Source organism: Asaia sp. Ae19-3 (assembly GCF_059801175.1).
Window position 1 is genome coordinate 1087254 of the sequence record NZ_JBCHWF010000001.1, and the last position, 115343, is coordinate 1202596.

Below are 115343 nucleotides of genomic sequence, written 5' to 3' on the forward strand. Positions count from 1 at the left end.
CGGCGGCCATTCTCGCCCGCTATGCGCAGGCGGGTCTGTCATGAGCGTGGGCGCCAGCCGACGCAGGCGACAGATCCAGCGCGCCGGTCGCCTCATGATCCTGTCGCGCCCGCGTATGGAAGGCAGTCTGACCGTGACCGGCTACGCCCCGCCACCGCAGGCGTCGCAGCTGGCGGAGGGCGTCGGCAAGGCCGTGCTTGTCGTTCAGATCACCGCCGAAGAAACATCACGGGCGGGCTATGTGCCCGCCGTCCGGGACCAGCTCCGCGACGGGCCGAAAACCTACACTCTGACTGACGCCAGCCCGGTTTTCGACCGTGGCACGTTGTGCGGCTGGACCCTTATTGCCTCGGGAGGCGCGTAATGCTGTCCGATATCGTCTGGAACGACGCCCATTACCGCGCCCAGCTGGTCGCGAAACAACAGGGCCTCGCCCTGGTCGATGCGCTCGAGCAGCAAAGCGAGGACCGGCCCGATCTGTTCTGGCGCATGGAAGTCCAGGCCAGCCAGTCGGACCGCTTGGGCATTGGCGAGGAAGCCATGGAGGAAGATGGCGAATTTGCCTTTCATCTGACCATTCGGGCCGGGTCGATCTCAACCCCTGACGCATTGAGCCTCTGCAAGAGCATGAGCGTCATGTTCCGCGCCCAGCTCGAAGGCGTGCAGCGCCTGCCCGATGGGCTTTTCTATGACGGGCAGAGCCTCTTTCCGCCCGATCCCGACACGGGCGGGAACTGGTTCACCATGACCCTGATCGTCCGCTACCGCTTTCAGGATCGCATGATCTGACATCCGCCAAGCCGCCCCATCCGGGCGGCTTTTTTCATGCCTGCAACCCCAAGGGAGAAACCCCCATGGCCTATACTGGCGCAACAGCCAACTGGGCGGCAGCGGCACAATCCAATGCCTCGACCGTCTCTTATGCCAAAGAGGAGAGCTACGCCGTCAAGCCGGGCGGGGCCTTCCAGCGCACGCGCTTTACCGGCGAGAGTTTCCGCCTCAACGACACGCGCCAGCGCCCCGAGGAAATCAATCTCCTGGCCGAAGTGTCGCAGGCCGTCACCACGCAGCTAGGCGTTTCCGGCACGCTCTCCGGCGCGCTCTCGGTCGGCACCTATGACGACCTTCTCGCGGGCATCATGGGCGCTGACTGGGCTAATGACGGCTCCATCGTCAATAACAACATGGTCAAGACCTGGTGCCTGCATCAGGCAATCGGCGACGGTTTTTTTCTCCGCCCCGGCGCATTCTGCACGCGCGCACAGCTGAGTTTTCCGCAGGGCAATTTTGCGACCACTGCTTTCGATTTCACCTGTGCGCGGCAGGAAAAAAGCCTTGTCGATCCCGCCGCGAGCTACATTCCCGCCCCTGCCGGGGCGGTGCTCGATACGGTCGGCAATTTCGCCTCGTTCAAGCTGGGCGGGCAGGTGCCGGTCGGTGTGCTGCGTCAGGTCGATATCACGATCACCCGCGACGGAGCCGATAGCGATTACGGCATCGGGCAGGCCTATGCGTGCGGCATCCGCCCCGGCCAGTTCAAGGCAGACGGGCAGCTGCAAATCTTCTTCAAGAACTGGACCCTGTACGATCAGTATGTGGCGGGCTGGTCGGGCGCAATCGACATCGAGGTGAAGGACGCGACCGGCAACGGCTACCGCTTCACCTTCCTCAACGGTCGCCTGCAAAACCCGCAGATCAACGCCGGGAGCCGCAACACCTCGATCGTTGCGACCTTCGACTTGGAAGGCAACCCCCAGACGGGCGGCGGCACATTCAAGATCACCCGCATCAAGCCCGCGCCCTGAGCGCGGCTGACAACCATCCTCCCTTTTCCTTCCTCACCTTTCCCGCAGGAACACCCCCACAATGGCAAGACTCACAGACCTCAAGACCGACAGCGCCGCAATCAATGACGGTGTATGGGTCGATATCGAGCAATATCCCGGCCTGCGTATCCGCACGCGCGGCTATACCGATGCGTTCATCGACGCCCAGGCCCGCAGGCTGGCCCAGGCCGCCGAGAAATTCCGTGGAAGCATCGAGCGCATTCCCAACGCAGTACGACGCGCCATCAATGCGGGGCTTCTGGTCGATTTCCTCCTGCTCGATGTGGACGGGCTTTTTGTCGATGACGCCGAGACCGAAAAGGTCACGCTCGACGGCTTTCGCGACCTTCTGGCCGATCCTTCCTATGGGCAGCTGCAGCGTTGCTGCTGGGAGGCTGCCAGCCTGGTGGCGTCAGGGGCCGTGAAACAGGCCGAGGAAGCCGAGGGAAACTGAGCGCGGCGTTCGGCTGGCACCTTCGCTGGGGGGCGTTTCCCGATTGCTGGGGCTCCATTGAAGGTGAGGACGCCGTGCGCCCCGAACCGAGGCCCGATCTGGTCTGGATCTGGCGGGCCTGGCACCGGCTCTCGACCGAGCGCCCGCATACGGTCATCGGCACATTCAACGCGCTGGGCGGCGGCTTCATCGAGTCCCGCCCCGAGCCGATCCCGTGGTCTGCGCTCATGCGCTGGGCCGATCATTACGGACTTTCCGAACAGGAAATGGCGCTGCTCGAACGCTGCGTGATCGCGCTCGATGCGGCTTTTCTCAAGGACTGGTCCGACAAGTTCAGGGAGCGCCACAGATGAGGCTATCGCAGGTTGTGCGGCATCAGATCCACATCAACACGCAGGCGGTGCGCACAAGCGCCGAACTGCGCGCGATCGTGGCGCAGCAATGCCGCGACTTTCGCGACAGCCTGATAGAAAGCGGCCAGGCCCCGGCCCGCTTTCGCACGGTGGTTGACCGTCAGACCGACCGGGCAGAGGAAACCGTCAAGCTGGATGGCGGCCATGTGGTCTATGCCTTCAGCGGCGTGGCCGATGCGGTTGTGTGGTGCCTGGCCGAGCTGCGCAACCGCTCCCCTGCGCGCTCGGGCAATTTCCGAAACAGCTGGTTCATGATGGTGGATGGCCGGATCTGGACCGAAAGCCCGCAGGATATCCCGTCCGGTTCCGAAGTCTGGATTACGAACACAGCCCCCTATGCCCGCAAGATCGAGGTGGGCGGCCAGAAAACAGGCGTGCCGCCGCGCATCGTGGAATCGGTGCGTCAATCGGCGCGCAGGCGATTCCAGACGGTCGAGATCGCCCGTGCCTTCAAGGCCCTGAGCGGCGGCCAGGACACGCGAGGCGGCCCCGTTCCCTACATCCTCAAAGGCGCGGGCGTCGCCTCGGGGCTGAGCTGGTCGCGTAAAGGAGGCTGGACCCGCAAACACGCGGCTTATGTCAGCCGCCGCCCCGACCGTCAGGCGGGCGGCCAGGTGCTCTATCCCACGCTCATTCTGACAGAAAAGGTCTGAAACCATGGTCAGCGTCCGCCAGATCAACATGATCGACAACGTCATCGAGGTGGTGGACCGCACGCAGGAAGGCACGGAATCGGCGGCGCATAACCTCGACCGCCTGCAGGACAGGAGCGAGGGCGTCTCGCGTGCCGTGGGCGATATGGGCAAGGCGGCAGCGGACGCCGCGAAAGCCGTGGCAGGAGGCGCAAAGGATGCCGCCGATTCCGTGGGCAGCGTCGGCAGCAAGACCGCCGCCACACTGGCCCAGACACGCGCGCAGCTGGCCGACCTCAAGAAGCAGCGCGAGGAACTGCGCAATGCGGTGGCAACCGGTGTCACGCCGGATATGGGCAAGGCCACGCAGGAAATGGCCCGGCTCGATGCCGAGATTACCCGTGTTTCAGACGGGTTTGCCGATCTGCACGCCAGGCAGCGGGCCAGCACGGACGCGCAGGCCGCCATGAATGGCGAAATCGGCCAGTCCAGCGCCATGCTCAACGGCTTTCGCGACAGCATGGCCGGGCTTGGCGACAGCAGCAGCAAGGCCACCACGGTGCTGAGCGCAGGGCTGGACAGCTCGGCCAAGGCGTTCCTGCGCGCCGGGGCCTCTGCCGATGAGCTGTCGAAAAAAATGCTGCAACTCGCAAACGCCCGCGAGCAACTCGAGCGCGTGAAAGCCATGGCGCAAACCGCCGTAGCGGGGGGCGGTGTGGCCACCGAAGACGCAGACAGGATAATTGCGGCCAGGCAGGACAGGGTGAACGTCCTGGCCGAGGAAGTGGCGCAGATGCGCCTTGCTGCGCGCGAGACGGGTACGTTGGGCAAGGCAATCAAGGGCCAGACCGCAGCCCATGTCGAGAACGCCGCCGCCGCGAAGCTGTCGAGCTATCAGATCGGCATTCTGGCAGGCGAAGCCCATAAATTCGCCGATCAGGTCATCGCCGGTGGCGGAGCCATGAAGGCCGCCTTCTACCAGGTGCCGAACATGGTCACGGTCATGGGTGGTTTCGGCAAGGCCACGCAGATCGTGGGTGGTCTGCTCATGGGGCCGGTCGGTCTGATCGCCGGACTGGTCGGTGCGGGTGTGGCCATGGGCAAGCTCGGGGGATACGCCGAGGAACAGGAATCGCGCCTGGCCAAACTCTCCACGCAGCTGCGCGCCACGCGAGACGACGCGTCACGCATGGCCGGAACTGTCACATCGGCAGGTCTCAGTCTGAGCCGGCTACCGGGCTGGTCGCGCGACGATGCAACAACCGCCGCCACGCAGATCGGGCAGACCTATAACTTCGCCGGGTCGGGCAACGATATCATGGCGCTGGCCAATATCGCGCGCGATGCGGGGGCCGTTTTCGGCACGCTGGGCGATGGAATCAAGGCCGTGCAACAGGCCATGACCGACCCGACCGCCCAGATCGAGGCGCTTTACAAGCAGCATCTGCCGGGCGTGGATGCCGCCCTTGTCGAGCAGGTGCGCAGCCTGCAGGCGAGCGGCAGCCAGGGCGAAGCCTTTGCCCTGGTCATCGACCGCATACGCGAGGCCACCAAGGGCGCGCATGATGAGGCCATGACCCCGTTCAGGCGCTCGCTGGAAAATCTCAAGACCGTGACCGAGCCCGTCACAAGCACGCTCGGCAAGCTCGCCAAAGGTATCGGCATCGGGCTGATGGATGCGATCACCGATGTGACCACCTATCTGACCAGAAACGCCCGCAGACCTGCCACAGACGGGCTCGCAGGCGGCGACGTGCTTGATAATTTCGCCGCCGGTCAGCATCATTACGGGCTCGGCCAGGTCGATCCGCGCTATAGCAGCGGCTACGATATCATGACGCCCCAGGGCAATATCGACGCCTCCATGAAAATCTATATGGAGGCGAAAAAGCGCGCGAACGACAACCTCGACGCGACACTTGCCTATTACAGCGGCCATACGCCCGGCACGCCCAAGGCAAAGGAATATGCCTCGGCGGTCTATGGTTACGATATCAACACACTGCCCGCCGACACGTCCGCCCTGATCGACCAGGAGGCGGCGCGCCTCAATTTCCCGACGCGCTCGATCAATCTCTACAAGGCCATGATCGGTCACGAGAGTGGCGGCCATCAATACACCGACCACAAGGCCGCAAGCGCGGGCTCGCCCGAAGCCGTCAGGCACGCAACGTCTGCCGCCGTCATCGACAACACGAAATCCCTCAAGGCCGGGGCGTCGGCCTCTGCCGGTTCAATCAGCGAAACGAGCTGGACCCAGCAACGCAGCGCGCTTGAGGATTACATCGCGTCAGAGGAAAAACTTCTCGCCACGCAAAAGGAAGGCTCGGCGGCCTGGACGCAGACAAAAGAGCAGATCACGCAAGCCCGTGTGGCGCTCGCCAATACGCTGAGCCCGCAGGAGAAGATCACGCAGGGGCTCAATGACAGCATTGCCCCGCTGAAATCTCAAACGGGTTACTGGCGCAGCATGGCGGAAGTGACCGCGCAATTCAGCCAGACGGCGCGCGGCACGGGTATCGAGCAACAGGCGCTTGCCCAGGCCCTGGCCGACAAGCAGGCCGTGCTGGCGGCAGCTTATGAGGATGGCACGGTAGCCGCCGAACGCCAGGCGCAATCGCAAACCGCTATTGCCGCCGCTGCCGGTGGATCGAGCGAGGCCCTGCAGCACGCGACGAACTACCAGATGGCCTATACCGAGGCACTCAACGATTACGACACCAGAAACCCGGAATTCGTGGCGGCGGTGGAACGTCGAACGGCGGCGCTCGATGCCGCATCCGCCGCCCAGGTGCGGGCGCAGCAACTGCAGAAGAATGAAAGCCTGTCCGACTCGATCGCGCTGATCAAGGCACAAACCGCGTCACTCGGCGAGAACACCGAGCAGCGCCAGATCAGCGTTGCCGTCATGCAGGCCGAGATGGAAATGCACCGGCAATATGGGGAAATCCTGCCGAAGGAGGCGCAGGACTATATCAGCCTGACCAAAGCCCAGGCCGAGGCCACAGCCGCCTATCAACGCCAGAAAAGCGCCGTGGACGAGCTGAGCAACAGTCTGGGGCGCATGTTTGAAACACTGGTCGATGACATCACACAGGCCTTTATCCAGGGCGGCAAGGGGGCCGTCAGTTTCAAATCCGTGCTCCAGGGCCTGCAAACGCAGGTTGTGGGGCTGGTCGCGAAAATGGCTCTGGTCAATCCGGTGCTCAACATGATGGGCGGCGAGCATCGCCAGACACTGGGCGATGTAAGTGACTCCCTCGCCTCGGGCAGCTCGGTCGGTAATGCGGCGGCCAAGGTCTCGATTGCCGGGGCCGGTTCGCCCGCGTCGAGTGTGGCAAGTTCAAGCAGCTGGCTCTCAGGCGCCATGAAAACAAAGCTCTTCGGTGGGGCGACAGTAGGCAATCTCCTGGCCGGTGTGGGTGGCGGTTTCGCAATAGGGTCTGCGCTGGGCAATATCGGTGGCGGTACCTATGGCATGGTGGGTGCCGGTGCCGGTGCGGCGGTGGGTGCCGGTATCGGGTCTTTCGTGCCGGTTGTCGGAACGCTTTATGGCGGGCTGATCGGTGGTGGACTGGGTGGCCTGCTCGGCGGCCTCTTCGGTCACAAGAAAAACCCCTACACCATAGATCAGGTGGTGCTCGAGGGCGACCGGTTCAGCATGGGCCAGAGCTGGAACCAGAAGCAGGACGACACGATCACCAGACAGCTGCAGGCCGATCTGAAAAACCTCAACACCATGATGGACAGTTTGGGGCTCAAGGCCGAGAATCTCTATCTCGGTACGGTGCGCGACGATCCGAACAATAAAGACCCGTCGCAGCGTTCCGTGAGCCTGGCCGACCTGCTCGGCAAGGTGCAGCTGCGCAGCGATGACAGCGCCACATTCAGCCAGGCGCTTTCGCAGGGAATGCCCGAAAGTTTCGACAGCGTCGCCGCGTTCCAGAGCGCAATCGTGCAGCTCAAAACCATGGCCGACACGGTGGATGCGCTCGGTGTGGCGGTGTCGAAATTCAACAGCGACGGCACCGTAACCGTCTCGGGCTTTACCGAGGCCACGGGCGATCTGCGCACGGCGCTCGATACCATGCTCAACGGCAAGACACTAGCGACCAGCGATCTGCAAAGCCAGGTGGCCACCATCACCGAGTTTGTGACCAACACCATGCCCAACCTCATGAAGGCCACGGTGAACGGGCAGCAAAGCTGGGTCGAGCAGATGGAAGTGCTCAAGAAAACCTATGAGGCCGCTGCCACACAGGCCAATAGCTACGGGCTGGACGGCAACGCACTGAATGACAAATTCAGCGCGCTCTATAGCCAGGGCTATGCGCTCAACATGCAGAACCTGGCCGAAAGCGCCCAGTCGGTGCGGGTGCGTTATCTCACCGCCACGGGCGATGACCAGGGCGCGGCGCTCATGAGTTTCGACCTCTCCGCAACCCAGCAGAAACGCCAGCTGGCCGATAGCTGGCGCGACTTCCTGGGCGAAGCCTATGCGGGGAACCTGACCTATCTGCAGCAGGCCAAGGATCTGGAAAAGACGCTGGGTGCCGAACGTCTGGCCATCCAGAAACAATATGCGGACAAGGCGGCGGAGGCAGCCAAACAGGCCCATGATCAGGCGGCCAGTTCTGCCGCCTCGGTCATCAGTTCTCTGGTTGATTTCACGCGCGGGCTGAGCACGTCCAGCGCCTCGCCGCTCTCGGCCGAGGCACAGTACCGGGCCGCAAACGACAATTTCCAGAGCACGCTTGCGGCGGCGCGCGCAGGCGATTTCGACGCCCTGACACGCGTGCAGGGCGATGCGCAGACCCTGCTTTCCACGGGTCAGGCGGTTTATGGATCGGGCACGGAATACGCCCGGATCTATGAGCAGATCACGGCGGCCATGCGCGAGATCGGCACGCGCTCGCCCGAGGCCCTGAAGCAGGCAGTGCTTAACCAGACGCGCGACAACACCGCCAGTCTGGTGGAGCTGCTGCGCAAGCTGGTGGCCGCGACCGAGGCCAATGGCAACACGCTGCGCGATACCGCCAACGCCACGAAACAGAGCGTGGCCGAGCAGCGCCAGGCGGCCCTGCGCAAGGCCGGTTGAGTGGCCGGGTCATATGGTCGGCAATTCGCGTCCATATGACCCAATCAACATAAGGAACGATCATGAGCGGTCAGCTATTCCACGCGGTCGAACTCACCGTGACCGTGCCGGGAGAAGCGACCACCCCGGCCCCGGCGCATGGCTGGGGGTCAACGCCATGGGGCGCATTGACGCTGCTGCCTGCGCCGGTCGAGGCAATCGAAACACTGCGCTTTTCCGATGTGGGCTATGTCAGCGACACACACGCCGCCTGGCCGCCTCTGGTGCAACAGGCCTACAGCCTGGATCGGCGGCTGGATCTGCGCCCCGATGCGCAGGCCGGGGCCGAGAGCTGGGGCGCGCTGGTCCTGTCCAGTCCGAACGGGCTGCTCGATCACATCATTGCAACGCGCGTGGTCGATCACATGCCCTTGCGTGTGCGCTACGGCCTGCGCCAGCGCGACGCAATCCGGGGTTGTGCCATTGACCCGCCCGAACGCGATCTGAAACCCGCCTTTGCCGGGCTGGGCCGCTCCTGGCAGCCCGACCGGCAAAGCGTGGAAATCGCTCTTACCGATGCCACGTCATGGCTCGATGCCCCGGCCCAGGGCGCGCCCTATGACGGCAAGGGCGGGCGCAATGGCGGGGCGGATCTGGCAGGGCGCTACCGGCCTAAACTGCGCGGGCGGGCCTTCAACCTCACGCCGGTGGCGGTCGATACCATCAGACTAATCTATCAGGTGAGCGATGCACCGGGCAGCATCGAGGCGCTTTACGAGGGCGGCGCTACTGGCGGCATCGTTTTTGCCGGACAGGTGGCCGATGTGTTCAAGACCGAGCCGCCGCCCGGCCATTACATCGTGCAGTCCGATTCCTCGGGCGTCTGGTTTCGGCTCGGCACAAGGCCCGTCTGGGCCATCACGCTCGATGCAACCGGTGCCCTGCCAGATGGCACGATGCCGGGCGGGCTGCTCTCGCTCCTGCGCGACATGCTGCTGCAGGACTGCGCGCTGAGAACGGATTTGTTCGCCCCCTCATGGGACACAGCGGCGCAGGCCATGACCTGGCCGGGCGGGTGGTTCTGGGATGGCAGCGCACGCGTGACCGGGCGCGAGGTGGCCGATACGCTGCTCTCCGGGCTGGGCGTGCGGCTTGTGGCCTCGCGCGCGGGCGCGCTGCGCCCCGTGGCGGTTCATGCGCCCCAGGGCGAGGCCGTGGCCCATTTCGGGCCGCATAACCTGATCGCGGTGGCCCCGGTCGCGCTCGATGATAGGCTCGACCCGCCGCCCGCACGCTGGCGTGTGGGTTATGCCCATGCCCAGACCGTGCAGGCGGCAGGCTCGGGGCTTAGTCCGCTGGTCACCCCGGAGCGTCAGGCCTTTATCGGCCAGGCCGACCGGCTGGCAAGCTGGGCCTCGCCCGAACTGCGCAGGCGCTACCGCGTGCCCAATGATCCCCCCGCGCTGGTCACGGCCCTGAGCGACGAACAGGACGCGGTGAGGGTCGCGACCCTGCACGCCACGCTCTGGGCCAGCACGCGCCGCCTGCGCGCCCTCACTGTGCCGGTGGAACAGGGTTACGCGGTCGATCTGGGCGATCACGTCACCCTGACCCTGCCGGAACATCCCGATCAAACCCTTTCCGGCCTCGTGGTGGGCGAGCAGCTGCGCCCCGATGAAACAACGCTCACCCTGCAAGTGCTGGTCGGCGAATAGTCATGTCCGGCAGGGACACAATGTCTAGAGCCAGCTTTGAACCCCTCCATGATGCGAGCATGTCCCTCTGCGGTGAAGACTAAAGGAATAGCTTCCATCCTCGCATTTGGCAGACGCACCGGGAGGGGCTGCGCCCGTCACAGTGTGTGCTGGCGAATGCACGACTTTGCCGTCGATATTTTCGTAGTGGCCGTGCTCGCGCAGCGTGTCCTCTGCAGGCTGAGGTGCGGCAGGTGCCGTTACCGCATTGGCGGGCGGCTGGGTCGGGGCATGACCACGCGCAAATGCCGGGCCTATGAGGATCGCGCTCGATATCGAGAGCGCTGACAATAACCGGGCAATATGCATGGCGTGCTTCCTTCGACGATTCCACGGGATCGGGCGCGTCAGACTATCCGTGAGCATCGCGACAGTAACGGCGATTCAACACCGACCACAGATACTGCGGCGAGATTGCCCGTTGGCTGCAACGGGAAGGCCACACAACATCCGGATTACAGGAAACCCATCATGGCCAGACTAGGCGCTTATCCGCGTATTGCGACGCTCGACGGGTCGGAAGTGATCGTGGTCGAGCAGCAGGGCTGCACGCGCTCCATGCCGCTCAACAGGGTTGCGCCAGCCGTGCCGGACAAGGACGCAAGCGGGGTTTTCTTCGCCGATGACGGGGCCACGGTCGGGCGTATCGGCGACCGGCTTTTCATCGGGGCGGCAGCGGATAACCAGGGCCAGCGCAACCGCGACACCACGCGCAATGACTGGCTCTCGCAGATCATGGGCTCGACCTCGATCGGGGCCTGGGCGACCTAGACAAGCACCTTTGCCGCCATTTCGCGCTTTGGTGCCACCGGCATCACGGGGGCGTCTCGCACGTCCGACAGCCAGAAGCAGAGCGCCTATATGGGCTTTGTGCCCTCGGCAATCGGCGTTGCGGCCTGGGGTGTAGCAGACGAGACGCAGAACCCGACTACGGCCACGGCCTATGCCTATTATGGCGAGGGCTGGCGCATGGCGGGCGTCAATTATCAGCCCAGCTTCGGCATGGAACTGGAAACCGTGAATATGGGCGGGGCGGCGGCGGGTATGTCCACGCCCTATCACCCGAATTGCGGCGGCGGCACCTATGCCATCCAGATCGGCTCGGGCGGCGGGCAGACACAAGGCTCGAGCGATGCCGAGGCCGGAATCGTGTTCGTGCGCAACCCGTCTCGGCACAAGAGCGGCATTATCTTCGCCAATGACAGTCTGACCGGCACGGATGGGGCGGATGGTTACGGCACGGCCATAGCCATGGGCTCGCGCCAGGGCATCGAGTGGCGCACTGCCGAGACGCGCGAAAACGTGCAGGGCCTCGATTCAGGCGCGATGCTGTTCTCAACCGTGACGAAAACCAAAAAGGGCCAGCGCCTGCAGTTTTCGGATGACGGCATGCTCGTCACCAACATGGCGGGCCAGCTGATCTTTTCGATCTCGCCCAATGCCGCCCCCACCAACACGCTCAACATCCAGGCGGGCAGCGGACAGGCGGCGGCGGGGCTTTATGTGCAGATGGGCGAGAACGGCTCGCCCAATCTGGGCCTCTATCCGGGGCCGGGCGGTGAACTGCAGATTGCAAGCCCGGTCACGGGTCAGGGGGCGAAACTCTCCCTCAACGATCAGCCGGTGCAGTGGCTGCACATCAACGTCAACGGCCAGTCACTGCGCCTGCCTTTGTTCACCCCGGAACAGGCAGGAGGCTGAGCCATGGAAGCCATACTCGATTCCGGTTTCTGTCCCATCGAGGACAGCACCGGCAGGCTATGCGCGTTTGGGTGCGACAACGCCTTTCTCACTGCCCGCCTGACCGCTTCGGCCTTCATGCCCGATCTGCCAGCCAGCAACCTCGCCACGCCGCAGGGTGCGCCCGCCACCGCCTGGCGCGCGCCGGGGCGCACGGCTTCGCTCACGCTCGAGCCGGGCGGCATGGTGGACTGGCGCTGTTTCTCGCTGCACCGCACCAACCTGACCGCAACGGCGCAATGGTCGGTGAAGATCTGGCGCGGGGCGACACTGGCGCATGATTCCGGCCTGCTGGCGGCTGACATGCGCGACGGTCAGGCCGTCATGATGCTGGACGCCGCAATACCGGGCGACCGGGTGACGATCCTGATTGCCGATGCCCAGAACCCGGATGGCTTTTTGTCCATCCCGCTCGCCTATGCCGGGCCGCTCTGGCAGCCACAACGCAACATGGCCTGGAGCAGCGGCGAGAGTGCCGAGAGCGGGGCCGATACGATCACGAGCCTGTCGGGCGTGGAATACGTCACGTTGCGCTGGCAGCGCCGCGTCCTGCGCATCGAGCATCAATCGCTCGGCACCGAGGAACTGCCGCAGATCCGCGCCATGCTCGCCCTCGGCCGCACGGGGGCGAATATCCTTTTTCTGCCCGATCCGGGGGCGGGCACGCGCAGCGGTGACGCCGTGTTCGGGCGCATCGAGGGCGGCGAGATCACCTCATCGGCGGGGGCGGCCAACCGGCGCGCCCTTACTCTCACGATAAGGGAGCGTTTATGATGCCCATGCTCGGCAATCTGGTGCTTGAGACCGCAAACAACCCCGGCACCGGCGATTTTATCCTGAGCGGTGCGCCTGCGGGGCGGCGCAACTGGTCGGCAGCGTTCACGGATGGCGAGGTTTACTATTTCGCCGATGACGGCACCCAGACCGAATGGGGCATCGGGCGGCTGACCCATGGCATACCGGCGACGATCTCGCGCGATACCGTGTTGGGCACCACACAGGACAGGACAGCGCGGCTCAATTTCACCGGCACCACGCTGGTTTATTCCGCCCTGCCAGCCGAGGCCGCCATTCCCGTGCCGGTGGCGCAGGGCATGAGCGCCGTGGCCGATCACCAGTGGAAAGCCCAGAGTTACACGCTGGCCAGCCTCGATGTGACGCTCACCGGCCCGGCCCTGCGCGCCGAGTTCTGCGCCACGCTACGGCTCAACGATAACGGGGCCAGCGATACGACATGGCAGGTGGCGCGCGCCATTGTGGCCATTCACACGATTGACGGCCAGGGCAATACTTCTGCCCAGCCCATCGCGGCGGCGGGCAGCAATGTGCGGCTCGATCGCTTCTATTTTCTCGGTGTGCGGGCCACGGCGCTGGCCCATGTGAGCCCCGGCACAAAGCTGCGCCTTGTGGCCAGCGTGCAGGTGCCGGGCAGCTCGAACACGCCAAACCTGTTCAGCATGGCGCTGCAGGACGGCGCGCTGATCTGGCTCAACAGCTGAGCCACGCCCCGCCCGGCACGCGGGCGGGATTTACTGGAGATCACATCATGACATGGCGACCCGTCGTCAACATCCTGCGCCCCGAGGCCATCGGGGGCGGGGCGTTTGCCAGCGCGCAGAATGCGCTTGTCTGGCCCTCTTCCTCGCTCAAGGGGGGCGGTGATTACAGCATAGATTTCGACAAGCTGCTCTCCCCTGGCGAGTTCATCACCTCGTTCCGGTTCGAGGCGGGCGGCGCGGCCGACCTCGCCTGGACGAACCTGTTCGGCAACATCGCCACCGCCTGGATGCGCTGGAAGGCCTCGGGCACGCAGAGCGTCACCGTCTGCGCGCTGACAAGCGAGGGCAACAGCAAACAGGTCGAGGTGAATATCACCATCAGCCCGCGCGAGGCCCTGTTTCCGCTCGACCTGCCCGAAAGCCCTGACGCCCCCACGCAATCGGGCGGCGGTGTGTCGAGTGCGGTCATGGACGGATGGCTGCGCTCCCTGCCGACAGAACCGCCCGAGAGCGGCACCGGCTGGTTCAATAATGCGGGCATCCCGACCCGCCTCGGAGATCTGACATGAGACACATCGCACGCGTGGCCCCGTGGCTTATTGCCGGGCTTGTCCTGGTGATCTGCCTGATCGTTCTTTACATGCCGGGCCTGTTCGTCATGGCCGCAAGGGCCGCCCCGCAATTCACGCCGCCGCGCGGCCTGCCCGCATCGACGCCGGTAGGCACGCAGGGAGCCACACTTGAGACGATGGAACGTGGCATTGATGCCAACGCGCAGTCTCTGGCCCAACTACGGGCCGAGGCGATCACGCCACCGGCTCTTGCTTCTGCGCTAGGCGATTACCTCAAAAATGAGGCAGCTAACCGCCGGTTTGCGACCAGGGCCGCGCTTTCAGCGCCAGCCATCCAGGCACGATCTGAAAACGTGTTCATGTTCGGGTCCATGCTGACGAACGCCAGCGGGTCGGGACAATTCACCTATCTGGCGAACTACTCGCTCGATGCGCCATTCATCGGGGTGCGCCTGATCCTGGCCAACACTGCCAGGACCGAGGTGACGCTTCCACGCATGATCGCCGCGCCATCGGCCAGCGCCAGCGACATCGCAACCCCTGTTACCGCGACCGGCACCGCGCAGCCCTGGGCGACGGTCACGCTCAACGGCTCGAGCAGCATCAAACTGCCAGCCTCGCCCGGCGCGGGGCTGCCGTCCTACACCCTGAGCGATATCGTGCCGATCCAGTCGATACCCCGCACCGACTCAGGGAACGGTTATCTTGTTTACACCCGTTTCGTAACCGATCCCGCATCGTGGAACGTGGGGTTTTTCCCGGCCCGCACCGGATCGGGAAGTGCCGATTCAGGGCTGGTCGCGGCCATGAATGGCGGCAGGACTGCCCAATGGGGCTATGTGGGCGGCGATCACGTCACGCAATCGGTGGCGCTTGCGCCGGGGGCCGTATCGGGCAATCCGGGATTTGCGGGCGGTGTCGTGGTGGGCGCGGTCTATTACACCGCAAGCCGCAGCTACACGCTCATGGCCGTGGGTGACAGCCTGACACAAGGATGGCAAACGGCCTCCGACTATAATGGTTATGCGCGCCGCGCTGCCGCAACGCTGAGCGGGAGCGGGCTGGCGACAAGCTATGCCGATGCCGCCTGGACAGGTCAGACCACAGGCCAGATGCAGGCCCGCGGCTATGCTTTGCTTGCTGCCGGACTGCGACCGAGCATCATTACCATTCCCCTCGACAGCCCGAATGACTATGCGCGCGACACAGGCGCCATGAGTGCCCTGCCTGGCGCGCAGGCCACGATACAACAGCGGGCCTCGGCGCTGAGACTGGCGGATTATGCCCGCTCCCTGGGCGTGTTTCCAATACTGGTCACGCCCCTGCCTCTGGGCCAGCCGGGACAATGGGACTCAGATGACCGCGTGGCGACAGGAAGCCAGTTTCGCGAGGCGACGGGCCTGCCTTATGCCGTGTTCGACGCCCAGGCGATCGTGTGCAAATGCACGCCTTCGGCCACGCTGAAACCGGAGATACCCGCCGACGAGCTGGCCGCCGACAAAAGCCACTATACCGATGCGCTGCAAACGCGCCTGGGCGATGCGCTCGCCGCCACGATCCGCAACCTGATTCCCTGAGCGGGCAACCCGCTCGAGCGAGGCCCGATTATGCCTGAAAACCTCACGCCGCAACCCTGGTGGGTGGCGGTTCTCGGTGGCTTGCTCTTTACCATCCGCTGGCTGATCGGCTTCGGGGCCTCAAGCGCACGCGCCACCATCGAATCACAACGCAAGGATCTGGACCGGCTGAACGCCCGCGTGGACAAGCTCGAGGAACGCGAGAAGGAATATCTTGCGTTGATCGAGGAATTAAGGGCGCAGAATGCGATGTTACGAGAGGCTCTGGAACGCGCTGAAAAGCGAGTGACGGGATGAGCGGAGATGGCGGAGAAAGAAGTGCGATCTCGGTTGAAACGGAAAAGAGTCACCATGCACCATGATCGTTGAGGTCCTATAGAAGGGTCTCACAGGTGGTATGCGTCTGGACGGATTGATCTTGCGCCGGAAGAATAAGATGCGCATCTAGAGATACATGGCAGGCGCTCCGAAACACTTTCAACATTCCATCGTCCAGCGATCATTTTGTGCTCTCGGACGAGAGAAGATCAGCGGTCCCAATGCGCTTGATGCGCTCGAAGTTACAGGTTTTGGAGGGCATCTCACTTGGGATGATCTGCTCGTATCACCAAGGGTCTTGCTGGTCTCAGCCGCGGGTAGCGGCAAAACCTATGAATGCCGGGAGACGGCAAAGCAATTGTTCGCCGATGGAAAAACTGCTTTCTTTCTTACTTTAGAATCAGTGATGTCGACTGAACTGTCGCTTCTATTTAGTCACGAACAGCGGCGGCGCTTTCAGCAGTGGTTAGGCGACGGTCATTCTGAAGCGTATTTCTTTCTCGACGCGGCCGACGAACTACTATTGTCCCACGGCGACTTCCGGCAAACGTTACGGAAATTTGCTCACGCAATAGATGGGCAGCTTCACCGAGCAAAGATTGTCGTCACTAGCCGCCCGATTGCACTCGATCTCGATGCGTTTGCCGCTGAATTGCCAGTCATCGAACCTACACCGCCAGCGGATGCCGCAAGGGATTCCGATGCAGAGTTCCGGCGTCTAATTAACGGCGAAATACGCGAGCAGCGATCGCAAGAAAAGAAGAAACCGAGCGACCACGATCTGCAAGGCGACATCCGTATCGTCGGGCTCACACCGTTAGACGATAAGCAGATGAGGCAGATTGCTGAAGTCGCGCAAGTCAAGGATATTGCTGGACTGCTGGCAGAAATTGAGCGCAGCCGTTCGTGGGATCTCGCTCGACGCCCCCAAGAACTTATTGAGATCTGTTCCTACTGGAACGAGTATAAGCGCCTTGGTACCCGATCTGATCAGATCAAAGAGGATATTCGCCGCAAACTTCAGGAAACAGGGGAGCGTGCGCGCCACATTCGTCTCTCCGATGCACGAGCTCTTGAGGGCGCAGAGCGACTGGCTCTCGCGCAGGTCCTGACTCGCAAGACAACCATTCGTTTCTCAGACCTGTCGCTCGACACATACGAGGCCGAAGCAGCGATTGACCCGTCGATCATCCTTCATGACTGGCCAGCATTCGAACGAACAGAGCTGTTGCAGCGTCCGTTGTTCGGGTCGGCCAGCTATGGGCGTGTCCGGTTTCACCACCGGTCAGCTTCCGAATTTCTCGCAAGCCAGCGACTGCAAAACCTTCACGCGAACGGCCATATGCCAAGAAGCGCCTTGTTTCGACACCTGTTCGGCGAGTGCTACGGTCAGAAACTGGTATTTCCTTCGATGCGCGCAGTCGCGAGTTGGCTGGCAATAAAAGACGACGCTGTACGCGACGAGATATTGCACCGAGAGCCTGAAGCCTTGATGGACGACGGCGACCCGGAAAATTTTCCGGTAAATACACGCGCACGTATCCTATCGGTCTATGTCGAACGCTACGGACGCGATACCTGGCGCGGGGTACGCATTCCCTATGCACAGGTATTACGTTTCGCGTCGGCCGATCTATCACCTACCGTCCGCGGGCTTTGGCAGAAACAAAATACCAGCCCAGAAGTGCGCGAACTACTGCTCGATTTAATTCAGGCAGCACGGATGGAAGATTGCCGCGATATTGCAAGCGAAGTGGCTTATGACCCACAAGCATCGTCCTTCAACCGCGTGGTGGCTATCACGGCCCTTGCAGAGATGTCGGAACCGGGCGCTTTGACAAGCCTGACCGCGTCATTACTGAGCGATCCGCTTTGGCCCTCGAAGGTAAAAAAAGGAGTAATTGACCCTCTTTTCCCCAAGCATCTTTCACCCGACGAATTCATCCGGCTCCTTGGGCAGATCAATCTCGATAAACAAGGTGTCAGCAATATCGCGTGGACACTGCCGAGATTGGTACGGGACTGGACACTCCCGAACGAAGAGATCTCCTTTCTTCGCGACGAGCTGGCACGCCTGATCAAAGGCAGTATCGAATGCTCCGAACACTGGCCGTTTTATAATAGCAGATATAAGCACCTCACGCCCGCACTGGCAGCATTGTGCCTGCGTCAGTTCGACGACTCCGTTCTACCCCTCGAGGAATGGGTTGAGGCTGCCGTGATCGCGACCCGGCTAAAGGTCGATGAATTTGGAGAGGAAAAGCCCGTAGAGCAAGTCATCACGTTGCTCCGACATGTCCCTGTAAGCTGGCGAGAAACCATTTATACGGCTGAGGGTCGCTTTTGTGCAGCCTTTATACCGCACTGTGATGATAACAACTTCAGGTTCAACATCTCTCATGAGTCGACTGTGGGTGCTATAAAATATGACGATTTCGACTGGCTATTGGAGACGGCAGCCAATACTGGGCTAGATCAGCGTATCTGCACCGCGGCTTTTGGCGACGCTCTACGCCAGCTTCGCTTCGATTGTCAGACGTTTGAAAGCCGGTGTGTAGCGCTGCGCAAAGTTGCAGGAAATAATCGCGCCTGGCTTGAGACGCTGGAGCACCGGCTCATTCCAGTGAGTCCGGATAGCTCCTTCGTTGCACAAGAAGCAGACTGGAAAAAGCAGGCTACAGAAAGAGAAGCCGAAGAAGAAAAAGCTACCCAGACTTGGGTTGACTGGCGGCAAGAGGTCTTGCGCAATCCTGACGTCTATTTCTCGACGGCGGGCAATGCCAGAATAGTTCAGGATTTTGCGCACATCCTCGAACGTGGATTCGAGGGGCAGGGCTGGGACACCTATTGGCGCGGCAAAGCTATCTCAAGCCATTTTAACGAAGCGATCGCCGAACGCGTTCGCGCTGCATTCAGTGCCTATTGGCGTACTATCAAGGTTCCATTGCACAGTGCCCGTGCTCCCGATGAACAGAACACTATCTTAAGGAAGTGGATCCATGCGCTTGCGGGGGTCTATGCAGAGGCAGAGCAGCCAGGTTGGGCACGTGTTCTCGGGCGCGAGGACGCCGAGACAGCCGCGCGCTTGGCGTCTGTCGAGCTCAGCGGTCTCCCGCCTTGGATAGAGGATCTGATTAATCATCAGCCCGACGCTGTCAATGCCACACTTGGTGAAGAGCTTTCAGCTCAGCTGAATGATGCCGTAAATTCTCAAATTCCAGGACTGCTTGCGGATTTTTCGCGGGCTAGCCAGCCTATCCTTGAGTTCTCCGCACCGCGTGTATGGGCGTGGCTATCAACAACAGATGCGGCGTTTGGCGATCAACGGGAACAAGCGCGAATGCATGACCATCTGGAATGGGCGATTGACTACCTGCTTCGCAGTTCAGTCGACCGGTCCTTTCTTGTCGCTCTGGCGCAGAGCCGACTCTCAGGCGGCTTTAGCCAGCCTTTCGTTGTGCTCTGGCTGACGCTCTTGCTACGCACTGCGCCGCTACAGGCTATCGAACTGCTGGAACAGGATATGGAAATGCTCGATCCACCGACCCGGTATAGCCTATGCGAAAATCTCTTCGCCATCTTCGGTGACCGAGGCGGCGTGCGTCTCGGTCTTGATCTATCTAATCAAGACTTTACCGCTCCCGTGCTTTTCTCGTTAGTGAGGTTGGCCTACACCGAAATCAGCCGCCTTGAGGACGGCGATCGGACGGATGGCAAACCTTTCCGTCCAGAAACGCGTGATCGCGCGCAGGATGGCCGCAATGCCGTGCTTGATGCTTTGCTTGCCCGTACTGGAGCGGAGGCTTGGGCCATTAAGCAGGATATGCGTAGTGACCCATTATTCGCCCACTTCAAAGATAGGCTCGATCAACTTGCGCGCGAAAAAGCCGCCAGTGAGGCTGAAGGTCCCCCACTCGCCGATCGCGATATCCCGCAGATCGATCGTTATGGCGAGGCGCCTGCGGCAGACCAAAACGGCATGTTCCAGATAATGATGGATCGGCTTACCGATCTGCAGCACGATATTCAGGCACACGAATTTTCCGAGCGATCAATCCTGGCCGGTATTGACCAAGAGAAGGATATGCAGGTGTGGTTCGCAAGGCGTTTGCAAGAGCGAGCGAGAGGAGCATATCGCATCGATCGTGAAGCGTTGGTGGTCAAGAACAAGGAGACGGACATTCGTCTCCTATCGGTGCGTTCAGAGGCGCAAGCCGTGATTGAGTTGAAGCTTGCGCACAAAAAGTATTCCGTTGACGATCTCGAAAAGGCTTTAGAAATCCAACTATTAGGTCAATATATGCAGCACGATAATTGTCGTGCTGGCTGCCTATTACTTACTACGAACAGTAAACGTAACTGGAAATTACCGGGTACTGAATCCAAAATTGATTTTTCTACCTTACTGATGAGGCTACAGGACCTTGCAACTCGCCTTGAGGTGCAAATGAATCATCAGGTGAAGCTGTCAGTGGTTGGAATTGACCTAACTAGCTAATCCGCACTCGGCGCTCGCGGCTCGACCCACAGTAATCAGGCAATACAGCCAAACATTTACGTGAAAACTGTCCGCCCGGAGCCAAGGCGGACGATACCTCAACCCAAGCCGCCCTACCGGGCGGCTTTTTTCGTTTCGGAGACACAAGCAATGACAAATTCACTGGAAGTAGCCTTGGCGTTTTTGCGCCGGGACGATATCGAGGGGTTGCGCCTTGCGCCCTATCTGTGCCCTGCCGGATATTGGACGATCGGCATCGGTAATCGTGCGCTTGCTGATGGGTCGCCCGTCACGGCCAGCACGAAACCCATCACCGATGTCGAAGCGATAGCGCTTGCAGGCCAGACCCTTGCGGGGCTGCGCATAACCCTTCGGGCGGCGGTGCATGTGCCGCTTACCGCGTGGCAGGAAGCCGCGCTCCTGTCCTGGCAATTCAACATCGGCAGCGCGGCTATGCGCAATTCAACGCTTATCAATCTGCTTAACCGCAAGCTCTACACGGCGGCGGGGCAGCAACTCCTGCGATGGGACAAGGCGATAGTAAATGGCCGCCTTATCCCCCTGCCTGGCTTACAGCGGCGCAGGCGGCTTGAACTCGCCATCTATTCCGGTCGGCCCGTTGCAGGGGTCCCTTACATGGCGTGAGCGCCCCGACATATCCTCCCTCATGAGAAGGAAATTATTGCCATGACATTGGATTGGCAGAGCCTTTACGCGGCCCTACTCCCGTTCATACCGGCCGAGATCGCCAGTGATTTAACCTTGATCGGAACGTTTCTCGTTGCGCTATGCGCCGTTGTTGCGCGGTTCTGGCCCCGACCTGCTATCGGATCGAAATGGCTTGCGCTTTATGCGCTGGTCAACGCCATCGCCATGAACAGCAAACACGCCGTGAATGCCGACGACACCAAGAAGCCCGAAAGCTAGTGCCTTCCTCTTAAAAGGTAAGAGTGATTTGCAAGCCGGGTCTGCTTCGCCTGTTCAAGAGCAATTGCTGGTTGGCCTGGAAGGTACCAGATCATGTACGTCTGCGCTCAAGAGAAATAGGAGCGAAAATGCGTTGCCAACCAGACTCTGCTCACCAGGATTGGTGTATCTGGACCTCCCCGAGTTTGACAATTTCGACGTAACTCATTGTCTTTGCATCAGATTATATAGATGGTTTGACTGTATAAGTAGCTGATTACACAGTATTTGTTCAATCCCCTATGGGACGCCATTCGATTTTTCGCAGATTTCTGCGGGTTCTAATGGGTAAAGAGCAGAATCCTGATTTACCAGAGTGTTGATTTTGAGCCATCCCTGAGCCAATCAGGAAATTATGGCTCTTTGGTATCAGGGGCTTCGCATGAGCGAATCAGAAAGATCAGGCATCGATCCGGCCACAGGTAAACCACTGCCCAAGGGCGTATGGTACCGAGGCGCGGGTCAGTATCAGGCCCGCAAGATGGTCGACGGTAAACGCCTGAGAAAGACTTTCGCATCCTCAGCTCTGGCTCGTCGCTGGCTCACTGAAAAGCGTGCCGAGGTCGATCTGAGGCAGTTTAAGGACACATCGTCCCTCGACAAGACACCTCTAAGAAGACTGGTGGAACGCTATCGCGACGAATGCATGGCCCATCGCCAGGCGGACCGCACTGGCCACATCCCTGCCCTCCTTGATGACCCTGTCGTCAATGTCATGGTGAGCAAATGGCAACCTGCTGACGTTCGGGCCTTCCGTGATCGCATGCTGTCCGACGGTTATGCGCCAGCGACCGTGGTCAAGCGGCTCAATCTTCTCGCAAGCATCATTCAGCACGCGATCAGCGAATGGGATATCCACACGGTCAATCATGCCTCTGGCAGAGTTGTGAAACGGCCACAAGGCGCTGACAGAAAGCGTAACAGGCGATTGGCCATGCTCGACAATGACCACAATCTTCAGAGTGAATATGACCGCCTGGTAGATGTTGTTTCGGCCTCTGAGCATGCGGACGATGTATGGCTTGTCAAATGGTCGATTGAACAAGCCTGTCGTTTATCGGAATCCGTTTCTCTCTGCTGGAAAGACATCGATTTCCGCAGTCGCACGCTGTCGCTTGCCCGGGTGAAGAGCGAGCGACACAGGGAGGAGCTTGGTCCTGAGAAACGTCCTCTGACGCCTGGTGCACGGCGCCTTCTCGTCGAGAAACTCGGGCAGATGCCTCACAGGCCTGAGCCGCATGAGAAGATCTTCGATATCGGCAATGAGAAGGCGTTCTCTGTTCGCTTTGGCCGGATGACCAAGCGTGCAGGCCTGACCAACCTCACCTTCCACGATCTGCGCCACGAGGCGACGTCGCGCCTTGCGCGCTATCTCACGAACCCACTCGATCTGATGCGGGTCACCGGACATCGCGATCTGAAATCGCTCGACCGATATTATCAGCCCATCATGCAGGAACTTGCAGACAAGATTGAGGCGAATGAGCCGACGTCTGTCGAACAGGCATGACCCCTCCCCCATACCTACTTCCGATAATTTCTATAGGTTGTCGAAAATAGGCTGATTTATGCAGTATGCCTAAATACCTTGAAACCCCCTTATGGGGGGAAGCAGACTATCAGCTATTGGGAAGCAATAACAGACAGCAACCAACCCCCGCACCCATCTTCATGACGTCTACTGACCAACTTGAAACATGGGGTGTTGTTGATGGAAAGCGTTCGGGCCGTTCAACCTCGTGGCTTGATCCTCGTCATCGCCGCATACTCGACTTGCCTCCGCACTAGATCGAAGGCAAGAGGCAGAACGCGCATAGGTTGAGCATCAAAATGGCGGATCGCGCCGTTCCTTTGCCCTTGTGCAAATTACTCCGAGAGGAAGACCAGAATGAATACTGGGCAGAGCCGAAAATACGCCATCTTGACGCATATCCTCGATGAATACGTTCGACAAGGGAAGGAGGTGAGACAACGCAGTTCTCTGTTCGACGACAGTACAGAGGAACGGCAAAATCAGGCTCGAGCTCGAGCATTCATTCATCTGTATCTTGCCGCCACCTACGGCATCCTCGGTTTCGAAGACCGTGAACTAACAATTACGGATGGAAGCCATGACGGTGGTATCGATGCCTACCACATCGATACCGAAAACAAGATCTTGGATATCATCCAGTCGAAGTTCAGAGTCGGGTCAAGCAACTTTGAGTCAAAAAACATTTCCCCGGAAGAGATTCTATCGATTGATCTGAACAGGATCCTCGCTGGGCATCGAGAGAGCTCCGACGGACAGAACTACAATGGCCGCGTCCTAGCATTCATCGAAAAGCTGCAAAAGCTCCCCGACATCGCGCGTTACAAGACGCAGGTTACCATTCTCGCGAACGTTAAGGCAGAGCAGTATATTCTTGTTGAGCGCCTGTTTAATGGCGACAAGACCAACATCGTCAACTTCGATCGTTGCTACGGCGAGCTTGTTATGCCGACCATTCGCGGGGAGCAGCACTACACCTCGAGCATGCGGCTCCAGATCGACCTGAGCAACAAATCCGATCGCTCCCGCTTGAGTGCTGAGATCATTACGGCGCACGGCCCTAGCCAAGTTACGGTCGTTCTTGTGCCGACGATTGAAATCGCCAAGATCATGTCGCGATACAAGAACTCCATCCTGCGCTATAATCCGAGGTCCTATCTAGAATTCAGGGAGCAGCGGACGAACGAGGGGATCCACCAAAGTATTGTCGAAATTGAGACTGGCGAGTTTGCAATCCTCAATAACGGCATCACCATCGTCTCCGATGAGACACACGTGAACGAGCGTATTGGCTCGAAGAACCGAGCTCAGGTTGAGATTATCAATCCTCAGATCATTAACGGTGGACAGACTGCGTATACCCTCGCGCGAATCTATGATGCTAGTTCAGAGATCGATCGCGAACGCCTATTTTCTGGCAAGGAAGTGGTAGTCAGGATTATAACGTTGCCGCAAATAGACGAGGAGTCGAAGAAAAACCTCATTCTGAGTATTTCGTCAGCCACAAACTCGCAGACGACGGTTTCATCGATTGACCGAACCGCGAGTAACGATCAAAATCGTAAGATTGCTGAGGTCATCTTTAGGAGGACTGGGCTACTCTATGAGCCAAAGCGCGGTGAGTATTCCGATGCTTTAAGGAGCAAGTATATCGCTAAAGATGATATCATTGAACGAAGCCTTTTCACGAGAATAATGTATATCGCCAAGGGAAAATATAGTACCGCGACCCAGCGAAAGATGATGAAAAATACTGGTGGCGTCATTTCTCAATTCGATGATGATGGCGTGTTCGACATCTTTTACGATTTGTACAATATCTATACCAAAGTCTCGGATCATCGAACGAGTAGCGAGAATGCCAACAAAATCATTGATACCTTAGCATTCGTGATATTCGTGCGGGCGTTAAAGCTCAAGCGACAGAGTGACGGTGTTACGGATTGGTTTCCACAGGTAATAGAAGAGGCGCGCATCCTCTATAAAGACTTCGAGAAGTGGATGCGGGAGTCCAACCCAGAGTTTCTCGCCTCCCGCACAGATCAGAACACAGGAAAGCTAACGAAGGTAATCACCTCCCACAAATGGCGTCGGAGCGCCCGCTATCCGGAGGATGTTCAGCGCTACATCGATCTTCTCGATCTGAGCAAAGGCGGGGAAACAGATCCACAGGACTTTATCCCTGCAAATCCATGATGTAAAATGTCGTTCACTGCGCGCGATGTCGTGGCTTGAATCTCGACGGCCTAGTATTGAGTAAGCGTCTAACCGACCACGAGAATGGCGGCCAGGCTTCAGTTGTAATGCATCAGCATGACGACAAGCACTGTTAGCTTCATCTACAGTAGTCAACGTAACCTAGATGGGCTCGGCGAGGGCTGCCATTCTGTTCAGGTATACAGCCTTCGCAGAGGCCATTCATGTAAAAGTACGACTGTCTTAGCATTTCGTTCAGCAACAGACAGACCAGCTCCCGCCAAAATGGCAGTGGGATCAACAAAAACAGAGCAAACAGGCGGTATTCGCCCCCATCTGAACACCAGTTTTCTTTGTTTGTTTTTAGCATAGCGAACACTACTGGGAGCTCTCTCCAGACTTTCGCGATCCTACGCCGTCTTCGAAAGGAATGCCTCAGGATCCCGACGACCGGAGTAGATTAGGCGCAAAGATCTCTAAGTCGCTTTAGGTGCTTCTCGTCGACCTCTTCCATCATAGAGAAGAGCGCAGCGGCCGCTCCTTGCGTTTCTTCGAGGGTCATCGTCGAGAAGGACAGTAGGTCATCAAGATTGTCGGAGTGGGATTCGACCTGAGTAAGCCGCTCAAGCGCCGCCAGCCTCTCCCTGTCGAGATGCTGGTAGTCGGCGCACAGCGCGTTAAGCTGGCCGGATAGCCCTCCTCCGCCTGGACTTTTGAAGGCGAGGAACACGTCGAGCACCCTGCGGATTACATTGGGCATCATATAGCCGTGGTCGTCGTAAACGCTGGGCTGCTCGACGAAGCGTAGCACGTGGCTGAAGAGGAAGTGATACTCCGAATCGTACTCGCGGAGCAGCTTCGACATCGCGATGATCCTGGAGGAGCGGCGGTGTTCTCCCTCGGGGATTGTGACGTCGATGTAGAGGAAAGTGGCGGTCGGATCCTTGCCGGCCGGAGGCCGGGCTTTGCCCTTCCAGGCCTTTCTAAACTCGTTCATGCACTGGAGATTGTGCGTGAGGACGAAGACCTGCGCAGCCTTTTCAAGCCTCGTCCTCACGAGGGAGCAGGCGAAGTTCAGCGCCTTGGTGTCGAGGCTCGAGACCGGGTCGTCCACCACCACGATGACGTCCTTTAGCTTCCGGTTGTCCGCCTCAATGGACGAGAGGAAGTAGGCGATCGCGATGGCTGTCTTCTCGCCCTCGCTCGGTACGCCGGTGATCGGCGCGCCATGGCGGTGCAGTTCATAGCCTTCGTCGACGGGGTGGATGGTCAGCTCGGCGTGGCCGAGGTAGGCCGCGATGAGCCTGTTGATGACGGCCGCCGCGGGGCCGTGCGTCCGGATGCGCCGGCGCAGCTCGCGTGCCTTCTCCCGCAGGGCGACCAGCGCGTCGGTCTCGACCTGCAGCCTGGCGGTGGCGTCGCTGACGTCCTTCGTCGTCTTGGCGTATTCCTCTCGGCAGTCGACGATGAAGTGGCGGCGGATGGACGTCTCCGCATCCTCCTTCCGCTTGGCGAAGTCGGCGACGCCCTGGTTGTGGGCCGCGATCGTCTCGTTGACGCTCGCGACGCTGACTGCCAAGCGCTCGGCGGTGGCGCACACATCCGCCTCGGCAGCGATGTCCTTCATGTCCGCGGGAGATGCGGGCCGCTCCAGCTTTGCGGATAACACGCCTTGCAGCGTGCGCAACTGTTCCGCGAGCTGGCGCGCGTTCTGCGACGCGTCCTGCCTCAGGTCCCTAAAGCCGGGCCGCAACTCGCTGGCTAGGTCGTCCACCGAGGGCAGCTGGGCAGCCAATTGACTGATAGACCCTAGGAGACCGTCGAGACGTTCGGCGGCTCTCTTCAGGCGTTCGACGAACTGGTCGACCATGCCGTCGAACGCCGCCGCCAGCAAGGCGCGGCGTTCCGCCGGGATCTCGTTCCCGCACAGAAGGCAGTCGGTTAGCCCATGGGCGTCGTGGTATTCGTGGCCGCTCTTCAGCCAGAGGAGCATGTCCGGGTGCCGCTGCACCTCCTCGAGCGCGACGGTCGCTAGCGACTGGCCGCAGACCTCGGCGATGAAGCGGTAGGCGGTCTCAATCGTGGCCTGGTCGAACGAAAGCGGGCCGAGGCGGGGCATCGGCTCGTCTAGCCTGCGCGTGTCCTCTGCGGCCTTGAGCTCGCCATCCGTCAGCCTGGGTCCGTCATAGTCCTTCCACGTCTCGAAGTCCCTGGCGAGCGCCGGCGCCTCGTACTTGCGGCTGCCCAGATGGAGGCGCGACGCGACGGACTTGGCGCGTTCGCGCTTGTAGCTGGCGAAGGTCTTGTCCGCCGCCCTTGCGGTTGCGGCCGCCGCGTCGCTATTCGCCTCTGCCTTGAGGATGTCGCCTTCGATTCTCGTCAGCTCGGCGGCGGCTTCTGCCTGGTCTGCGCCGATGTAGAACACCGGCCGCGCGCGCCCGGCGGCCCATTGGAGGTTCTGCTCGATGTAGTCCGAGTTGAACACGAGCATCCGTTGCTCGAGCCCTTTGGGATTGGTCGGGCACCCAAACGCCGCCCCGTCGTCCAACGTCATCTCGAACGTGCCGCCCTGCGGGAGCTTCGGGTGCGGTTCGCCCAGCTCGAGGCTCGCGAACAGCCGCGACAGTGTGCTTTTTCCCGAACCGTTGAACCCGTAGATCAGGTTGTAGCGCCGGAAGTTGAGGGATGGTGATCTTGCATCGCGATCGGCGTAAATGCCCATTCGCTGCAGTAGTCTGATGTTTGTGAGGATCCTCATTCCCGAAGTCCATTCCTTACTTCGAACATTGTCAACTTCGAAACAAATTCAAAAATAAAAATAAACGTCCTTGCTGGGCGTATTCCATCAGGGTACAGTGCTGCCCTCCGTATTCAACAAACCAGTAAAAGACGGTTGTCGCCTGCATCTCGGGCATTCAGTCGTTTTGGTTGGCCTCCCCGCAGCGGATTTACGTCGCCCGTGCTAATCGCGAATCTCGTACACGAAGATATCGCGCTACCATGAGCAGCGCGATATTTAGATGTTTAGTCCGGCGTCCTTGCTAACTCTTGAAGAACAAGGTCGCGCGACGACAACGTTTGTTCTACAATGAGCTGGCGCTGGGTCGGAAATGAGAAACTGGAAAGTCGATTGAAGTGGTGGATCGTGACAAAGAAAAATCTGCTGCCCAGTGGATTTTGCCTACGGCGATCCCTTTTGCTGACCTGAAAGCGCGAGACCTCGAAGAGTGCGTCTACTGGCTGTTCGATGCGCTTGGCGCCAAAGACCTGGAATGGCGAACCGGTGGGAGCGGTGGCGGTGCGGCTGACGGCGGCCGCGATCTCGAGGCGACCTTCTCCGTCCCGGCGCCTGACGGAGAAATGGAGGCCGAACATTGGTGGATCGAATGCAAAGGTAGGCGCGACACGCTCGAAGCTGAGGCGGTAAAGAACACCGTCGTCAACGCCGCCCCCGCCGGCCTATCGAGCCTCGTCATCGTGACCAACACGACCTTCACAAATCCCACGCGGGATTGGGTAAAGAGGTGGCAGGCGGCGAACCCGCGGCCCCGCATCAAGCTTTGGGATAAAGACGTTCTCGAGCGCCAGCTCTCGCGACATCCATCGGTCGTGCTGCGGCTCTTCGCTGAAGCTCTAAGCGCTGCCGGCCAACTCGAGGCGCTCCGTGAGCAGTTCTGGAACCGGCTCGAATATACCACACTCAAGACCCTCAAGGACATATGGGCGAACCGAACTTCGCTCGCGATCGGCCCGCTCGAGCGGATGGCGCTGGTCATCAACGAATTCGGTCACGGTTCGATCAACGCAAGGCCGTGGGCGGGCGCCGCTCAGGCCGACGAGGTCTTCGACACGCTTCAGATCGGGCTGCTCAATCTTCCGTACCTTTTCCTACGTGCGACGCGGGCGGGCGTCGACAGCTCCGCCATGATCCGCGCCTTCGCCTACCTCCTCCTCGCAACACTTCAACATGCACGTGCTGACGCCGTCGCCAACCATGTCCTCACGCTCGTACGAGACCCAAACGGAAAGGCCGTACCGGATCACGTCGTCGAAACGCTGCTGATCCCGATCCTCGACCAACTCGGCGGCGAGATGCAGGACATCTGCAGCTCGGATTGCCATCGCTTCTTCAGTGAGCCTCGGACCCTCGTTCGCAACGGCGATCCGTTGAAGGACTATTGGCAGCGCCTGGAGCAGGACGGCCTGCCGGTCGACGATCAGCCAACGCACTATGTCCAGCTCGAACGCACGACCGAGCCTTGCAAAGTCGACTTTCCTCTGAACGAAGAGCGCACATGTCCGCTCTATCAAGTCGAACCAGCCCTCGACAACGTCTCCGAGTTCCTGACGATTATCGAACGCGTTTCTGAATTCCGGCTGGCGCAAGCCAGGGTAGAGCGCGCCACGAAGTTGGCCAGATAGCGATTCCATGTCCATCGCGATCACCGCACCGCAGAAATTCGCGTTTCAAGACCTGGTCTGCATCGAGATCATGCTGCGGTTCTGCGGGCACGATGATGCTATACTGCTTGTCGAGCCTGACGGCGGCGAGGACGCCGAACTTAGGTTCACCGCTTACGACCGGTTGGTCCGCTGCGAGATCCAGGTGAAAGGCGCAGCGGGCACGGTTACGCTTGCCGACGTCGCCGCATGCCTCGCCCACGCGCCGCCGAGGCGCGCTGCGCCGACGCTACTCGATCGTGTGATCCGCGATCCTGATTGTCTCGCCCTCCTCGTGATGACCGGCCGGGCCGATGATGCGAGCGCGGTCTATCGCGGTTCAAGCACCTGGCATGGCGAGCAGCACAACGCCTCGCGGATCAAAGCGGCAGACGCCGCTGCGCTACTGGCCGCCTTCGCCATTGCAGACGTGGCGGGCAGCGACGGCGGTACGCTCTGCGCCAATCGACGAGCACACAACGCCGCGTTCGCCGCATCGGCAGACCCCGCCGCCATCCGTGAGGCCCTCCGCCGAACCCTTGTCTTCGACCAGACGGACGAGGACAGGCTAGAGACGCGTTGCGCGGAGCGCCTCAGACGCGACCACGGGATCCCCAGTGACCGCACAGCGGCGATCCTGCTCGAGCTACGTGCCGCAATCGGCGAGGCAAAGACAAACAAGACGGACGCCTTCCCCCTGCTGCGCAGCATCCTCGCGCGGGCCTCACCACCGTCAATCCGTCCGACCGATTATCTTACGAGGGGCGACGAAGCCGCTCTCGTCGACACTCTCTCGCGGGACAACGTCCTCTTGCTGTCCGGGACGCCCAGGGTCGGCAAGAGCTACACGGCCCGCTATGTCGCGGCGGAATTCGTGCCGCACGGCTATGACGTGCAGGAATTCGTCGACGTGGAATCGGCGGAGCGCTTCCTGCTCGATCCTGGAACAGCGCCGCGGCTCGCGCTTCTTGATGACCCCCTCGGGGGTTCGCAAGTCAAGGCGCTGGCGACCCGATCGCTGGCGCGTCTCTCCAAGCTGATCGACCGCATACGCCCGCAACGCAAGCTCCTCGTCGCACAAGGGCTCGAACCACTACTCGCGACCAGCCGAACAGCATCGCTTGCCCAGACCATCACGGCCCGCCGTCGTTGGCGCGACATCGGTGACCTCAAACCGGCGTTTCTGATCAGTCTTTGGCAGGCGCTGGCGGCGACCTTCGAGGTCGACGCAATGCTCGCCAAGCGCGTGACTGACGCGCTCGTGACTGGCGAACTGATGCTGGAGCCCGGCTGTCTCGAGCACCTCGCCGCCAACACCGATCGCCTCTTGGTGGCGTCGTCGATCTCCGATGTCGCTCGCCTGGCTCGCGAAGACGCAGCACAATTTGGCCAAACGCTTGCTGCCGACGGATTGGAAGACCTCGCGGTCAGTCTAGCGGTGGCGACCTCGCCGCGCGAGCCGATCAGTCTTGTCGATCTGGCTTATGTGCGCGGTAGTGGCGGCGCGGGCCTACCAGGCAAGCGCAAAGCATTCGGCACGATGGTTACGATCGGCGGGCCGCCGATCCCGCCGGCGACCGCTCCCGCCTATGACGAGCCTCCCGAGCTCGCCGTCGCCGACCAGTCGGGCCTCGACGACCTTGAACGCCGACGCCTTGTCACGATCAATGCACAGCCGACCGTCAGCTTCGCGCATCCCTTCTATCGCGCTGCGGCCGAGATGCTGCTCGAGGCGCCGACCCATCACGTCGCACAGGCCATCGCTCACGCGTTACGACGCGGACTGTTCTGCCTGTCGCCGCAAACTTCGCGCGCCGTCGCGCGCAATCTTGACTGGATCTTCGAACGGCTTCAAGCGCGTCCGGCTGCGCGCACGTCCCTCATCGAGGAGGCCATCGAGGGGCTGCGCTCGTTCTTCCCCTCGACGCGCGATCTCTGCTTTGGCTTCCTCGTCAACCGTCTGTCCGATCTCCCCGTCGAAACCCAGCGAGACCTGCCGAAATGGATTAGTTCGGTCACGTCTGTGATGCTCGCCGACCTCGAATGGAGCGACGGCGAGGCCCATCTTCCTTACGGCGAGCAGCTCGGAACCAACTATTTCGAACGCTCCTCCCGGACTGTACACCGTCCCGAGGTCGCAGCTGAACTGGCCCTGCTCGACGCGTCTGAGGGCTTGGTCGGCCCCGAGCGCGCTGCCGCTGCACTGCGTTTCCTAGCTGCTTCTCCCGCGGCCATGACTGTCACAATAGTTGGGCGCCTGCTCAGTTATGATGAGGCCGCGTTGCGGGCCGAGGCGACAAAACTCTGGTTGAGCCAACCCCGAACGGGCGACTACGAGATCCTTGATCGCATCTTTGCCGATACTCATCCAAGCTGCGCCCTCGCCGCGCTGAAGGGCACTGTACGGGGCTGGGAAACGAGCCCAGCCGAGCGACAGGCGAGGCACCTCGACGGCCTTGTGGCTCTCGCCCACGACGTCGCCGCCGCCGCCGCGATGCTTAACTTTCTCGTCGTCTTCGATCGCGAAGAACATACCGGCGAGCAGCCGCCCTGGCCTATCTTCGAGCGGCTTATGCCCGTCGTAATGGCGGCCCTGCCGCACAACGCCGCGTTCATCGATGCCAGACTGTTTGCCGTCGCACGCAGCGCCCTCGGTACGCTGTCGCCGTCATCGCTCGTCGCTCTCTGCGACGGTTGGATCGACTGGCTGGAGCGCAACGAGCGTGCCGGGTGCTTGCCGAGCGAGTTCTCGCTCGGTGTCGCACAGATCCTGCTGCGAGCGACAGCGGCAGAGCCGGAACGCCGTGAAGCCCGGGTCGCCCGCTTACTCGCCTTCGCGGGCACCGGCGCGAAAATTATTTTTATGGCCGATCTAATCGACCATTGGGCGCTGCTGCGCGACGACGAACGCACCGCGGTCTTTGGGCATCTGAAAAACGGCCGGTCCGATGATCGCTGGCTCCAAGCCGTCACCCTGACGCGATCCAAGGTTCCCGACGCGATCGTCGTGATGCTACTGCCCGAAAATATCGACATCTCACAGCCACCCACGCAATTGATCGACATGGCGCCGGCGACGCTGATCGAGGCTGCGATCCATGTCTATAGCGGCCAGCCTCAGCCCTTGTGGTGGCTCGGCACGCATCACAGCGGCGAGGCTGTCTGGGAACCGGTTGTAGAAATTATCGCGCGTCGACCTAACCATTCACTGTTCGAGCTCGCATGGGATCACCTTGCTTCAAAATGCGACGGCAAGCGTATGGCGCGCATCGTCTCCGACCTTGGCACCCCGAGCGCTGAGCGCGCGTTAGGTGTACTGCTGAAGATCCAGGTAGAGTGGAACGGCAATTTTATGCCGGAGGCCTGGGAAACGCTGCTCCGCCTCGCCGCCAATCCGGACGAACATGGCCGGTGGCTGGACCGGATGGCTGAGGCGACGCCCGCATTCATCGATGACATTTCCGACCTACGATATTGGCTGAGCGACGAAGGCGATCTCCGCGACATGGTAGAGCGTCTGCAGAATGATTTCGGGCCCTTGCATATCGCCATGACCGCTTTCGACGCGCCCGACGATGTCGACGCTCGCGAAACGCAGGACGAGGCGGTCAAGTTACTGACATTCCTGATCTGTACACGGCCGCCGTTGCTGTTCGGCACCTGCGATCGCTTGCTCACTTGGCTCAAGCGCGCAACGGTCGATACAGCCGAGCTCGCCACCCTGCTACGCGAGCGTCGCGCAGCAATATTTGCCGAGCGCGAGGCTATTAAACAAGCGATGAAGAAGCCAGACCCGCCACTCCACGGCTGGATTGATCCCTAGCTTTGTTCCGGTCGCTGTCACGACGACTACCTCACTCCGCCGCTGAGTTCACATCCCTTGCAACCCGAGAGCAGCGCGTCATCACCGTATCAAAGGACTGTGCCTCATCCAGAAGCAGGCTGTCTTCGGCCATTGGCGCCTCTGAGCATTCCAGAATTGCGGCGCGGTGTGTGCGCACGCCGAAGTAGGGTGCTCGCCCTACCTCTGGTCGTGCACGCGCGGCTGCATCATCTCGCAGCCGAAGCAGCCCAAAGCACGGGTCAGCTTCTTGGCGGTTTCGGCGGTAATGCCGCCATGCAGCATGATTTGCAGGCCATGATGCAGAAACAGGCGGCCGCGCTGATTGACGCCACCTCATGGAACAGCGGCTACTGGCTTGCGTTTGTCACCGCCTGCGGTCTGGCAGGCCTCGCGCTGGTGCAAAGGCCCCGTCACTGAGGCAACACACCACTCCAGCGTCAGGCTCAGGCAGCGGCGCTGGATGATTGCCCAGCCCGCTGCGGTCCAGCCTCGCCCTTTAGCGCTCGATGCACTGTGGCGCGTCCGACATTCATGACGGACGCGATGTGCCGGATGGACAGACCCTGTGCCGCCAATGCCCTGACATGCCGGGTCTGCGCCGGTGTCAGTGCACGGGGCCGTCCGATGCGACGCCCTGCCGCCCGCGCTGCCGCAATCCCTGCACGGGTACGTTCGCGAATGAGCTCGCGTTCAAACTCCGCTATCGCCATCAGGATAGTGAGGAACAGGCGACCATTGGCCGTGCCCGTCTCGATGCCCAGCGCAAGAATACGCACTCTGACGTTGCGCTCATCCAGCGCGGAGATGAGCTGCAGCATATCGATTGCATCCCGCCCGAGCCTGTCGAGACGCACCACCACAAGACTGTCGTGAGGCTGAAGCCGGTCCAGCAGCGAGGCAAGGACGGGACGCTCTCTGGCAGGAACAGCACCTGACACGGTCTCGACGAAAATCATGTCCAGCTTCTCGGCTTCGAGGGTGGGAAGCTGGGCATCGACACTCTGCGTATCGGTCGACACACGGGCATATCCAAAGCGCGCCATAACTGCGTTCTCCTTCTCGAGACGACAGATGGCTGCGTTCTTATGTCATGGTCAACGTATTTGGACTCCAAACCATATTTGGACTCCCTACAATCTCATTTGGACTCTTTGTTTCCCACTTGGCGCACTAAACCACGTAAAAACCCCGGCTTTTTTCCAGAAAACCGTCCGAGCGTCTTTCGAAAGCGACGCATATGAGGCAGTGTCGGCATCTATTTTCCTGCCCTGCTTTCTGTCCCAGTCCCCTATCGCCTGTCCCTCTTCCTCTTCCTCTCGCTCATCTCTTCCATCCCTTGCCCTTACCTCTACGGAGCCCTCCATGACGCTTGTTGCTTCGCAATGCCGTGCCGCCCGCGCCATGCTGGGTCTCTCGCAGCGTGACCTGGCCAGGATGGCCGAGATGGCGCATCGCACGGTGGCCGATTTCGAGACCAATGCCCGCACACCCCATATCCGCACCCTGCGGGCGATGCGCGAAACGCTCGAAGCCTGCGGGGCGGTGTTCATCCCGGCGGATGCGCAGTTCGGTCCCGGTGTGAGACTGAAGGCCGTCGAGGAACCTAAGACTGCCGCCGATGCCGCTGCCAATGTTGATACCGCCGAGACTGCCTCACAGGAGACCGCGGAAAACTGAGGAAAGCCCTCCGGGAGGGCGGAGGGGACAGCCCGCAAGAGAGCGGTTTCTTCTCAGACGGAAGGCAGAAAAATCCTCTCATTCTGCACGGAGTTTGTCAGAGGCTGCCTGTTCTGTCCGGCATCTGTTCCTGTCCTGTTCTATCATGAGGACATGGGTTGGCTCCCCTGAGCCAGCAGTGCTTCGTGGCTACCCGTTGGGTGCACGAAGCAGCTGGCAAGGGGGCTGTCGCCCCCGTTGACCCCCTTGATGGAAAGCGCATCCCATGTCTGCCTCGCCCCATGTTCCTGTGCCCGTGACGCATCCTGTCCTCAGCCTGACCCGCCCTGCCCGCTCCTCGCGTCTGTCCGTCCGTGCCTCGCCTGACGAACTGGCTGCGTGGGCCGATACAGCGCGTCTTCTGGGTCATGAGACCACCGCCCTCTGGGTGCGCTCCCTGCTGCAGGAGGCCGCCCTGACCGGTCACGACGGGATGGCGGTGGGTGCCTCACTGCGCAAGCTGCGGGGCGAGCTCGGGCGCATTGGCAACAACCTCAACCAGCTGGCTCATTCTGCGCATTGTGGTGATGCCGTCCGGGCGGGGGATGTTCTGGATGCGCTGGAAAAGACAAAGGACCGCGTCGATGGCCTGCTCAAATCCATGCGCGTGACGAACAGGCAGCGGAAGACGCTGCACTAGGTCTCTTCGCACTCCGAAGGGGGACGCATGATTGTGCAGGAAACCCGTATCCGGACGACCAGCGGCCATCAGGCCGTCTCACGCCATGTGCTTCGGGGCGCGAGGAACGAAGCCATACGCGTTCTGTATGGCAGTGACTGGTGTCTGGCCGACTGGATGAAGGAAGCGAGGCGCGAGGGCATACGCTATGGCCTGCGTCATATTGCCTTCAACCCTGCCCAGCCCATGAGTGACGAGGCTCTCGCCTCTTTCGCCGCCAGGCTGTGCGATGAGTTACAGGCGGACAGGGAACGCATGACGCTGGTCGTGCATCAGAAGGATGGGAGCACCCATGGTCATCTGCTTCTGCCCGAATGGCAGGACGACCATGTGCTGAACTCGCGCTTCTCATGGCAGCGTCTGGAGAAATGTGCCCGTCTCGAGGAAATCCGTCTGGGGCATCAACTGGTGCCGGGGCGGCATGACAGAGCGATTGTCAAAGCCCTGCGTCAGGAAGGAAAGGCGGCAGAAGCGGCGCGCGTTGAAGCGGTCCTGCAGGGACCAGCATCCAATGCTGCAAACCTCCCCACCCCTACCCTAACATCTGCTGACACACCCCTCTCTCCAGCCGCATCCGCATCCGTATCCAAACGCGTACCCCGGCTCCTTCCACGCGCAGCCTACACATCGCAGGCGCGCCGCATCGCAGAGCGACAGGGATTGAATCTTGCCGAAGCGAAGAAGACCATCGTCTCTCTCTGGGCGCAGTCGAACAATCAGCTGCATCGCTTTCGCGCCCTGCTGAAAACGAAGGGCTGGGTCATGCGTGCCGGAGACCGGCAGGATACGCGCAAGGATGCGCATATCATCGAGACGGCTGATGGTGTGCTGATCGGGTCTTTCACGCGTCTGACGAAAACACGCATGAAGGATTTCCGCCAGCTTCTGGTGGATGAAGCCGCACGACCTAAACGCGGAGATATCAGGGCGGCAGTCAAGCCGCTCCTGGAGCGTGCCCCTCTGGAGATGGCTGCGATGGTGCGCCATGGAGAGGAGAGTGGTCTGCTCCCGCCGCCCCTTGAGGAGCTCAGGCGTGACCCGGAAGCATTTGCGAGAGAGGCTGCGAAAACAAGGCCGTCACATCCCTCGCCCAGACAGCCGAAAATCGTCTCGCTGGATCATACCGACAAACTGCCACCGAACTTTGCTCACTACATCCGGCAGTGGAAACGTGAAGCCAGGGCGTGCCGCACGGTACTGAATGAAAAGCCACCTCTGGAGTATGGCCCACGGCGCTCTGTCGACGAGCAAGGCGCAGCTCTGTTTGCGCAGATAGAACGAAGGTGCAAACAGCTCTGGCAGACCGGAAAACAGCTGCAGGAAACACGACAGGAGCGTGACGCTCTGCGTGACAGGGTATTTATCCTTTCAAAGCAGAAACGCCTCTCCCATCTCGACGAGGAAATCGAACGGCTTTCGAAAATGCTGTCCGAGATCCTGCGCTATCTGCTGGAGACCGTATTCTGGCATCTCGGCCTGCGCTCTACGTCGCCCGAGCCGCTTTGCCTGCCTGTTCCGACGGAACGCGAGGAGGCCAATGCACGGCTGAGGAGAGAAAACCATGAGCTGCTTCGGAAGATCGTCAGTCGGGACACATGCAGGGAATGGCTTGTCACGCTCTATCGCGAGGCCGACATGCGAAGGCAGGAGGAGATCACCGCCTGGAAAGCACGCCATGTCGCCCAGTGCGATAGGGCCAGACAAAATCTGGGACTGCTGGACGCGATCTGGATACCACCAGCAAAGCTGCCGCCTGAGACACAGGCGGAGATCATGAAATGCAAGCTGGCCGGCAATCTTGAAAAGGCCAAATACGTGACACGCATCGCTTTGAGGGGTGATGTCACGTTAACTGAAGTGAGGTAGGCGACGCCCGGGGAATGAGTATTCAGGCGCTGAGAGCGGTTGCGTTATTCCATTGGGCGAGAGCCCGGACACGATGGATGTGACGAGAAAGGGCGGTGGTGATGCGAGCGGATGGGACGAAGAGATTTCGGATGGCTGAGAAGACGGACACGAAGCGCTGACATCCGCCCGGTGAACGGAACTTCTGCATGATGCGTTCGCGTTTTCGCAAAGGAAGATGACTGTTCTCCGCCCGGTTGTTCAGACCCTTATGCGAGAGATGCCGGATCGAGAGACCAAGTTTGCGTCTCGCTGCCCCATAGGATTTGAGCTTGTCGGTGATCATGCGACTGGGGCGCACCCCCTGCCGCTTCAAAAGTCGGGTCAACAGACGTCTGGCTGCTTTGGTGTTCCGACGGGTCTGCAGGATTTCGTCGAGAACATAGCCGTCCTGATCAACTGCGCGCCACAGCAAATGAGGCTTACCACGGATCACGATCCGCACCTCGTCCAGATGCCAGAGATCACCAGGCCGAGCCTTCTTGCGTCGCAGAGATCGGGCATAGGCCGCACCGAATTTCAGGCTCCATCGACGGATCGTCTCGTATGAGACGACTATACCTCGCTCGAGCAGCATTTCCTCAATAAGACGAAAGCTCAGCGGAAAGCGGAAATACAGCCATACCGCTTGAGCGATCAGCTCACGAGGAAATCGGTGCCGTTTGTAGCTCACTGATGACGCTCTCATCACCAGCATTTACCATGCCGCACTTAACGTGACATCACCCCGCGTCCCCATGGCAGCATAACTTAAGCAAATCGGTCTCCGCCAATCCCGGCGCAGTTCAGAGAGATAACCACAGGCTGGGTTAATTCTCAATAAAAACTTCCGCACTCCCAGGGTCAGTTCTCAGTGAAAATCAACACCATGACAGCACCACTACGTATATTGCTGTCCAAAATTCGTTTTTATAACAAAATAATATTGGGATGATTTAATTTTGAATTATTTCTTGGAATGTGATTTCAGAATTGTTTTTTTGACTCATGTATTCTTCTATATAATTAGTAGCCAAACTTGCGGAACCTAGGGCATAGAACTTTCCTGTAAATTTATCTACGATAATAGGTCCCATTCCGACCAATAAGTCAGATAAATTCCCGCTTTCTAAATATTTTTTAGACTGATAAAAAAAATACCACCCGTCAGAGAAGCTGCCTGATCTGAATATGGTCAGCTCGTCGTTTGATTTATTTAGGTAAGTCTCTATTTTTTTTCTTGCAACATCGAAATCAATCATTTGTTTGTCCTTAGCAGTTGAAAATATTTATAGGGTTCAAGCCACGCAGGCTTTCCGGTTTGACCATTCAGGAAACGAATGATCCCCTTCTGATTCACGACGTTAGAAACATGTCCTACCCCTCCTTCAGGGTCGGCACCGAATACGATACCCAGAGCCCCGTCTTCAGCCTGCTGCATATCTTTCACAATCTTATCAGAAGTCATGGGGGATCCAAACTTTGATCCGAACTCCTCTTCCAACACAGTCGTCGACACTCCGCGAGTATGATAAATGGGGAGGGCAGATGCTGGTCGACCTGAGAGGGTCGCATTAGTTGCGATAGCACAATTTACGCAATTATGGGTTCTGCCTTCCCCCGGGAACCCTGGATTCACGTTTCTGATAGAACCCGCTAACGATTGATCTTGAGCAGCATTCTGCAAGACCGTACCTGCGGCTTTTTCTTCCCTGCCAGCTGCTGCTATGGCCCGTAGCTCCTTTAGACCTAACGCGACAACTTTTCCCGCAGCCATACCAGCGGCCCCGGTTTCGATTCCCAGCCCCCAACCAAGCGCGCTCTCGATCGCTGCCTGCCGATATTCTCCTTGATAAATATCCTGCCCGGTACGCCATAAAGAGGCTGCTGTTGCTACCGGCGGAAAAGCAAATTGTGCAAATTCAGAGGCAGTTATGCCGTAGCGGAAATCAAGGCCAGGAGCCATGTGATGCCGGGGGGCAGTAACTGTAAGAGTGTCATTGCCATGATTATCACTATAGGCGCTAATCTTCTGACCGTCTGTCCGTGTGCCACTCTGATCGGGGTCTGTGAGATCATAAGAGGCGAGCCCATGGGCATAGTAATGTTCGCCTGTCAGAGTTTGATCACCCGAGAGGCTGGATCCGGCATTTCCGGATGACGTATTCGCGTTTCCGTCTTGGCCCCGTTTCGCTGCGACAGCAGAATTAGCCTGCGCTGCTTTGGTATCCGCAATGCTTTTATGCACCGCAGCCGAAGCCTGATCTGCCTGATATTTGTCGTAAGCGGCGGCGCCGATTTCGACTGCGCTTTCTGCTAGCGTCTGGCCTGCAGTCTGGATCTGAAGCGTCGTGTTCAGCTTCTTAGCGTCAAAATCATTATCCAGATGTCCATTCGCGCCAGCAAGATCGGTGCTGTAATGCCCCGTCGTGCTGCCGCTCTGCACATCGATATTACCTGTGATGACCGATTGCGTGACGCTGCTCTCGCTGTGGTCCTCATGGCCCACCGCAAACGTGCCCGTCTTGAGCACATCTTCCGGCGCCTCGTCTTTCGAATATCCGTCTCCTGCCGAGACGCTCGTGCCGCTTCAGCGCGAAATGTTCTCCGGGCTCTCCGCCGTCAGGCTGCCTGTGCTGAAATGGTTGCGCGCCGCCTCAGCCGTGCTGCTGATTACGCCGCCGGTCAGATGCGTGTTGCCGGACACCTCGACATCAAGACCGTCGTCACCCGCATAAAGGCCCGACTGGTCCTTTCCGGTCGAACGGTATTCGTCCGTGATCGACGTGTGCGCCATGCTCGCGCCACCGTCCGCAGGGCCAAGCCCCGCTCCCGGTATGAGAACCGTGATACTTGCCCCGCCCGATGTCGCGTTGCTCTTGTAATGCGCCTCGTCCTGCGGGCTCTTGATGACCAGATTACCCGTCTGCACACCGATATGACCGCCAGAGACCAAAGCCCCATCAAGCGTCGTCGTGCCCGGCGTGACTATGGTGACACTGTTCATGCCAGTCACTGTCGTCACAACATGTATCGTGCTGTCAGACTGGCTGTGCTGCGTCGAACCACCCGCTGACGCCGACACGCTGGCACCCGTGCCTTTCATGCCGACACTGCCACGCACCCCGACCGAGATGCCAAAGGAACTGCTCGATCCTTCCGTCTCGCCTTTCTCGACGCCCGATTGCAGCATGATGTCCTTGCTGGCAGCCAGCACCACATCCTTGCCCGATAGCTGACCCGCCGTGACACTGATCGCACCGTTCTGCGCATCCGCAGCATTGTCACCACGCGCCACCATGGCAAGCGTGCCGCCTGCGCTGGCAGACGAGCCCTGCAGTGTCGTCTGGCTCTGACTGGAGGCCGTCTTGCTGGTCGAGAAACCCACACTCGCCTGCACGCCGATGATGTCGTTCTTCCACGCGCCACTCGGATAGGCTCCTGCCTCACCCACCGCCGTCTGAAGGCCGCCAAGCACCCCGAGCACACCGTTTTCCTGCTTCGATGCCGCAAGCGCGCCATTGACCGCCTGCCCAATCATAGAGCCCGGTGAGAGCCCGATGCTGGCGCCGATGGATTTCTCCTTATGCGCCGTGCTCTGTGTCTGGCTGTTCTCCTTGGCCAGCAACGAGACGGACGAGCCCGAGAGCGTCAGATCGTTCGCCGCCGACAATGCCGAGCCGTCTATCGTGAGTGCCTTGCCCGCATTGAGCGCAACGCTGCCGCCCAGCGAGGCCAGAACCGACGGAGTCCAGACCGTGCTCGAGGACGATGATTTGTCGTCGCGCATGCCATAGCCCAGTGTGCCCGTATTGATGATGTCGCCATTGCGCGCCAGAATACTCAGGCTGTTGCTGCCCGAAATCGTCCCGCTGTTCGTGACGCTCGAGCCCGCAAGCGACACGTCTTTCGCCGCAATCGTGCCGCCGCTCAGTGCCACATTGCCCGGTGCTAGATAGAGCTTCGGCGCCAGTACCGTCGCACCATTCACCTGTAGCGGCACATAACAGACAATATTCTGCGTCAGAGACGCCTTCTGTTCAAGTGCAGTGCATACAGAGAAACTATCTACTTTACCCCATGAAAACTATCGCGTTTAGCGTAAAACACTTTGAAATGTATCGGAATCGAACCATACATCTTCGTAAGTTTCCGTTATTAAAAATCTCCATCCAGGAGCCAAGGCGAGGTATGGAATGATTAGCTTTTCCCATGACGGAATATGGGAATAATGCAGAGGAAGAAAAAAATCATCATCATCCAACATTTCCACTCCACCCCAAACATACCATCCTGAAGTATCTTCGTCAGGTTTTATCCGTAGCCCATTTAAGGGCCTAGCCCCTTCTCTAATATTTTTACTTACTCCCATCTTGTCACTTTCCAACATCGGAAAGAAACCCGAATTGTATTTTTTACATATATTCCGCTGTATCATATCTATGATCATTTTAACCCTAATTTTCTTTCATCTGGCGTGAAAAGACGCTCAAATGTCCACCTTGGATCCTCGAACAGGTAGGACAGTGAGGTTGAACCGTATCAATCTGAGTCTGCTTTTCAATAGGTGCTGTCACGTTAACTGATGTGATGTAGGCGACGCCCGAGAAAGAGATCTTCAGGGGCTGAGGGCGGTCGCGCTGCCCCACTGAGCGAAGGCCCGGATACAATGGATGTGCCGGGAAAGGGCAGTGGTGATGGAGGCGGATGGGACGAAGAGATTTCGGATGGCTGAAAAGACAGAAACGAAGCGCTGACACCCGCCCGGTGAACGGAACTTCTGCATGATGCGATCGTGTTTTCGCAAGGGAAGATGACTGTTCTGCGCCCGGCTGTTCAGCCCTTAAGCGAGAAATGCCGGATCGCGAGACCAAGTCTGCGTCTTGCTGCTCCATAGGATTTCAGCATGTCAGTTATCATGTAACAGGGGCGTACCCCCTGCCGTTTCAAAAGCCAGGTCAACAGACGTCTGGCTGCTTTGATGTTCCGGCGGGTCTGCAGGATCTCATCGAGAATAATGCCCTCATGGTCGACAGCCCGCTACAGCCAATGGGGCTTGCCACGGATCGCGATCCGCACCTCGTCCAGGTGCCAGAGATCATCCGGTCTTGCAGCCTTGCGACGCAGGGAGCGGGCAAAGGCCGCGCCAAACTTCAGGCTCCACCGACGGATCGTCTCGTATGAGACGACTATACCCCGCTCGAGCAGCATTTCCTCCATAAGACGAAAGCTCTAAGGGAAGCGGAAATATAGCCATACCGCATGCGCTATCAGTTCACACGGAAAATGGTGCCGTTTGTAGCTCACAGATGACGTTCTCATCACCCTGCTTCAAGAGAAAAGAAAACACCGTCCCCTCTATGAAAATTTCTTTGTAGAAGAGAAGAAATTATATCTTGTATTATAATAATAGATTTTTCCTCCGACCATCCATCGAAAGAAAGCGTTATCTTCATAACTTCCCCCTCAAGGTCCCACCACGCGAATAAAGCTTCATTGCTGCTGTTCCAAAATACGACTGTATCTAAATCACAGTTTTCGAAATCATGAAAAATTTCTCCTTCTGACGAGTATCTTACTTTAAACTCTTTCTTAAAACCAAATATTTCTTTTTCTTTATTAGATAAATAGAATTTTGCGTCACGCATTATATTTACTAAGTATATTAGCGTATATACTCTATCGCAGTTGATAATTACATTGGCTAGCATTTGCATTTTATTTGTCCTTGAAAGTCTTTACATGATCCCCCAGAATTCTTCGTGCCAGACTTAAAACACTTTCTGGTGTAGATTCCTCAAAATATGCCCATGCTTGCACCCCTCTTTTACTAGCCTCTGCTGCATATGTCCTCAATACTTCGCCGAGACGACCTAAATTTTTCGCCTTCGCCGGGCCTCCTACTGCGACAAGATCACCATTTCCTGCGATCACATCGATATCCGTCTTTCCCATCGACCCGTGCTGGATTTCATCACGACTTACCCGCCCACCTACGATATCTGCCACTTGCTGCTCCCGCACTTCGCCGAGCGTTTTGCGTAAGCCACCAGGCGAGGGTTGTGACTCCTGTTGATTAGGATCGGTGGAAAAATTGTCTTTTTTCTCCTCATCGTCGGGATCGTCATTATTAGGGGGCAATGAATCAGCGCCCACTTTCTCTGCTGACGCTGCTTGTTTGTTTGGCTGAGCCTGCGCATCGTTTTTACCGGTATGATCCGAAGATTGCTGCTCTCCCGTAGTGGCGCTCACATTCTGGTGTGACTGGTAGGCTTTCAGAGCGGTATTGAATGCGTTTTTTGCCTCTTCCAAGGCGAGTGGCGATTTCAGCGCTTTTGCGATATCCCCAACGGTAACAACGCCGCGGCCTCCCTGGACAAGTGCCAGAACGCCGGAGCCTATTTCCCCAGACACTGCGCCTGCACGCAATCCACCTGCGCCAAGCGCGACAACGCGAAATTGCGAGCCCAGCCCGACCAAGTTTGGACCAGCAAGTGCCAGAGTGCCGAGGGCTGCCATGCCCTTTCCATCCATGGCCTGCATGCCAGCCAGAGGCAAAGAGCCGATAAGACCCCAACCATCGGGAAGATTGCTGATCTGACTGAGGCGGTTTTCGCTCGCATTCCAGAGAGCCTGTGCTTCGGCTGAGCTTCCCATCCCTCCCGAGTAAGGCTTGTTTCTTCCACCCCTCACCTCCCAGTTCTCATATCCTTCCAACTGCGTAGTCAGCTGGGCGTCGCTCCAGAATTTTTTAGGCGGCCTGACTGTAATTTCCTCTGAGGGCCTCTCCAGAAGAGCCCCATGACCCGAATTGCTATCTGACGCCTGAGCGTCCCCCAGTGGTAAGTCCCCAGAAGAAGCAGCCAGATCTCCGGTGGCCACATTCGCCCGACCAGATCCGTCCGTTGGTTGAGCTTGGCCGTCACTAAAGTTGTGCGATCCCACACCCTGAGTTGCATTGTTACCGCTGATATTGCGGCCACTACCTCCAGAGGCACCCCGATCCGCCTGGAATTTATCATATACCTGCTTGCCAACCTCTACGGCGCTTTCTGCGAGTGTCTGTGCGGCGGTCTGGATCTGGAGCGTCGTGTTCAGCTTCTTCGCGTTGAAATCATTGTCCAGATGCCCGTTCGCGCCAGCGAGATCGGTGCTGTAATGCCCCGTCGTGCTGCCGCTCTGCACATCGATAGTGCCCGTGATGACCGATTGCGTGATGCTGCTCTCGCTGTGGTCCTCGTGACCTACCGCAAACGTGCTGGTCTTGAGCACATCTTCCGGCGCCTCGTCTTTCGAATACCCGCCACCCGCCGAGACGCTCGTGCCGCTCCAGCGCGAGATGTTCTCCAGGCTCTCCGCCGTCAGACTGCCGGTGCTGAAATGGTTGCGCTCCGCCTCAGCCGTGCTGCTGATTACGCCGCCGGTCAGATGCGTGTTGCCGGACACCTCGACATCAAGACCATCTTTACCCGCATAAAGACCCGATTGGTCCTTTCCGGTCGAACGGTATTCGTCCGTGATCGACGTGTGGGCCATGCTCGCGCCACCACCCGTCTGACCGACGCCCGTAACGGGGACGGAAATACTCGCACCACCCGATGTCGAATGGCTTTCGTAATGCGCCGTATCTTGCGGGCTCTTGATGACCAGATTACCCGTCTGCACACCGATATGACCGCCAGAGACCACCGCACCATCAAGCGTCGTCGTGCCGGGCGTGGTCAGTGTGACACTATTCGTGCCAGTCACCGTCGTCACAACATGCGTCGTGCTGTCAGACTGGCTATGCTGTGTCGAACCACCAACAGAACCCGTAACACTCACGCCGGCACGAGCCCCTTTAGGCCCTGCACCAATACTCGCCTTCACCCCGACCGAGACGCCAAAGGAACTGCTTGACCCTTCCGTCTCGCCTTTCTCGACGCCCGATTGCAGCATGATGTCCTTGCTGGCAGCCAGCACCACATCCTTGCCCGATAGCTGACCCGCCGTGACACTGATCGCACCGTTCTGCGCATCCGCAGCATTGTCACCACGCGCCACCATGGCAAGCGTGCCGCCTGCGCTGGCAGACGAGCCCTGCAGTGTCGTCTGGCTCTGACTGGAGGCCGTCTTGCTGGTCGAGAAACCCACACTCGCCTGCACGCCGATGATGTCGTTCTTCCACGCGCCACTCGGATAGGCTCCTGCCTCACCCACCGCCGTCTGAAGGCCGCCAAGCACCCCGAGCACACCGTTTTCCTGCTTCGATGCCGCAAGCGCGCCATTGACCGCCTGCCCAATCATAGAGCCCGGTGAGAGCCCGATGCTGGCGCCGATGGATTTCTCCTTATGCGCCGTGCTCTGTGTCTGGCTGTTCTCCTTGGCCAGCAACGAGACGGACGAGCCCGAGAGCGTCAGATCGTTCGCCGCCGACAATGCCGAGCCGTCTATCGTGAGTGCCTTGCCCGCATTGAGCGCAACGCTGCCGCCCAGCGAGGCCAGAACCGACGGAGTCCAGACCGTGCTCGAGGACGATGATTTGTCGTCGCGCATGCCATAGCCCAGCGTCCCCTGCGCGCCCTGGCTGCTCAGCGATATACCCGCCACGTGATGCGACGCACTCGCCTCGCTCTGCGTCTTCGTGGCCTCCAGCGTCAGATTGCCCCCCGGAGAAAGCGAGACATCGCCCTGCGCGCCTATCAGACCCTTGAGGCTCATATCCCCGCCCGACAGACCCGTCAGCGTGCCACCGGACGTCACGTTCGAGCCGCGCTCGACCGACAGACTGCCCTTGTCGGTGAAGCTGCTATGCGTCAGGAAGCCCGACTTGCTGCCAGAGATGTCATGGCTGCTGCTGTCCGTGACAGACCCAAGATCGAGCGATTTGGCCGCAGACAGCACCATATTGCCTGTGCTGTCGATCGTCGCACCCGCCGATTTCAGATCGCCCCCAAGGGCCGCCAGAGCCGCATTGCCACCCGCACTGATGGAGCTCGTGTAATTCTGCGTCTGGCTGAACGCGCTGCTGACATTGGCGCCCTTCACCGCCGTGGCCTGACGCACCGTCGCGGCCCCAAGCGTCAGGCTGTTGCCCGCCAGCATCGACAGGTCGCCACCCGAACTCAGGCGACCGCCATTGAAGGTGATGTCATTGCTGGCCGAGAGTGACGCCGCACCACTCGCCGTGATCGTGCCGACCGAGCCCAGCTGGCCCTGATTGCCGCCATTGACCAGATAATCGTTCAGCGTCGCGCTGTTGATGATCGAGCCGTTCTGCGCCACCAGGCTCACCGAGCCGCCTGCCAGCGTGCCCGTATTGGTGATGTCGCCATTGCGCGCCAGAATGCTCAGGCTGTTGCTGCCCGAGATCGTCCCGCTATTCGTGACGCTCGATCCCGCAAGCGACACGTCTTTCGCCGCAATCGTGCCACCGCTCAGCGCTACATTGCCTGGGGCCAGATAGAGCTTCGGCGCCAGCACCGTCGCACCATTCACCTGCACCGGCACATACCAGACGATATTCTGCGTCAGGGACGCTTTTTGCTCATCGCTCAGCGCCTGACCAAAAGTCAGACCAAGGCGCTGCGCCTGATCTGCTCCGTTCGTGACCAGTGCCTGCATCTGGGAAGATGCGTTGACAAACGTGCCGCCCAGGAAGGTCTGGCCCGTCGCCGAAACAATCTGCTGCTGCACATATTGCTGGTCGAAATAGGAATCACCCAGAAACGTATAATCCGACGGTGTCTTGCCCAGACGATCCACAAGATATTGCGAGCCGTGAAACGCTGTCAGGCTCGTATAGGCCGGGTTCGTCTCGACCAGATAATGCGCCTGGGGCGACGGGTTGGGCACATAGAGCGCGCTGCCTGCCGGAATGGAGGTAATCACCTGCATTACCGACGGATCAGAGCTGTTCAGAAAACCCGGGAGACGCAAATGCTGCGCTGCATCCGCTGCCGTCTGGACGCCTTCCTGCGGAAGTACACCTCCACCTGCAAGAGAGGGCGCTGACCCACCGGATGGCGGACGACCGCCGGAAAGCCCGTTGCTGCCCTGGCCCGGCTGGAGCCCTCCGGGTGTGATGCTGCCCCCTGTTTCGGGTCGTCCCCCCGACAGTCCATTGCCCTGACCTGGCGCAGTCAGCGATCCACCACCGTTGTGCTCAAGATCGGTGTTACCACCGCCGGCGAGAGCACCCGTATCGAACGCGCCAAGCCCGTCATGCCCTGACTGTGCTGTCGCCTGTTGCCCGGAGCCGGTCAAGAAGCCGCCATCAAGCCCAGTGCCCGATATGCCTCCCTGCGCCCCGGCGCCTCCAGAAACGCCCGTATCGATATTCCCTGTCGGGCGATCGGCACCGGGCAATGTCGGGGCACCGCCACCTACGGCATGACCGTTCATGCCAGGCGCCGTCACACCACCCGGCGTACCACCCTGATATTGCGAGGCGGCGGCAAGCTGTGCCGCGGTCGCATGCTGGATAATCGTGCTGTTGTTGATCTGCCCTGCAAAATCACCGATCAGGCTGTTGGCGGCCACAATCGTGCCAGACAACCCGTTCGAGCGGCTGCTGCCCCAGATCTGGCTCGGCCAGGGCCAGCCACCACCCGATCCAACCTGCCAGCCACCAGGAAACCAAGGATTGGCCGCCTCACCGGGCGGCATGTACCAACGGCAGGAATTTCCGTTATAGCAGGTCAGCGTATAGGTAACGCTCGTGTCGTACCCGACATTGTTCAGCGAGCCGCCCTTGAGCGACATGTTGTTGCCAGCAGCCAGATGGCTGGCATCATTGGTAATGGCGCCACTGGTCGTAACGATCAGATCATGCCCTGCTGAAATGATGGAGGGTGCGTTCGAGGCTGTGGCCAGAGACCCGACGCCGGTTACGACAACCTTCGAGGCGGCAGTGCCACCATAAAGCGCAGCGAGCACGTAGCCCGATCCCGGTTTGCCATCCGGCGTCAGCAAACCGTCAGGAGTCTGGATGGCCAGGATCTTCTGACCCCAGTAATACTGCCCCGTATTGCCAAGATTCGAGGGTGTCGGCGGGTTTGCCAAAGCCTGATCGTAGGTCTGGCTATAAACAACCTGACCCTGCTGATAGGTGACACCGCCAATGATATCATTGGTCAGGGACCGCGCGCTGATGACCACATCGCCCTGAGCGCTGCCTGTCAGAATCTGGCCAGAACTGTTTGTGATGTCCCCGGCAAACTGGCCCGACCTGCCCCCGATCGTCAGATCGCCCGCATCGGACAGGATAGCACCCTGACGGTTGGTCAGATTGCCATCCAGCGCGATCTGCACGCCCTGCGTACCGCTGATCAGCCCTGTATTGGTCAGACTACCGGGTGTCGAGAGAGACAGGGCAGCGCATGCGATAAGAGCGCCGTTATTGGCAATATCAGGCGCTATGGCGGTGATCCCGCCACCCGCAACGACGCCAGCCCCGGCATTGATGTGCCAGCCGGAATCTAGGGTGAGGCGTGCGTCGCCTCCGGCAGAGAACAAAAAGCTCCCGACATCCTGCGCCGTGGAGAAATCGAGGTTACGCGTGGCCTGGACCACGCTGGTTCCCGTGAGCGCGCTGGTATAGAGCGTCAGATCCCGTCCGGCCTGAAGCGTACCCCCGGTGAGATCGAGCTGGCGCATACGTGCGCCCTGCCCGGCAGTGAGGGACAGGTCGCCTCCTTGCGTCAGGATCGTGCCCTGAGAGCTCTCAACCTGCTGCGCAGCAACAGCAAGGTCCGACCCGGCCTGCAGGCGCCCCCCGTTATTGATCAGGTCGTCAAGCGCATGGCCTGCCCCATCTCTGGCGATGGACAGCGCGCCACCGACAGCAAGAACCTGGCCCGCATCATTCGACAGACGACCGGTCTGAAGCGTAATGTCGCGCCCCGCCTGCAACAGGCCATTGTCATTGGCGATAGATCCCGCCGCAATGCGCACCGACCCGTCTGTGCCAATGATGCGCCCGCCCTGATCGTTACGCAGGGACGAGGCCGTGAGTGACACCATCCCCTGACCGGAGCCAATCTGCCCGCCGCGATTATCAGTGTTGGCCGTATTAAGCGTTACATCGGCCAGACCGTAGATCAGGCCGTTATTCGTCAGGTCTCCAGGCAATGACAGTGAGACTGCGCCGCTCGAAAGCATGAGATTGCTGTTGGTCAGCCGTGCTGCGTTCAATGTCAGCTGGCTTCCATGCGCTGTCACCTCGCCTGCATTATCCAGCGCACCCTGTAAAACAAGTGTTGCATTGCCATTGGCAACGATCCCGGCCTGGGCCGCATTATCCAGTGAGCCAGACTGAATAGACAGCAACCCCTGAGTTGCTTCAGTCTGGATTAGGCCTCGATTGATCAGGGCAGCACCGCTTGTGAGGGCAAGATTACCCTGCGTGCTAGCCATGATGCCGTGCTGGTCGTTCGAGACGCTGCCAGCCTGCACTGTCAGGTCGCCCACCGAGGCGATCTTTCCTGCGTTGATGAACCCGTTGGTCACCATCAGCCCCATGGACTGACCACTGGTGACCTGACTGTTTTCACCGCCTTGATAGGAGCCAGCATCGAGCGTGACCGCTCCTGTCGCCTGGATGGCGCCATTCGTATTGGTCACGCTGCCGTTGCCTGACCCACGAAGAACCAAATCGCCCGCCTGAGCCAGTATCTGACCATTGTCATTGGCAAGGTCGGTAAAGCCGATACTGACAGGCCCGTTACCCTGGATAATCCCCTGGGTATTGGTCACACTGTCGATCGCATTGGCCACCCCGATAGACACAGAAGCCGATTTTGAGAGGACAAGCCCCAGCGTATTGTCAAATTGTGGCGCAGCCAGCGCCACAGAGCCGTCCGCCTGAAGGACACCGCTTTTATTGGCTATGGCCGTACCGGTCAGCGTAAGCAGGCCACCCTGTGCAATGATCCGTCCCGACCCGTTGATGATACGCGCAGCGTCAAGTGTGATATCACCGTTTGCCGTACCTATCTGCCCGCCGGTGTTATCAAACTGTCCAGCCATGTGTGCCACGACGCCTGCGTCAGCGTAAATCACCCCGCTATTTGTCACGCTGTTCTGAACGGTGAGCCAGGTCTGAGCGACGCTTCCGAGGAAACCTGAATTTGTAGCGTCCTGCGCAGCGAGTGTCAGCGCACCCTGACGCGAGACGAATGTGCCCGTATTGCCCAGACTGCCTGTGATTGACGCACCAATGTCGCGTTGCGCGGCAATCGTGCCGCTATTCTGGAGGTCCGATGCCTCGAGCGTCAGGGTACTCAGATCGCCAGAGGCCTGGATGGCGCCCGCATTGGTAATGGCTTGGGCCGTCAGTGCGAGAGTCTGGCCTTTTGCAGAAATGACCGCAGGCGAGTCAGCGCTTTGACCGACGAGGTTGGTAATACTATGGGCTGCAAGGGTGAGGTTACCCCCGGCATCGATATGACCCGCATTGACGACATCACCACTCAGAAGCAGGCCCATATCGCCGCTGGAAGTCAGCATCGAGGCGATGGAACCAGTATAGGCGCCCGCACCAAGGCGCAGATTTCCGGCGCTCTGGATGATCCCGCCCGTGTTATCGAGCGCACCATCACCAGAAAGCGCAAGATCCATCCCGCCTGCGGTGGTCAGGATCGTGCCATTGCTGTTTGTCAGAGAATTCGCCTTGAGCGACAGCGTTGAAGACGCTTGCAGGGTCGAGGCATCGTTCACAACTGCCGTACTCGGCATACCCTGTCTGCCTGCAATATCGAGTGCGCCGTCACGGGTCAGGATCTGCCCGCCTGCCCGATTGGTCAAGTTGGCAGTCTCAATGGTCTGGTCCGTCTGGCCCTGCAGAATGCCGCCCTCATTAAGAAGCGTGTCCGTCCTAATCTGCAGGTCTTTGCGGGTCGAAAGAATGGTTCCACCCACATTCGTCAGACTACCGGTATCAATCGAAACCGTGCCTGTATCAGCCCCAATCTGGCCCTCACCACGATTTGCCAAAGTGCCGGCGGCCAACGTAACGCCCTGCGCTCCATAGAAGGTGCCCTCATTGAACACTGAACTGGAAAGCTGCAGCGACAGCAGATCCGACGCTGCCATAGTCCCGCCATTTTGCAACGACGACGCATTGAGGGTGAGACTGCCGCCGAGGGCACTAAGCTTGCCGGTGTTAATCACGGCATCGCTGACCGAGACAGTGACGAGTCCATTACCGAGGATATTCCCGGTATTCGTCAGCCCCGCCGTAACAATCGTGAGTGTTTTTCCGGCTGCCGAGCTTTGTATGATACCGCTATTGGAAAGCGCATCTGCGCTATGCGCATTAGTCGTGAGCGTCAGATCGCCATTTTTCGCAGCAATCAGGCCTCCCGCACCGTTGATCAGCGTGTCAACGGTCAGGGCAAGATCGGTACCGCTGGAGATGATGCCCTGATTATCGAGATCGCCTGAGACCGAGAGCGCCATACCGGCGTTCCCGAGAAGGGAGCTGCCTGCGTCAGACTCATAATGCTTTGTGGCGATGGAGAGTACGCCGGTCGCACCGATGGTCCCTCCCTGGTTGAGTATGGAGGATAAAGGGTTTTCCCCGTTTTGCAGGATCAGATCCGATCTCAAGGAGAGCACAGCCCCGCCATTGCGATTATCGAGCGCACTGACGGTGGCCGTAACCTTGTTCTGCCCCTGTATGGTGCCAGCCCGGTTATCGACATCTCCCGAAATCAGAGACACGCTGCCCTTCGGAGAGATGATTTTGCCTTGGTGATTGAGCAGTGTGGCAGAGGTGATCATGATGGATCCGTTGCCATTGCCGATCTGGCCATCACTATTATCGAGTGCGCCACCCGCCCTGATCGTCGTACCCGTCGCGCCATAGAGCGTGCCGCTGTTGCGCAGGGCATCCTGAACGGACACGCTCAGCAAGCCGTTTTGCGCACCGATCTGCCCGGTTGAGGACAGCGCTCCCGCCGTCAGTGACAAATCCCCCTTGCCTGCCAGCAGCGACCCACCGACCGAGGCCAGTCCATCCATACGCAAGGTCAGGCTATCGGCAGACTGCACAAGGCCAGACCCGGCATAGCGCGCGCCATTCAGAGAAACGGCACCAGCGTTCAGCGTACCGAGCTGGCCGTTATTGGTTAGACCCGCGCCTTGTGCTGTGATTGACAGACCGCCTGTTGTTGCAACCATCTGCCCGTGGGCATCATTGACCAGACCACCCTGGGCGCTGAGCGTCATGCCCTGCGCCGACAGGATCTGGCCGTCATTCTGCACGCCGCCCGAGGCCGTAAGATCCAGAGTGGCATCTGATGCCAGAGACGCACCTTGGGCGGCGTTATATTGTGCCAGTGTCGCTGTCAGAGGCCCGGACGCATAAATGACACCCGCCCCGTTATTCGTCAGCGCCTGTGCCGAGACAGACAAGACGCCGCCCTTGGCTGAAAGCGTGCCGTCACTATTGTCGATATCGCCCGATACGGTCAGACCGAGCGCACCAGAAGAGGCGATGATCCTGCCCCGGTTATTGGCAACAGAACCTGCCGTGACAGAGACCGCACCATTCCCCGAACCAATCTGGCCATCACTGTTATCGAGCGCGCTACCCGCCTTGATCGTCGTACCCGTCGCGCCATAAAGCGTGCCGCTATTGCGCAGGATATTGCGCGACGAAAGTCTGAGTGCTCCTGCCTGCGCACCGATCTCTCCGGAAGACGAGAAATCATCAAATGACAGGGTCAAATCGCCTTGCCCAGCCAAAAGCGAGCCTGTCATCGCAACATTGCCGACCGCCGCGATATCCAGCCCATCGGCAGATTGAATCAGGCCAGCGCCGGTCATTTCTGCTGCGCGAACCTGCACAGTGCCTGTGTTGACCGTACCTATCTTGCCATCATTATTAAGGCCTGATCCCTGAGCAGATATGTCAAGATTACCGTCTGAAGCGATGATCCGCCCCTCAGACCCGTTGTCGAGACCACCCTCAGCCTTGACCGACATGGCGCTTGCAGATTGCACCAGCCCGTCATTCTGAACACTACCCGAGGCGGAGAGATCCAGTGTCGTATCTGACGCAAGAGACGCCCCCTGTGTGGCGTTATATTGTGCCAGTGTCGCTGTCAGAGGCCCGGACGCATAAATGACACCCGCCCCGTTATTCGTCAGCGCCTGCGCCGAGACAGACAAGGCGCCGCCCTTGGCCGAAAGCGTGCCGTCACTATTGTCGATATCGCCCGATACGGTCACACCGAGCGCCCCGGCAGAAGCGACGATCCTGCCCTGTTTATTGGCAATAGACCCAGCAGAGACAGAGACCGCACCATTCCCCGCACCGATCTGGCCGTCACTGTTATCGAGCGCGCCACCCGCACCGATCGTCGCACCCGTCGCGCCATAAAGTGTGCCGCTGTTGCGCAGGGCATCCTGAACGGACACGCTCAGCAAGCCGTTTTGCGCACCGATCTGCCCGGTTGATGACAAGGCATCAGCAGTCAGCGACAGGTCGCCCTTTCCTGCCAGCAGCGACCCACCGACCGAGGCCAGTCCGTCCATGCGCAAGGTCAGGCTATCGGCAGACTGCACAAGCCCGGTCCCGGCATAGCTCGCGCCATTCAGAGAGACAGTGCCGCTATCCAGCGTGCCAAGCTGACCGTTATTGGTCAGCCCTGCGCCCTGTGCCGTGATCGACAGGCCGTCAGTCGTCGCAACGATCTGGCCATTCGCACCGTTACCCAGTCCGCCCTGCGCGCTAAGCCTCATACCTTGCGCGGACAGGATCTGGCCGTCATTCTGAACAGTAACCGAAGCGGTGAGGTCGAGCGTGGCATCTGATGCTACAGACGACCCCTGTACGGCGTTATATTGTGCCAGTGTCGCTGTCAGAGGCCCGGACGCATAAATGACACCCGACCCGTTATTCGTCAGCGCCTGCCCCGAGACAGACAAGGCGCCGCCCTTGGCCGAAAGCGTACCGTCACTATTGTCGATATCGCCCGATACCGTCAGACCGAGCGCACCAGAAGAGGCGATGATCCTGCCCCGGTTATTAGCAATAGACCTAGCAGAGACAGAGACCGCACCATTCCCCGAACCAATCTGACCATCACTATTATCAAGCGCACCACCCGTCTTGATCGTCGCACCCGTGGCGCCATACAACGTGCCGCTGTTGCGCAACGCTGTCTGCACCGAGAAAGACACGGCACCGGATACAGCCTGGATCGTGCCAGAATTGCTCAGAGACTGAAGAGCCGCTCCCGACAAACTGTAAGCCTGAATATTGCCCGAATTGGCTAGGGATGAACTGTTTTCAAAAGACAGATCCTGCCCTGCGATAATGCTCCCGGCATTACCAAATTGCGTCGCCGTAAAGTGCATGGCGTCACGCGAGGCTATACGACTTGTTTCGTCGTTAGCGATCGCGTTGGCGGCGATCGAAAGAGCCCCGCCCTGGGCCGCAAGTTCACCCCCGCTCTGTGAAAATTTGCCGTTTGCCCGGAGTGCGACCGAACTGCCCTGTGACGCAATCTGTCCACTATTGGCGATATCTCCTGCGCTTTGCAGATCGAGTTGTCCCTGTGCAGCCAGAACGCCGCCGGTCTCATTACCGATAGACTGCGCGGATGCAGAGAGAGCGCCGCCGCTCGCTGCGAGCGTACCGCTGTTGCGAACGTCGTTACGTGCCGCGATACGAATGCCGGCACCCCCAGCCGCTTTCAGGGAGCCCGTATTGCGCACAGTTGTAGCCGAGAGCGCGATCCCCTGCTGTGAGTCGATCTGACCTGACTGGGTGATGGCCCCGGTCGATGTCAGTTGCGTTGAGGCGCCCGACTGGATCGATCCTGCCTACTGCGTCTCTCCAGCCGCCATTTCGACCCGGCCGGATGCGCTCATCTTACCATTCAGGACGAGTTGCCCATCCGTTGTAAGAGTCATGTCACCGGCATTGGCAGCCATCGTGCCGTTGACACGAACCCCCGCACCTGCCTCATTGACGAGCATGGAGATCTGCCCGGCATAGAGCCCGCCCAACGCGGTACTGTCTATCGCAAAAGCCGGTGCCGGGCTTCCATCCTTGTCGAGCGGATGAACCTGACCAGTTTCGTAATCGATACGGTTCTGCCCAACGACAAGACGCGCGTTCTGGGCATTGACCTGGGCATTGAACGTGACGCGACGGCTGAGGATGTCGAGAACCGGGACCGCGGTAAAATTACCCCCCTGCCCTTCAAATGCAACATAACCATCCTGCACCTTGAGCGCAGCCAGCTTTCCGGTTGTGTCGATCTCGGAATGACCTGAAGCAAGCGTAACCCGGCTCGTATTGACGAAGCCGCATCCGTTACACGTGATGCCATTGGGGTTGGCAACAACGACATTGGCACTTTGCCCGGCGACTTCCGTTGTCCCCAGCATCTGACTGGCATGGGGGCCTGTCACCTCATTGAGGATGACCTTTGCACTAGTCCCATTCAGATTGGCATTGCCATAAACATACCCACCCAACTGGGTCTGGGCCGCCTTTGTCGCGTTGTTGAGGATAAGCCCCTTCTGCTCGACCCCATATTCCGTGAACATGTTATGCGACAGACCTGCGCCGTTGGGCGTGGCGATGTTAAGCTGCTGCACGCCATTGGCGGTTCGGTCCAGATTGGGCGTAGGGGCGCTCGGCATCGTGTGATTATCAATCACGATTGACGGCGCGGCCTGTTGGGCACTCGCTATGGCGGGAAACAGGGCCATATCTGCGGAAAGAAAAACCGCCAGGAGTTTGCGACGGTTTTTCTTCATGAGAGTGTCATTCATCAGAAGCGCACTCCTGTCTGGAATGCAGCAATCCAGCCCTCGTCAGGGAGAGGGCCATGAACAATGGCATGGGTTGCAGAAGCGCCCCAGAACACCGGGCCGCTGACCTTGCGCAGCCCGAAGCCAGCACCGGCAATGGAGCCCCCCCGCAGTGCTGGCGGGAGATTGTCCGCTCGGTATCCGAGCTTCACGAACCCGCCATCAATGATCCCGTAGAATTCTGTGCCGTCGACAAACAGGCGACAGAGGCCCCGGTACACGCCACAGCGTTCGTGAAGATCGAGCGGGGCCAGGCGATAGGAGATATCGTCGCGGACATAGAGCCCCTTGTTCCCCACCAGCATCTGGCTCAGGAAGCCGCGTACCGTGTAGGGGCCGCCGAGCTGCAGCTGCTCCGTCGCGAATTGATTGCGTGAACTGAGTTCGCCATGAAAGGAGACATGCCAAGACAACCCGAACGGAAGAGGCTCGTAGCCATCAATATCCAGTGCAGGCTTGACGTATCTTGTGTGCGGCTCGCTCTCTATCGGATGCGCGAAACTTGACCTTGTGCCTGCGCCGTCTGTGCCGAAACGAACACCGAGCGTAATATACCAAAGCCCGCCAAATGCCTTGAGAGACTCACTGGCCTGGGTCACGACCGAGGCCTGGCGAGCACTTTGCGTATTCAGCCGGACATGGTTGAGAGTGGAGTTGAATGATTTAAGTTCGTAAAGCGCTTGCAGGGTCGTTACCCCGACACTGTTGCGCGCGACAACGCGTGAGACGCCGAAACGGAAATCACGGCGACGCCCGCCTAGACGATAATCCTCACCCAATGTCTGGAGGTGATAGACATCATCAGACATCCAGAACCCGCTAAAGACCGACCATTTGCCGTAGGGGATCGAACCATCGGCTGAAAAATACTGCGTGCCCCGGTGACCTGCCGATCCGACCAGAGAGTGGTCATATTCGACTGACCACATATCCAGCAGGCCCAGCGCATCCTGAGCCGTCAGAAGTGCATGGCCCGTCTCATGGCCGGTCTGGTATTGTCCATTATTATCTGCCCAGACTTGCCCATGCAGGATGCCAGGATTTTGCTCCTAGATGACAACCGAGGAGCTTCCTGGCTTGTCACCTGGAACGATCTGCATTTTTGCCGACCAGTTAGGCATACGGTTCATCTGGTCCAGACCCTGCTCAAGATCGCGCAAGTTCAGGAGATGGTCGCGCAGCCCAGGGAACCCCATGAGTTCATGATGCCGCGCGGAGATGCCGGCGAACTGGATCGAAGAGAGCGTACCTTCTATCACCACGATGCGCAGTCTGCCGGACTGCAGGGACTGCTCGGGCAGATAGGCACGGGACGTGACATTACCCTGCTGCACATAGGCACGGTTAATATCGTCGAGCGCGTGATTGAAGTCACTGACACCGAGACAGCGTCCCCCGTAGCGCTGGATCACCCCGTTCCTGGCGGGTTCGCTCAGATGCGGCGCATTCTCGATCGAAAGAGACCAGACCCTGACGCAGCTTCCCCCGCCTTTTATCGGGGACGGATTATGAAATTGGGTGTCGCTGTCTGGTGGAGGCAGCATATCCAGCTGCTGCTGACGCTGCCTGAAACGCTGGAACTGATCCTGTGACGACCCTGGGCCTGCTGGCATCAATGCAGGCGGATCAGCCCGCATCTGAGCCTGGGCGTGTGCTGTGGCGTAGTAAAAAAGGGAGAATCCACCTGTCAGGGCAAGGCAGATAACGCGTGACGCAGACATTGAAACAGGCCCGGTTTAAGAGATGCGCTTGAAGATGACGTCAGTGTGAAGCAGGGCGAGCCATCAACTGCTCGGCGGCTGCCAAGGCACCATCAAGGCCGTCGAGCGCAAAATTGATCGTCAGCACGCCGTCTAGGAGCTTGTTGATTTGCATATGCCCCTGCTTGCCATGCCTAAGGGCGCGGGACTGCTGCTCCGTCAGTTCCAGAACCGACAAACAGCCGGTCGGAATGCAGCTTTGCCAGGCAAGGGTGAGGGGAGCATTGGCGTCTGCAACCAGATGAGCCGGTTTGACCAGCGATAGCCCAAGAGGTGTCATGAGCGTCAGACGCCATGGACGGCTTGCTATAGGCATCTTGACCGTATCCGGCGTCGCCTTTGCCAGAATCACTCCACCGATCGGAACGTCTTTCTTGTCGGCTTCTTGCTTGGAGAGTCGTTGCTCAACCGTACAAATATTCGGCGCACCATTCAGTGAACCGGCGGGATAGATGCAACGATAGGTCCAGTCCCCCACCGACCCGGAGACAGTTGCGGGAGATGCTGTCGGGGTAGTCGGAAGTGGCGCTTGTTCAGCGGCGGCAAATCCCGGAGCCGCCATGAATGCACCAGCAATCACGGAAAGGAGAGAAAGACGCGCAATACTGCGTTTCATTGTAGATACACCTGCAACATTCCTGTTGCCCGGCGCATTACGCCTTTTCCATTATAAAAACAGTATTAAAACTCTCTTAGATATCAAACATAATTGATAATTGACGATATTATTGAATATTAATCGACATTAATTAACTCTTTAACGGTAGACTCGCATGACTGGAGCTCGAGTAAAAATCAGGAAGGCCGTCGGCGATTGCCCGGCATAACGCTCAATCGGATTAAGACTGAAAATGAACACTTCCATTTCCTTCCATTATCGGAAGTAGATGCAATGCGCAGAAAATCGCGATGGAATATCTGGAAAGCGACCGAGGGAGCGGCATGCAGGACAGACTAGCGTAATTGCTAACCGGTAAGTAGCGGTTGGCTGGCTGCCATAAGTTTTCCAGTCGGGCTCGACAGGCATGTGAGCTAATTCTCGCTAATATTTGCGCCTAGTGGCGCTTTCGAGAATCACCAGTCAGGTCGTTTGCGATGGCTTGCAAAGCGCGTTCGGCCCGTGCCCGCTCGCTTTCGCCTTCGGTTGGCAGCACGGGAATGTCGGGCACAATGCCAGCTTCCTCGTTTGTACCCCTCGCGCGTAATCTCATACAATTCGGCACTCGGATACGAAGATGCGAGTGTCGAAGGATGATGGGGTCGCTCTTCGTCATGAAGCCGCACCCATCTCCACCTGTGCGATTGCCAACAAGCTTCGCAATCCGGTTGTCTTGCATAACGGCTGCAAACATTTCAGCCGACGAGTAGGAGCGCTGGTCAGCAAGGACATAAATCGGCCCAGTCCAGCTGCCAAAGTATGACTGAACTGTGGATGCAGAAGAAAGAGCGGCTGCAGCTTTGCTGTCGCCCAGGGCATTTTGGGCCAGGCCAGCGGAATAGCCTCCAGCATAGCCCGCAAAGAGTAGCCGATTGCAATGCGTCGGCGACCAGACGCGTTGTTCGCGCCATACCCATGACAGGTCGCAACGATTCTCACCGATCGCCGCGGCCCGCTGGGAGAAAAAGGATCGTGCGTCTAAGAGCGCAGCCTTGGCGTCATGCGATTGAGTGACGGCGAGCGCTTCGTCAATATCTCTTATCTCGTCAGCAAAGTAGCGACCTGCATCGGATGCATCTGCCATTAGTAGCCGTGCGGATCGTACCGGCCTGTCAGTAAAGAGACGGGGCGTCCAGTCTCCGCTATCGTCGCCTCCGCTGTCATTGCCAATATCAACGACAAGGGCCGTGGCACCGGTGTGACGCAGCGTTCTGATCTCAGCCGCCATATCCTGAAACCAGCGTAGCTCCGCCGCGCCGTGCATTGAATCGCGAGTGATTGCCCTGCCAGCCTGCCGCAGGTCCGCCCACGCATGCAAACAGGCGGCAGGAAAGGCGCGGGCACGGAAGTTCTGGATGCGGATGATACCAAGCATCACGCCCGATCGCGTGATGGTGCCGGCCCGGAACGTCGAGCCAAGCCCGTCCAATATCAACTTGAAGCCAGGTAGCCCCTCCAATGGCAAAGAAAAAGCGACTGATCCGGTCGAGGCGTATCCCAGCGCTGCGCAACCTTCGATCGGCGCCGCCGGATCAAGCGCAGGCTGGCTGGGCTCGATCGGAGGTGTCGTCGCTACAGCTAGGTACGGCAACTCGGAAAGATGTCCATCATGAAAGCCCGCGATAAAAGCGCGAATGGCGTCGGCTGCCTGGGTGTCATCGTTCGCCGACGCCACTGCAACCGCGGTCTTGCGATCAAGCGCCGGTAAGTCGACCCCGCCGGCGTCGGAGGCTTTCCATGCGAGATTAGCGTAACGGTTCACCAACTCGGTTTTGAGCTGTGAATAATCCTGTTGCCACGCTTTGCGATCAAACGAGGCGGCTGCAGATGAAGTTGAGGGCAGCAGACTTAAGGCAATCGGTAGAAGCAGGCGCATAGAGAGCTCCATCAGGGCAGCACCGAATGCCTATGTGATAGCTCGACGTTTATGTCCGGGCAAAGACGGATCGTGCAGGCTGAGCGTTAGAGGTGGCGACGATACTCGGAAAGCTCGCAGCTAGCGCGGAAGGGCCGTTGGTCAAAAAGAACGGAAAACCCCTGTCCGGCAACTCTGCCCCAACGCAACGAACCTGCACAGCACTGTGATAAATGGATGTAAGATCACCGCGTCTTCCTCAAAAGCCTTTGGCTACCTTCGAAGAATTTTAGGACAGCCTTCACGTGGTGAAAACTCCGATCTTTTTTCCTCTTTGTGATGTACATTAGAGCCAATGCACATCACAGAGAGATATTATAACCTTCAGAAGCTGACGCCCGCCTGAAGAAAAACATATCGACCGATAATCTGCTGAGGGTACATCGAAAGGGCCGTATTGGTCGCGCCATCAGGCACGAAGGGCGGTTTCTTGTCCAGGATGTTCTGAACCCCACCCTCGAAATTCCACCGCCCTGTGCGATAATCGACGGTCACGTCGTGCGAAAAAATGCCCGGAACCTTGCAATAAACGAACGACTTGCAGGAAAGATCGGTCGAGCCATCGTTGAAGTGCATTCCTCCTATATAATTCATCATGTAGGTCAGGGAGATGTTGTTATGGCGCCATGTTGCCGTCGCATAATCGCGCACGCGCGGCTGACCGCCACCCGCCTGATAAAAGAGCCTGCCCGCATAGTTGTACCATGAACCGCCGGGCGTGTTTTGCTGCAAATAGCTGACCAGCTGCTGGAAGTTGTTGCTCACCGTGAGACTGTCATGTCGCGTGACACGCAGTGTGTAGCTCAGGTCAAAATCGATACCGCTCGTCCTCAGTCCGCCTAGGTTCTGATAGGTATCGTTGATCTGCGTAATCTGTCCGGAGGCGTTTCGTGCAGAGATATAGCTGCAATAGGAGGGGTTGGCACCGGTGTAGCATTCATCGGCGATATACTGACCAGGCAAGGTGCCGATCATGTTTTTGAGCGTGTAATGCCAATACTCGACGGAGGCCTGTAGATTGGGAATCCAGCGCGGCGTGATGACCGTCCCGACCGTATAGGTACGCCCCTCCTCGGGCTTAAGCGCGGCATTGCCGCCTGAAAGCTGAGGGAGCTGTCCTGAGTTGGCGTTGACGAAGGTAGCCGTGTTGACCCCTTGCTTGGCACAATTCGCCACGACCATGGGCGAAAGTGCCCCATAGCTGCTGGCCTGTGCGCAGGGATCATTGCCCGAATAATAACCGATCGCATGGCCTCCATAGAGTTCAGTGATGGTCGGGGCGCGGAAAGATGTGCCGAGTGTTGCACGGAAGCGGATATCGCGTACCGGTGCCCAGTTGATTCCGACCTTCCAGTTATAGGCGTCGCCGAACGTATTGTAATGCGACCAGCGCCCCTGACCATCAATAGTCAGATCCTTGGCCAGAAACGCGTCCTGCAGCAGCGGAATTTTACCTTCAAGATAGGCTTCGGTCGCATTATATCCGCCACCGGTATAGGTGGAGCCACCGCCGAGATCGCCATTTGCCGCCAAAGGATCGGGAGAATAACTACCCTGCTCGCTACGATGCTCCATGCCAAGCGCGATACCAACGGCGCCGCCATGCTGATAGGGCAGCTTGACCACGTCGTTATTGTGCACACGCAGATTGAAATCACGCATCTGGTAATAAGCATGGTCGATCTGCGTGTGGCGCAGATAGGCTGCCTGGGCGGTCGTCAGGGATGTCCCGGGATTGATCAGCGAGCACCCGGTAGAGGCAACACAGATCGACGTGTCATAAACGACCGCACTGGCCGCATTCGTGGGATCGACCTGACGTGAGCCGAGTGCCTGCAGATAATGCGCGTAATTCAGCGAGTTCTCTGCGTTCAGCATGGCCTGAGAGGTGCCGTAGGTCATAGACGCATCATAGAACCAGTTGGCAACGATACGTCCCTTGGCGCCCCCCATGACCTGAGTCGTGTCTACCGCCTCCTCATAGCGCCGGGACCCGAGATCCGTGAAACGACGATAGAGCGAGACATCCTGACCCCAGTAATTATAGGGGCTGCCGCTGGGCAGGATGATTGAGGACTCCAGGGTCGACGGGTAGGACGCTCCCGTGGTGGGCCATCCGGCCAGAAAATTATTAGCGGTTTTGTGCGAGTAACGCACATTCGCATAGAGCTGAAGATGGTCATTGACGTCGTAATGGGCGTCACCGCTCAAATTGGACGATTGCAGGCTGTTCGACAGGTTCTGCGCCGACGCGAAATTGTAGCGGTCGGCGTTCGTGAAACTGTGATAGCCGGCTGCCGTGCCGGAACCATTCGAAACATAGCTGTTATCGCCGACAAACACGCGCGTGTTTGCTGTAATGGAACTGCCATAAGGGATGGTCGCCCCTGGAGCGACATTCGCGTTCCATGGCAGAGCCGACCAGTCGCGGTTACGCTGCATGACGCCGCTGGTGGTCAGATACTGGCCAAAAACGGAGATATTGCCGCGACCGTGGTCAAAATTGAAACCCTTGTAGCCGGAAATCTTACCTGTCGCGCCATCGCCCACGTCGGTGATGCCGCCGCGTACCGTGATCCCGCCTGTGGTGAGGTCGTGCTTGAGCTTGATATTAATGACACCCGATACCGCATCGGCACCATAAAGCTCGGAGCCACCATCCTTGAGAATCTCGACCGAAGCGATCTGATCCACCGGCAAGGCGTTCAGATCAACGCATGAGGACCCCTGCCCCATTGTCTGGACCTGACGCTTACCATCCACCAGAACCAGAACGCGGTTAGGACCCAGATTGCGCAGATCGGCACAGGACATACCCAGACCACCATTAGACTGGGTATTGGTCGAGGTGCCGCTTGCTCCACCGGTACCGATGGACGGCAGGCGCTGCAAATAATCACCGATCGTGACGGCCGATGTCTTCTGAATTTCACGAGCCGTGATGATCTGAACCGGGTTGGCGTTCTGGTCCTTGTTCTGGCTCAGCGCCGAACCGGTCACCGTGACCGTCTCGATCCTGCCACCGTCAGACGCTGCGTTCGACAACACGCTTCGCTTTGACATCGTACCCGCCTTGGTCCGGGCGACGCTGGCAGACATGGCTTTCCTGCTTTTGCTATCCTGCGTGAGTCCTGCTGCCTGTGCGGATGCCGTCATTGCAAGGAATGACGCTCCGACGCAGAGCATGAGGCGATGGGACTGTCTCATGGAACTTCATGTCCTTCTCTGGCCACAACGTGGCAACACCGCCACCGATGAGATACCAGATATCGTATACGCTTCGATTCTGCAACGTTCCATTTAAGACATGATATGCCCTGCCTCAGGTCGATTTCAGAATGATCTCGATCCGAAAGTCTCGCACGTCACCCGGGTGTATGACGAGTGCCGACCCTGACAGGACGAGAGCATGAGGCGCAAGACTACCCGTCACCGACCGGGGGATCCTGGATTTCGGCAAACGCAGGGCGAGCCTGATCGTGTCGGGCAAAGCACGCTCAGCAGTCACCCGCATATCGAGGCGCGATCCGTCCGATCGCCGCCTCAGAGTGAAGCTGATCTTACCCCATCGTGTCGGCGCATCCGACACGGCAATGCCACTTTCCGACCACACCCAACTGCGTGGAACGCCGCGGGCAAGATGAAGAACGATGCCATTTCCATCCTCATGCACAAGCGCCTCCCGAAGGAGGATGGGCAGGGTCATTTGTGCGGGGAGACAGAACAGGGCAAGCTCCCCTTTCAGCCCTGCCACCTCGGATGCCGTCCAGCTTCCACGCGTATGGATGTGATAGCGATGAGCATAGAGGAACAAGATAAATTCCCGGATACGATCCTGACGCAGAAGAGCCAGCGCATAGCCGTAGGAAATGAATCCAAGCATGTCTCGGCTTTCGGCACTCGGAGGAGCCAGATTACCGACAACGCCCATGACCGTCGCGCCATGGGCACGCATCGAATTGATAAGCTGATTTTCCAGATCTGGCGTGAGCACCCCGGACTGAAGCAACTCGGCATAAACCCGATGCGCCCATTGCTGCTCACTGTATCGATGCGTGAGCAGAGACTTGCGAAAGCTCTCGGACACACCGGGTAGGATGGGAACATAGGGAGGCGACTGGTCGTGCTGGATCGAGGACGACAGCGCTTCATTCACGCGAGCGCGCAGCTGTTTCGCCCGTTTCAGCCAATCCTCGCTAAGGGCTGTCTCGCCGGGGGCGAGGGCCCTCCAGAGAATGGCGCCAGCCTCCAGGCCACGCGCGGCGAGACCGGAATTGCTGAAATAGGGCTTCCACCAGATCGATGGTTCGGGAAACAGGCACGCGTCGCTCTCGCTCCAGCCCGCGATAAGCCCGTGGGCCGGGTCCGCATCCGGTAACCCAAGGGCCTTGTCATGGAGCGCCACCAGCACCTGAGCCATGGCGCCTATCTTCAACTGGTAGTGTTGCAGCACAGCAAGATCGCCGCTCAGCCGCGCATAAAGCGCGAGCAGAGACAGCGTCAGCCCTGTTTGCCCCACTTCAGGGCCGCGCATTGCGACCAGCCCGTCCGGCGTCACAAAATGCTCGAACTGGTCGATCAGGATCGCCTTCGCCTGATCGAAGCGACCCCAAACCAGATTGGCATAGAGCGAGGCCGTAAATATGTCCTGGAACCCGTCATATTCCGGACCGGCATAATCCCTGTCAACCACACCGTAACGCGCGCCCGTCCCTCCGCGACGCACGATGAGTTCCTTCACGAAACCATGGGTGGCAATATCGCTCCAGTCTGCCCGCGGAAGGTGAATTTGCATTTGACCAATCTGGGTCTTGCGCCAGAAAAATACACAGCGCAGCAGCGCCGCGTTGAACTGGCTCTCATCTGGATCGGGTCGGAAAGGTCCGAAAGGCGGATAGCTCGTCCCATAGACCACCCGTTCGACTTTCCCATTCGAAACAAGGGTGACCCGCTGCCAGCTTGGCACCTGATGGATTTCCGTAGTGTCTGTCTCGGCGAAAACCATGACCTCCCAGTAGCGACCTGGACCTGTCTGGAACTGTTTGACAATGATCGGCAGATCCCCACCAAGGAGCCCCTCCCGACGATGGGCTACCAACGGTGCTCCGGCATGAAGTTCCGGGGCGATACGATCAACATGCCAGTTGCGCGTGTTGCCTGCTGGCGTGAGCGGCATGACATCATCAGCCTGAGGCGTGCCAATGAAACTGGTCCAGACGATGCGGCCAACCTGCTCGCTTTCGAAATGACTATCTACCGGTGGTGCGGCATCGCGCACCGCCATCTCGTCGGGGTCGTCTTCCCCACGCAGCAATGAATCGGCCAGCAGATCGGCCTCGGCGAGGGCAAGACGAGGAAAGGAAAGGCCGCAATAGGGCACTCCGGCGGGGGCCTCGTAACTTTCGAGAAAGCGACTGAGCCTGATCGTCTCACCTGTCGATGAATGGAGCGTGAGTGCTCCGTCGGGTGTCGCCCTGTCCTCCACGATCCTCCATGCCTGCCCCCTGCCAGACAATACAGGCCGGACAGCTTCCCCCTGCCCCAGCGCAATGCCGCGCATCGCAAGGCTGGCGGCAGAGAATACGCCGCCCAACAGGATCATCCTTCTCTTCATCATCATTCGCTCCGCCGCGATTAGACCAAGGGCCGTCCCAAAATCCTCTTTGCAGGACGCATGCGGACGCGGCACAACCTCTCCTGTCGGCCACGCCAGTCATATTGCGCACCTCGAAATGGCTGGTGGCCTCGTTTTGTATACGATATATGATTGTGTCATCCCCCGCGGATCGTGACAAGACCGCAACGAAAAGGTAACGCCGTTTCATGACCCTCGCCGCGCGCAAGATGCAGCCTCTTATCGTCAGGTCCATTACGGACCAGCTCTATGGCGTGTTGCGTGAACAGATCCTCTCCGGGGCACTTCCCGCCGGTCAGCCGATCCGCCAGGATACGTTGGCAGCCGAGTTCAACATCAGCAAAATCCCTCTGCGCGAAACTTTGGCGCGTCTGGAGCAGGATGGTCTGGTCAAGGCGCAGCCCAAGCGCGGCTATACCGTTTGTGAGCTTACCTCACGAGAGGCAGAGGACGTGTTCAAGCTGCGTCTGAGGCTCGAGCCCAGCGCTGCGGCAGAGGCTGCCCTTCTGGCTACGGCCGCAGATCAGAAAACAGCCCAGAAGGCGCTCAAGGAATTGGAGACTGCCGCAAAGCAACATCGTACCGATCTGAGCAACTTTAACCGCGTGTTCCACCTATCTCTCGTGCGACCGGGCGCCGGGCGTCTGACACTTCACGTGATCGAGACGTTGAGCGTGATTGCCGAGCGTTATGTCCGCTTCCACCTCCATCCCCTGGGGCGTGATACGCGCGCCAATACTGAGCATCGGGAAATCCTCGCCGCCTGGCTCGAGCGCGATGCCCTGACTGTCGAGACCTTACTCGTCGAACATCTTCAGGACACGCTGGAGGATCTACGCACCGAACTGGACATCAAACAGCCCATCAAGGCGACACTTCAACCCGAAGCATGACACCCTCAGGCGGCAGATTAAGCCCGCTATCGGTCTCGTCACCGTTCCAGATACGCGTTCCATGCCACGCCCCTTTGGCGTCGATCTCCCCCTGCTCGACACGCCTGACTTCGTGAAGGCTGGTGTCGTGTAGCGCCGCTGTCAGACCGATGCGCGACGCGGCGCCGATAACGAGGAAATGTGTCTCGTCTAGGCGCGCGACGACTGCGCGACCCATTGGCTTGTCACGGATCGGCGCCGATGAAGGGTCGGGCTGTCCCCATTGCGCACCATAACTCGCCTTGACGATCCAGTGACCCAGGCGATGCGTGGGCGACGGCGCCCCGGGTTCCTCAATGAGCGAGACCACGTCACCGCGTGCTGCGAGAGGCACCAGTACAGGAGCCGTTTGCGCGAGGAGGCGGTTATCGGCCCCATGAAGTCGAATGGCCGCATCGTGCAGATCCGGATCATCGACACCGAAGACGGAGGCGCCGAGCGCGCCGCGTGACAGCATGTCCCACGTCCATCGCGCATTTTCTTCCGTTATGCCGCTCTCAGACAGGAAGGGCGCGTTATCTGCCCGCTGATAGGGCAGCACCCCCGCCTGATATTCCGCGAAATTACCCGTATAGGTATCAGTGCCAATCACGTCGATTGCCGGGGTCTCCCGCTTCCAGAGATCGAGCATATTTACGGTGGCGCCACCACTCGGATATTCGACCCCTGGTTGCGTCAGGCCTCGATAGCGCAACCAGACATTAACGTAGAGCGGCAGCGGATACTCTGCCTTTCCTGCCGCGGCGACACCATTCACGTAACGTGATACAGACCAGGCCGCGAAATACTCGGCGGCATCACTACCGAAACGCCCCATCCAGTCGGTTCCCCGCGCACCGTTTGCAAGATCGGCCGGGACCAGCGCGTGAAAGGCAACCTCAGCCTCGGGGCTATGGTCGCGTACAGTGCCGAGCAGTCCGGGCTCGTTCTCCACCTGAACCATGATCACCGTATGTTCGACGGAATCGCGCTCACGCAGATGCTTCATCAACGCGCTGAAAGCCTGCTTGTCCTTCTCGAGTGTCTGGCTACCGAAGGGCGACATACCATCCAGCTGGCGGCCATCGGCATCGCGCAGGCGAGGAAAACGTTTTGTGTCGCGTTTCATCCAGAGCGGCACGTAATGTCCTGCGCCGTTCTTCCAGGTGCCGAACCAGAGCAAAGCAAGGCGTTTGCGATGCGTACGTGCCTGGGTGATGAGGGTGTCGACCATCGAAAAATCATAATGCCCCTCAGCAGGCTCCATAATTTCCCAGTAGACCGGAGCCTGCACCGTATTGACAGAGAGGGCATCTGCCGCCTTCCAGAAAACTGGAAGGTACTCTGGCCAGGCGCTTGAATTATGCATCTGGGCCGCGAGAACAAAGAAGGGTCTGCCATCGACCTCCATGTGGAAATGCCCGTCATGTCCCTTCATGCAGGGCATCGGCGTGACACCACCAAATGCCGCCGAGCACCCGAAAAGAAGCGCAGCCGCGCAGGCTGAGACGAGTCCCCTCATGAGACCTGGAATCCGTGGCAGAAGACATCCTCCGGATCGATCCAGAGAGTATTGAAACCGGTTGACACCGCACGGCCTTCGATCAGCGGTATGATTGCCGGAACGGTCCCGTTCGGCCCGGGGAGCGAAGTGAGCGATTCGATCGTACCGATGAACCGGCTGTGGATATAACTCTCATGTATGAAAGGGTGGCCCGGCTGCAAAAGCCCTTTGTGATGGAGGTGGGCGAGGCGTGCCGAGGTTCCGGTGCCGCATGGGCTGCGATCAATCGCATGATCGCCGTAAAATACGGCATTGCGCCCTTGAGTAGGTGAAAGCCCCTTATCCGCCCAGAGGACATGTGAGACGCCGTTGATGGCAGGGTCGAGTGGATGGACCGGGTGACACTTCGCCTGCACAGCCAGCCTGACTCGCGGGCTCAGGTCCAAAATGCGTCGTGCCCCCAGCGCGTCCAGCCCTTCATATCCAGGTTGGGGCTCAATGATTGCATAGTAGTTACCGCCATACGCCACGTCGACTACAAGAGGGCCGATGCCAGGTACGTCGATGTTGATACCGGTGGCGGCGACATAAGAAGGCACATTGCGAATACGCACCTTCGTAACCCGCCCTGCCTCTTCGGTGTATGAGATATCGATCAATCCGGCCGGGACTTCGAGCTTCAGCGTACCCGGCTCGCGAGGCACAAGCAGCCCATGCTCGAGGGCGAATGTGACCAGACCGATCGTGCCATGGCCACACATGGGTAAGCAGCCGCTCGTCTCGATGAAAAGGATACCGCCGTCGGTATCCTGCCGGCTCGGAGGATACAGGAACCCTCCGGACATCATGCTGTGACCACGCGGTTCATAACAAAGCCCGGTTCTGATCCAATCGAAGCGTTCGAGAAAGTCCAGCCGCCTCTCTCCCATCGTCGCACCACGCAGCAGGGGCGTGCCTCCAGCAACGAGCCGCACAGGGTTACCGGCCGTGTGGCCGTCGATACAGAAAAAAGTGTGACGCATGGATATCCCCGGTTTGCCTGAGATCAGAACGGACGACTGGCGGCGGCGGTCTCGACCATACGGGTCACCGCGTCCCGTCGCGCGCCCTCTAGAGGCAGACGCGGCAGACGCACGCGCTCGGAGCCACGCCCCATGATCTGCTCTGCCAGCTTGATGGACTGGACAAGGTCATGATCCGCATCCAGATGGAGCAAGGGCATGAACCAGCGATAGATACGCAGCGCCATTTCAAGATCCTTACGCTGCAGCGCCTCGACGAGGGCGACGGATTCCTTGGGAAAAGCGCTGGTCAGACCGGAAATCCAGCCCTCTGCGCCCAGCAACAAGCCTTCGAAGGCTACGTCGTCGAGCCCTGCCATGATGACGAAGCGATCGCCGAACTCATTGGCGACATCGGTGTAGCGACGTGTATCGGCAGAACTTTCCTTGATGGCCTGAATCGTCGGGCATTCGGCCAGACGCGCAAGAACGTCCATTTCGATATTCACGCGGTAGGCGGTCGGGTTGTTGTAAAGCATGATCGGCAGATCCGAGGCCGCAGCGACCTGCTTGAAATGATGCTCCAGTTCATGGGGTTTGGGGACATAGACCATGGCAGGAAGCACCATCAGCGCATCTGCGCCCACACGTGCCGCCTGACGGGCGAATGCGACCGCGCGTGGCGTCGTGAGCTCTGACACGCCGACAAAGTAGGGGACGCGCCCTGCAATAACTTCGTGGGCGGCTTCGAGCACACGGATCTTCTCATCTGGTTCGAGCGAGTTGTTCTCACCGCATGTTCCCATGATCACGAGCCCATGGACGCCGTCATTGATCAGGTTATCGAGAACCTGCTGCGTCGCGCCGAGATCGACCGAAAGATCCTGCGAGAACTGCGTCGTTGCTGCGGGGAAAACGCCTGACCATTTCATGATTTCTTTACCTCTTACGATAGCGGAGCGACTTGCTCCCTCACCTCATTATCGTCTATCGTATACGTAACATAATCAACATGAATTTTGAGGGCAGGCTGATGAACCACTCGGGGACACCCCCTCTTCGCATTGAAAAATCGGAGTTCGAACAGCGCGTTTCCGCCTGCCGTGCAATGCTTGCAGAGCAGGGTCTCGATGCCGTCATCGTCAATGCGGGTGCCAGTCTTCACTATTTCGCGGGCATACCCTGGACGCCGACAGAGCGACTCGTAGCCCTCGTTATTCCCGCCTCAGGACGACCGCGCATGGTCTGCCCACATTTCGAGGTCGGATCGTTGCGTGACTGCATCATGATCGATGTCGATCTGCTCACATGGGAGGAAGATGTACCACCCTGTATCGTCGCTCTGGATGCATTCCTCGCTGGAGCCAAGGTCGGGCTCGATCCCGAATTCAGCTTTCGTTTCGTTAGCGGTTTCAAAGACGCTCGTCCTGATCTGCGCTTCGGCAGCGCGGAATCGGTGATCGATCCGATGCGGGCTCAGAAATCGTCCTCCGAGATTTCCCTCATCCAGCATGCAATGTCCCTGACGCTGCGTGTCCATGAGGCCGTTTTCCACGCCTTGAAGCCAGGCCTCACGGCCAGTGCCATCTGCAGGATGATTGACGAACAGCATGTTGCCTTCGGTGCGCCGCAAGGTTCCTATTTCTGCGCCGTGCAATTTGGCGTGGCGACAGCTTTTCCCCATGGTCTCGCAGGCGACCAGATTCTGGAAAGGGACAGTCTCGTTCTGATCGATACAGGCTGCCGCATCGCCGGTTATCACTCCGATATTACTCGGACCTATGCCTTCGGCAGCATTCCCGACTTGCAGGCAGAAATATGGGCGATCGAAAAAGAGGCGCAACTTGCTGCCTTTTCTGCGGCAGAGCCAGGAGCGCCCTGCCATGCCGTCGACGATGCCGCGCGCGCGGTGCTCGAGGCGCGTGGCCTCGGACCAGACTATGCGCTGCCGGGGCTACCGCATCGCACGGGCCACGGCGTCGGGCTGGCCATTCATGAAGCACCCTATCTTGTGCGCGGCAATAAGACTCCTCTGCGTGCCGGACATTGCGGGTCGATCGAACCGATGATCGTTGTTCCGAATGCCTTCGGTATCCGACTGGAGGACCACTTCTACATGACCGAACAGGGACCGGAGTGGTTCACACGCCCTGCCCATGACGTCAGGCACCCTTTCGGATGAGCCCGGCCCTCACGCGCAGAGCCCTTCTAAGCGGAGTGGCTGCCCTCATCTGCCCAGCCATGGCCAACACGCACCCCTTCGACGCCGGAAGTGTTGAGGCCGACGCAATGAAGGGCGGCCCACGTCTCACCGCCCTCCCCATGCACCAAGTGCGGTTGCTGCCTTCACCCTGGCAGCAGGCGCAGACCGTGAATGCTGCTTATCTAATGCGTCTCGAGCCTGACAGGCTCCTCCATCATTATCGCAGTCAGGCCGGACTGGCGCCCAAAGGCGCTGCTTATGGCGGATGGGAATCCGACACGATTGCAGGCCATACGCTCGGCCATTATCTGAGCGCCCTCAGTCTGCATCTTGCTCAGACCGGTGATGCTGCGTTCCGAGCGCGCGTTGCCTATATCACCGCCGAGCTTGCACTCTGTCAGGCTCGCGATCCATCGGGTTACCTCGGCGGCTTCACCAGTCGTCAGCAGAACAAGATCCTGCCGGGCAAGATTGTTTTCGAGCAGATCCGGCTCGGTCAGATCCATTCGACTGGTTTCGATCTGAATGGCGCCTGGTCGCCACTCTATAACTGGCACAAGCTCTTCGCGGGCCTGCTGGATGCGGAGCTCCATTGCGCCGATCCGCGCGCGCGCGGTCTCATGACGAGGCTGGGAACCTATATCGAGAGCGTGTTCAATCCGCTCTCCGACGCGCAGATCCAGCAGGTCCTTGCCTGCGAATACGGGGGGCTGAATGAGAGTTTCGCAGAACTGCATGCACGCAGCGGCGATCCCAGATGGCTTCGGCTCGCCCGGCTCCTCCAGGACCGCCGCACCCTCTCGCCCCTGATCGAGGGGCAGGACAATCTGGCCAATCTCCATGCCAATACACAGATACCGAAAGTCATCGGGCTGGAACGTCTGTATGAGATTTCTGGAGCGGCAGGCGACGCTGTTGCATCGGAGACATTCTGGCACGCCGTGACGCAACGATACAGCTATGTCATCGGCGGCAACGGAGACAGGGAGTATTTCCCACCGCCGGATACGATATCGCGTCATATTACAGAACAGACCTGCGAGACCTGTGCCAGCTATAATATGCTCAAACTCACGCGGCAGCTTTATGCCCGGCAACAGGACAACACGTTCTTCGATTACTATGAGCGCACTCAGCTCAACCATATCCGCGCGCAGCAGCATCCGGGCACCGGCATGTTCTGCTATATGACGCCACTGATGTCGGGGGCGAAGCGCGACTATTCCACGCCTTTCGATGATTTCTGGTGCTGCGTCGGTACGGGCATGGAGAGCCATGCCAAGCATGGGGATTCAATCTACTGGCAGGAGAACGAGCGGGCACTGCGCGTCATGCTCTATATCCCCTCACGCGTCTTCTGGAGCACGGGCGGCATCACCCTGCGCCTGGATACTAGGTACCCAGATGACGGTCACATCCGGCTTGTGATCGAGCAAGCGCCCTCACAGGCGCGCACCCTGAGTTTCCGTATCCCGCACTGGAGCCATCTGGAAGCCGTTCTGCTGAATGGGGAGGCGTTCGACGTGCAGGCCGCTGCCGGCATGCTGCGGATCGAGCGTATCTGGCAGCCAGAAGATGTTTTGTCCTTCACCCTGACCTTGCCGCTGCGCAGTGAGACGACCCCGGATAGCAAGTCCGTCATCGCCCTCCTGCACGGTCCTACCGTGCTGGCCGCCGATCTCGCCCCTGCGGCGGCGGCATGGGACGAAATGGCACCTGTGCTCGTCGGGACGTCAATCCTGGACGCCCTCATTCCCGACCCCACCATGCCCGGGAGCTGGAAGACAAGTCATATCGGTCGTCCACAAGATCTGGTCCTGCGCCCCTTTCATGCGCTGCATGATCGCCGGGCCGCTGTCTATTTCCCGGTATTCACCGAGGCGGAATGGCGACAGAAGAGCGTGCTCTATGCCGAGCAGGAGAAGCGCCGTCATCTGATTGCGTCCCATGCCATCGACGTTGTCCATCCAGGCGAGATGCAATCCGAGCGTGATCACGCCGTCACGAGCGCCTCCTCGTTCCCCGTCATCTATCGCGGTCGTAACGGGCGTGACGCACGCTCTGGGGGCTGGTTCTCCTGTCAGATGGGGTGCGGATCGCACGATCCGCTTCTGCTGCAAACCACCTACTGGGGGGGGGAGCGTCGACGCCATTTCTCGGTTCTGGTGGATGGGATCGAGATTGCCCGTGAACGTCTCGAAAACGATGCACCCGACAGCTTCTTCAACCGTCGCTACCCTGTTCCACTTGCCCTCACACGTGACAAGCGCCGCATCACGGTAACCTTCCGCCCCGAGCTGGATTTCAGCGCCGGACCTGTCTTCGGCCTTGCGTTGCTGGCTGCCACGAACCTGCCCCCCCTCAAAAACCCTTCACAGGAGATTGCCTGGCCATGACGTCTCATGCGACGCGCCTCGCTGCCCTCCGGGCCGAACTCTCTTCACTGGACGTCGACGGTTTTCTTCTCCCTCGGGGTGACGAGCATCTAGGTGAATATGTTCCAGATAGTGCCGCCCGCCTCGCCTGGCTGACGGGGTTTACCGGCTCGGCAGGATGCGCGCTCATCCTCCCCGACCGGGCGATAATATTTTCAGACGGGCGCTACCAGCTTCAGCTTGCACAGCAGATCGATCCCGCTCTCTGGCAATACGGGCATCTCTATGAGACGCCTCCACAGAACTGGCTTGCACGCCATGGTGGTCTGGCTCGTATCGGCTACGACCCGAAGATCATCAGCGAGGTCGAACTTCGTCCCTTCATAGCCGCGGGCTGCCTCATGATCCCTCTCGGGCGAAACCCGGTCGATGCGATCTGGAGGGATCGCCCTGCGGTGCCTGCCTCGCAGGTCACAATACAACCCGATCGCTGGGCCGGACGCAGCGCGGAAGACAAGGTTGCGACACTGGCAGCGACGCTGCGGGATGAAGGGCAGAATGCGGTCATCCTTCCCGATCCCGGCTGTATTGCCTGGCTACTGAACATCCGCGGATCAGATCTGCCCTATCTTCCCGTAGCACTCTGTTTTGCCATTCTGCATGCGGACGGCACCGTGGATCTTTTCATCGATCCCGACCGCCTTGCCGATCCGGTAAGGGCTCATCTGGGCACCACAACGCAGATCCACACCCCAGATGCCCTTCAGGGGGCCCTGATCGCTCTTGGCGGAAAGACCATACGCATCGATCAGGCGAGATGTCCTGTCTGGTTCGCGCAGACGCTGCGGGAAGTAGGCGCAACCATCCTCGACGGGGTCGATCCCTGCCTGCTTCCAAGAGCCTGCAAGACGGCAGCTGAGCGTGACGGTATGCGCGAAGCGCATCTTCTCGACGGGATCGCGCTCACCCGATTTCTCTGTTGGTTCGAGAAAAACGGGATCGGGCTGAGCGAGACCGACCTGGCCGGGCGTCTTCTCGCCTTCCGTCTCGAGGCCGATTCCTGTCTTGGAGCGAGTTTCGACAGCATCGCCTGCGCCGGGCCGAACGCCGCTATCATGCATTACATGCCGCACCGCGGCGAGGACGCTGTCATCGGTCGGGACATGTTTTTCCTGATCGATAGTGGGGGCCAGTATCGCAGCGGGACCACGGATGTGACCCGCACGATCTGGACAGGCGATCGGCCGCCGGCCTCATGGTGCGATCAGTACACGAGGGTCCTCAAGGGGCTTATCGCGCTGAGCCGCGCTGTCTTTCCAGAAGCTACTCCCGGCTATCGGCTCGATCCTCTTGCGCGCCACGCACTCTGGGAGGCAGGACTGGACTTTGATCATGGCGCGGGTCACGGGCTCGGCAGCTATCTGAGCGTGCATGAATGGCCGCTTGGCTTCACACGTCGTCCGGTGCTCGACCCTGTTCACGAGCACATGGTTCTGACAAACGAACCGGGCTATTACGCCCCCGGATCGCATGGCATGCGTTTGGAGAACGCCATGCTGGCCACGCTGGACACTATCGGCGAGGCGGGGCGATATCTGCGCTTCGAAACCCTGACCCTTGCACCAATCGATCGCCGGGGCATCGACGTGACACTCCTCACGCAGACCGAGATCGACTGGCTCGATCATTATCATGCGCGTGTCTTCCGGATGCTGTCGCCCTATCTCGGTGATGATGAATCCGCCTGGCTCAATCAGGTCTGCCAGCCGCTATGAGCCGCATCGTCATCATCGGTGGGGGAATCATCGGTCGCGCCGCAGCTTACAGGCTGCAGAAATCCGGTCATGCCGTGACCCTTGTGGCCATTCCGGACCTGCAGCCGGCATCATGGGGCAATGCCGGTCATATCGCCACCGAACAGATCACCCCTCTCGCCCACTTCTCAACCATGCGCCGCGCCCTCACTGAGCGTTTTCCGGCCGGGCCGGTCGCCATCGACTGGCAACGCCCTGCAACCCTTCTACCCTGGTCCCTCCGCTTCATGCGTGCCTGTCTGCCCGACCAGACTGCCCGTGGCGATGCAGCGCTCGGCCGATTGATGAGGCATGCTTTGCCCGCATGGGAACGGCTGGTAACGGATCTAGGCGCTCCCGATCTTCTCGACCGGCATGGGGTCGTCAAATTATGGGAAGGCCCCCGGGCGCGGGACGTTCAACTGGCTGTGCAATCCGCCGATCACGGCACATCGAGGGTGATGCCCCTCGTTGAAGCCGAATTCTCCGCCATACGTGACCGCATCGCGGTACCGCTCGATGCGGGGCTTCGATATCAGGGCACGGCGCATGTCACCGATCCACGCCGCGTTCTTGATACCCTTCTCGAGGCGTTTCTGAACGCGGGAGGAAGGTCGATCGAGGCAGAGGCCCTTTCCCTTCAGCGTCGTGACAGCGGGATATGCGTCGAGACCACGCGCGGCGCGCAGGAGGCCGATCATGTTGTTCTGGCCTGCGGCGTGCGTTCCGCCAAGCTGGTCCCGTTCCTGCGCGTGCCCCTCATCGCCGAGAGGGGGTATCATATCCAATGGGCGCATGGGGGAAACTGGGCACTCCCAAATCTGATTTTCGAAGATCGGGCACTCGTGGTGACCCGCTTCGGCGCGCAGTTGCGAGCGACATCGTTTGTCGAATTTACCAGTCCGGACAGCCTGCCCGACCCACGGAAATGGCTTTGGCTCGAAGACCAGGTACACAGGCTGGGTCTGCCGGTCGCGTCTCCTTTCACCCGCTGGCACGGCGCCAGACCGACCCTGCCGGATTATCTCCCTGCAATCGGTCCCTCCCGCACCATGCCAGGGCTGCATGCCGCCTATGGCCACAACCATCTCGGTCTGACGCTGGCAGCCATCACGGCAGAGATGCTTGCGGACAGCGTTGCAGGCCGCGCACCCATGCGGGCTTTCAGTCCTGATCGCTTCGGCCGCCCGCTCTCTCGCAAAATGAGGAAACAATGCTCATGACCCTTACAGGTGCCCTCCTGATTGGCGACCAGCGTATCACGCGCGCCAATGGTTTCCGCGCGCGAGATGCCCGCAGCGGCGCGACGCTCGACGGCCAGTTCACGAACGCCATTGCCCAGGATGTCGACCAGGCCTGCCAGCTTGCCGATGCCGCTTTCGACTCCTATCGCGCGACCTCACCCGAGATGCGCGCCGGCTTCCTCGATGCAATTGCTGACGAGATCGAGGCGCTCGGCGACGCGCTCATTGTCCGGGCCTGCGCCGAGAGCGGTCTGCCAGAGGCACGGATCAGAGGCGAGCGTGGACGCACCATGGGCCAGCTACGGATGTTCGCCTCTCTCCTGCGAGATGGAAGCTGTTTCGACGCCCGTATCGACACGGCCCTGCCTGACAGAAAGCCGCTCCCCCGGGCTGATCTGAGGCAGATCCGCATAGGGGTCGGCCCTGTCGCCGTATTCGGCGCAAGCAATTTCCCTCTGGCCTTCTCGGTCGCAGGCGGCGACACAGCCTCGGCGCTTGCCGCAGGCTGTCCGGTCGTGGCACGCGCCCATTCCGCTCATCCCGGCACGAGCGAACTCATCGGCAGTGCTATCATCCTGGCGCGTCAGCACTGTGGACTGCATAAGGGGGTGTTCTCCCTTATCGGCGGCGAAGGCCATGAGATCGGTGCCTCGCTGGTGCTGCATCCCGCCATTCAGGCGGTCGGGTTCACAGGGTCACGTCAGGGTGGGCTAGCGCTATCCCGCCTCGCAGCGGCACGCCTTGTTCCCATTCCCGTTTATGCCGAAATGAGTAGCATCAACCCGGTCTATCTCTTGGGGGGGGCCCTGCGTGAAAAGGCTGAGGCCCTTGCGGAGGGTTTCGTGGCATCTCTGACCATGGGAGCGGGTCAGTTCTGCACCAATCCGGGCCTCGTTCTTGCCCTGGCCGGCCCCGATCTGGAACGCTTCGTCGAGCGCGCGCGAGGCGCGATCGCCAAAGTAGTGTCGGCGACCATGCTGACGCAGGGTATTCGTCATGCCTATGACGAAGGTGTCGAGATGCTGGCTTCCCGCCCGGGTGCCGTGCTTGTGGCTCAAGGGCCTCTCGACCACGAGGCCGGATGCCGCGCGGCGCTGTTCCGAAGCGACGCACAGGCATTCGTGGCCGATCGCGTCATGAGCCACGAGATCTTCGGCGCCTGTTCGCTCATCATCGCCTGCGACACGATCGACACCATGCTGGATGTGACCCGCAGCCTTGAGGGGCAACTGACAGCCACGCTTCAGATGACCGCGGAGGATCTGCCCGTCGCACGACATCTGTTGCCAATTCTCGAACGCAAGGTCGGACGTATTCTTGCCAATAGCTGGCCAACGGGGGTCGAAGTTTCGGCTGCGATGGTCCATGGCGGCCCCTTTCCCGCGACATCCGATCCACGCAGCACTTCTGTCGGCACCGGGGCAATCGAACGCTTCCTCAGACCTGTCTGCTATCAGGATATCCCCGATGAGCTCCTTCCCGACGGACTTCAGGATGCCAATCCTCTCGCCCTGCCACGTCGGGTCGATCCCGCGATGTAACACCTTCACAGTGTGATCTCCCTCACCATGCGCACACCCATCGGAGGATGACCGATGTTACAGGATGACAGCGAAGGTTTTCGCAAATCGCTAGGCCTGCTCGACCTCACTATGATCGGCTTCGGCTCGATTTTCGGCTCGGGTTGGCTTTTCGCAGCGCCACATGTGGCGGATATAGCCGGCCCGGCCAGCATCGTCAGTTGGTTTACCGGCGGCGTGGCCGTACTCCTGATCGGGCTCGTCTATTGCGAGCTCGGTGCATCCTTGCCCAAAGCGGGCGGTGTGGTTCACTACCCCGAGCGCTCTCATGGACCGGCCGCTGCCTTCGTGATGGGGCTGATCACAACCATCGCCTTCACGAGCCTTATAGCCATCGAGATTGTGGCAGCGCGGCAATATGCGGGGGCCTGGATTACCGGGCTCAACCGCAACGCAGCGGGCGATCCGACGTGGCTCGGCTGGGGGATGCAGGCTGTAGTGCTGCTCGGGCTCTTTGCCCTTAACCGGAGTGGCATGTCACGCTTCGCATTGGCAAATAATGTGATCACCCTGTTTAAATTCCTTGTTCCGCTAGCTGTCATCATCCTTCTCTTCATGCATTTCGACGCTGACAATTTCACGGCGCAGGGCTTTGCTCCGTTCGGCGCACAGGGAATCGAAACGGCAGTCTCAACCGGCGGGATAATCTTTGCCTATCTGGGCCTGACACCCATCCTGTCGGTGGCCAGCGAGGTAAAAAACCCACAGCGCACCATCCCGATAGCCCTTATCGCCTCGGTTGTTCTGTCCACCCTCGTCTACGTGCTGCTTCAGACAGCCTTTATCGGAAGTCTTCCTGCCGCACTGATGCATGATGGCTGGGGGGCAATCGGTAACCATCTGCCATTGCCCTTTCATGACATCGCGCTGTTGCTGGGTCTGGGCGGCCTCGCGATTGTGGTCGTCCTCGACGCGATCCTCTCTCCAACCGGAACCGGCAATGTCTATATGTCGGCGGCGCCAAGGGTGATCTATGCCTGGTCCAGAGCAGGCGTTTTTTTTCCAGTATTCAAACGTGTCAATGCGAAGACCGGTGTGCCCGATCCGGCTCTCGCGCTTACCTTCGGCCTCGCCCTATTCTGGACACTCCCTTTTCCCTCATGGCAGGCTCTGATCTCGGTTGTTTCGTCGGCCCTGATGCTTAGCTACGCGTTTGCGCCGCTCTGTGCAGCCGCATTGCGTCGTAGCCAACCTGCCTTGCCTCGCCCGTTCCGGCTGCGCGGCTTTGGCTTTTTTTCTCCTGTCTCCTTTATGATCGCAAGTCTCATCGTTGTCTGGACAGGTTGGGCCACACTGAGCTGGCTTCTGCCTTTCGTCATTGTCATCGCAAGCGCTTTCATGCTGTTCTGCAAACGCAACGATAACGCGGTCCGGTCAGTGCTCTGGATGCCAAGTTATCTCATTGGTCTGCTCGTTTTTTCCTGGCTTGGTCCCTTCGGTGGCCGTGCTGTGCTCGATACCCTCACTACTGATCTGGGCGTGGGGGTCCTGAGCCTCGTCATTCACGAATGGGCGGCACGCACTGCCCTATGAAAGTGCTGCTGCATGTCTGATCCCGCGCCCCGCCCTCTCAAGGCACATCCGGCGGGCCTGTATTTCATCGCTGCCGCCCAGGGTGCCTGGTATTTTTCCCGCTACAGTACCCAGGCGATACTGGTGCTCTATCTCGCCCATGTCGTGTACGCCGCGCCACAGGGCGGCGCCTTCCCCGGGGTTGATACGTTGCGCCGCCTCCTCTCATGGGAGGCACAGACCGCTAATCCTCAAGCACTGGCCTCGACGACGATCGGATTGCTGGCCCTGTGCATGATTCCGACACAGATTTTCGGCGGCTTTCTGTCAGATCGCTTCCTTGGACGACGCTACGGTGCCATGACCGGGTTGGTCTTCCTGACGCTGGCCCCGGTCTTCTGGGCGTTTGATACAAGCTTCATTCTTGCGCTGCCCTGCTTTGTTCTAGGTCTCTCGTTTGCAGTGAATCTTTTTGCACAGGTGGGAGATCTGTATGCCGATGACGATCCTCGCCGCCCGGATGCCTATCAGATCATGTCGCTGGTGCAGGAGGCTGCCGTCATCATCGGTCCGACGTTCTGCGGCTGGCTGGCGGCGCGGTATGGCTGGCATTACGGGTTTGCTGCGGCGGGAAGCGTCATGCTTGCCGGCACTCTTGCGTATGGCATGGGCTGGCGCCATCTGCCTTCGCCTGCTCCATCGCGCGATGGAGCACGGCCCCAGGGGGCGTCACCCCTCGCGCTGCTCAGGCTTGGTATGCGTATCGCGCTTCTGATCCCGATGCTCGCCATGATCTTCATCTGTAACGAGCAGATATACGACACCTATCTGATCTGGGGCGAACAACACTACGACCGCCATCTCTTCGGGTGGGTCTTCCCGGCGAGCTGGCTCATGTCGCTGGACGCAGGCGTAAGCTTCATCACTCAGATCATGGCGATCGCCTTCTGGCGTTTTTACATGCGTCGTCGCGGAATGCCCGGAGAATGGGGCCAGATCGTCAGCTTTGGCATGATCGGGCTGGTGGCACCTCTTGTACTGGCCTATGCCTCCGTACTACACTCTGGTGCTGGTCAGATCAGTATGTCATGGGGGCTCATGTTCCATGTCGTCAATGACCTTGCCATGGCGACGATCATGCCGATAAGCCTCGCCCTGTTCATCAAACTTGCACCTGTCAGCGCCAAAAGCATGGCAGCCGCTGCCTACGCTTTAGTAGCGCGTTTGGCAGACATTATGGCCGGTCAGATCGGCCAGAACCTGCCAAGTTGGGGCTCGACGCGTTTCTGGCTGCTCCACACAGCCATTATGGCCATTGGACTCGCATTGCTCATCGCCGCCCGACCGCTTTACAAAATTGGAAACCCGCAAACATAGTGTACTTTTGGAAAACTATAGGAATAACAGGCGTCGTTAAATGCACATCCGAACACGCGGTTTTATGTACGCTTCATGATTTGCTGGTTTACGCAGCGGATCGCGGCAACCAAAATTGCCAGGCGCGACCCGTTTGAGTCATTTGACGTGACATTACCCTATCACCTCAAGGCAGATTACCACCGATCTCTTTACATTACGAATATTCACGCATCATTTCACATTGAGATTCAGTCATTCGCATCCGAATAGGGTATCGCCATCAGCTTTCTGATACGTTGAAGGTCTCGATCTGTAGAGGGGTTATAGACGATGAGCCCTAGGTCGGACCTGCCCTCTACGCTAAATCTAGAGTATTCCAGCTCGATCAGACCTACTGCCGGGTGCTTCAGACGTTTTGTTCCCTCACCCTGTTGCTGGATATCGTTGCTCTGCCATAGCGCCAGGAATTCAGGACTGCGCGCGCCGAGTTCCGTCACGAATTGATGAATTTCTGCGGATGCCCCTGCACGACTGACGTCGGCACGAAAAGCGGCGACAACCGATCTTGCAAGCAGCGTCCAGTCTACCTGCATCTGGCGTATATGAGGCGTGCAGAAAACGATTTTGAGAATATTACGCTGGTCTGGAGCCAGTTCACCGTAATTGGTCAGAACTGCCGCGGCGGCTTTGTTCCAGGCCACGATATCCCATAGGGGCGTTTTGACAATCGCAGGGCTATATTCGAAAGCATCGAGCACACGTTGCAAACGCGGCGTAATACCCTCCGACACCCGGTATTTCACCTCAGGGGGATGACCGAGCGCAAGCATATACAAATGGTCACGCTCGGGCTCTGTTAGAAGCAAACCCTTGGCCAGGCGATCAAGTACATCAGAGGAAGGCGCGCCGCCTCGCCCCTGCTCAAGCCAGGTATACCAGGTCGGACTGATATTGGAACGCTGGGCCACTTCCTCCCGACGAAGCCCCGGCGTGCGCCGCCGCTTGGCGGAGAAACCAAGCGTCACAGGGTCAAGCCGCGCGCGACGGTCTCTGAGATAAGCGCCGAAAGATGCTGAAGAGGTCAAGGCGAGCCTGTTGGTTTCTATACCGGGATAACGTCACTACTGTAACGGGATAGATATTAGGATCATGAGCAAGGTCAGACAATCGAAGGGTTTGACCATGAAAATTTTTCTGACAGGGGCCAACGGGTTCATCGGATCCCAACTGGTCTCTGAGCTTATTAACGCAGGGCATCAGGTTCTGGGTCTGTCGCGTTCGGACGCAGGTGCTCGGAAGCTGATCGCTTTGGGTGCCGAAGTTCATCGGGGAGATCTGAAGGATCTTCATAGCCTGCGGGCCGGCGCAGAAAACTGCGATGGCGTCATTCACACAGCTTTCGACCATGATTTCACAAATTACGTTGCCAATTGCGAGCAGGATCGGCGCGTCATTGAGGCTTTGGGCGCGGCACTGCGTGGGTCACATCGACCATTTGTCATCACATCGACGACCTTGTTTGGAGAGGCGACGCTTGGGCGCACTGCGGATGAAGATGTTTTCAACACACTTCATACCAACCCCCGCATCCTCTCCGAAATAGCGGCCCAGGAAATGATTGAGCGGGGTATGAATGTCTCGCTGGTACGTCTGTCGCAAATCCACGATAGAACGCGTCAGGGTCTCGTCACCTTCCTCGTGCAACTTGCTCTGCAGACAGGTCGATCGGCCTATATCGACGACACTATATGCCAATGGTCTGCCGCCCATCTGATCGATACAGCGCAATTGTTTCGTCTCGCGGTGGAAAAAGGCGCTGCAGGTGCGCGATTTCACGCAACTGCAGAAGAAGGGGTGCCCGTTCGCGAAATAGCGGACGCCATCGGGAAACGGCTTGGCATGCCGGTCGTGGCCTTGTCCGAAAAAGACGCATCATCACATTTTGGCTGGCTGCACGGGTTCGTCTCCAAAAACATGACCGCCTCAAGCGCGAAAACTCAGGCACGGCTAGGATGGACACCACAGGGGCCCGACCTGCTCAGCGATATCGCCAACCTCGACTTCACGGATGCCTGAGAGGGTAGCTCTTCGGATGGGACAATCGTCCTGAGCGAATTTTCTGCATCTGGAAGATATTTGGGTCAGTCTGGCGCGATCGCGGTAGCAGACCGCTATCGCGCACCATCGCGATGAATACATTCTGACCAGACGCGGGCCGTCCAGCCAGAATGAGACGTGAGCGGCTAACGAGATAGTGTAAGCGAAATCCTCAAAGATCTATGATAGCGTATCGCATTCAGTTTTCGGTCCTCGCGTTTATCGAAAACAATCTCCTCAATATTTCAGTATAAATATGCCCCTTTATCGCCGTGTATTGATGTCTCGGGGGATTTGCGCCTCATGAGCGACACTCTATCAAAACAACAAATGTCCCTCTTTCACCTATCTCAACCTCTCTATTGGCTAGGTTTAGGACCCATTGATTTGGATGTGTAAATCCGTCTCAGAGCCTGTTTGGAAACTCACGGATGGGCATTTCTGCGGGTGAGATTGGCGCCCATGGCGACGAGGATCATGGCTTGTGAGACGTCAATACGACGCTCATAGTCACGCACTAGACGTCGCCAGCGGGTCATCCAGCCAAAGGTCCGCTCCACGACCCATCGACGGGGCAGAATCTCGAAGCCCTTCGCTCCGTCCCTGCGTCGGATGACCTCGACGACGAAGTCCAGATAGGCCGCCTTGTCCATCAACTGGAGCCGGTCGTAAGCCCCGTCGGCGAACAGGTGCTTCACCCAGGGCCAGCGCTTGCGGATCGCATCCAGGATCATCTGCGCGCCCGCGCTGTCGGAGATGTCGGCCGGGGTCAGATTGACCATCAGCAGACGTCCGTCTGTATCCACGGCAATATGCCGCTTGCGCCCGACGACCTTCTTGCCGGCGTCATAACCTCTTGTTTGCGCATGCGGTGCCTTGATGCTCTGGCTGTCGACCACCCCGGCGGTCGGGCTCGTCTCGCGACCTGACCGCTCCCGATCGAGCATCAGTTCGACGTCACGAATAGTCTGAAACAGAAACCGCCGGGCCAGCTCCCGAAACCAGCCATAGACCGTGCGCCAGTGGCCGAAATGGATCGGCAACATCCGCCAGCCGCAGCCCGAGCGGACCAGGTAGCGCACCGCGTTAATCACCTCACGAAATTCGATCTCGCGTGGACGGCCCATGCGCCCCGGTTCGGGCATCAGCGGCGCGATCCGCGCCCATTCCTCGTCCGTCATGTCCGACGGATAACGCTTCGTCTTGCGGGCAATCCCGGACATTCGGGCCCTCTGCTCTGGTGTCCACATCCAGAGCTTGAATCACATCTGCTCCAACTTTCCAAACAGGCTCTTAGGCATTGAGATCGCTCGCCGGATGTCGCCCCTGATCGTGGCAACATCTCTTCACGATCAGGTAAAAATTATCTAGATCGAATTGTAGATTTTTTTAACAACCACAAACTATCGTTGTTTTGGTTTTTACGATCGGATTTGCGCGATGACAGTGACAAGACGAGCCACCCTGATCGCAGCGGGCGCTGCCGCACTCTTTCCATTTGCTGCGAAGGCGGCCCCTACTCTCCGTATCGGCTATCAGCGTTACAGCACACTGATCGTCACCAAGCATCTCGGTCTGATGGAAAAGGCGCTGGCTCCCCACGGCATAAATGTCAGCTGGGCGGAATTCGTGGCTGGCCCCCAATTGCTGCAGGCTCTGGCGGCAGGCGCGATAGATCTGGGTCAGACGGGTGATGCCCCGCCCGTCTTTGCTGAGGCCGCACAGCCCGGCGGGCTGGTTTATCTCGGCTACGAATCCCCGGCACCAGATGCCGAAGCCATTCTGGTGCGCAAAGACAGCGCCATACGGCAGGTGGCCGATCTGCGGGGCAAGCGTATCGCACTCAATCGTGGGTCCAATGTTCACTGGTTTCTGCTGGAGGCCTTGAGGCGCGCCGGGCTGGGCTTTCACGATGTGCATGTCAGCTATCTGACCCCGCCCGCTGCCCGGGCGGCTTTCGAAAATGGTCACATTGACGCTTGGGCAATATGGGACCCGTATCTCTCAAGCGCGCTCAACGATCAGACGCCAATTTTGACCACCGCTGAGGGCATAGTCAAAAACCGCGAATTTTTCCTGATCAGCAAAACCTTTGCGCAGCAGCCCCATGATATCGTGGCTGCGGTCTCGAGTGCCATCGCTCAAACAGATGAATGGGCTATGGCGAACAAGGCGCAGGTTGCGGCCCTGTTCGCGAAAGAGACCGGGCTTGCCCTGGATGCCGTAAGCCATGCGCTCTCAACCCGGTCTTTCGGTTTCCACAGCATGGACCAGTCGGTGATTGACGAGCAGATGAATGTCGCCAAAGTCCTCAAGGACTCTGGGGTTATTCCGTCACTGCCTGCGATAACCCCTTATCGCTGAGCCTATTGCGGGGTCACGATGTGACCCCCAGCGCGTGCAGCAAGCGCTCGCGCAAGGCTTCGAACGCCGGATCGGCATGACGTCTCGGGCGGGTGAGAGGAATTTCGACCTCCGTGCGGATTTCGCCACGCTCGAGAACAAGGGCTCGGTCTGCAAGAGCGAGCGCCTCATCGACATCATGCGTGACCAGAAGGACGGCGCAGTCATGACGCTTCCACAGGTCAAGAACCAGCTTCTGCATGCGTAGTCGCGTGAGCGCATCAAGTGCCGCAAAGGGCTCATCGAGCATCAACAGCTTCGGCTCACGAATGAGGGCGCGGGCCAGTGCGGCACGCTGGGCTTCGCCACCAGACAGGGTAAGCGGCCATGCCTCGAGACGATGTCCCAACCCGACTTCGTGCAGTATCGCCTCGGCTTGAGCGTTCCATTCCTTGCCATCGAGACCCAGCGTAACGTTGTCGGTCACGCTTTTCCAAGGCAGGAGCCGGTGTTCCTGAAAAACGACCGAGACGGCTGAAGGCCGGTCGATCTGCCCCTCCTCAACCGCATCAAGCCCGGCCAGGGCACGTAGCAGGGTGGATTTGCCTGAGCCGCTATGTCCAAGAAGCGCGACAAACTCGCCCGGCGCAATATCGAGATTGAGATTGCGCAGGACGGTTGTTTCACCAAAGCGTCGCGTGAAATGGCGTATGCTTACCGCATTCCCGGCAAGCTCGAATTCGGCCTTTGTCAGGAGGTTCGCGCTCATCAGCGTGTGCCTCCGTGCACTGCCGTCCGCCCGCGCCATCTCAGAAGGCGTCCTTCCGCCAGGCGCACGATCTGATCGGAGAGCAGACCGAGCACGGCGTAGACTGCCAACCCGACAAGGATGATATCAGTGCGCAAGAAATCTTCGGCGTCCATCATCATATGGCCAATGCCACTATCGGCGTTCACCTGTTCGGCGACAACGAGCATCAGCCACGAGATACCCACGGCAAAGCGGATACCAACCAGAAGATCGGGCAGCGCTCCGGGTATGATGATATCGCGAATGATCTTCCACCGCGACAAGCCGAGAGTTTTGGCAAGTTCGATCAGCTTCGGGTCGATGCTGCGTATACCTTTGTACAGATTGAGATAGACGGGAAATTTCACGCCCAGGGCCACGAGCAGGATCTTCGGAAGCTCGCCGATGCCGAACCACAGAATGAACAGCGGCACCAGCGCCAGAGCGGGCAAGGTACGCGCCATCTGCATGGGCGCGTCGACAATGTCTTCACCAAGCCGGGACAACCCGGCAACAAGGGCGAGCGCAACACCAACGGCAATGCCCAGCACAAGTCCAGCCCCTGCCCGCCCGAGAGAGACGAGCAGATTCTGCGGGAGTGTGCGATCCAGAGTGAGCGACCATGCTGTATGCACAATCTGGACTGGAGAGGCGAGCAGGCGCGACGGGATAAGCCCCGCCTGCGCTCCTGCCTGCCAGAGCACCAGAAGCAGGGCCACCGACAGGTAGCGCCGGCAGAACCGAAGCAGCCCGCCAGTACTCAGGCCTCGCTGATGCGAGGCAGTGCGCGCGGGAAACAGGTTCATGACCAGCTCGACCATTCCACATTCCTTACATGTGATTTGTGGATATGCTAGACCTTAATATCATCTCAGTCAGTTAAATTTTTCATATGTCACTCTTGAGCGTATTTTGGCTTCCTCTCGCCGCCGGGGCCTCGCTACGACTGCGCCATGATCTTCAAGCAATGGGTCGCGAGACCTTCCCTTCGCCCTTCCCCGGCGCGTCCATACCCGCGCCTTGCGCATCGCGTGGCTGCGTTCGCTGCCCTCGTTGTGGGGGCAACAACATGCGCGGCGCAAGCCGAGACCCTGGTGGTGGCCGATCAACGCGGCATGCAGCGCGCCCTGCTTCAGGCGGCCCATGCTGACAAGGATCTCGGGTTCGATATCCGCTGGGTAGAATTCGATGCCGCAGCACCGCTCCTTCAGGCGCTGGGTGCCGGGGCTGTCGATCTGGGCATTGCAGGTGACGGGCCCTATCTCTTCGCTTGGGCTGCGGGCATTCCGGCCCGCGCTGTCCTGCTTCTGCCGCCACGCGGCGGTGGGCATATGACCGCCATCATTGTGCCAGCCCGAAGCCCGGTGCACAGCCTCAGCGATCTGGCAGGGCGGAAAATCGCGACTGGGCGCGGCTCGATCGGTCACCTGCTGGCGCTCAGTCTTTTCGACAGCGCATCAGGAAAGCGCCCCGATTATGTCTTTCTGCCACCGTCACAGGCCAAGTCGGCGCTCGATGCCGGCGCAGTCGACGCCTGGGCAACCTGGGAGCCCTATGTGACGCTCGCCGCTGCCCAGACCGGCGCGCGCGTCGTGGCTGACGGTCAGAATGTCATGCCCAATAATGGCTTCATGGTCGCAAGCACGCGGGCGATAATCGACAAGCATCCGCAGATTGCGGTTTTCCTCAAACGCATCACGCAGGCCTATGGCTGGGGGCGCGCTCATCCGCAGGAATTCGCTGCGCTGCTTTCACATCAAACTGGTCTGCCCCCCGAGGTCGCCAATAAAGTGGCGCAGGAACAGATCACCGCGCCCGGGCCGATCACCAATGAAACGGTCAATGAAGAAGCCCGTGTGATCGCCACCTACCGCAAGGCGCAACTTATCAACCCGTCCCGAAAGCTGGACGACGCGTTTGACCGCAGCTTTGTCCCGTGAACGAGGGCGGGCTCCACCATCATCAGTCGGATATCCTCGTCATTGGCGGCGGATTATCGGGTTGCTGGGCCGCTCTGACGGCGGCACGTGCCGGTGCACGCGTGCTGCTGCTCGAGAAGGGGTATTGCGGCACCTCTGGCGTTGCCGCACCGGCGGGCCCCGGTCATTTGTGGGTTCCCCCTCTCCCCGGTGCTCGTGAAGACGCAGTAAAAGCCCGCCTCGATAAAGCGCAAGGCCTCGGCGAAGCGACATGGATGCACCGCATCATTGCCCGCACATGGCAGACTCTGCCGGATATCAGCCGTCATTATCAGTATGAGCCCGATGACAACGGTCGGATCCGGCTCAACGCCCTGAGAGGGCCGGAATATCTCAGGGCGCTTCGTACATATTGCCTCGCTGTCGGAGTTCAGATCCTAGATCACTCTCCGGTTTTCGGTCTCTTGCGTGACAAGGCCGGGCGCGTTGCAGGGGCTTACGGCGTCCATTTCCAGGGGGCGCTCGGGCCTTACCGCGCACAAGCTGGTGCTGTCATTCTCGCAACAGGAGGCTGCGCCTTTCAGTCTCGCCTGCTTGGCGCGGCGAACAATACGGGCGATGGGCATCTGATGGCCGCGGAAGCTGGCGCGCAGTTTTCAGGAATGGAGTTTTCATCCATTTTCAGCGTCGTGCCTCATAACACCACCATGTCGCGCGCCATGATCTACAGCTTTGCGCGCTATCTAGACGACGCAGGGCAGGAAATTGCACCGGATGCAGAAGGCCAGAGTTTTCTTGGCGTGGCACGCGCCCTCTCTCAAGGCAGGGTTCTTTGCGACCTCTCGGCGGCTCCAGAGACGGTCCGCGCTCAGCTGCCCCTTATCTCACCCAATGTCATGCTGCCCTTTCGTCGTCAGGGGATAGACCCCTTCCGGGAGCGTTTTCCGATCGATCTCGTTGGCGAAGGGACAATCAGGGGCGTGGGCGGTATCAGACTACGAGGCGAAAACTGGCAGACCGGGGTGCCGGGGCTCTATGCAACAGGTGATGTTGCCTCGCGAGAAAGCGTGACCGGCCCGATCAGTGGGGGTGGCGCCGTCAATGCCGCCTGGGCGCTCAGTTCGGGTTGCCTCGCTGCAGAGGCTGCTGTGGCTGAAGGACACGTCAGCACCGGAGAGCTGGAACCCTTCACCGATCATGAGGCATGCTCCAACGGGCAAAACGGGTCTGACTCACGAGAGAAAACCATACGCAAGCAGATTCAGGCAGTGATGCTCGATGCCCCCAACCAGCTTTCCCGCACTGCGGGGAGCTTGAGAGCCGCGACAAGTGAACTCGAGAATTGCCATGACAGTCTGACCCATTCGGCGCCTGAAGGCTCCTGGCGGCAGCGGCAAAAGCGACGCGAGACGGAGTCCCTTCTCGCTGTGGCGCGATGGTGCACAGTGAGTGCTCTGGAGCGTACCGAGACGCTCGGCATGCACCGCCGTGAAGATGCGATCGCCAAAGCGTCGGATATTCCCGCCTATCATGTCATCAGTAGCGGGCTGGAGCACGTGCAGTCTCGAAGGGAGGCAGCTCACGCATGATTGAGCTCATTCTCGATGCACAATGCACAGCTTGCGGCGAGTGCGTAACAATCTGCCCGAGCAATGTTTTTGATAGCGGTCCTGGCGGTGTGCCGGTGCTCGCACGTCAACAGGACTGCCAGACCTGCTTTCTCTGCGAGCTTTACTGCGAGACGGATGCACTTTTCGTGCACCCCGACGCCACTGCCACACATGACCTTACCGCTGTTGACGTCGCAACGGGTGATTACCGGCGTGATTCCGGTTGGGGGAGCTGGGCAGAAGACACGCAGTATCGCAATGAACACTGGCGAATGGGAGACGTGTTCGCACTGGCCCGCTCGCGCACTTGAACAATATTCATGTGTTGATTGAAAATTAATCGTTCCTGATTACAACCTCGGGCTCAGAACACGACGTTCGAGGCGAGGCGGATGACTGAGAAGGATACGATCTGGCATCTCTCGTAGCGGGTTGCGATACGGCGCATCTGCTTGAGTTTGTTGAACATCCGCTCGATATGATTGCGGTCCCGATAGCGTTGCCAGTCTGTTTGCTGAGGAGCTTTACGGCCTTTGCGTGATGGAATGACCGGAAGGATCCCGTGGAGCAGAAGATCCTGGCGGAAACTGTCACTGTCATAGCCCCGATCGGCCAGCATAGCTCTGGGGTTCGGGACAGGCAGCTTCATCAGGGCGTCTGTGGCTTTGTAGTCCGAGACCTGGCCCCCGGTAAGGATAAAGCCGAGAGGGCGTCCCTGATTGTCACATCGGGCATGGATTTTGCTCGTAAAGCCGCCGCGTGATCGACCAAAAGCCTCGGAATGAGCCGCCCTTTTGCGCCCGTGGCCTGTGAATGGGCACGGACTACAGTGCTGTCGAGCATATGTTGCCAGTTATCGGTCAGTCCAAGATCGATCAGTGTTTGCAGCAGGGCATCCCATACGCCCTGTTCAGCCCATCGTCGGAACCGGACATAGACCGAGTTCCACTTGCCGTAGCGCTCATGCATGTCCCGCCACGGACAACCGACGCGCAGGACATGCAGCATACCATTGAGAAACAAGCGGTTGTCTCCAGCCGGTCGAGCCCAACGTCCTCGCTAGGGCGGCAGAAGCGGATCAATTATCGCCCATTCCTGATCTGTCAGATCGCCTCGGCCCATGCCTGTTCTCCCTGCTCCTTATCCCACAGGCAGGAAGTGAATCAGATCTCGTGCAGATCGTATAGACCTTCTGTCAACGTGACCTAGATCCCCAACTTCAGCCGCAGGCTTGCAGCCATGCGGAGCGTCTCGAGATATCTCGCATCAATCATAATCGTGTATAGCGACCTCGCCTTACGGATCTAACGGGTCTTGAAGAAGTAATGGGTCTGCATCTGGCCGAAGGCGCTGCTGACGGTCCTGCCCGACAGCGTATCCGTAGTGACAGTACCGCCGTTAAGCGCCGGAATGCGGGAACAATTGCAATCGGAGGTCGTCTTGATGTTGCCAACGCCTGACCCGACAAGCAAGACGATTGTGGTCACAGTCACCGCTCCGTTCAGCGTCACGTTGCCAGATGCGATCTCAGAGATGGCGATTATCAATCTCTACCGAAGCAGGTTATCGCCATCGAACCAGACATCTTCATAAGTTTCAGTGATCAAGAACCGCCATCCCGGAGCCAAACCAAGGTAAGGAACAAGTAGATTTTCCCAAGCCCCCACATGTGAATAGTGAAGTGGAAGAAAGAAATCAGGATCTTTCGATAGAATCTCGCCACCCCATATATACCAACCCGAAGTGTTATGCTCTGGATTTATCCTCATCCCATTTAAGGGACGAGACCCATTTCTCACATTCTGACTTATTCCCACCTTATCATAATCGGATGGCGGAAAAATTCAGACCCATAATGTTTACATATCTTCTTCTGAGCTATTTCGATAGTCATTTAGCTTCTAACTTCTTTCGCATAGCGCGTGCAAATACGCTTGATCGACATTCTTTGGTCGCCAGATAAGACGAACAAAGAATTTGAAATAAGTCAACCATCACCTGCATCTAAGGTTGGTTTTTACCTTTTACGCAATAACGCACAACGAACGTATCATTGTGGTCACATAATTTTTCCAAAAAAAACCATGCAAAAATTCACACAATGCTTACCTTTCACGCTCGTGAATAAGTCATGCGCGGATCCAGCCTCAGAAAACCTTTCCAGCATGAAGAAATACCCGGCAATGGCTCATAATCTCTTATCGCCCCCCCCCTGAACCGACTTTTCGAACAGCAGGGGTGCGTCCCATGTAGATGATCGCAGACAAGATACAACTGCGCCGAGCAGCCAGGCGCAAAATGCGTCTTTATATACGACATCTCCCGCATATAGCTCTGAATGACCCGGCAGCGAGCGGTGATCTTCCCCCGCAAAAACGCGAGCGGGTCATGCAAAAATTGCGCTCACTGGGTGAACGTCAGCGTTTCATCTCTGTCTATGGGACCATTCGTGATCTTGTCGCCCCGCCCGCCCCCATCTCCTCAGTCTCTTGCCGGCACATCCGCCGGATCAGCTTTTCCTCAAGCTTCCGCTGACTTGCTTCAGGCAAAGTGACATCACTAACTGGCCTGCACCGACTGCAGCGCGTCATAGGCCGCGATCTTCTCCCGGACGACTGGCAAAAGGTCGCGCCCATAGATTTCCGCATCGCCGAGGGGGTCAAACCCTCGGATGAGGAAATGATCGACGCCCAGACGATAATATTCGAGCATGGCTTCAGCTACCTGCTCAGGCGTACCGACCAACCCGGTAGAATTGCCAGCCGCCCCCGTCAATTGGGCGACGCCAGTCCAGAGCCTTTCATCCTGACGCAGAGCAGAAGCCGTTTCCAGAAGACGGCGCGAGCCATCATTGGGCGGCGCATGATCGCGGATCGGCAGGCCTTGGCGAATGCGGGCCTCGCGCACACGCTCGACAATAGACGCGGCCTTGCGCCAGGCCTCTTCCTCGGTGGCGGCAATGACCGGCCTGAGCGACAGCGAGAACCCCGGCGAGCGTCCATAACGGGCTGCTGAGGCCCGCACACGCCTGATCGTCTCCCGGGTGGCCGACAGTGTTTCCCCCCAGGTAGCGTAAACATCGGCATGACGCCCGGCCACTTCGATGGCTTCGGGGGACGTTCCTCCAAAAAATACCGGTAGATGCTCTGGCTTTATGGCGCTCTGCGCCTTGCGTATCCGGTAAAAACGTCCGTCATGATCGAAGGGCGCGTCAGCCTGCCATTCCCGACGAAGAATATCGAGATATTCATCACTGCGCGCATAACGTTCGGTTTTAGTCGTGCCGACATCGCCGTCACGGGCCATTTCCTCATCCGCGCCACCGGTGATGATATGAACGGCCACGCGCCCGTTGGAGAGTTGGTCAAGTGTCGCGAGCTGCCGCGCCGCCAGTGTAGGCTGCGTGAAGCCGGGGCGATGAGCCACGAGAAAACCAAGCCTTGTGGTAAGGGCCGCGCCATAAGCCGCCACAATCTGGCTCTCCGGCGTGTTGGAGCCGAACGGGATGAGAACCCGATCAAAGCCTCCTTCTTCCTGCACACGCAGGGCATTACGCACGTAATCGGGGTCGAGGGCACGGTTACGCGTGCCCTGATCAACCTCCGAACTGTTATTAAACCCGATATATCCGATGAATTTGACCGACATGGATCCTGACTCCGCAAAAGGATGCGATGTCATCCGAGCGCCAATTCGACATGAGGACAAACGAGTTAGGGTGTTAAGCGACTTCAGTTTTTCCAATGAATGCAGGCTTAGACGCGAGATCCCTCATCAGAGACGAAATTCGACGGAACCGTAAATCGTGCGCGGATCGTTGAAAGCCGCTGCATAATAGACAGGCACGCCTCCCCCCTGCACGAAGCTGAGGGTCTGAGGATAGCGATGGTCCAGCAGATTGCGGCCGTTGACTGTCACCGTCCATCGGTGGTTGGCGCTCGTCCAGGCAGCAATTGCGTTGACATATGTCTGCGCTGGCAGGCGTGTCTGGGCGTTGGTCAACGCATCGGTGAAGAGGCTCGATTGATAGGAAATATCTGCCCCAACCCGCCAGGCACCGGGCAGGCGAGGCACCGCGAAGCTGTAACTCGTGCCTGCATGCATCTGAAAACGGGGCGAATAGGGCAGCGGGCCACCCGCGCGCGGCGTGCCGTTGAGCGTCTGCCCATTAGTCAGTCGTGTCTGGCTGAAAGTACCGGCGAAGCTGTCGAGCTGGGCAAACAGCCAGGATGCCGTGCCGTTAATCTCCCAGCCTTTCGTGACCTGCGCTGTTGTCTCGAACTCGGCGCCGACAGAGTGACCCTTGCCCGCATTGTAGCGTCTCGTCAGGCCTGAGGCAGGGTCGAGTGTGGTCACCTGAATATTCTGGAAATCGTTGTAGAAGATATCGGCATTCGCGATCAGGATACCGGGTATCGGTCTCGTCTTCGCACCGATTTCATAGGTGGTCAGAATTTCGGGTTTGTAGGGCAACAGGGCCTGCAATCTGCCGAGTGCGGTGGGCGTCTGCGCCCGATAGTCGAAGCCGCCGGATTTGCTCCCCTGAGAAATAGAAACGTAGGGCATGAGCCGCGATGTCGCCTGCCAGGTCAACGCCCCCTTCGGCAGTAGCTGCGTCCAGCTACGGGCCACACCGGCGCTCCAGGCCTGCTGGCCCGGTGTGGCGAAATAGAGTGTCTGCAGATTGTTGGCGACGCCTTGCGTATAGGGAGACGCTGCAACGAGATAGGAAAGCTGCTCGGAGTTCGAGTGGTTTTCCCAGTTGAAGCGCAGCCCGGCTGTGGCCGTCAGCATCGGGGTAAGGCGATAATGCGCCTCGCCGTAAACCGCCCAGTTGCGTGTAAGCTGATCGATCACGGCATAAACAGGCTGATATCGTATCAGCGCCGGATTATTGGTCTGTGTCCCAGCGGCGTTATTGGCCCGACGTTGCGTAAACCAGTCTTCGTAAAAGAAAAATGCGCCTGTGGTGAAGGAAAAGCGGCCATAATCGCCCTTGAGATGCACATCCTGCGAGTAGGCGCGGTCACGATAGGAGAGAAGCTGCGAAGCACGGATATAGGTGTCACCAAAATTATCGTAATCTCCCTTCATGTCATAACCACGTATGCCGGTGGTGCCATGCAGTGTCAGGCGGGAGTCGAGGATGTAATTGATGTTCCCTGTAAATCCGGCCTCGTTGTAATTGTTTTTCGGATAGATGCGCGAATACAGACCATAGCGATAGGGGTTCAGCAGATTGCCGTAACCGCGATTGGTGCTGTTATCGATCGTGCCATCGAAAGCCAGGGTGATGTCGAGCCGTTCGCTGGGCGTAAATCGTAACTTGCCACGTCCCTGGCTGTAATCAATATTATTCTCACCACGATTGAGCGTGTAGTTATGGTCGATGCTGCCACGACCATGATGATTCAGCGCGATACTGGCATAAATCTTGTCCTTGAGCAGCGCACCGCTGGCAGCCACGCTCAGGCGATATTCATTATAAGAACCATAGCCCGCAAGTGCCGAAACATGGGTGCGATTGGTCGGCACTTCCGTCGTGATGCGCACGGCGCCCCCTTCGGCCTGATGGCCTTCGGTAAAACCAACCGGACCACGGCTGATGGCAATAGCCTCGATATCGAGCAATTCCTGCATCGTGCCGAGTGTGCGTGGCAGATAGACGCCGTCGATATAGGTCCCGACCGATGGCTCACCCTGAGGGTCCAGTTCTCCGATGCCGCGAATGAAGTAATTCGTAGCCGAATAACCGACTGAGGCACGCGGCTGGTAGAGATTGGGGGTCAGATTGCTGATCTGGCGCATATCGGTCACGCCCAGCGCGCGAAGCCTGTCACCTGTCAGAACGGAAATGGATTGCGCCGTCTTCTGCGCCTGATCGACCAGATGATCGGCACGTGACGGCGCGCTTACAACCAGCGTTTCACTTCCCGCAGGTAGGTAACTTCCCTGCTGCCGGGGTTTTACCGCAGCGGGTTTCCTGAGCGCTGTATCCGTCTTCCTGCGGGTCTGGTGCTTGTCATTGAGTGACGGCAGGCCAGCCTGACTGCCGGACTGGGTTCGCGTCGCTCCGTGAGCCGTGGCCACAAGGCTGCAGACAAGTGCCGCAGAAGTGCTCGTGCAGAGCAGCAGACGAAACAGGTCTGTCTGTCCTTTCCGCGCAGAAGCAGGGGCGACGTGTCGTGCAAGCGGGGTCATCGAGGCTCTCCGAAATGATAGGCCTCGTATTTATTGTGCAACGATTGTATATTTCAACAAACAACAACATTCAATAGTGAAATATGACCCATGACTGTTCCTCATTTTGTTTTCCGGGGAGCGGTCCATAGAAAAGACCCGATACAGAGGTCCGGCCCAGAGGAAGAAAAACAGATGACGGTTTCCGCCCCCCTGCTCGAAACGCTCGCGTCGGCTTTTGCCCGTCGCGCAGCCACTCATGATCAGTCGGGAGAAATCTGCACTGCCAATCTGGCCGATCTGCGCGAGGCAGGGCTTCTGGCCCTGACAGTTCGACCCGAATTTGGCGGAAAAGGCGCAGGGTTGCGTGATGTGACGCGTGTGATCTCGGCCATCGCGAAAGGAGACCCATCAACGGCTTTGATTCTCTCGATGCAATATCTGCAACATGCCGGTGCCGCATCGGCGCAATGGCCTGAAGCGACCCATCGGCTGATTTCTGAAGAAGCTGTCAGAACGGGGGCGCTCATCAATGCACTGCGTGTCGAGCCAGCGCTTGGAACCCCGGCGCGAGGCGGTATCCCTGCAACCGTCCTGCGCCGTCAGAACGGATCATGGGTGCTCACGGGCAGCAAGATCTATTCGACCGGCTCAACCGCGCTGCGCTGGGGAATTGTCTGGGCAGCCACCGACGAGGCCCATCCCCGTGTCGGCCATGTTCTGGTTCCGCTCGACCAGGATGGCGTCTCGATTGAGCCGAGCTGGAACCATCTCGGCATGCGCGCCACCGGCAGCCATACGATCTCCTTCACGAATGTGTCGGTGCCTGATGAGCATCTGCTTGAGCTACGCGCGCCCGACGACTGGAAAGGCCATGGAGACGATCTGGCCGCCTGGCATGGCGTGGTGATTGCCGCCCTTTATGACGGCGTGGCGAGAGCCGCTGTCGAGTGGTTTCACGGTTTCCTGCGCGATCGCACACCTGCCAATCTTGGCCAGAGTCTCGCCACGCTGCCGCGCTTTCATGAAATCGCGGGAGAAATCGAGGCCCTTCTGCTCAGTAACGAGGCCCTGATCGCCCATCAGATCGCCCGTCAGGAGCGGCGCGAAGCGACCGCGACAGAGGCCAATCTCACCAAACATATCGTGACCGAAAATGCGATCAGGGCCGTGGAGCGCTGTATCGCCGCCATCGGCAACCCCGCCCTCACGAGGGATAACCCGCTCGAGCGCCATTACCGCAATGTTCTGTGTGCCCGTATCCATACACCCCAGGCCGATATCGCTCTCTCTGCCGCCGGTCGTGCGGCCCTGCAACAGGACAGACCCGTATGAAACTCTCCAGAAGAGCCCTGCTGGCCAGCATTCCCGCCGCGACACTCCTGCCACAGCGCAGCTTTGCCGACGATCTGTCGCAGGTAACACTGCGCGTTGCGACGTTTCGTGGCGCCGATCAGACGCTCCTGCGAACGACGGGGCTTGATGACTTCCCATACAAGGTCGTTTTCAGCGAATTCAATTCCGGCAATCTGATCGCCCGGGCGATAGATGCCGATGCGATCGATCTTGGTGCCTGGAGTGAGATCCCGATGGTGTTCGCGGCGTCAAGCGGTGCGCGTGTCGCAGTGGCAGCAACGCTCGAAGGGCCAACCACCAATCAGGCGGTTCTGGTTCCGACCAGATCACCGCTCAAAAGCTTCAGCGATCTGCGCGGCAAGCGCGTGGGCTACATCCGCTCGACCACCACGCAGTATTTTCTGCTCAAGATGCTGGCACGGCATAATATGACGCTGGCCGATATCACTCCTGTCGCCCTCGGCATGAGCGAGGGTCTGACGGCGTTGAAATCCGGCAGTCTCGACGCCTGGGCCACCTATGGCTATGCCATCGAAATTCTTGAGGCAGATAACAGCGCCCGTATCCTTGAAAGCGCAGAGGATATCCTGTCTGGCCATTACTTCATCGGCATCAATCCGCAGCATCTTGGCGATACAGGTTTCAAGACCGCCTCGGCCGATTACATCAATCGCCTAGGCAAGGCGTATTCGCAGCTCAATGCCGACAAACCCCGCTGGGCGCGCGCCGTCGCACCAGACGTGCATGTTCCCGAACCGCTCGTCCTCTCCTATCTCAATCACATGAACCGCGCCTATCACACGCGGCCATGGAAGCCATCTGATATCGCCACAGCATCAGAGGTCGCCCATACCCTCGGCGGCGCTGGCGCCCTGCCCCCCAACCCGAACCTCGCCTCGGTATTCACGCCAGCCTTGAGCTCCCTCCTGAACGGCTGACAGGCGATGAAGCGGTGATGCCAGGTCAACTGAAACCGGTTATCCGAAGCCCACGGAAAGGTTATTGGCAAGCTAAAAGCAGTTGCATCGCTCGATTTGGCTGAAACCCTGATCTGGAGGGTGTGACGGGTCATGGCGATAGTGCTGCCAGCCGGTAAAGAGAAGAAACTCACGATAACGGAGAAGATAGAAGCGAAGCGTTGACACCCACCGGATGAGCAGAATTTCTGCATGATACGCTCGTGTCTCTGCGAGGGCCGACGGCTGCCTTCGGCATGATTGTTCAGGCCCTTGCGCCGGAGATAACGTGCGAAAAGACCAATCTGCCGTCAGGCCTTTTCGTGACACTTCGGCCTGTCGGTGATCATGCGGCCTACCCACAGATCTTTCCGCTTTCTAAAGCTGATCAGCAGGCGTGTCACGGCTCGAATACTCCGGCGGGTCGGCACGTTACCGTTAAAAACATACCTCTTCTGATCCTTCATAGAGCAGCCTCCGTTATGTTTAGCCAAGTGGCTCGCAACAGTTTTTACCACATAAAGGAGAAAGAGTAGTACATCTCGCATTGATCAAAACCCAGTGGATTTGGCATTGCCAGAACACTAGGTCTTAGGGCTTATGGAAAACATTATCGCGGGCCAGGGTTGTCCAAAAATAAAAAAACACAAAGACTTTGACACAATCAGAGGATGATCAATGCATAAGCCACCATGGCAGTATATCGGAGAGAATATAGCGGCATTTCCGATACATGATCTTTTTTATTGCGATTATTTCGACGAAGAATCGGGTGATAAATCCATAGGCCTCCCTGCGGCTGGCATTTCGATGAATCTTGATAAAGAGAACACTATACAATCTGTCTTTCTCTACGCGGAATATGCAGAAACTGATTATGGTCGGTATGGCGGAACATTGCCTTTTGACCTGCGTTTTGAAATGTCCAGAAATGATGTGAGAACGCTCCTGGGGGAGCCGGATTTCTCGAGGGGACCGTGTTATAACGAGTTTCTGAAAAGAACGAGCAACCCACTGGACCGATACTATAGAGATGAAAAATCTTATGCATTCGAGTACCTTCCAACTCTAAGTTCAATAAATATTATCTGTATATTCAGGAAAATTATTGATTAATATACACTTTTACAAATATTTCTATTTTCCTTTCGATGCCATTGATTGTTTTCATGTAAAGTTTTTATTTATATTACAGTATTGTTTTGTAATTCTGAAATTATTATCAGTCAATTGCAAGGGGCACCTGCTTGTCCTTATCCACCGGACCAAGGATTCGACCTATCAGAGCAACCCGGCCGCTCTTCGCACCTCAATACTCTTCACAGTTCTCTATCGAACTGCACCAACCGACATAACATCACCGATCGACGAGAAGGAATAGCCAGTCCGACATGGATCGCACTGGCGTCAGTCTGTCAAGGTCTATCGCGATCGGGTCAGATTGGACCCAAAACACGGAAATTATGTGTTCCATCGCGCTCAAGCTGCGCGATAAGACCGAACTCCCAGTCGAGATAGGCCTGCATCGCCGCAGCGCCGTTATCTGTTCCCTCATAAGGGCGCTTATAGACATCGTCGGTTGATGTCAGAGCGCGTGCTTCATCAAGTCCCGCCTCAAGGGCAAAGCCCTTGGCACGCCAGGCCTCCGTACCGCCCTGCAACACACGTACATCGATCCCTAGCGCAGCAAGTTCGGGCGCGGTGAGCGCGGCCAGACGACCATCAGGAGAGGTCAGGACAATTCGCCCGATTTCCCGTGCCTTGAGCTGTGTTGCAAGCTCCGCCCGTGTCCCGAACACCGCGCCTGGGATATGCCCTTTCCGATAGATTGGGGTCGTCGCCAGATCGACGAGAAAAGATTTTTCCGCCTCATTGGCATAGGATTGCGGCGAAACGACGCGGATACTGGGAGACGAAGCGCCCGGCCAGACATCCTTAGCACCAGTATTGGTCGCCAGCTCGAGATCTCCCCATTCGGCCAGCACATAGACCTCGTTCCATCCGAGTTGACGCAGCCAGTGTCCGGCCATGCGCGCCCTTACGCCGTCATCATCGCTCAACACGATCGTGCCGTGACGCACGGCAATCCACTCATCCGTCGCCTGTATGAGCTGACCACCCGGCGCAGAGGCAAAACCCTGAAGATGCCCCGCCGCATATTCTTCCGGCAAACGCACATCCAGACGATAAAGCGTGCGCGTTCTGTCCGCCTGCAACGCAAGAAATTCTGCTGGCGTGAGCGTTCTGACACCGGTCGCTTCAGCCAGTTCTTCAGCCCGCTTCCGGGCCAGAGCCACATGATCTGCGCTTGGCGGGGCGCCCGCTTCATGCTGGCCGCGCGCAACGTCGAACCCGGCGAGAGTCCAGCCGATCGTTCCATTACGCAAGGCAAAGACGGGGTTCGGCAGGGCCGCATTGACGAGCGATTGCGCGCCTATGATCGACCGTGTGCGCCCGGCACAATTGACCACGATGGTGGTGTCAGGAGACGGCGCATTATCGCGTGCCCTGTAGGCAAGATCTCCGCCTGGAACGCTGCGTCCGCCGGGAATGGACATGACTTCATATTCGCTGAAACGCCGCGCATCGAGAATTACGATATTCTCGCCCTCTGCGATGCGCTTCTCCAGCTCTTCTGCAGGAAGTGAGGGCGTCTGACGTTCATGCTCGACGAGCTCGCCAAAAGCCTTGGACGGCACGTTCACGTCAATGAAGATCTCGCCGCCACTCTCACGCCAGCCAGCGAGGCCGCCTTCAAGCGACGCAACATTGCCATAGCCCAGCGCCGCAAGAAGCGGCAGAGCCCGGGCGACATAGCCTTCTCCGTCGTCATAGACCACGATCGGCGCATCGCCCCTCGGTACGAGGCGATTGATATCAAGATCGAGCCTGCCGAGTGGAATACTGACCGCAAAAAGCGGATGAGCGCGTGAAAACGGCCCCTCTTCACGCAGATCGATCAGCGCGATTTCGCGCCCCTCGCGCAAGGATGCCCGCACAAGCTCGGACGATATGGTTCTTGTCATTTCGTTAGATCCCATAGATTGGGCACAACATCGGACGAGTAGCCGGAGATGAAGATTTTCTCCTGCCCGGTCTCGATGTCATAGGTGGCGCGCGCGACAGCGCCGATATTGGCACCGTAAACATGGATGGAGAGCGAGGTCTCATCAGCAAGCGCGTTGGAGACGCGATGATAATCGCGCTCGCCTGGGCGCAGGAGTCCGACATGGCCGGGCTCGAGGATCTCTTCCGCTTCCAGCACGAAACCTGCCCCGGTGCGGGTGTAGCTTTCCTCGCGCTCACGACCACGGAGAATGCCGATCAGACCCCAGACACGATGGTCGTGCAAGGGCGTGGTCTGACCCGGCCCCCAGACGAAACTCACCACCGAAAACCGACCGTAGGGATCAGCGTGGAGCAGATACTGGCTATAGCGTTCGGGGTCAGGACGGGCGAACTGCTCCGGCAACCAGCGATCATGCGCGATCAGACTGCGCAGAAGCACTGCCCCCTGGTCGAGAATACGCTCCTGTCCCTCATTGCGATCAATGAGGGCCGTGAACGCTTCCACAAATTCCCGCAAAGGGGTGATGCTTGCCATGGAAGTGCTCAATCCAGAAGTTCGGGCTCTGCCGCCGTGATCCAGTCCCAAAGAGGCTGGAAGGAATAGTATCCACCCTGATGCGTACCAACCTGGCTCGCGGTCAGACGGGCGATATCGGGAGCGATAGGTCGCGTTTCCCCCGCCGCCTGAGCGAGCAGTTGTGTCTGGGCGGCATTATCCATGGCGAGAAACCACCATGCGGCTGCTTCGACAGTTGGTCCGACAGTCAAAAGGCCGTGGTTTTGTAAAATGAGCGCCTTTCGCTGGCCGAGAGTGCGCGCCAGACGATCGCCCTCATCATCATTCAGAACGACGCCGGAAAACGGGTCGAAAACCGCGTGATCTTCATAAAAGGCGCAGGCATCCTGTGTCAGTGGGGCAATTTCGATCCCGAGGGTGGAAAATGCCTTGCCATAGGTCGAGTGGGTATGTGCGGCAGCGATCACATCAGGCCGTTCGCGGTGAATGGCCGAGTGAATGGTAAAGCCCGCCTGATTGATCGGTTTGTCTCCGATCAGGATATTCCCTTCATGATCGACCAGCTGAAGGTCCGAAACCTTGATCTGCGAGAAATGAACCGCAAGCGGATTAATCCAGAACCGATCCGGAAACTCGGGATCACGCGCCGTCACATGCCCGGCCAGCCCCTGATCGAAACCATATCGGCCAAATAGCCGGAACGTCGCTGCAAGCCGTTGCTTGCGGTGCAGCCGCTCCTCCTCAAAGCTCTGTGGCTCAGGGCGAGGCCTGAGCCGGATAACGCGGGCAGGTGCTGTCTTTTCGGGTGCGAGAACACTCATAGTCAGGACTTTCAGATTAGACGCGTAACGGATCTGCGATTTTCGACGGGCTCTCGATACGGTTCACAAGAGACTCGCCGACGAGAAAATTTCGGATATTTCCGGCAATCAGGGCTGCGAGCCGTTCACGCCCCTGCCCTCCAGACCAGGCAATATGCGGTGTGAGACGGATAGCGGGATGGCTGTAGAAAGCATGTCCGGCCGGGAGTGGCTCGGGTTCGGTCACATCCAGTGTTGCCAGACGCACGATTCCGCTCGACAGCGCCTCGATAAGGGCTTCCTGATCAATCAGCCCCCCTCTGGCGACATTGATCAGATGGAGGCCAGGCTTTGCATGGGACAAGGCGCGCCGGTCAACGCAATGCCGCGTTTCGTCATCGAGCGGCAGGGCCAGCACCACGATGTCGCTAGCAGCAAGCAGATCGGGCAGACTGTCCACCGAGGCGATACCGGGCAATTCAGCCTGACGTGACTTTCGGCAGACACGCAATTCCAGGCCGAAGGCTTCCGCACGCCTTGCGACGGCACCCCCTATGGCGCCGAACCCGGCCAGCCCCAATGTTTTCCCATCGAGCGTGCCGAGCGGTTTGAGTGCATCCGCAGACGCGTAGTCCTCGGGTCCATGGGCATGGCGCGAAGAGAGATTTTTCACGTCATCAAGGATTGCTGCCAGAACATAATCGGCAATCGCTTCGGCCGTCACACCGCGACCCGTCGTGACTTCTGGAACATCGAAAAGCCAGGCAGGAAAGCCGTCGACCCCTGATGAGGCGATCTGGACCCATTCTAGATTGAATGGCCATCCTTCGGGTGGCGTAGCGGGCGCTTGACGCCATGCAGATGACGGGCCTGTCACGAGAATGGTCGCATCACCCACCTGCCAGGGCGCTTCCTCCCGAGACGCTGAACGGAACACTGCTTGAGGAAGGAGGCCGACGGCATCGGTCAGATCGAGGCCGATCTGGTTGAGAACCCGTATCGTCCTCGCCTCAAGGGCCTCTCCTGGCGAAACACGTTCCAGAACCTGGCTCATCTCACGCGGCCTTGCTGGCGGAAATCTGTGCCGTCTGGGCCTCTTCACGGGCGATCAACGCCTTGACGCGCGGTATGAGATCGCTGCCGTAAGAAAGCGCATCGGGCAGAGGATCAAAGCCGCGTATCAGGAACGTGGAAATGCCCAGACGGTGGTAATCGAGCAGCGCATCAGCCACTTGATCTGGTGTGCCCACAAGCGATGTTGAGTTCCCCTTCGCCCCTGTCAGGGCCGCGATGCCAGTCCACAGGCGCTTGTCGGCGCGATGGTTGTCGCCTGCTGCGGCCAGAAGACGGCGCGAACCCTCTGCATGAATATGCGCCTCTCTGCCGAAGCCTGTTCTGCTCAGCAGAGCCTGCGCTCGCGCCAGAATACCCTCGGCCTTGGCCCAGGCGCCGTCTTCGGTCTCGGCTAGTATGGGCCTGAGAGAGAGCGAAAACCTCGGGGAGCGGCCATAGGGTACCGCTGCCGCCCTGACCCTTGCAACGGTCTCGGCAACCTGGGCATAGCTTTCTCCCCAAAGCGCATAGACGTCAGCGTGCTTTCCCGCCACTTCTATGGCCTCGGGAGAAGAGCCGCCGAAATAGACCGGTATTCCCGCGGGATTTCGGGGCCTTATCTGGGAGCGGCCGCCGGCAACACGATAAAAGCGGCCGTCATAATCGAACGGCTCTTCCGAGCCCCATTCGAGACGTATGATGTCGAGATATTCGCGGGTACGCGCGTAGCGTTCCGATTTTGTTGTAAAATCGCCATCTGCCTGAAATTCGATATCGCTTGCCCCGGTAATGATATGGGGGGCGACACGCCCATTCGAGAGATGGTCGAGCGTCGCGAACTGACGCGCCGCAAGAGTGGGAGCAATAAAGCCTGGCCTGTGGGCGATCAGCAAGCCAAGCTTTGGCGCGATAGCCTGGGCATGGGCCGCTACCGTGAAGCTGTCGGGCGAGTCCGAATGCAGCGCGAAAAGCGCACGATCAAAACCAGCGCTTTCGTGGATCTTGGCTGCGGTCTCGACATAAAGCGGGTCGAAACTTGCGCCGGCGGGCGCGATGGTTTCCGACGCGTTGCGATTGCCGACAAAGCCTATGAACTCGACAGCCATCCTGCTTCTCCCATTTACCAAATCTGTGTCGTGGTAATCCTATTTCACATTGAGTTTTCCGATCATTCAACGCAATAATATTAAATAGACAGTTTTATATCGTTAAACGAGGCTCCATGTCAGAAGCTCCCTCCCCACCCCCGCAGCGTCAGCCAAGACGCATGGCGACCAATATGCCGACAGAACTCGTCCGGTCTTTCGTGGCGATCGTCGATGCCGGCTCCATGGCACAGGCGACGGAAGCGATTTTTCTGACCCAGTCAGCGCTCAGCCTTCAGATGAAACGTCTGGAAGACCTGCTGCAGCAGAAACTCTTTCGTCGCGATGGTCGGGCTCTGACACTGACAGCCGCAGGAGAGGATCTTCTCGTCAGGGCGCGACAGTTTCTCGCCTTGAACGATCAGATCGTTCAATCAATGGGTCAGGGCTTTGACCCGGAGCCGATCCATCTCGGCATGACCCAGGACTACGCCGACACCATCCTCCCTGGGACTCTCGCGCGGTTTCACCATGCTCATCCGCGAGCCCGGCTGCGTCTGCATGTCGGAGGCACCATGGATCTGCTCGATCTGTATGACCGCAGCAAGCTCGATATCGTGCTTGGCTTCGGTCGCCATGCTGAACGTGGCGATGCTGAACTGGTCGAGGTCGCCCAGACCCGCATGATCTGGCTCGGCAATCAGACGCATGCGGATTCCGGCGAAGTGCCTCTGGTCCTGCTCGAACCGCCCTGCCAGTTCCGTAACGCTGTTCTCACCACGTTGCAGAATGCAGGCCGTGAGCACCGCATCCTGCTCGAGACGCCCCATCTTCCCGGCCTAAGAGCAGCCCTGAAGAGCGGGCTCGGTGCCAGTGCCCGGACAACCGGCTATGCTGCGGCTGCGGGGTTGCCGGTCATGGCCTCCGGCAGCCTGCCCAACCTGCCGGACCTTCCGACAATATTGTTCAAGCGGCGAGGTATCTCGGAAGCAGCCGATGACCTTGCCGAATTGCTGGTGCAGGAAACCCGGGATAATCAGGAATGAAGGTCTCATGAGAAACGTCAAACTGGAGGTTGAGCGAAACTCTGTTGGGATTTCGCAAAGCCTCTGACACCGTAGGGGGGAATATCAGCCATCTCAGGAGCATGATCTCATGGGCGATTTCCCCGCAGCCCTCAATGCAAAAGACCGGAAGACCCCCTCTCTGTCAGAACGGTTCGAGGCCCTCGAACGCGAGCGGGAACGATCCTGGCCCGCAGAGGCTCTGGCGATTAATCGCAACCAACGCGCGCTTCTTGTTCGCGAGCATGATCTTTCATCAGGACCTGGCGTTGGGGATCGGTTTCCTGACGCCTTGCTTACCAGGCTGGACGGCACGCGACTGACCTATCCTCAGGCGGATGATAAGCCATCAGTCCTGGTATTTTTCCGTTTTGCCGGATGCCCGGCCTGTAATATCGCCTTGCCGTATTACCGCGATCATCTGTTTCCGGAACTCAGGCGCCTCGACGTTGAGCTGATCGCTATATCCCCCCAGCCGCCCCAGCTTCTCCGCGCGATCAGCGAGGCGCATCAATTGCCATTTGCCGTCGTGACGGATGAAGGCCTCGAGCTGTCGCGCAAGCTCGGCATCACTTACGAATACGACGAACCATCCCGTCAGGCCGCAATCGAAAAAGGCATCGACCCTCGAAGCCTCAACGGAACGGACAAGTGGGAACTCCCCAAACCCGCGATATACGTATTGGACCATAAAAAACAGATCGTCTTCCGCGACGTGTCCCCTGACTGGATGCAGCGAACGGATGTCGGAAGAATTGTGGAGGCTCTGTAAAATAACTGACGTGGAGAATACTCAGAACGGGTGATAAGAAGTTTCATAGCATTTCTTTAAAATCCGTTTGATTAACGCGTGCCTGCAACGGCCCTGTGTAATCAGGCTCAGGCCTCAATGATCAGATGGCAGAGATCTGATCTAGGCTTTACGAGAAGGCTGAGAAGGAGCGACCAATTTTCTCTAACGGGCAATCGGCTGAAGCGCATTCCACCGTTCGTTCCCGAGTACCACGGCAAACTACGTGTTGATGGCCTTCGCGTGCCGGGAGACATCCTTTTTTTTGTAAACCGCAATAGTGTTCGCTGGCGTGATGTGCCCCGGGAAAACGGGCTGCGCGAGGCGCTTTACAGACGCTGAAAGCGTGAGGACAACATGGGTATTTTCACGCGAATGATGGTTGGCCTACCTGTTGCGAAATCTGAACTTCGGACCATCATGGTGAACACACTTTGCAACAAGGCATTCCATACGGCTCCAAGCCTGAGGTAAAAGAGGGAATACAGAGCATCTGATCGGTTGCATCGAAGGCAGGATAGACATCACCTGGCATGCAGACAACGACCAGAACGGACGACCGCAGAGCTTCTTTTTGACAACCGAACAGGCTAGAGATTTCGCTGGCGCCTCTGTCCTGCTGGACAGCCTTCCTATAGCATAGTGAATGCTGGCAGACAGGGGTTATGACGCTGCCTCCTTCAGGGATGCCTTGGAGGAGAGAGAGATCACTTCCCCACCAATTCTATGACAGAAATGCCGCGGAAAACCGATAAGGTATGACCGGCGGGAATACAAAAAGTGTAACCGTTTAGAGATCATGTTCGGGAGGCTCAAGGACTGGCGGCAGGTTGCAGCACATGATGACAGATGACCGACCGTTTCCTTCACAGTCTTCCATCTCGCTGCAACGGTTATGCTCTGGCTATGAGTATTAATCCCGCGGGGTAGACACAACTCATGTGCGCGGTCGTTTTTTAATGAAGTATTCTATTATTTCGGAGCATACATTATCTGCAGCTTTCCCTCGGTCGCGCTCGTCGATTGTGTAAATAATACTCTCCAATTTATTTCCTATCTTACTCAAAAATTTAGTAATGAATCTATTTTCAAAAGAGTATATGATATCCTCCGTTAATCTTATTTTTGATTGCAAAAATATTAAGTCAATACCTCCGTCTATATGAGATCGACACACATCCCTTAGGCTGGCAATTTCTCTATCAAATTCATTCATCGATTTCCCCAATAACGCTCATTCTGAGTTTACTAGCCTTCTAAGAAAACTTTTCCACATTGCCTGACAAAATCAGAAGACAGCACCATATTGCCCGTGCTGTCGATTATCGCACCCGCCGATTTCAGATCGCCCCCAAGGGCCGCCAGAACCGCATTGCCACCCGCACTGATGGAGCTCGTGTAATTCTGCGTCTGGCTGAACGCGCTGCTGACATTGGCGCCCTTCACCGCCGTGGCCTGACGCACTGTCCCGGCCCCAAGCGTCAGGCTGTTGCCCGCCAGCATCGACAAATCACCACCCGAACTCAGGCGACCGCCATTGAAGGTAATGTCATTGCTGGCCGAGAGCAACGCCGCACCGCTCGCCGCAATCGTGCCGCCGCTCAGCGCGACATTGCCCGGCGCCAGATAAAGCTTCGGCGCCAGCACCGTCGCACCATTCACCTGCGCCGGCACATACCAGACGATGTTCTGCGTCAGGGACGCCTTCTGTTCATCGCTCAGCGCCTGACCGAAAGTCAACCCAAGGCGCTGCGCCTGATCCGCTCGGTTCGTGACCAGTGCCTGCATCTGAGAGGATGCGTTGACAAACGTGCCGCCGAGAAAGGTCTGGCCCGTCGCAGACACAATCTGCTGCTGCACATATTGCTGGTCAAAATAGGAATTACCCAGGAACGTATAATCCGACGGTGTCTTGCCCAGACGATCCACAAGATATTGCAAGCCGTGATATCTGTTTGCGTGTCGTTTTTAAATTCGATCTGCTTCTTCAGAAGTGCGCTCTACGAAAATTTTCATGCAACTCTCTTGCTTCGGCTCATATACATCTACTCAAAGCAAGACGCGCCGCTACGCCTATCTCTTCCGCGCTGCTATCGGCGGGAATAACTACGTTATCCTCTTCAGAAATCCCATCTAAAGACCACGACTCCAATTTATCATGGAACCATGGTCTTATTTTTATATCTTTAGCGCTCTTTACCACATCACAATTTTTCATATTTTTGAACATGGCTTTTTTTGTCTTATAGCCAAATTTCTCCATAGTCTCCGTCACCCACTTTTTATAACGCTCCTCCGTCAGGATATAATTATGGAGGGGTGCATCGTATTCAACGTCAGGGTGGACTACGACATCATTGCGAGGCGCTGGAACCACAAACCTGCTGGCGCCAAGGGCAGGCAATATTGCCAATCCAAAATCTATATTATTTACTTCTGTAGAAAGATAAATATTTTCTCCGGAATGATCATACTGAAATATTCTATATCCATAGTGCGTTTTTACATTTATGGATTTCTCGGTCATTTTATATTTGCCCAATACCGTCTATCAACAATGCTCATTTTAGTTTCCATAATTTGAGGTTAATTCCTATTTCAGTAGCATAGTCGTGCGCTCGATTAAGCGGTAGTGTCACGTTAAGTCTGGAATAGTAAAGGCTGACGATGAGAGTGTCGTCTTCGAGCAACAAACGGCACCGATTTCCGAGAAAGTTGATTGCGCATGCGGTTTGGCTCTATTTCGGTTTCTCACGGAACTTTTGTCTCGTTGAAGAAATGTTGCTCGAGCGGGCGTTGTCGCCTGGTATAAAATGATCCGTCGGTGGAACCTGGAGTTCGGTACGGCTTATGCCCACTGCCTGCGACGCAAGAAGGCCTGACCTGGCGATATCCCGCGTCTGAACAAGGTACGATTATGATCCGTGGCCAATTTCACAGGCTGTGGGTGCCTGTGGATCACGAGGGGTATGTTCTCGATGAAATCCTGCTGACCCGTAGGAACATCAAAGCAGCAAGACGTCTGCTGATACAGCTTTCGAGACAGCAGAGCTTGCGCCCCAGCCGCATGAGCACTGAGAAGGCGAGAAGGCGAGAAGGCGAGAAGTTGAAATCCTACCAAGCAGCCAGACGAAAAATGCGCCTCTCGCTTTCGCATAAGGGTCTGAAAATGGGTCAGAAAACAGCCATTTAAACCTGCAAAAACATGAGCGGTTCATGCAGAATTTTCCTTAACCAGACGGGTGTCAACGCTTCGTCTCTGTCTTTTCGGCAATTCGTAATCTCTTAGTCCCCTCCGCCTTCATCACCACCGCTTTTTCGCTGCACATTCATCGTATCAGAGCTTTCGCTCGACGGAGTAGCGCGACCGCTCTCAGCATCTGCATATCCCTCTCGTGGGCTTCAGTCCACCTCCTCAAGTTAACGTGACAGTACCTGTTCTGACTAAGAACCGCCAGCCTGAGCATTAAAACTATCTTTTACATATCTTATTGATTTCGTTTTCTATTTTCTTTCCAGAAAAAGTAATATTGTCTCCATTATATTTAACAACAAGGGTTTTTTCTGATAAGATTTTTACAGGCCTTTTGCTTGACCAAGTCCCATCTTTTTTCTTGTAAAAATCGCGACATTCAATTTGTCCCCAATTTCCGTTATCTTTCTGCGAATATAACTGAAAATTCATCGGTTTTGCATCTTCGGCAAAGGATCGTCCCACCAACATTTCCAATGTTGCAACCAACAGAATTTTTTTTCTCATGGCGGTTCCCGTTACCTATAAAATGGTAATTATAGCTTAATATTATGATATTCCGAGTAAATAATCAAAATTTCTATAACGCAGGATTCCGATTTCATCCTCCTTGCCATGATTCTAGGCTCAGGACCCATTTTCTTAGGCAGCGACCTGTTTCAGGCCCTGTGAGGAGACTGCAAATGAGTGACATGAACTGGCTGACTTACGAGCAAATGATCCTCTGCGGCCCTTTTTTCCCAAGAGCCACGGCAGGCACCGTGTTAGTGACCACAGCGTCCGGAGTGATCCGCGCTGACACGATGCTTCACGAGAGTATGTTCCACATAGAACCCTGAATTCCAGGACGAAGCCTCCACGGAAGGCCGTCAAGTACGACAGCCGCAAATACAAATGCCGCAACCGCATTGAGACCACGTTTGGCAGGGTTAAGAACTCGCGACGGAACGTAACACGCTACATCAGATACCTAACCCTTTCTTTCTCCGCCATATGCGTCGCCGCAATCGCCATGTTCTGGCCCTGAGCCTAGTTGCGCTCCTCGCAAATGTGACCGAGGCGTCATAAAAGTTTTTTCATATTTCTCTAGTATTATTTTTTGTAACAGATATCGTTCCGTTCACAAAATAGAGATGGCCTGCCGGACATCAGACACGAAAACGGAATCCAAGCATGACACTGACCGCGCGTATTCTCTTGCTGGGTTTTACGGCGCTTACGCCAGGCCTTGCTCTGGCGCAGGCCCTGCCGAGCGGGGGGAGTTTTACTGCAGGCAGTGGCAGCATTGCGAGCGCTGGCACTGCCATGACGGTAACGCAGAGCACGGCACGCGGCGTCATCAACTGGCAGGGGTTTTCCATCGCTTCTGGCCATTCGGTGCAGTTCGAGAATGGCAGCGGTGCCACCCTGAACAGGGTGACGGGCGCACAGATGTCCGAGCTTCAGGGGCATCTTGGCGCCACGGGCTCGCTCTATCTCATCAATCCCAATGGCATCGTGATTGGTCCCAAAGGTACAGTCGCCACAGGTGGCAGCTTCGTCGCCTCGACCCGTGACACAACCGACAGAGCTTTCATGAAGGGGGGCAGCCTCGCCTTCTCCGGCAACTCGTCGGGCACGGTCAGGAATGAGGGCAGGATCACCAGCACGAATGGCAATGTCGTGCTGGTTGGGCAATCGGTCAGCAATAGCGGCACGGTGAATGCGGCCAATGGCACGGTGGCGCTTGCTGCGGGCAACAAGGTGATCCTGAGCGAGGCAGAGGGCCCTGACGGGATCTATGTCGAGACCGATGCCACTGCCACGGGCGATGTGACCAATACGGGCCACATCCAGGCAGCAGCGGCCACGCTTGCAGCTGCGGGGGGCAATGTCTATGCGCTGGCAGGTAATCGCGACCGGCTGATCCAGGCCACCGGCACCAGAACGGTCAATGGACAGATCTGGCTCACCGCCCCTCAGGGCAAGGTGACGGTCGAGGATACGACTGTCATTGCCACTACCCGGGACGGTGCAGGCGGTACGATCCGGGCCAATGGACATGAGGTTGGCCTCGGCAGTCGTGCCGTACTCGATGCCTCTGCCACGAAGTCGGGTAAGCAGGGCGGCCATGTTCTGGTGGGCACGGATGCCATGGGCGGGGTCAATCTCGCCACACGCACGACCATTGCCAGTGGTGCGACGCTCAAAGCCCGCGGCAAGGATAATGGTGCGGGCGGTGACATCGAGACCTCGGCGCATACGATGGAGCTGGGTAACGCCACGATCGATGCAGGCACAGGCGGGCAGTGGCTCCTCGATCCTACTGACCTGACCATCGATGCCAACGCGGCCGCCACGATCAACAACACGCTGGCCTCTGGCAACAATGTCACCCAGCAGACCACCGCCAACGCGGCTAGCGGCTACGGTACAAGCTCTGGCAGTAACGGGGATATCATCCTCAATGCGCCGATCTCGCGGAGCACAGCCAGCACGCTGACCCTGAGTGCGTATCATAGCATCACACTCAATGCCGGGATTACCGTCACCGGCAATGGCACGCTGGCTTTGGTCACGAATAATAATAGTGGTGGGACCAGCAGCGGCGGTACACTGGCCCTGAACGGCAGTGCCATTCAGTTTCCCAACCGAAATACCACCGCCAATACCGGTGGCGCAGTGACCATCAATGGCAATGCCTATACCCTGATCGCCAGCACGAATGATCTGCAAGATATCGGGACCAGCGGGTATTACGCCCTTGCCCATCCCCTCGATGCCAGCGCTGTGTCGAACTTTACCCCCCTCGGCGGATCGAACGGCTTTGCCGGCGATTTCAACGGCCTCGGCAATACCATCTCCAATCTGACCATCTCTTCGAACGCAAAATATGTGGGTCTGTTCGGGCAGGTCGCCTCAGGCGGCACGATCGAAAATATTGGTATGATCGAAGAAAGCGCGACTGGATCAGCCTCAAACTCTAATGTTGGCACAATAGCTGGCTCTAATTATGGTTTGGTAAGTCATGTCTACGCGACCGGAGCCGACAATACTGGCGTCTCCTCCTCGAGTATCGGCGGACTAATAGGCTACAATCAAGGTACGATCAGCAATGCATATTCAACCGGATCGGTCTCGGCCTCAGGCAATGGTAGCAACATCGGCGGGCTAGTCGGTACAAATTACGGTACGATCAACAACACCTACGCGACTACAATCGTTTCCGGCACCGCTTCCGATGCAGGCGGGCTCGTCGGTTATAATCTTACAACGATCAGCAACGCGTACTCGACTGGGTCAGTATCGAGTGTGGCCGCCTTCAGCGGTGGATTTGTTGGTTATAATTTTGGTGAAATTAGCGGAAACTTCTGGGATGTGTCGTCTAGCAGAATGCCCGGAGGCGTGGGGGGGGGTGGCGGATCTGGCCTGACGGGCCTAACGACGGCACAGTTACAATCCTCCCTTCCTGTCGGGTTCAGCGCTCTGACATGGAGCAATGCAGGGAACCGAACGACGCCGTATCTTCTGGGTCTGAGTGGCAACCAAGTGTTCAGTGTCAACGACACTGCCGCGAATCTCTACACGGTTGTGCTCAACCTCCCCCAGCTCCAGGCCATGCAGAATAATCTGGCCGGGCGCTACGTGCTTGGCAACGCGGTCGACGCCTCAGGATATACGGGATTTACTCCTATCGGATCCGGCAACTCCCCATTCACCGGAACGCTCGACGGCCTAGGTTACACAGTAAACAATCTCGTCATCTCGTCATCTCGTCAGGCGCGTATAGTGTCGGTCTTATAGGACAGCTCGGCACTGATACTAATGTCGGAAATACCAACGGCGTCATAAAAAATTATCGGCATGCTTGGCGGGAGCATTTCAGGCACAGGCAGGAGTGTCGGTGGCCTGGTCGGCGCTAACCTCGGCTCGATCAGCCACGCCTACGCCACCGGAAACGTCTCAGCCTCAAGCGCAGATAGCTCTGTGGGCGGTTTGGTGGGCTGGAATGACGGCGGCACCATCGACAACGCATATGCTACAGGCAAAGTCACAGGTACAGCCGAGATTAGCGCTATCGGTGGTCTGGTGGGCTGGAACGACGGCGGCACCATCATCAATGCCTACGCTACAGGCAGTGTCACCGGCACAGCAGAAGGTAGCGCTATCGGCGGCTTGCTGGGTGCGAACAATGACAGTCTGATCACTAACGTTTACGGCACTGGCAACGTCTCCAGCACAGGCGCAAACAGCTATATAGGCGGCCTGGCGGGTTATCAGCGGGGGCAAACCACTATCAGTAATGCCTATTGGGACACGACGACGACTAGCCAGACCCTGGGTGTAGGGGCCGGGAGTGCAGGCGGCGCAACAGGCCTGACAACGAATGAATGGCTGACAAAGGGGCCGTTGGCGAATGGAAACTTAAACGGCTTTACGGATCTGTCGGCCTGGATTTCCGGGTCTCCTTACCCTGTGCTGTCTGCTCTGCCTTATATTGTGATCAAGTCCAATGGTGCGACGCAGGTCTATGGATCAAGTGTCATTAGCGCCTCCGGCATAACCTATACGGACCAGAGTGGCGCCGACGTTAACGGCAGGA

The 115343-nt window shown here is 58.5% G+C and carries 85 protein-coding genes and 4 pseudogenes (2 of these 89 cut by a window edge); 50 read left to right on the forward strand and 39 right to left on the reverse strand.

The genetic code is table 11. From position 1 onward, the window contains the following. From AAID99_RS04695 to AAID99_RS04735, 9 genes are all read left to right on the forward strand, one after another. A protein-coding gene (locus AAID99_RS04695; RefSeq protein ID WP_498493285.1) for a hypothetical protein crosses the window boundary here: on the forward strand, window positions 1-44 show its 3' end. It extends 616 nt beyond the left edge of the window; only the last 44 of its 660 coding nucleotides appear in the window; its start codon lies off the left edge, out of view; its stop codon occupies window positions 42-44. Further along, on the forward strand, window positions 41-364 hold the full coding sequence (locus tag AAID99_RS04700) for a hypothetical protein (RefSeq protein ID WP_498493286.1): 324 nt from the start codon (window positions 41-43) through the stop codon (window positions 362-364). Before AAID99_RS04695 ends, AAID99_RS04700 begins: the two co-directional genes overlap by 4 nt. Beyond that, entirely contained in the window at window positions 364-789 is a 426-nt protein-coding gene (locus tag AAID99_RS04705; RefSeq protein WP_498493287.1) for a hypothetical protein, read from the forward strand. Before AAID99_RS04700 ends, AAID99_RS04705 begins: the two co-directional genes overlap by 1 nt. Window positions 790-854: 65 nt before the next feature. Beyond that, window positions 855-1805 carry a phage tail tube protein gene (locus AAID99_RS04710; protein ID WP_498493288.1) on the forward strand — a complete coding sequence of 317 codons (951 nt, stop codon included), beginning with the start codon at window positions 855-857 and terminating at the stop codon, window positions 1803-1805. 61 nt (window positions 1806-1866) lie between these two features. Then, window positions 1867-2280, forward strand: a complete 414-nt coding sequence (locus tag AAID99_RS04715) for a hypothetical protein (protein ID WP_498493289.1) — start codon at window positions 1867-1869, stop codon at window positions 2278-2280. 74 nt (window positions 2281-2354) lie between these two features. Then, complete coding sequence (locus AAID99_RS04720; protein WP_498493290.1) at window positions 2355-2633, forward strand: phage tail assembly chaperone; 279 nt, start codon at window positions 2355-2357, stop codon at window positions 2631-2633. Next, window positions 2630-3346, forward strand: coding sequence for a hypothetical protein (locus AAID99_RS04725; protein WP_498493291.1), 717 nt, complete (start codon window positions 2630-2632; stop codon window positions 3344-3346). Before AAID99_RS04720 ends, AAID99_RS04725 begins: the two co-directional genes overlap by 4 nt. Before the next feature lie 4 nt (window positions 3347-3350). Beyond that, window positions 3351-8423 (forward strand): hypothetical protein, encoded by a 5073-nt coding sequence (locus AAID99_RS04730; RefSeq protein WP_498493292.1) that lies wholly within the window; start codon window positions 3351-3353, stop codon window positions 8421-8423. A gap of 62 nt (window positions 8424-8485) precedes the next feature. After that, window positions 8486-10117: a hypothetical protein gene (locus AAID99_RS04735; protein WP_498493293.1), complete on the forward strand. Its 1632-nt coding sequence runs from the start codon at window positions 8486-8488 to the stop codon at window positions 10115-10117. Between the two features lie 24 nt (window positions 10118-10141). Here AAID99_RS04735 and AAID99_RS04740 read toward each other — a convergent pair whose 3' ends face one another. Further along, window positions 10142-10465, reverse strand: a complete 324-nt coding sequence (locus tag AAID99_RS04740; RefSeq protein WP_498493294.1) for a DUF3761 domain-containing protein — start codon at window positions 10463-10465, stop codon at window positions 10142-10144. Window positions 10466-10627: 162 nt separating this feature from the next. Between AAID99_RS04740 and AAID99_RS04745 the strand changes: the two genes are divergently transcribed. The 12 genes from AAID99_RS04745 to AAID99_RS04800 all read left to right on the forward strand — a co-directional run bounded on the left by AAID99_RS04745 (window position 10628) and on the right by AAID99_RS04800 (window position 25053). Continuing rightward, a complete protein-coding gene (locus tag AAID99_RS04745) occupies window positions 10628-10927 on the forward strand; it encodes a hypothetical protein (RefSeq protein WP_498493295.1) in 300 nt (99 codons plus the stop codon). 90 nt (window positions 10928-11017) lie between these two features. Next, a complete protein-coding gene (locus tag AAID99_RS04750; RefSeq protein WP_498493296.1) occupies window positions 11018-11857 on the forward strand; it encodes a hypothetical protein in 840 nt (279 codons plus the stop codon). 3 nt (window positions 11858-11860) lie between these two features. Continuing rightward, window positions 11861-12670, forward strand: a complete 810-nt coding sequence (locus tag AAID99_RS04755; RefSeq protein WP_498493297.1) for a hypothetical protein — start codon at window positions 11861-11863, stop codon at window positions 12668-12670. Beyond that, a complete protein-coding gene (locus AAID99_RS04760) occupies window positions 12667-13395 on the forward strand; it encodes a hypothetical protein (protein WP_498493298.1) in 729 nt (242 codons plus the stop codon). The genes AAID99_RS04755 and AAID99_RS04760 overlap by 4 nt, the downstream gene beginning before the upstream one ends. 47 nt (window positions 13396-13442) lie before the next feature. Continuing rightward, window positions 13443-13964, forward strand: a complete 522-nt coding sequence (locus AAID99_RS04765) for a hypothetical protein (protein WP_498493299.1) — start codon at window positions 13443-13445, stop codon at window positions 13962-13964. Then, window positions 13961-15544, forward strand: coding sequence for an SGNH/GDSL hydrolase family protein (locus tag AAID99_RS04770; protein WP_498493300.1), 1584 nt, complete (start codon window positions 13961-13963; stop codon window positions 15542-15544). Before AAID99_RS04765 ends, AAID99_RS04770 begins: the two co-directional genes overlap by 4 nt. A 30-nt stretch (window positions 15545-15574) precedes the next feature. Beyond that, window positions 15575-15841 (forward strand): hypothetical protein, encoded by a 267-nt coding sequence (locus tag AAID99_RS04775; RefSeq protein ID WP_498493301.1) that lies wholly within the window; start codon window positions 15575-15577, stop codon window positions 15839-15841. A 157-nt stretch (window positions 15842-15998) separates the two neighbouring features. After that, window positions 15999-20360, forward strand: coding sequence for an NACHT domain-containing antiphage protein HyoA (hyoA, locus tag AAID99_RS04780; protein WP_498493302.1), 4362 nt, complete (start codon window positions 15999-16001; stop codon window positions 20358-20360). Window positions 20361-20510: 150 nt separating this feature from the next. Beyond that, window positions 20511-21005, forward strand: coding sequence for a lysozyme (locus tag AAID99_RS04785; RefSeq protein WP_498493303.1), 495 nt, complete (start codon window positions 20511-20513; stop codon window positions 21003-21005). 42 nt (window positions 21006-21047) lie between these two features. After that, window positions 21048-21287, forward strand: coding sequence for a hypothetical protein (locus AAID99_RS04790; protein WP_498493304.1), 240 nt, complete (start codon window positions 21048-21050; stop codon window positions 21285-21287). 421 nt (window positions 21288-21708) lie between these two features. After that, entirely contained in the window at window positions 21709-22836 is a 1128-nt protein-coding gene (locus tag AAID99_RS04795; protein ID WP_498493305.1) for a tyrosine-type recombinase/integrase, read from the forward strand. Between the two features lie 378 nt (window positions 22837-23214). Further along, window positions 23215-25053 (forward strand): AIPR family protein, encoded by a 1839-nt coding sequence (locus AAID99_RS04800; RefSeq protein WP_498493306.1) that lies wholly within the window; start codon window positions 23215-23217, stop codon window positions 25051-25053. Window positions 25054-25513: 460 nt separating this feature from the next. Here AAID99_RS04800 and AAID99_RS04805 read toward each other — a convergent pair whose 3' ends face one another. Then, entirely contained in the window at window positions 25514-27811 is a 2298-nt protein-coding gene (locus tag AAID99_RS04805) for an ATP-binding protein (protein ID WP_498493307.1), read from the reverse strand. A 377-nt stretch (window positions 27812-28188) separates the two neighbouring features. Between AAID99_RS04805 and AAID99_RS04810 the strand changes: the two genes are divergently transcribed. The 3 genes from AAID99_RS04810 (at window position 28189) to AAID99_RS04820 (ending at window position 33754) form a co-directional block, all read left to right on the forward strand. Beyond that, window positions 28189-29475, forward strand: a complete 1287-nt coding sequence (locus AAID99_RS04810) for a restriction endonuclease (RefSeq protein WP_498493308.1) — start codon at window positions 28189-28191, stop codon at window positions 29473-29475. A gap of 7 nt (window positions 29476-29482) precedes the next feature. Beyond that, the gene (locus AAID99_RS04815) at window positions 29483-33316 is read left to right on the forward strand and encodes an nSTAND3 domain-containing NTPase (RefSeq protein ID WP_498493309.1); all 3834 of its coding nucleotides are present in this window, start codon (window positions 29483-29485) and stop codon (window positions 33314-33316) included. A 189-nt stretch (window positions 33317-33505) separates the two neighbouring features. Beyond that, window positions 33506-33754, forward strand: a complete 249-nt coding sequence (locus AAID99_RS04820) for a hypothetical protein (protein WP_498493310.1) — start codon at window positions 33506-33508, stop codon at window positions 33752-33754. Window positions 33755-33780: 26 nt separating this feature from the next. On the opposite strand, the gene AAID99_RS04825 is transcribed toward AAID99_RS04820, so the two are convergent. Beyond that, complete coding sequence (locus AAID99_RS04825) at window positions 33781-34380, reverse strand: recombinase family protein (RefSeq protein WP_498492614.1); 600 nt, start codon at window positions 34378-34380, stop codon at window positions 33781-33783. Window positions 34381-34699: 319 nt separating this feature from the next. Here AAID99_RS04825 and AAID99_RS04830 point away from each other — a divergent pair, with 319 nt between their 5' ends. The 3 genes from AAID99_RS04830 to AAID99_RS04840 all read left to right on the forward strand — a co-directional run bounded on the left by AAID99_RS04830 (window position 34700) and on the right by AAID99_RS04840 (window position 37598). Continuing rightward, window positions 34700-35014, forward strand: coding sequence for a helix-turn-helix domain-containing protein (locus tag AAID99_RS04830; protein ID WP_498492612.1), 315 nt, complete (start codon window positions 34700-34702; stop codon window positions 35012-35014). A gap of 265 nt (window positions 35015-35279) precedes the next feature. Further along, window positions 35280-35693, forward strand: coding sequence for a MobC family plasmid mobilization relaxosome protein (locus AAID99_RS04835; RefSeq protein ID WP_498493311.1), 414 nt, complete (start codon window positions 35280-35282; stop codon window positions 35691-35693). A gap of 27 nt (window positions 35694-35720) precedes the next feature. Beyond that, on the forward strand, window positions 35721-37598 hold the full coding sequence (locus AAID99_RS04840) for a hypothetical protein (RefSeq protein ID WP_498493312.1): 1878 nt from the start codon (window positions 35721-35723) through the stop codon (window positions 37596-37598). A gap of 22 nt (window positions 37599-37620) precedes the next feature. Here AAID99_RS04840 and AAID99_RS04845 read toward each other — a convergent pair whose 3' ends face one another. The 15 genes and pseudogenes from AAID99_RS04845 to AAID99_RS04915 form a co-directional block, all read right to left on the reverse strand. Further along, window positions 37621-38334: an IS6 family transposase gene (locus tag AAID99_RS04845; protein WP_498493313.1), complete on the reverse strand. Its 714-nt coding sequence runs from the start codon at window positions 38332-38334 to the stop codon at window positions 37621-37623. 238 nt (window positions 38335-38572) lie between these two features. Then, window positions 38573-38878, reverse strand: coding sequence for a YrhB domain-containing protein (locus AAID99_RS04850; RefSeq protein WP_498493314.1), 306 nt, complete (start codon window positions 38876-38878; stop codon window positions 38573-38575). After that, a complete protein-coding gene (locus tag AAID99_RS04855) occupies window positions 38875-40149 on the reverse strand; it encodes a toxin glutamine deamidase domain-containing protein (RefSeq protein WP_498493315.1) in 1275 nt (424 codons plus the stop codon). The genes AAID99_RS04850 and AAID99_RS04855 overlap by 4 nt, the downstream gene beginning before the upstream one ends. A 57-nt stretch (window positions 40150-40206) precedes the next feature. Continuing rightward, window positions 40207-41619 carry a hemagglutinin repeat-containing protein gene (locus AAID99_RS04860; RefSeq protein ID WP_498493316.1) on the reverse strand — a complete coding sequence of 471 codons (1413 nt, stop codon included), beginning with the start codon at window positions 41617-41619 and terminating at the stop codon, window positions 40207-40209. A 93-nt stretch (window positions 41620-41712) separates the two neighbouring features. Beyond that, a complete protein-coding gene (locus tag AAID99_RS04865) occupies window positions 41713-42066 on the reverse strand; it encodes an immunity protein Imm33 domain-containing protein (protein ID WP_498493317.1) in 354 nt (117 codons plus the stop codon). Between the two features lie 168 nt (window positions 42067-42234). After that, window positions 42235-42902 (reverse strand): annotated as a pseudogene (locus AAID99_RS04870) (IS6 family transposase); the annotation flags it as partial. 35 nt (window positions 42903-42937) lie between these two features. Beyond that, window positions 42938-43333, reverse strand: a complete 396-nt coding sequence (locus AAID99_RS04875; protein ID WP_498493318.1) for a hypothetical protein — start codon at window positions 43331-43333, stop codon at window positions 42938-42940. Window position 43334: 1 nt separating this feature from the next. Further along, window positions 43335-55322: a hemagglutinin repeat-containing protein gene (locus tag AAID99_RS04880; protein WP_498493319.1), complete on the reverse strand. Its 11988-nt coding sequence runs from the start codon at window positions 55320-55322 to the stop codon at window positions 43335-43337. 108 nt (window positions 55323-55430) lie between these two features. Continuing rightward, on the reverse strand, window positions 55431-56390 hold the full coding sequence (locus AAID99_RS04885; RefSeq protein WP_498493320.1) for a filamentous hemagglutinin N-terminal domain-containing protein: 960 nt from the start codon (window positions 56388-56390) through the stop codon (window positions 55431-55433). Then, window positions 56390-57463, reverse strand: coding sequence for a ShlB/FhaC/HecB family hemolysin secretion/activation protein (locus AAID99_RS04890; RefSeq protein WP_498494261.1), 1074 nt, complete (start codon window positions 57461-57463; stop codon window positions 56390-56392). The genes AAID99_RS04885 and AAID99_RS04890 overlap by 1 nt, the downstream gene beginning before the upstream one ends. A gap of 15 nt (window positions 57464-57478) precedes the next feature. Next, window positions 57479-58150, reverse strand: coding sequence for a POTRA domain-containing protein (locus tag AAID99_RS04895; RefSeq protein ID WP_498493321.1), 672 nt, complete (start codon window positions 58148-58150; stop codon window positions 57479-57481). Between the two features lie 40 nt (window positions 58151-58190). Next, entirely contained in the window at window positions 58191-58805 is a 615-nt protein-coding gene (locus AAID99_RS04900; RefSeq protein ID WP_188426454.1) for an invasion associated locus B family protein, read from the reverse strand. A gap of 439 nt (window positions 58806-59244) precedes the next feature. Further along, complete coding sequence (locus AAID99_RS04905; RefSeq protein WP_229719789.1) at window positions 59245-60723, reverse strand: S41 family peptidase; 1479 nt, start codon at window positions 60721-60723, stop codon at window positions 59245-59247. 363 nt (window positions 60724-61086) lie between these two features. Beyond that, window positions 61087-63969 carry a TonB-dependent receptor plug domain-containing protein gene (locus tag AAID99_RS04910; RefSeq protein ID WP_498493322.1) on the reverse strand — a complete coding sequence of 961 codons (2883 nt, stop codon included), beginning with the start codon at window positions 63967-63969 and terminating at the stop codon, window positions 61087-61089. Window positions 63970-64084: 115 nt separating this feature from the next. Beyond that, complete coding sequence (locus AAID99_RS04915; RefSeq protein ID WP_498493323.1) at window positions 64085-66382, reverse strand: Tat pathway signal protein; 2298 nt, start codon at window positions 66380-66382, stop codon at window positions 64085-64087. 203 nt (window positions 66383-66585) lie between these two features. Here AAID99_RS04915 and AAID99_RS04920 point away from each other — a divergent pair, with 203 nt between their 5' ends. Continuing rightward, on the forward strand, window positions 66586-67290 hold the full coding sequence (locus tag AAID99_RS04920) for a GntR family transcriptional regulator (protein WP_188426450.1): 705 nt from the start codon (window positions 66586-66588) through the stop codon (window positions 67288-67290). On the opposite strand, the gene AAID99_RS04925 is transcribed toward AAID99_RS04920, so the two are convergent. The 3 genes from AAID99_RS04925 to AAID99_RS04935 are packed head-to-tail and all read right to left on the reverse strand — an operon-like array spanning window position 67262 to window position 70745. Continuing rightward, window positions 67262-68830 carry a DUF5597 domain-containing protein gene (locus AAID99_RS04925; protein ID WP_188426449.1) on the reverse strand — a complete coding sequence of 523 codons (1569 nt, stop codon included), beginning with the start codon at window positions 68828-68830 and terminating at the stop codon, window positions 67262-67264. The genes AAID99_RS04920 and AAID99_RS04925 overlap by 29 nt on opposite strands. Next, complete coding sequence (locus AAID99_RS04930) at window positions 68827-69834, reverse strand: 4-hydroxyproline epimerase (protein WP_498493324.1); 1008 nt, start codon at window positions 69832-69834, stop codon at window positions 68827-68829. Before AAID99_RS04930 ends, AAID99_RS04925 begins: the two co-directional genes overlap by 4 nt. Before the next feature lie 23 nt (window positions 69835-69857). Then, window positions 69858-70745: a dihydrodipicolinate synthase family protein gene (locus AAID99_RS04935; RefSeq protein ID WP_188426447.1), complete on the reverse strand. Its 888-nt coding sequence runs from the start codon at window positions 70743-70745 to the stop codon at window positions 69858-69860. Window positions 70746-70846: 101 nt separating this feature from the next. Here AAID99_RS04935 and AAID99_RS04940 point away from each other — a divergent pair, with 101 nt between their 5' ends. The 7 genes from AAID99_RS04940 to AAID99_RS04970 are packed head-to-tail and all read left to right on the forward strand — an operon-like array spanning window position 70847 to window position 81897. Further along, complete coding sequence (locus AAID99_RS04940; RefSeq protein WP_188426446.1) at window positions 70847-71995, forward strand: M24 family metallopeptidase; 1149 nt, start codon at window positions 70847-70849, stop codon at window positions 71993-71995. Next, complete coding sequence (locus AAID99_RS04945; RefSeq protein WP_498493325.1) at window positions 71992-74412, forward strand: beta-L-arabinofuranosidase domain-containing protein; 2421 nt, start codon at window positions 71992-71994, stop codon at window positions 74410-74412. Before AAID99_RS04940 ends, AAID99_RS04945 begins: the two co-directional genes overlap by 4 nt. Beyond that, window positions 74409-76166, forward strand: coding sequence for a M24 family metallopeptidase (locus AAID99_RS04950; RefSeq protein WP_498493326.1), 1758 nt, complete (start codon window positions 74409-74411; stop codon window positions 76164-76166). The genes AAID99_RS04945 and AAID99_RS04950 overlap by 4 nt, the downstream gene beginning before the upstream one ends. After that, window positions 76163-77407 carry an NAD(P)/FAD-dependent oxidoreductase gene (locus tag AAID99_RS04955; RefSeq protein WP_498493327.1) on the forward strand — a complete coding sequence of 415 codons (1245 nt, stop codon included), beginning with the start codon at window positions 76163-76165 and terminating at the stop codon, window positions 77405-77407. Before AAID99_RS04950 ends, AAID99_RS04955 begins: the two co-directional genes overlap by 4 nt. Beyond that, on the forward strand, window positions 77404-78969 hold the full coding sequence (locus AAID99_RS04960) for an aldehyde dehydrogenase (NADP(+)) (RefSeq protein ID WP_498493328.1): 1566 nt from the start codon (window positions 77404-77406) through the stop codon (window positions 78967-78969). Before AAID99_RS04955 ends, AAID99_RS04960 begins: the two co-directional genes overlap by 4 nt. Window positions 78970-79023: 54 nt before the next feature. Next, complete coding sequence (locus AAID99_RS04965; RefSeq protein ID WP_498493329.1) at window positions 79024-80541, forward strand: APC family permease; 1518 nt, start codon at window positions 79024-79026, stop codon at window positions 80539-80541. Between the two features lie 12 nt (window positions 80542-80553). After that, the gene (locus AAID99_RS04970; RefSeq protein WP_498493330.1) at window positions 80554-81897 is read left to right on the forward strand and encodes an MFS transporter; all 1344 of its coding nucleotides are present in this window, start codon (window positions 80554-80556) and stop codon (window positions 81895-81897) included. A 230-nt stretch (window positions 81898-82127) separates the two neighbouring features. On the opposite strand, the gene AAID99_RS04975 is transcribed toward AAID99_RS04970, so the two are convergent. After that, complete coding sequence (locus AAID99_RS04975) at window positions 82128-82964, reverse strand: helix-turn-helix transcriptional regulator (protein WP_264784318.1); 837 nt, start codon at window positions 82962-82964, stop codon at window positions 82128-82130. Window positions 82965-83061: 97 nt separating this feature from the next. On the opposite strand from AAID99_RS04975, the gene AAID99_RS04980 reads away from it, so the two are divergent. After that, a complete protein-coding gene (locus AAID99_RS04980) occupies window positions 83062-83955 on the forward strand; it encodes an SDR family oxidoreductase (protein ID WP_188426440.1) in 894 nt (297 codons plus the stop codon). Between the two features lie 446 nt (window positions 83956-84401). Here AAID99_RS04980 and AAID99_RS04985 read toward each other — a convergent pair whose 3' ends face one another. Next, window positions 84402-85226: an IS5 family transposase gene (locus AAID99_RS04985; RefSeq protein ID WP_188426439.1), complete on the reverse strand. Its 825-nt coding sequence runs from the start codon at window positions 85224-85226 to the stop codon at window positions 84402-84404. Between the two features lie 190 nt (window positions 85227-85416). Here AAID99_RS04985 and AAID99_RS04990 point away from each other — a divergent pair, with 190 nt between their 5' ends. Next, window positions 85417-86340 (forward strand): aliphatic sulfonate ABC transporter substrate-binding protein, encoded by a 924-nt coding sequence (locus AAID99_RS04990; protein WP_498493331.1) that lies wholly within the window; start codon window positions 85417-85419, stop codon window positions 86338-86340. A 13-nt stretch (window positions 86341-86353) separates the two neighbouring features. On the opposite strand, the gene AAID99_RS04995 is transcribed toward AAID99_RS04990, so the two are convergent. Together AAID99_RS04995 and AAID99_RS05000 are read right to left on the reverse strand one after the other, a co-directional pair. Continuing rightward, a complete protein-coding gene (locus AAID99_RS04995; RefSeq protein ID WP_498493332.1) occupies window positions 86354-87088 on the reverse strand; it encodes an ABC transporter ATP-binding protein in 735 nt (244 codons plus the stop codon). Continuing rightward, window positions 87088-87915 carry an ABC transporter permease gene (locus AAID99_RS05000; RefSeq protein WP_122039537.1) on the reverse strand — a complete coding sequence of 276 codons (828 nt, stop codon included), beginning with the start codon at window positions 87913-87915 and terminating at the stop codon, window positions 87088-87090. Before AAID99_RS05000 ends, AAID99_RS04995 begins: the two co-directional genes overlap by 1 nt. Window positions 87916-88140: 225 nt before the next feature. On the opposite strand from AAID99_RS05000, the gene AAID99_RS05005 reads away from it, so the two are divergent. Genes AAID99_RS05005 through AAID99_RS05015 form a run of 3 tightly spaced genes read left to right on the forward strand, consistent with a single transcriptional unit; the run spans window position 88141 to window position 90949 of the window. Next, window positions 88141-89049, forward strand: coding sequence for an aliphatic sulfonate ABC transporter substrate-binding protein (locus tag AAID99_RS05005; protein WP_498493333.1), 909 nt, complete (start codon window positions 88141-88143; stop codon window positions 89047-89049). Next, window positions 89046-90617 carry an FAD-dependent oxidoreductase gene (locus AAID99_RS05010; RefSeq protein WP_498493334.1) on the forward strand — a complete coding sequence of 524 codons (1572 nt, stop codon included), beginning with the start codon at window positions 89046-89048 and terminating at the stop codon, window positions 90615-90617. Before AAID99_RS05005 ends, AAID99_RS05010 begins: the two co-directional genes overlap by 4 nt. After that, the gene (locus tag AAID99_RS05015) at window positions 90614-90949 is read left to right on the forward strand and encodes a 4Fe-4S dicluster domain-containing protein (protein ID WP_498493335.1); all 336 of its coding nucleotides are present in this window, start codon (window positions 90614-90616) and stop codon (window positions 90947-90949) included. The genes AAID99_RS05010 and AAID99_RS05015 overlap by 4 nt, the downstream gene beginning before the upstream one ends. Window positions 90950-91002: 53 nt before the next feature. Here AAID99_RS05015 and AAID99_RS05020 read toward each other — a convergent pair whose 3' ends face one another. The 6 genes and pseudogenes from AAID99_RS05020 to AAID99_RS05045 all read right to left on the reverse strand — a co-directional run bounded on the left by AAID99_RS05020 (window position 91003) and on the right by AAID99_RS05045 (window position 96839). After that, window positions 91003-91491 (reverse strand): IS5 family transposase, encoded by a 489-nt coding sequence (locus tag AAID99_RS05020; protein ID WP_498494263.1) that lies wholly within the window; start codon window positions 91489-91491, stop codon window positions 91003-91005. A 47-nt stretch (window positions 91492-91538) separates the two neighbouring features. Further along, window positions 91539-91673: pseudogene (locus AAID99_RS05025) on the reverse strand (transposase); the annotation flags it as partial. Between the two features lie 269 nt (window positions 91674-91942). Beyond that, window positions 91943-92125 carry a hypothetical protein gene (locus AAID99_RS05030; RefSeq protein ID WP_498493336.1) on the reverse strand — a complete coding sequence of 61 codons (183 nt, stop codon included), beginning with the start codon at window positions 92123-92125 and terminating at the stop codon, window positions 91943-91945. A gap of 63 nt (window positions 92126-92188) precedes the next feature. After that, on the reverse strand, window positions 92189-92482 hold the full coding sequence (locus AAID99_RS05035) for an immunity protein Imm33 domain-containing protein (RefSeq protein ID WP_498494264.1): 294 nt from the start codon (window positions 92480-92482) through the stop codon (window positions 92189-92191). A gap of 715 nt (window positions 92483-93197) precedes the next feature. Further along, window positions 93198-94286, reverse strand: coding sequence for an LLM class flavin-dependent oxidoreductase (locus tag AAID99_RS05040; protein WP_498493337.1), 1089 nt, complete (start codon window positions 94284-94286; stop codon window positions 93198-93200). A gap of 126 nt (window positions 94287-94412) precedes the next feature. Beyond that, complete coding sequence (locus AAID99_RS05045; protein WP_498493338.1) at window positions 94413-96839, reverse strand: TonB-dependent receptor; 2427 nt, start codon at window positions 96837-96839, stop codon at window positions 94413-94415. A gap of 174 nt (window positions 96840-97013) precedes the next feature. On the opposite strand from AAID99_RS05045, the gene AAID99_RS05050 reads away from it, so the two are divergent. The 3 genes from AAID99_RS05050 (at window position 97014) to AAID99_RS05060 (ending at window position 100246) form a co-directional block, all read left to right on the forward strand. Beyond that, window positions 97014-98153: an acyl-CoA dehydrogenase family protein gene (locus AAID99_RS05050; protein ID WP_188426430.1), complete on the forward strand. Its 1140-nt coding sequence runs from the start codon at window positions 97014-97016 to the stop codon at window positions 98151-98153. Beyond that, entirely contained in the window at window positions 98150-99112 is a 963-nt protein-coding gene (locus AAID99_RS05055; RefSeq protein ID WP_188426429.1) for an ABC transporter substrate-binding protein, read from the forward strand. The genes AAID99_RS05050 and AAID99_RS05055 overlap by 4 nt, the downstream gene beginning before the upstream one ends. A 696-nt stretch (window positions 99113-99808) precedes the next feature. Next, entirely contained in the window at window positions 99809-100246 is a 438-nt protein-coding gene (locus AAID99_RS05060) for a DUF6392 family protein (RefSeq protein ID WP_188426428.1), read from the forward strand. Between the two features lie 320 nt (window positions 100247-100566). On the opposite strand, the gene AAID99_RS05065 is transcribed toward AAID99_RS05060, so the two are convergent. Genes AAID99_RS05065 through AAID99_RS05085 form a run of 5 tightly spaced genes read right to left on the reverse strand, consistent with a single transcriptional unit; the run spans window position 100567 to window position 105675 of the window. Then, complete coding sequence (locus tag AAID99_RS05065; protein ID WP_229719785.1) at window positions 100567-102156, reverse strand: rhodanese-like domain-containing protein; 1590 nt, start codon at window positions 102154-102156, stop codon at window positions 100567-100569. After that, window positions 102153-102734, reverse strand: a complete 582-nt coding sequence (locus AAID99_RS05070; protein WP_188426426.1) for a cysteine dioxygenase family protein — start codon at window positions 102732-102734, stop codon at window positions 102153-102155. The genes AAID99_RS05065 and AAID99_RS05070 overlap by 4 nt, the downstream gene beginning before the upstream one ends. 8 nt (window positions 102735-102742) lie before the next feature. Further along, window positions 102743-103537, reverse strand: a complete 795-nt coding sequence (locus tag AAID99_RS05075) for a class II aldolase/adducin family protein (protein ID WP_498493339.1) — start codon at window positions 103535-103537, stop codon at window positions 102743-102745. A gap of 16 nt (window positions 103538-103553) precedes the next feature. Continuing rightward, the gene (locus tag AAID99_RS05080) at window positions 103554-104570 is read right to left on the reverse strand and encodes an NAD(P)-dependent oxidoreductase (protein WP_188426424.1); all 1017 of its coding nucleotides are present in this window, start codon (window positions 104568-104570) and stop codon (window positions 103554-103556) included. A 1-nt stretch (window position 104571) separates the two neighbouring features. After that, window positions 104572-105675 carry an LLM class flavin-dependent oxidoreductase gene (locus tag AAID99_RS05085; RefSeq protein WP_498493340.1) on the reverse strand — a complete coding sequence of 368 codons (1104 nt, stop codon included), beginning with the start codon at window positions 105673-105675 and terminating at the stop codon, window positions 104572-104574. Window positions 105676-105791: 116 nt separating this feature from the next. Between AAID99_RS05085 and AAID99_RS05090 the strand changes: the two genes are divergently transcribed. The 3 genes and pseudogenes from AAID99_RS05090 (at window position 105792) to AAID99_RS05100 (ending at window position 108361) form a co-directional block, all read left to right on the forward strand. Next, the gene (locus tag AAID99_RS05090; protein WP_188426422.1) at window positions 105792-106700 is read left to right on the forward strand and encodes a LysR substrate-binding domain-containing protein; all 909 of its coding nucleotides are present in this window, start codon (window positions 105792-105794) and stop codon (window positions 106698-106700) included. 109 nt (window positions 106701-106809) lie between these two features. Then, window positions 106810-107490 carry a peroxiredoxin-like family protein gene (locus AAID99_RS05095; protein ID WP_188426421.1) on the forward strand — a complete coding sequence of 227 codons (681 nt, stop codon included), beginning with the start codon at window positions 106810-106812 and terminating at the stop codon, window positions 107488-107490. A gap of 117 nt (window positions 107491-107607) precedes the next feature. Beyond that, a pseudogene (locus tag AAID99_RS05100) lies at window positions 107608-108361 on the forward strand (IS5 family transposase). A gap of 395 nt (window positions 108362-108756) precedes the next feature. Here AAID99_RS05100 and AAID99_RS05105 read toward each other — a convergent pair. After that, window positions 108757-109449, reverse strand: coding sequence for a hypothetical protein (locus AAID99_RS05105; RefSeq protein WP_498493341.1), 693 nt, complete (start codon window positions 109447-109449; stop codon window positions 108757-108759). A 94-nt stretch (window positions 109450-109543) separates the two neighbouring features. Beyond that, entirely contained in the window at window positions 109544-110035 is a 492-nt protein-coding gene (locus AAID99_RS05110; RefSeq protein WP_498493342.1) for a contact-dependent growth inhibition system immunity protein, read from the reverse strand. A 390-nt stretch (window positions 110036-110425) separates the two neighbouring features. On the opposite strand from AAID99_RS05110, the gene AAID99_RS05115 reads away from it, so the two are divergent. Then, the gene (locus tag AAID99_RS05115; protein ID WP_498494265.1) at window positions 110426-110701 is read left to right on the forward strand and encodes a DDE-type integrase/transposase/recombinase; all 276 of its coding nucleotides are present in this window, start codon (window positions 110426-110428) and stop codon (window positions 110699-110701) included. 279 nt (window positions 110702-110980) lie between these two features. Here the strand turns inward: AAID99_RS05115 and AAID99_RS05120 are convergent, their stop codons facing one another. Next, a complete protein-coding gene (locus AAID99_RS05120) occupies window positions 110981-111268 on the reverse strand; it encodes a hypothetical protein (protein WP_188426418.1) in 288 nt (95 codons plus the stop codon). Window positions 111269-111444: 176 nt separating this feature from the next. On the opposite strand from AAID99_RS05120, the pseudogene AAID99_RS05125 reads away from it, so the two are divergent. The 3 genes and pseudogenes from AAID99_RS05125 to AAID99_RS05135 form a co-directional block, all read left to right on the forward strand. Then, a pseudogene (locus AAID99_RS05125) lies at window positions 111445-111548 on the forward strand (IS5/IS1182 family transposase); the annotation flags it as partial. 386 nt (window positions 111549-111934) lie between these two features. Then, window positions 111935-114544: a beta strand repeat-containing protein gene (locus tag AAID99_RS05130; protein ID WP_498493343.1), complete on the forward strand. Its 2610-nt coding sequence runs from the start codon at window positions 111935-111937 to the stop codon at window positions 114542-114544. 60 nt (window positions 114545-114604) lie between these two features. After that, window positions 114605-115343 carry the 5' end (the start) of a GLUG motif-containing protein gene (locus AAID99_RS05135; protein WP_498493344.1) on the forward strand. The gene runs 803 nt beyond the window's last position, so the window shows 739 of its 1542 coding nt (coding positions 1-739); it begins with the start codon at window positions 114605-114607; its stop codon lies beyond the right edge, outside the window.

Bases quoted from the DNA above. Each gene is read 5' to 3' on its own strand.
- AAID99_RS04700 (WP_498493286.1), top strand. From the start codon at position 41: ATGAGCGTGGGCGCCAGCCGACGCAGGCGACAGATCCAGCGCGCCGGT.
- AAID99_RS04705 (WP_498493287.1), top strand. From the start codon at position 364: ATGCTGTCCGATATCGTCTGGAACGACGCCCATTACCGCGCCCAGCTG.
- AAID99_RS04710 (WP_498493288.1), top strand. From the start codon at position 855: ATGGCCTATACTGGCGCAACAGCCAACTGGGCGGCAGCGGCACAATCC.
- AAID99_RS04715 (WP_498493289.1), top strand. From the start codon at position 1,867: ATGGCAAGACTCACAGACCTCAAGACCGACAGCGCCGCAATCAATGAC.
- AAID99_RS04725 (WP_498493291.1), top strand. From the start codon at position 2,630: ATGAGGCTATCGCAGGTTGTGCGGCATCAGATCCACATCAACACGCAG.
- AAID99_RS04730 (WP_498493292.1), top strand. From the start codon at position 3,351: ATGGTCAGCGTCCGCCAGATCAACATGATCGACAACGTCATCGAGGTG.
- AAID99_RS04735 (WP_498493293.1), top strand. From the start codon at position 8,486: ATGAGCGGTCAGCTATTCCACGCGGTCGAACTCACCGTGACCGTGCCG.
- AAID99_RS04740 (WP_498493294.1), bottom strand. From the start codon at position 10,465: ATGCATATTGCCCGGTTATTGTCAGCGCTCTCGATATCGAGCGCGATC.
- AAID99_RS04745 (WP_498493295.1), top strand. From the start codon at position 10,628: ATGGCCAGACTAGGCGCTTATCCGCGTATTGCGACGCTCGACGGGTCG.
- AAID99_RS04750 (WP_498493296.1), top strand. From the start codon at position 11,018: ATGGGCTTTGTGCCCTCGGCAATCGGCGTTGCGGCCTGGGGTGTAGCA.
- AAID99_RS04755 (WP_498493297.1), top strand. From the start codon at position 11,861: ATGGAAGCCATACTCGATTCCGGTTTCTGTCCCATCGAGGACAGCACC.
- AAID99_RS04760 (WP_498493298.1), top strand. From the start codon at position 12,667: ATGATGCCCATGCTCGGCAATCTGGTGCTTGAGACCGCAAACAACCCC.
- AAID99_RS04765 (WP_498493299.1), top strand. From the start codon at position 13,443: ATGACATGGCGACCCGTCGTCAACATCCTGCGCCCCGAGGCCATCGGG.
- AAID99_RS04770 (WP_498493300.1), top strand. From the start codon at position 13,961: ATGAGACACATCGCACGCGTGGCCCCGTGGCTTATTGCCGGGCTTGTC.
- AAID99_RS04775 (WP_498493301.1), top strand. From the start codon at position 15,575: ATGCCTGAAAACCTCACGCCGCAACCCTGGTGGGTGGCGGTTCTCGGT.
- hyoA (WP_498493302.1), top strand. From the start codon at position 15,999: ATGGCAGGCGCTCCGAAACACTTTCAACATTCCATCGTCCAGCGATCA.
- AAID99_RS04785 (WP_498493303.1), top strand. From the start codon at position 20,511: ATGACAAATTCACTGGAAGTAGCCTTGGCGTTTTTGCGCCGGGACGAT.
- AAID99_RS04790 (WP_498493304.1), top strand. From the start codon at position 21,048: ATGACATTGGATTGGCAGAGCCTTTACGCGGCCCTACTCCCGTTCATA.
- AAID99_RS04795 (WP_498493305.1), top strand. From the start codon at position 21,709: ATGAGCGAATCAGAAAGATCAGGCATCGATCCGGCCACAGGTAAACCA.
- AAID99_RS04800 (WP_498493306.1), top strand. From the start codon at position 23,215: ATGAATACTGGGCAGAGCCGAAAATACGCCATCTTGACGCATATCCTC.
- AAID99_RS04805 (WP_498493307.1), bottom strand. From the start codon at position 27,811: ATGAGGATCCTCACAAACATCAGACTACTGCAGCGAATGGGCATTTAC.
- AAID99_RS04815 (WP_498493309.1), top strand. From the start codon at position 29,483: ATGTCCATCGCGATCACCGCACCGCAGAAATTCGCGTTTCAAGACCTG.
- AAID99_RS04825 (WP_498492614.1), bottom strand. From the start codon at position 34,380: ATGGCGCGCTTTGGATATGCCCGTGTGTCGACCGATACGCAGAGTGTC.
- AAID99_RS04830 (WP_498492612.1), top strand. From the start codon at position 34,700: ATGACGCTTGTTGCTTCGCAATGCCGTGCCGCCCGCGCCATGCTGGGT.
- AAID99_RS04835 (WP_498493311.1), top strand. From the start codon at position 35,280: ATGTCTGCCTCGCCCCATGTTCCTGTGCCCGTGACGCATCCTGTCCTC.
- AAID99_RS04840 (WP_498493312.1), top strand. From the start codon at position 35,721: ATGATTGTGCAGGAAACCCGTATCCGGACGACCAGCGGCCATCAGGCC.
- AAID99_RS04845 (WP_498493313.1), bottom strand. From the start codon at position 38,334: ATGCTGGTGATGAGAGCGTCATCAGTGAGCTACAAACGGCACCGATTT.
- AAID99_RS04850 (WP_498493314.1), bottom strand. From the start codon at position 38,878: ATGATTGATTTCGATGTTGCAAGAAAAAAAATAGAGACTTACCTAAAT.
- AAID99_RS04865 (WP_498493317.1), bottom strand. From the start codon at position 42,066: ATGATCATAGATATGATACAGCGGAATATATGTAAAAAATACAATTCG.
- AAID99_RS04875 (WP_498493318.1), bottom strand. From the start codon at position 43,333: ATGCAAATGCTAGCCAATGTAATTATCAACTGCGATAGAGTATATACG.
- AAID99_RS04885 (WP_498493320.1), bottom strand. From the start codon at position 56,390: ATGAATGACACTCTCATGAAGAAAAACCGTCGCAAACTCCTGGCGGTT.
- AAID99_RS04895 (WP_498493321.1), bottom strand. From the start codon at position 58,150: ATGTCTGCGTCACGCGTTATCTGCCTTGCCCTGACAGGTGGATTCTCC.
- AAID99_RS04900 (WP_188426454.1), bottom strand. From the start codon at position 58,805: ATGAAACGCAGTATTGCGCGTCTTTCTCTCCTTTCCGTGATTGCTGGT.
- AAID99_RS04905 (WP_229719789.1), bottom strand. From the start codon at position 60,723: ATGCGCCTGCTTCTACCGATTGCCTTAAGTCTGCTGCCCTCAACTTCA.
- AAID99_RS04910 (WP_498493322.1), bottom strand. From the start codon at position 63,969: ATGAGACAGTCCCATCGCCTCATGCTCTGCGTCGGAGCGTCATTCCTT.
- AAID99_RS04915 (WP_498493323.1), bottom strand. From the start codon at position 66,382: ATGATGATGAAGAGAAGGATGATCCTGTTGGGCGGCGTATTCTCTGCC.
- AAID99_RS04920 (WP_188426450.1), top strand. From the start codon at position 66,586: ATGACCCTCGCCGCGCGCAAGATGCAGCCTCTTATCGTCAGGTCCATT.
- AAID99_RS04925 (WP_188426449.1), bottom strand. From the start codon at position 68,830: ATGAGGGGACTCGTCTCAGCCTGCGCGGCTGCGCTTCTTTTCGGGTGC.
- AAID99_RS04930 (WP_498493324.1), bottom strand. From the start codon at position 69,834: ATGCGTCACACTTTTTTCTGTATCGACGGCCACACGGCCGGTAACCCT.
- AAID99_RS04935 (WP_188426447.1), bottom strand. From the start codon at position 70,745: ATGAAATGGTCAGGCGTTTTCCCCGCAGCAACGACGCAGTTCTCGCAG.
- AAID99_RS04940 (WP_188426446.1), top strand. From the start codon at position 70,847: ATGAACCACTCGGGGACACCCCCTCTTCGCATTGAAAAATCGGAGTTC.
- AAID99_RS04945 (WP_498493325.1), top strand. From the start codon at position 71,992: ATGAGCCCGGCCCTCACGCGCAGAGCCCTTCTAAGCGGAGTGGCTGCC.
- AAID99_RS04950 (WP_498493326.1), top strand. From the start codon at position 74,409: ATGACGTCTCATGCGACGCGCCTCGCTGCCCTCCGGGCCGAACTCTCT.
- AAID99_RS04955 (WP_498493327.1), top strand. From the start codon at position 76,163: ATGAGCCGCATCGTCATCATCGGTGGGGGAATCATCGGTCGCGCCGCA.
- AAID99_RS04960 (WP_498493328.1), top strand. From the start codon at position 77,404: ATGACCCTTACAGGTGCCCTCCTGATTGGCGACCAGCGTATCACGCGC.
- AAID99_RS04965 (WP_498493329.1), top strand. From the start codon at position 79,024: ATGTTACAGGATGACAGCGAAGGTTTTCGCAAATCGCTAGGCCTGCTC.
- AAID99_RS04970 (WP_498493330.1), top strand. From the start codon at position 80,554: ATGTCTGATCCCGCGCCCCGCCCTCTCAAGGCACATCCGGCGGGCCTG.
- AAID99_RS04980 (WP_188426440.1), top strand. From the start codon at position 83,062: ATGAAAATTTTTCTGACAGGGGCCAACGGGTTCATCGGATCCCAACTG.
- AAID99_RS04985 (WP_188426439.1), bottom strand. From the start codon at position 85,226: ATGTGGACACCAGAGCAGAGGGCCCGAATGTCCGGGATTGCCCGCAAG.
- AAID99_RS04990 (WP_498493331.1), top strand. From the start codon at position 85,417: ATGACAGTGACAAGACGAGCCACCCTGATCGCAGCGGGCGCTGCCGCA.
- AAID99_RS04995 (WP_498493332.1), bottom strand. From the start codon at position 87,088: ATGAGCGCGAACCTCCTGACAAAGGCCGAATTCGAGCTTGCCGGGAAT.
- AAID99_RS05000 (WP_122039537.1), bottom strand. From the start codon at position 87,915: ATGAACCTGTTTCCCGCGCGCACTGCCTCGCATCAGCGAGGCCTGAGT.
- AAID99_RS05015 (WP_498493335.1), top strand. From the start codon at position 90,614: ATGATTGAGCTCATTCTCGATGCACAATGCACAGCTTGCGGCGAGTGC.
- AAID99_RS05040 (WP_498493337.1), bottom strand. From the start codon at position 94,286: ATGTCGGTCAAATTCATCGGATATATCGGGTTTAATAACAGTTCGGAG.
- AAID99_RS05045 (WP_498493338.1), bottom strand. From the start codon at position 96,839: ATGACCCCGCTTGCACGACACGTCGCCCCTGCTTCTGCGCGGAAAGGA.
- AAID99_RS05050 (WP_188426430.1), top strand. From the start codon at position 97,014: ATGACGGTTTCCGCCCCCCTGCTCGAAACGCTCGCGTCGGCTTTTGCC.
- AAID99_RS05055 (WP_188426429.1), top strand. From the start codon at position 98,150: ATGAAACTCTCCAGAAGAGCCCTGCTGGCCAGCATTCCCGCCGCGACA.
- AAID99_RS05060 (WP_188426428.1), top strand. From the start codon at position 99,809: ATGCATAAGCCACCATGGCAGTATATCGGAGAGAATATAGCGGCATTT.
- AAID99_RS05065 (WP_229719785.1), bottom strand. From the start codon at position 102,156: ATGACAAGAACCATATCGTCCGAGCTTGTGCGGGCATCCTTGCGCGAG.
- AAID99_RS05070 (WP_188426426.1), bottom strand. From the start codon at position 102,734: ATGGCAAGCATCACCCCTTTGCGGGAATTTGTGGAAGCGTTCACGGCC.
- AAID99_RS05075 (WP_498493339.1), bottom strand. From the start codon at position 103,537: ATGAGTGTTCTCGCACCCGAAAAGACAGCACCTGCCCGCGTTATCCGG.
- AAID99_RS05080 (WP_188426424.1), bottom strand. From the start codon at position 104,570: ATGAGCCAGGTTCTGGAACGTGTTTCGCCAGGAGAGGCCCTTGAGGCG.
- AAID99_RS05085 (WP_498493340.1), bottom strand. From the start codon at position 105,675: ATGGCTGTCGAGTTCATAGGCTTTGTCGGCAATCGCAACGCGTCGGAA.
- AAID99_RS05090 (WP_188426422.1), top strand. From the start codon at position 105,792: ATGTCAGAAGCTCCCTCCCCACCCCCGCAGCGTCAGCCAAGACGCATG.
- AAID99_RS05095 (WP_188426421.1), top strand. From the start codon at position 106,810: ATGGGCGATTTCCCCGCAGCCCTCAATGCAAAAGACCGGAAGACCCCC.
- AAID99_RS05110 (WP_498493342.1), bottom strand. From the start codon at position 110,035: ATGACCGAGAAATCCATAAATGTAAAAACGCACTATGGATATAGAATA.
- AAID99_RS05115 (WP_498494265.1), top strand. From the start codon at position 110,426: ATGATCCGTGGCCAATTTCACAGGCTGTGGGTGCCTGTGGATCACGAG.
- AAID99_RS05120 (WP_188426418.1), bottom strand. From the start codon at position 111,268: ATGAGAAAAAAAATTCTGTTGGTTGCAACATTGGAAATGTTGGTGGGA.
- AAID99_RS05130 (WP_498493343.1), top strand. From the start codon at position 111,935: ATGACACTGACCGCGCGTATTCTCTTGCTGGGTTTTACGGCGCTTACG.